The sequence below is a fragment of the Nocardia sp. NRRL S-836 genome, assembly GCF_001279525.1.
In the GTDB taxonomy this organism is placed as follows: domain Bacteria; phylum Actinomycetota; class Actinomycetes; order Mycobacteriales; family Pseudonocardiaceae; genus Lentzea.
In genome coordinates this window covers 1-112980 of the sequence record NZ_LGDY01000090.1, presented here as the reverse complement: position 1 = coordinate 112980, position 112980 = coordinate 1, and the positions used below count along the sequence as shown (strand labels likewise).

Here is a 112980-nt window from a genome sequence, read left to right as displayed (position 1 = left end):
CAGATCTGCCCGGTCGGCGCGCTCACCAGCGCCGCCTACCGGTTCCGCGCCCGCCCGTTCGACCTCGTGTCGACGCCGAGCATCTGCGAGCACTGCTCGTCGGGCTGCGCCGAGCGCACCGACTGGCGGCGCGGCAAGGTGCAGCGCAAGCTCGCCGGCGACGACCCGCAGGTCAACGAGGAGTGGATCTGCGACAAGGGCCGGTTCGCGTTCCGCTACGCCACGGCCGATGACCGCATCACGCGGCCGATGGTCCGCGACGCCGAGACCGGTGAGCTGCGCGAGTCCTCGTGGACCGAGGCGCTGCAGGTCGCGGCGGCGGGGCTGGCCGCGGCACGGGACGCGAACGGCGTCGGCGTGCTGACCGGTGGCCGGCTGACCGTCGAGGACGCCTACGCGTACTCGAAGTTCGCCCGCATCGCGTTGCGCACCAACGACATCGACTTCCGCGCCCGGCCGCACAGTGCCGAGGAGCTGGAGTTCCTGTCCGGCACGACGGTGTTCACCAACCCGGACAACGGCGTCACCTTCCAGGGCATCGAGTCCGCGCCGGCCGCGTTGCTGGTCGCGTTCGAGCCCGAGGAGGAGGCCCCGATCGTCTTCCTGCGGCTGCGCAAGGCCGCGCGCAGGGGCACGACGAAGGTCTTCCACCTCGGCCAGTTCACGACGCCGGCGGTGGAGAAGACGTTCGGCACGCTGCTCGCGTGCGTGCCCGGTGCCGAGGCGAACGCGCTGAACGCGTTGCCGGACCACGCCTCCGACGTGGTCGAGCTGCTCTCCAAGCCCGGTGCGGTGATCCTCGTCGGCGAGCGCGCCGCCGAGATCCCCGGCGCGTTCACCGCGGTCGCGAAGCTGGCCGAGCGGACCGGCGCGCGGGTCGCGTGGATCCCCCGCCGGGCCGGTGAGCGCGGCGCGCTCGCGGTCGGCGCCGTGCCGAACCTGCTGCCCGGTGGCCGTCACGTCACCAGCGCGGCCGCGCGCACCGAGGTCGAGCGGACCTGGGGCGTCGGGGAGGGCTCGCTGCCCGCGACGCCCGGCCGCGACACCACCGGGATCCTCACCGCCGCCGCGAACGGCGAGCTGTCCGGCCTGGTGGTCGGCGGCGTCGACCCGTTCGACCTGCCGGACCCCGTGCTGGCCGAGGCGGCGTTGGTGGCAGCCGGTTTCGTCGTGAGCCTGGAGCTGCGGCCGAGCGCGGTCACCGCGCACGCCGACGTCGTGCTCCCGATCGCACCGGCGGTCGAGAAGTCCGGCACCTACCTCAACTGGGAGGGCCGCCGCCGCGAGTTTGGCACGACCCTGGAGGGCACCGGCGCGCTGTCGGACTGCCGCGTGCTCGACACCCTCGCGGTGGAGATGGACGCGGACCTGTTCACGCAGACCCCGGCCGCCGCTGCCGCCGACCTGGCCCGCCTGGGCGAGGGCGCGTCGAGCGGTTCCTCGCTCAACGTCGCCGCGCCGCTGCAGAGCCCGGCCGGCCCCGGCAAGGCCGTGCTCGCCACCTGGCACCGCCTGATCGGCAACGGCTCGCTGCAGGTCGACGAGCCGCACCTGGCCGGCACCGCCCGTCCCGTCGTGGCGAAGGTCGCCGAGACCACCGCGCAGCAGTTCGGGCTGACCCCCGGCGGCCACGTCACGGTCTCCACCGACCGCGGCGCGATCACGCTGCCGGTCGAGACCGACGACCTGCCCGAGGGCGTCATCTGGCTGCCCACCAACTCGGGTGACGTGACCGTCCGGGCCACGCTCGGCGCGGGCCACGGCTCGATCGTCTCCGTCAGCGGCGGGCCTTCTTTTGGGGTGAAGTCATGACGCAGCACTACTTCGCGGCGGAGCTCGGTGACACCGGCAAGCTCCTCGCGGACGACCCGATCTGGCTGGTGCTGGTCAAGGTCGTCGGGATCTTCGCCTTCCTCGTGGTCATGACCCTGTTCATGATCAACTGGGAGCGCAAGGTCGTCGCGCGGATGCAGCACCGCCCCGGTCCCAACCGGGTCGGCCCGAACGGCTGGCTGCAGTCGCTCGCGGACGGTCTGAAGCTCGCGTTCAAGGAGGACATCCGCCCGGTCCTCGCGGACAAGTGGGTGTTCTTCCTCGCCCCGGTGATCTCGTGCATCCCCGCGTTCCTCGCGTTCTCGGTGATCCCGCTCGCCGGCGAGGTCAACATGTTCGGCCAGCAGACCGCGCTGCAGCTCGTCGACCTCCCGGTCGGCGTGCTGGTGGTGCTGGCCTGCTCCTCGCTCGGCGTCTACGGCATCGTGCTGTCCGGCTGGGCCTCCGGCTCGCCGTACCCGCTGCTCGGTGCGCTGCGCTCGGCCGCGCAGGTGATCTCCTACGAGATCGCGATGGGCCTGTCGATCGTCGCGGTGATCATGTTCACCGGCTCGATGTCGACCGGTGACATCGTGAACGCGCAGGCCAGCACGATCCTCGGCACCCCGATCCCGGGCTGGTTCGGCATCCTGCTGTTCCCGAGCTTCGTGATCTACGTGGTGTCGATGGTCGGCGAGACCAACCGCGCGCCGTTCGACCTCCCCGAGGCCGAGTCCGAGCTGGTCGGTGGCTTCCACACCGAGTACAGCTCGCTGAAGTTCGCGCTGTTCTTCCTCGCCGAGTACGTGAACATGGTGACCGTCTCGGCGCTGGCGACCACGCTCTTCCTCGGCGGCTACCGCGCGCCGTGGTCCGGTGAGTTCATGAACACCGGCTGGTGGGGCCTGCTGTGGTTCATCGTCAAGACGCTGTTCTTCCTGTTCATCTTCATCTGGCTGCGCGGCACGCTGCCCCGCCTGCGCTACGACCAGTTCATGAAGCTCGGCTGGAAGGTCCTGGTCCCGACCAGCCTCGTCTGGATCCTGGCCGTCGCGGTCATCCGCACCGGTGCGCTCAAGGAGCTCTCCACCGGCCAGAAACTGGTGGCACTCGGCGTCTTCGTCGGTGTCGTGCTGCTGATCTCGTTCCTGCTGCCCGACAAGAAGCAGCAGGCCAAGGGCGGCGTTCCGCTCGCGGGCTCCGGCTTCCCGCTGCCGCCGCTCGACCTGCAGGTCCCCAAGTCCGCGCCCAAGCGCAAGGTCAAGGTCGCCACTCTTCCCAAGGACACGGAAGCCCTGGCCGCCGCTCCCACCGCGAAGGAGGCGGAGTAGGCATGTTCGAGTCCATCAAGGGCTTCGGAGTCACCTTCGGCACCATGTTCAAGAAGGTGGTGACGGAGGAGTACCCCGAGGTCAAGAAGGTGACCGCGCCGCGGTTCCACGGCCGCCACCAGCTCAACCGGCACCCGGACGGGCTGGAGAAGTGCGTCGGCTGCGAGCTGTGCGCGTGGGCCTGCCCCGCGGACGCGATCTTCGTCGAGGGTGGCGACAACACCGAGGAAGCGCGCTACTCGCCCGGTGAGCGCTTCGGTGCCGACTACCAGATCAACTACCTGCGGTGCATCGGCTGCGGCCTGTGCATCGAGGCGTGCCCGACCCGTTCGCTCACGATGACGAACGAGTTCGAGCTCGCCGACGACAACCGCCAGGACCTGATCTTCACGAAGGAGGACCTGCTCGCCCCGCTGCTGCCCGGCATGGAGCAACCGCCGCACCCGATGCGGCTCGGCGACAACGAGCAGGACTACTACGTGAACGGCCCGCAGCTCGCCAGGGTGGCCCAGGAGAAGGGTGACCAGCAGTGAGCCTCGTCCTCCAGTTCCTGGCGCAGCAGCCGGAGCCGGTGCAGCGCGCGGTCGACGTGATGAGCACCGGCGAGAAGGTCGCGTTCTGGGTGCTCGGCCCGCTCGCACTGGCCGGCGCGCTCGGCATGCTGTTCTCGCGCAACGCGGTGCACTCCGCGCTGTGGCTGGTGCTGACCATGCTGAACCTCGGCGTGCTCTACATGGTCCAGCAGGCGCCGTTCCTCGGCTTCGTGCAGATCATCGTCTACACCGGCGCGATCATGATGCTGTTCCTGTTCGTGCTGATGATGGTCGGCCGCGACAGCTCCGACTCGGTCGTCGAGGTGATCAGGGGACAACGCCTCGCGGCCGCGTTCCTCGGCATCGGCTTCGCGGTCCTGCTGGTCAGCTCGATCGCCCGGTCGCTGACCGCGGTGACGCCGGTGGGTCTCGCCGAGGCGAACACCACCAACGGCGGCAACGTCGGCAACATCGGCCAGAAGCTCTTCACCGACTACCTGTTCCCGTTCGAGCTGACCTCCGCGCTGCTGATCACCGCCGCCATCGGCGCGATGATCCTCGCGTTCGTCGGCCGCGACGGGAGGCCCGCCCGCAAGACGCAGCGGGAGCTCGTCGAGGAGCGCTTCCAGGACGGCAAGCGGGTCGGGTCCATCCCCGGCCCCGGTGTCTTCGCCACCGCCAACTCGGTGGCCACGCCCGCACTGCTGCCCGACGGCAGCGTCTCGGAGGAGTCCCTCTTCGAGGTCATCGAGGCGACCGACAGGTCCGTGCTGTCGGACGACGTCGCCGAGGTCGCGGGCACCGGTCACCAGCCGGACTCGCACGCGCTCAAGGGAAGTGAGTCGTGACTCCGACGTACTACCTGCTCCTGTCGGCACTGCTGTTCAGCATCGGCGCCGTCGGCGTCCTGGTGCGGCGCAACGCCATCGTCGTGTTCATGTGCGTGGAGCTGATGCTCAACGCGGTCAACCTGAGCCTGGTGACGTTCGCGCGGATCAACGGCTCGCTCGACGGTCAGGTGATGGCGTTCTTCGTGATGGTCGTCGCCGCGGCGGAGGTCGTGGTCGGCCTCGCGATCATCATGTCCATCTTCCGGACGCGTCGCTCGGCCTCGGTCGACGACTCGAACCTGCTGAAGTACTGAGGGGTCACCGGTGACGGAACCTGTTGTCGCCAGCGGGGTCGCGAGCTTCGCCTGGTTGCTGTTGGCGCTGCCCGCGTTCGGCGCGGCGGTGCTGTTGGTCGGTGGCAAGCGCACCGACAGGTGGGGCCACCTGCTCGGGTGCGCCACGCTGCTGGCGTCGTTCGGCTACGGCCTCGCGCTGTTCTTCTCGACGGTCGGCATCGCCAACCCCGAGGAGCGGGTGCAGAACCTGCACCTCTGGGACTGGGTGGACATCAACGCCCTGACCGTCGAGTTCGGACTGCGGCTCGACCCGCTGTCGCTCACGTTCGTGCTGCTGATCACGGGTGTCGGCTCGCTGATCCACATCTACTCGGTCGGCTACATGGCGCACGAGGAGGGCAGGCGGAAGTTCTTCGCCTACCTGAACCTCTTCGTGTCGGCGATGCTCCTGCTGGTGCTGGGCAACGGTTTCGTGACCCTGTACTTCGGCTGGGAGGGCGTCGGTCTCGCCTCGTACCTGCTGATCGGCTGGTACCAGTACAAGCCGGAAGCGGCATCGGCGGCCAAGAAGGCCTTCCTGATGAACCGCGTCGGTGACCTGGGCCTGGCCATCGCGATCTTCCTGATGTTCAACCGCCTCGGGACCACGCAGTACACCGAGGTCTTCAGCCGGGTGGGCGAGTTCAGCGGCGCGGAGGTCCTCGCGATCACGCTCCTGCTGCTGCTCGGTGCCTGCGGCAAGTCGGGCCAGTTCCCGCTGCAGGCCTGGTTGCCCGACGCCATGGCCGGCCCGACCCCGGTGTCCGCCCTGATCCACGCGGCGACGATGGTCACCGCGGGCGTGTACCTGATCGCCCGCTCGAACCCGCTCTACAACCTGAGCGCGGACGGCCGCCTGGTCGTGATGATCATCGGTGGCGTCACGCTGCTGATCGGTTGCATCATCGGTTGCGCCTACGACGACTTCAAGAAGGTCCTGGCGTACTCGACGGTCTCGCAGATCGGCTACATGATCCTCGCGGTGGGCCTCGGCCCGATCGGCTACGCGCTGGGCATCATGCACCTGCTGACGCACGGCTTCTTCAAGGCCGGGCTCTTCCTCGGTGCCGGTTCGGTCATGCACGGCATGAACGACGAGGGCAACATCCGCCGGATGGGCGGGCTCTACAGGTTCCTGCCGATCACCTTCGTCACGTGGACGCTCGGCTACCTCGCGCTGATCGGCATCCCGCCGTTCGCGGGCTACTTCTCGAAGGACGCCATCATCGCGGCGGCGTTCGGCGCGGAGGGCTGGCGCGGGTACGTCTTCGGCGGTGTCGCACTGCTCGGTGCCGCGCTGACCGCGTTCTACATGACCCGCCTGCTGATCCTCGTCTTCCTGGGCAAGCCCCGCTGGAAGGAACTGAAGTCCGAGGACGGCCGCGAGTACCACCCGCACGAGTCGCCGCTGTCGATGACCATCCCGATGATCGTCCTCGCGGTCGGTTCGGTCGCGGGCGGCTGGTTCCTCTCCTCCGGCGGACGGCTCGCCGGCTGGCTGGAGCCCTCGCTGGGTGAGCTGGAGGAGTCGCACGGCGTCCTGTCGCACGGCCTGGTCGGCATCCTGACCGTCGTGCTGTCGCTCGCCGGCGCCGGTCTCGCGTTCCTGCTCTTCGGCCGCCGCGCGCAGCCGGTCGAGCGGCCGGCGCGGGTGTCGTTCCCGGTCCGCGCGGCCCGCAACGACCTGTACGGCAACGCTCTCAACGAGGCGCTGTTCGCGCGGCCGGGCACCTGGCTCACCCGCGCGCTGGTGTACCTCGACCTGAAGGGCGTCGACGGCGTCGTCAACGGCACCGCGGCGTTGCTGGGCGGCAGCTCCGGCCGGCTGCGCAGGCTGCAGACCGGGTTCGTCCGCTCCTACGCACTGTCCATGCTCCTGGGCTCGATCGTGGTTCTCGGGGCTCTGCTGATGGTGAGGTTCTCGTGAACTGGGTCCTGATCGCGCTGCTGGTCGTGCCGCTCGTCGGCGCGCTGGTGGTGACGTTCCTGCGCAAGGACGACACGAAAGCCAAGCTCGTCGCGCTCGCTTTCTCGGTCGTCGAGCTCGTGCTGGCGGTCCTGCTGTGGACGGCTTACGACCCGGACGGCCAGCGCATCCAGCTCGCGTCCGGCGTCACGTGGATCGAGTCGTTCGGCGTCCGGCTGTCGTTCGGCATCGACGGCATCGCGCTGGTGATGATCGCGGTGATCGCGCTGCTGATCCCGCTGGTGATCGGTGCCGGGTGGACCGAACGGCTGCCGGAGGGCCGGTCGCAGGGCGGGTACCTCGCGCTGATCCTGGTGCAGGAGGCCGTGACGGTCGCGGTGTTCGCCGCCACCGACGTCTTCCTGTTCTACGTGCTGTTCGAGGTCATGCTGATCCCGATGTACTTCCTGATCGGCGGCTACGGCGGCGCGCGCAGGCAGTACGCGGCGGTCAAGTTCTTCCTGTACTCGTTCCTCGGCGGCCTGATCATGCTGGCCTCCGCGATCGGCGCCTACGCCATGGCGTCGGACGAGCTGGGCAAGGGCACGTTCGACTGGGCCACGCTCGTGACGGTCGTGCGCGACGCCGACCCGACGACGCAGACCTGGCTGTTCCTCGGCTTCTTCCTGGCGTTCGCGATCAAGGCGCCGCTGGTGCCGTTCCACACCTGGCTGCCCGACGCGGCCGCCGAGGCGCCCATCGGCGTCACGGTGATCGTCGTCGGCATCCTGGACAAGGTCGGCACGTTCGGCATGCTGCGCTACCTGCTGCCGATGTTCCCGACGGCGTCGAAGAACCTGGCGCCGTACATCCTGGTGCTCGCCGTGGCCGGTGTCCTCTACGGATCGCTGCTCGCCACGGGCCAGCGGGACATGAAGCGGTTCCTCGCGTACGTCTCGATCGCGCACTTCGGCTTCATCGCGCTCGGCATCTTCGCGTTCACGTCGCAGGCCGGCGTGGGCTCGGTGTCGTACATGCTGAACCACTCGATCTCGACCGGCATGCTGATCCTGGTGGTCGGCATGATCATCGCGCGCGGTGGTTCGTCGCTGATCTCGGACTACGGCGGCATGTCGAAGGTGGCGCCGGTGCTCGCGGGCATGCTGCTCATCTCGGGTCTGACCACGCTGTCGCTGCCGGGCACGAACTCGTTCGTCTCGGAGTTCCTGGTGCTGATCGGCTCGTTCCCGACGCAGCCGGTCTACACGATCCTCGCGACGGTCGGCATGGTGCTCGCGGCGCTCTACGTGCTGTGGCTCTACCAGCGGATGATGACCGGCCCGCTGCGCGGCGACGCGCTCGTGGGTGCCGCTGCCGGTCCGGGCGCCGTCGGCGACCCGGAGAAGAAGACGGCCATCGGCGACCTGAACAAGCGCGAGATCGCTGTTCTGGCCCCGCTCGTCGTCATCGTGCTGGCCCTCGGGTTCTACCCGCAGCCGGTGCTCGACGTCATCACCCCGACTGTCGGGGCGACGCTGACCGAGGTCGGCGTCACCGACCCGGTCTCCGTGCAGGAAGGCAAGTGACGTGAACCTCCTGTTCGCACAGGCGCAGCAGATCCAGGCGCCGGAGATCGACTACCACGCCGTCGCGCCGGTGCTGATCGTGCTCGGCGCGGCCTGTGTCAGCGTGCTGCTCGAAGCGTTGCTGCCCAAGCACCAGCGGTGGGCGGTGCAGCTCGTGCTGTCGCTGCTCACGCTGGTCGGCGCCACCGGTGCGCTGATCTCCTACGCGGCCTCGGACGACCACCCGGCCGCCGGCGTCGCGACGCTGGCGGGCGCGGTCGCCGTCGACCCGCCGTCGCTCTTCCTCTGGGCCACGCTGCTGGTGCTGGCGTTCGGCAGCCTGCTGCTGATCGCGGACCGCTCGGTGGAGCCCGGCGGCGTGTTCGTGGGGCAGGCCGCGATCCGTCCCGGCACCGTCCAGGACCGCGCGCAGGCGTCGAAGACCGGCATGCAGACCGAGGTCTTCCCGCTCATGCTGTTCGCGCTCGGCGGCATGATGACGTTCGTCGCCTCGAACGACCTGCTGACGATGTTCATCGCGCTGGAGGTCATGTCGCTGCCGCTGTACCTGCTGTGCGGCCTGGCCCGCCGGCGCCGCCTGCTCTCGCAGGAGGCAGCGGTGAAGTACTTCCTGCTCGGTGCGTTCGCGTCGGCGTTCTTCCTCTACGGCATCGCGCTGCTGTACGGCTTCGCCGGTTCGGTGAAGCTCTCGGCGATCGCGTCCGCCGCGGCCGGCACGGACCGCTCGGACACGCTGCTGTTCGCGGGCTTCGGTCTGCTGGTGGTGGGTCTGCTGTTCAAGGCGGCGGTCGGCCCGTTCCACGCGTGGACCCCGGACGTGTACCAGGGTGCGCCGACGCCGGTGACGGCTTTCATGGCGGCGTGCACCAAGGTCGCCGCGTTCGGCGGCATCCTGCGCGTGCTCACCGTGGCGTTCCAGAACACCCAGTGGGAGTGGCGCGGCGTGCTGTACGGCGTCGCGGTCGTGTCGATGGTGATCGGCGCTGTGCTCGGCCTCACGCAGACCGACGTGAAGCGCATGATCGCGTACTCCTCGGTGGCGCACGCGGGCTTCCTGCTGATCGGCTCGATCGCGCTGACGCCGGAGGGCGACGCGCCCGGTGTGAGCGCGACGATGTTCTACCTGCTGGTCTACGGCTTCACGACGATCGCGGCGTTCGGCATCGTCTCGCTGGTCCGCAACTCCGACGGCGAGGCGACACACCTGTCGCAGTGGGCGGGTCTCGCGAAGCGGTCGCCGATGGTCGCGGGCGTGTTCACGTTCCTGCTGCTGGCGCTGGCCGGCATCCCGCTGACGTCCGGCTTCATCGGCAAGTTCGTCGTGTTCAGCGCGGCGATCGAGGCCGGCCTGACGCCGCTCGTGGTGATCGCCCTGGTGGCCTCGGCCATCGCGGCGTTCTTCTACCTGCGGGTGATCGTGCTGATGTACTTCAGCGAGCCCGCGCCGGACGGCCCGACCGTCACGGTGCCGGGAGCGTTCACCACCGTCGCGATCACGCTGGGTGCGGCGGTCACGCTGGTGCTCGGTCTCTGGCCCACGTTGGTGCTCGATTGGGCGGGTACCGGCACCTTCCTCAGCTAGGTGTACGTAGTCTGCTGTTGTGACCAGTAGCGAGCATGAGGGACCGGGGTTCGCGTTGGTGGACCCCGTGCTCACTGAGGTAGTCCAGAACGGCTTGGCCGACGTGGAGAGCATGCTGCACGACGTCGTGCAGAACGACTTCCACGCGGTCACGGAAACCTCGCTTCACCTTGTGGAAGCGGGCGGGAAGCGGATCCGCCCGCTCTTCACACTGCTGGCCTCCCAGTTCGGCGCGGAGTGGGACCGCGACAAGGTCGTCAAGGCCGCCGCTGTGGTCGAGCTCACGCACCTCGCGACGCTCTACCACGACGACGTCATGGACGAGGCGACCACGCGGCGTGGCGCGGTGTCCGCGAACGCCAAGTGGGACAACAGCATCGCGATCCTGACCGGCGACTACCTGTTCGCCCACGCCTCCCGCCTGACCGCCGACCTGGGCACGGACGCGGCGCGGATCATCGCGGAGACGTTCTCGGTCCTGGTGACCGGCCAGATGCGCGAGACCGTCGGGCCGAAGCCCGGCGAGGACCCGGTCGCCCACTACCTGCAGGTGATCGAGGAGAAGACCGGTGTGCTCATCGCCACCGCGGCCCGCTTCGGCGGCATGTTCTCCGACGCGACCGAGGAGCAGACCGACGCCCTGCGCCGGTACGCCGAGGTGATCGGGGCGGCGTTCCAGATCGCCGACGACGTCATCGACATCGCCTCCCCGTCGGTCGAGTCCGGCAAGACGCCGGGCACCGACCTGCGCGAGGGCGTGCGGACGTTGCCGATGCTCTACGCGCTGGCCGACCCGGCCGAGACGCGGCTGGCCGAGCTGCTGGCCGGGCCGATCACCGAGGACGCGCTGGTCGACGAGGCGTTGACGTTGCTGCGCAAGTCCTCCGGCATGGACCGCGCCCGCGAGACGCTCGACGAGTACGCCGACCGGGCCCGCACGGAGCTGGGCAAGCTGCCGCCGTGCGCCGCCCGCGACGCCCTCGAAGAGCTCGCCACCTACGTGGTCGCCCGCACGCACTGATCCCTCGTCCCGCAGGGGCCCCGCGTTCCCCTGAGGGTCACGCGGGGGCCCCGTGTTCCCTTCGAGCGGGCTGCTCGACCGGCGCGAGCACGTGCTTGCGCCGGTTCCGCACGGCGTCGGCGGTGAAGATCGCGAGCGCCACCCACACCAGCAGGAACCCGGCCCAGCGGCTGGGCGGCATGGGCTCGTGCACCACGAACACGCCCCACGCGAACTGCAGGATCGGCGCCAGGTACTGCAGCATCCCCATGGTCGTCAGCGGGATCAGCTGCGCGCCCAGGCCGAACAGCAGCAGCGGGATCACCGTGACGATGCCGGTGCTCAGCAGCAGCAGGGTGTGGCCGGTGCCCGCGGTGGTGAACGTGTTCGCGCTGCCGAGCGTGAGCAGGTAGACCAGCGCGATCGGGGCGATGACCGCGCTCTCCGCCGCGAGGCTGGACGTGGCGTCGAGCGGCACCTTCTTCTTGAGCAGGCCGTAGACGCCGAACGAGCAGGCCAGCACCAGCGAGATCATCGGCAGCTCGCCGTAGTCGACGGTGAGCACGACCACCGCGGCCACGACCACGCCGAGGGCCACGAACTGCGCCGGCCGCAGCCGTTCCTTCAGGAACACCATGCCGAGGACCACGCTGACCAGCGGCGTGATGAAGTAGCCGAGCGCCGACTCCACGACGTGCTGGGTGTTGACGGCGTAGATGTAGGTGCCCCAGTTGACCGTGATGAGCACGGCGGCGGCGCTGACGATCAGCCAGCCCTTCCAGGACAGCTCGATCAGCGGCCGCCACTTGCGGAGCACTGCGAGCAGCAGGCCCATCGTGACGCACGACCAGACGATGCGGTGCGCCAGCACCTCGACCGGCGCCGCGGGCACCAGGAGTGGCCAGTACGCCGGGAACAGGCCCCACAGGACGTAGGCGGCTGCTCCGTAGGTGAGCCCGCGCCCCTGGGTGTGAACTTCTGCCGAACTGAGACCGGAACTCGTCAGGGGAGGCACGAAACCTCACTCTACGCTGCGGTTTCTGGCCCTTATTTGCGCTGAACGGCGTAGTGACGGAGCATCTTCGACGGCACTGTAGTTTGACTACGCTCACCCTTCCGAGTGAGTGGGTCGGCGCGTGGTCTTAGAAGGGGCTTACCCGTGAATGTCTTCGGGCAGGTCTGGTTGTGGAGTCTGCTGTCGTTCGTCGCGGGGGCGCTGCTCACGTGGCTGGTGATGGTCAGGCCCGCACGCAAGCAGGTCGCGGTACTCGAAGATCAACTTCTTGAGGCGCGCTCCCGTGACGTGCAACGGCCGGTCGTGGCGTCCTCCAGGGTCGACGACGTCGAGGTCGACGAGTGGGACAACCCGCCGCAGCGCTCGCTGACCGACGAGGTCATGGCGCTGCCGCCCGCACCCGCGCCGTACGCCGAGCCGCCCGCCTACTTCGGTGCGCCGGTGCCGGCGCCCGCCGTGGCCGAGGAGCCGGTCGCCGAACCGGAGCGCGAGCGCGAGCCGGAACCCGAGCCCGAACCGGAGCCGGAGCCCACTCCGGTCGCCGAGGAGCCGCGGGCCCCGCTGATGTCGCCGGAGGAGGCGCAGCGCCGGTTCGAGGAGCAGCTCGCCGAGCAGAAGGCCTACGCCGACGCCGAGGACGACCGCCCGCGGTCGCTGTTCGAGCGCCTCACCCCGGACGCCGACACCGCGCCGCCGGAGTCGCCGGCCGAGATGACGACCGTGCTGCCGCGGTCCGGCCTGGAGGCCGCCGATTTCGACGAGGAGCCGGAGCTCCCCGCTGAGCAGACCTCGTACGTGCCCACCTACGAACCGACCGCGGAGCCCGGCGCGCCCGTCGCCAAGCCCACCGCGGGCCCCGAGGTCGACGGTGTCCCCGACGACTTCATCTACCAGCCGCGCGAGGTCTGGGCCGAGCAGGAGCAGGAGGTCTTCCTCGACGAGGCCGCCGAGCAGGAGGACGAGCCCCAGCACACCCGCTCCGAGCAGACGACCTACATCGCCGTCGAGGAGAGCGCCTGGCCGGCCAACGACCTCACCGGTGAGTACCCCGGCCTGCGCGACGAGCTGTCGGGCCGCCTGGACTCCGCCGGACCCGAGTCGCCCGCCGAGCAGACCGGCATCCTCGGTGAGCCGATCGACCTCGACGCCCCGCACGTGCGCAACGGCGTCTTCACCGAGCCGCAGACGGACGCTGAGCCCGCCCACGCGCGCCATGGCGAGTCCGCGGACCGTCCCCACTCCCGCGCGCTGCGCGAGCCCCTGCCGACGTCTGAGGCGGCCGAGGAGGACCACTCCGAGGCCCCGCACGAGGACGTGACCGACGAGCCGGTCTACGCGGAGCCGACCTACACCGAACCGGCCTACGCCGAGCCCGAGCAGGAGCCCGCACACGGCCGGTCCGCGTTCGGTGCCCCCGTTCAGGACGAGCCGGTCTACGACGAGCACGCCTACGAGCCGGACAGCGAGCCCGCGGCCCACGCGGAGCCGGTCCGCCAGGCGCCCGTCCAGGACGAGCCCGCCGCGTACGCCGAGCCGGTCTACCAGGAGCCCGTTCGCCAGGCGCCCGCTCAGAGCGAGCCCGCCGCGTACGCCGAGCCGGTCTACCAGGAGCCCGTTCGCCAGACGCCCGCTCGGAACGAGCCGGCCGCCTACACCGAGCCCGTCTACCAGGAGCCGGTCCGGCAGTCCCCAGCGGCGTACTCCCAGCCGTTCTCCGACCCCGGCTCGGCCCCGGCCACGGCGTTCTCGGCGTTCGGCGACAACACCGACCCCGTCGACACGGCCGACAGCCGCGACCGCCAGGCCCGCGCCGTCGCCGCCGCGTTCGACCACGCCGCCGACACCCCGCAGGCCCCGCAGACCACACAGCCCCCGGCCCGCCGCGAACCGGCCGTCGAACGCCCGCGTTCGCTGTTCGAGCCGCTGCTGGACGCCGACGAGCCGCTGCCGCCCACCGGCCAGACCCGTTCGATCCCGGAGACGATCGACGACCAGCCGTTCGTGCCGAAGTTCGTGCCCTCCGACGAGCCCCTGCTCGCCGCCCCGCCCGAGCCGGAGCCCGAACCGGTCGAGTCGGACCTGCCGCAGCGCGTGACCGAGGCCGGCCTGCCGATCCGCGAGGCCCGCAAGACCACCAAGCAGCGCCAGCAGAGCTTCCCGGCGTTCCAGGCGTTCGAGGCCCCCAAGCAGGAGGCGCCGAAGCCGGCGCCCGCCCTGCCCGCACGCCCGCGCCCGGTCGGCTTCTCGCCCTCCACCGGCGGCCGCCCCAACGGCGCCGTCGGCCCCGGCTCGTCCCGGTTCCAGCAGCCGGAGGGCTTCAACCCGCGCTCGCCGTTCGGTCCCGGCTCGGTGCTGCCCAGGTCCGACGGCCACGCACCGGCCGAGGACTTCGCCGTGAAGGCCACGCTGACCGGCCGTCGCTACTACACGGAGAGCTCGGCGAACTTCGGCGAGACCCGTGCCGACGTGTGGTTCCGCACCGAGTCCGACGCCCAGAAGGCGGGCTTCCGGCCGGCACCCTGACCCGTAGCGCAGAAAGGCCCCCACCGCTTTCGGTGGGGGCCTTTCGCTTGGTCGCGGGTCAGCTGCCGACCACGGTCCAGGTGTCCTTGCCGTGCAGGATCTTGCTCAGGTCAGCGGGCTTGGCCTGCTTGGCGGCCGCCACCTGCGCCCGTGCACCGTCGTCGTACGTCGGACGGTCCGCACGCCGGAACACACCGGTCACCGTGTGCGTGAGGTCCTGCGTCGACAGCCGGGACAGCGCGAACGACAGGTTCAGGTCCGAGGCGTCGTGCACCACGATGTCCGAGGCGTCCACGTCGGCCGACTTCGCGACCGCCAGGCCGAAGCCCTCGCGCACCACGCAGTACTCGCCCTCGCGGCCGAACCGGATCGGCTCGCCGTCGACGACGTTGATGATCCGGCGCTGCGCCTCGTCGGCGTCCTTGAGCACGTCGAACGCGCCGTCGTTGAAGATCGGGCAGTTCTGGTAGATCTCCACGAGCGCGGAGCCGCGGTGCTCGGCGGCCTGGCGCAGCACCGACGTGAGGCCCGCCTTGTCCGAGTCGAGCGCCCGGCCCACGAAGGAGGCCTCCGCACCCAGCGCCAGCGACACCGGGTTGAACGGGTGGTCCAGCGAGCCGATCGGGGTCGACTTGGTGACCTTGCCCTCTTCCGAGGTCGGCGAGTACTGGCCCTTGGTGAGACCGTAGATCCGGTTGTTGAACAGCAGGATCTTGAGGTTCACGTTGCGGCGCAGCGTGTGGATCAGGTGGTTGCCGCCGATGGAGAGCGCGTCGCCGTCACCGGTCACCACCCACACCGACAGGTCCGGCCGTGCCACGGCAAGACCCGTGGCGATGGCCGGCGCACGGCCGTGGATGGAGTGCATGCCGTAGGTGTTCATGTAGTACGGGAAGCGGGACGAGCACCCGATGCCCGACACGAACACGATGTTCTCGCGCTTGAGACCCAGCGTCGGCAGGAACGACTGCATGGTGTTGAGCACGATGTAGTCGCCGCAGCCGGGGCACCAGCGGACTTCCTGGTCGGACTTGTAGTCCCTGGCCGTCTGCTTCTCGTCAGTCGTGGGAACTCCGGTCAGGCCCGGGATTCCGAGGTCGATCGCAGTCACGCCGACACCCCCTTGATCACGTCAGCGAGCACGTCCTGGAGCTCCTCCGCCTTGAAGGGCAGACCCTGCACCTTGGTGTAGGAAACCGCGTCCACCAGGTACCTGGCCCTCAACAACAACGCGAGCTGGCCCAGGTTCATTTCCGGGACGATCACCTTGTCGTACGACTTCAGCACCTGGCCCAGGTTCTTCGGGAACGGGTTGAGGTGGCGCAGGTGCGCGTGCGCGACCGGCAGGCCCAGCTTGCGGACCCGGCGCGCGGCCGCGCCGATCGGGCCGTAGGACGAACCCCAGCCCAGGACGAGCACGCGGGCCTCGCCGCTCGGGTCGTCCACCACGACGTCGGGGACCTCGATGCCGTCGATCTTCGCCTGGCGCAGGCGGACCATCCGGTCGTGGTTCTCCGGGTCGTAGGAGATGTTGCCGGTCACGTCCTGCTTCTCCAGCCCGCCGATGCGGTGCTGCAGGCCGGGCGTACCGGGCACGGCCCACGGGCGGGCCAGCGTCTCCGGGTCGCGCGAGTACGGCTGGAAGTTCTCCGGGTCGGTCGCGAACTCGACGGTGAGGTCGGGCAGCGAGTCGACGTCCGGGATCAGCCACGGCTCGGAACCGTTCGCGATCGCGCCGTCGGACAGGAACAGCACCGGCGTGCGGTACTTCAGCGCGATGCGGCAGGCGTCCATCACCGCGTCGAAGCAGTCGGACGGCGACTGCGGCGCGACGATCGGCACCGGCGACTCGCCGTTGCGGCCGAACATCGCCTGCAGCAGGTCGGCCTGCTCGGTCTTCGTCGGCAGACCGGTGGACGGGCCACCGCGCTGCACGTCGATCACCAGCAGCGGCAGCTCGGTCATCACGGCGAGGCCGATGGTCTCGGACTTCAGCGCGATGCCGGGGCCGGACGTCGACGTGACACCGAGCGCGCCGCCGTAGGACGCGCCGAGCGCGATGCCGATGCCGGCGATCTCGTCCTCGGCCTGCACGGTCGTGATGTCGAAGTTCTTGTGCTTCGACAGCTCGTGCAGGATGTCCGACGCCGGCGTGATCGGGTAGGTGCCGAGCACGACGGGCAGCTTGGAGCGCTGCGCCGCCGCGACGATGCCGTACGCGGTCGCCGTGTTGCCGGTGATCTGGCGGTAGGTACCGGTGTTCAGCTTCGCGGGCGCCACCTCGTAGGTGACGGCGAAGGCCTCGGTCGTCTCGCCGTAGTTCCAGCCCGCGCGGAACGCCAGGACGTTGGCCTCGGCGATGTCCGGCTTCTTCGCGAACTTCTCGCGCAGGAACCGTTCCGTGCCCTCGGTCGGCCGGTGGTACATCCAGGACAGCAGGCCGAGCGCGAACATGTTCTTCGCCCGTTCCGCGTCCTTCTTGCCCAGGCCGGTCTCCTCCAGGGCGCCGATGGTCAACGTGGCCATCGCGATCTTGTGGACCTGGAACCGCTCCAGCGAGGCGTCTTCGAGCGGGTTCGAGTCGTACCCGACCTTGGTCAGGTTCCGCTTGGTGAACTCGTCGGTGTTGACGATCAGGATGCCGCCGTCGGGAAGGTCGACGACGTTCGCCTTGAGCGCGGCCGGGTTCATCGCCACGAGCACGTCGGGGCGGTCGCCCGGCGTCAGGATGTCGTAGTCGGCGAAGTGCAGCTGGAACGACGACACACCGGGCAGGGTGCCCTGTGGTGCGCGGATCTCGGCGGGGAAGTTGGGCTGCGTGGCGAGGTCGTTCCCGAACGCCGCCGCTTCCGACGTGAACCGGTCTCCGGTGAGCTGCATGCCGTCACCGGAGTCGCCGGCGAAGCGGATCACAACGCGATCCAGCTTGCGGGTCTCAGTGCTCATTCCTACGCCGATACCTCTCTCCAAGGGTGGCTGTGCCCCACCGCGAGGGTAGTCGCCAGGACCGCCCGCGAGACGGGCCATGTACCACTAGGCGAGACAAAAAGTCCCATCTGCCGCACCGGGTCCTTCACCACACGGTAAGCACAGCACTACCAGCGGATACCCGAATGCGGCACACGTCACCCTCTTACCTGTTACTCAAGGTAACACTTACCGACCGCTGATCCGAGCCTTCATCGCGGCAAGCCTCGCAGCGAACTCTGGAGTGTCGATCGAAGCAACCTGTGGCCGCAGCTCCGTCTCGACGGCTTCCCCGTGGTCGTCGAGAACATCGGTCACCCGCATAGTGGCCTTGATGGTCCGGACGAGTTCCCCCGGAGCCTCCGCGGCCGCCTTCGCCAGCTCCTTCGCAGTCTGCACCGGATCTTCCGCCCTCGTGTAGGCCAAGCCGGTCCTGACCGCCTCGTCCGCGTCGAGGACCTGCCCGAACAACGTCATGGCCGTCGCCGTCTGCGGCCCCACCTTGCGCTGCAACATCCACGTCATCCCGCCGCCGGGGTGGATGCCGAGCTGGAGGAACCGCGCGTCGAACCGCGCCCGCGGTCCTGCCACCAGGACATCGCACGCGAGCGCGAGGTTGAGCCCGGCACCGACCGCGGCCCCGTTGACCGCGGCGATGGTGGGGATGCGCGCGTTCGCCACGGCGAGGAAACCGCGGTAGATCCGCTTGAGCCCCTCGTCGGCGGAGTTGCCGAGCTGGGTGAGGTCCGCACCCGCGCAGAACGCCGGCGGCGCCCCCGTGACGATCAGCGCGTTGGCGTGCCGCTCCGCCTCGGCGACCTTGTCCGCGAGCGCCTGGGAGAGATCGATCGTGAGCGCGTTGCGCCGTTCCGGGTCGTCGATCGTGATCACGGCGACGGAATCGTTGTGCTCCAGCAGAACCTCGGCCATGCCCGGACTCTAGGGCGCCGGCGGCCGGTCCAGCAGCCGGGACAGCACCACCGTCGACACCGTCCGGTCGATGATCTCCACGGCCCGCAGCCGCTCGAGCGCCGTCTCCAGGTGGTGGATGTCCGCGGCCCGCAGGTGCACGATCGCGTCCGCCGCCCCTGACACCGTGTAGGCGGCTCTGACCTCGGCCATCGGCTCCAGCCGGTGCTGGATGTCGTGCGGCGCCACGTTGCCCTTGCAGTGCACCTCCACGAACGCCTCGGTGCCCCACCCCAGCGCCTCCGGGTCCACCACCGCCGTGAAGCCCCGCAACACCCCGTTGTCCAGCAGTTTGTCCACCCGCCGCTTCACCGCGGGCGCGCTGAGACCGACCTCCTTGCCGATCTCCGCGTAGCTGGACCGTGCGTTCGCCATCAGGCACGAAATGATTCGCTGGTCGATGCTGTCCACACGCAACATTCTGCCCTAGTTTGCGCAATACTGCGGCGTTGTTCGACGGTCATCCCGCCCTTTACATTTCGATCCATGACGGTATCCATCTCCGGGCCGGGCGAGCCGATCACGCTCGACATCGCCGCACCCTTCGCGCCGACGCGCATGCCGACCACCCGTCGGTACCTGATGTGCCCGCCGACGTACTTCACGGTGGAGTACGCCATCAACCCGTGGATGGATCCCACCCGGCCCACCAGCACCTCGCTGGCCGTGGAGCAGTGGACGGCCCTGAAGGAGACCTACGAGCGCCTGGGCCACCGGGTCGACGTCATCGACCCGATCCCCGGCCTGCCGGACATGGTCTTCTCCGCCAACAGCGGCACCGTCATCGACGGCCGCGTCCTCGGCTCCCGCTTCCGCGCCCCCCAGCGTGCCGCGGAAGCCGACCACTTCCGCCGCTGGTTCCTCGCCTCCGGCTACTCGTCGGTCGTCATGCCCACCGCCGTGAACGAGGCCGAGGGCGACTTCACCTGGACCGGCTCCCTCCTCCTGGCCGGCACCGGCTTCCGCACCGACCCGCACGCCCACTCCGAGGCCCAGGAGGTGCTCGGCGTCCCGGTCGTCTCCCTGCAGCTGGTCGACCCGCGCTTCTACCACCTCGACGTGGCCCTGTTCATGCTCGACGACCAGTCCCCGAACCCACTGGTCGCCTACTACCCGGAAGCCTTCTCGCCGGGCTCGCAGGCCGTTCTCCGCCGCCTCTTCCCCGACGCCGTCATCGCCAACGACGACGACGCCGTCTGCCTGGGCCTTAACGCCGTGTCCGACGGCAAGCACGTCGTGATGCCGGTCGAGGCCACGCACCTCGCCGAGCAGGTGGCGTTGCGGGGATTCGAGCCCGTTCTGGTGGACATCTCGGAACTGCGCAAGTCGGGTGGCGGCCCGAAGTGCTGCACGATGGAGCTGCGCGGCTAGACCTCGCCCACGCAGTGCCGTTCCGCTGTTCCTGCTTGAAGGCCTCATATGCGGCCTGACCTGCTTCGATGCTGCCAACGTCGTCAGGTCACCGTCTGTCGCTGACTGCGGCCTTCTGTGGCTGTCTCTGGAACATGTATGGAACAAGCAGAGCCCCTGGCAAGACCATCGCCGGGGGCTCTGCTGCGAAGTCTACCTGCGAGAACGGCTGCCATTCGCGTACCCTCAGCGGGCCGCCGACACGCTCAGTGCGCTCCGCCGCTGAAGCCAGGTCAGCAGTGCCAGTGCAGCACAGTTTCGAGGTATTTTGACGATTAGATGCAATGTTGAGCTATGTGTACTTCCACGGTGCTCCGGCCTGGAGAAGCTGCCTATTTTCTACTATTCTTCAGGATTGCTGAAACGCCACTGAATTCCGTAGCCAAAGCCGGTCTTGAGATCTTTGAACTCTGGGCGAGCGGGACAGCGGCCGCCCGACCCCGCCAGGGACCGCAAGCCACAAGATCATGTCCCCGCCGGACGGGCAGGCCAGCAGGATGACCGGGAGCCGTCGACAGCTCGCGAACCAGCGGGGACCGGGTTTCGTGTCATCCCGCCGACCTCCACGAGGGCAACCACACGCGTCAAGGGGGCAAACCCAGCCCAGCAGTCCCGTGTGGACGGAAGGTGCCCCTTGACACGCGCGGTTGGGACGAGCCAGGTCGGCGGGATGACACGAAGCCCTCCGAGAGATATGTCACCTTTACCTACATGACCGCGCCTGAAGTTAATGTACGTTGTATCGATCTCGCATATCGCAACCTACTGGGACTCAATGGAGACTGGCGATAAATCGTTTGAATGTTTCCGATCGGTCTTTTACGGAAATCCCACCGCTGGCTTCAATGTAAAACGTCGAGGATCTTGATCCTCTAACTCCAGGGCCGACCTGCCAGGCTGTTAGATCGACTTCGTATCGTGCCTCGATCTGAGCTTCCGCCCACTCGATTAGGTCTGGACCGGACAAGTCCATCATATTCGTCTGCGCCGCTACCAATAGCCAGACGTCGTCGTGTCTGCGAAGAAACCATCGATTGGGAACTAAATCCATATTCCAGAAAGATTCCGCAGACTCACCGACTCGCCGCCAATCTCCGATCAAGCTTTGCCGAAGGTCCCGGACTTGTTCGTTGGCCCACCTTTTGGCGGAGTCCGCGTCATTTTCGGCGTTAAGCCATGCGACGGCAAACCCGAGCACCGCGTTATTGCCGTCCTGGTGAACCACGAAGAGAGGGACATCGTCGTTGTTGCTCCATGTCCTGGTGCGCTTCGGGCCGAATTCTGCATCCAGATACCTTAGTATCGCCCGGCCTCGTGGTGTATAGGCAAACTTGTAGTCAGCGGTCATCAAAGTTGACATTAATGGCCGACTATCTTCGAATTCAAGGATGTCACCCAGCACTAGAGATATGCCTATGCCGACCGCACCACCCTCGGACAATATCTTCATGATTAGCGATGCGCTGCGCTCACTGCGGAGAAGTGCATCTCCGTCATCAACGGCAAGCATGACGGCAGGGGATTCACGAGTCGGACGCTTGTAGGCATTTTCGCCTGCGCGAGAATCCATCACCCCACACAGATTAGAAAGAAGTTTGATTGATTCCTCTATGCCGGCGGCAAATAAGCGACTATTCTCATCTGTGCCGAAGTTTTCTCTCCAACTACCTTTGGCTTCAACATCTGCTACTGCAGGTATGAATAATCCGGTCATTAGCGCTTCTGTTGTAAGCAGTAATAATTGATTCGAACGTCCGGTTCCGGTATCGCCAAAAATAAGTGTTGAATTTATTGTTCCGGTAGAAGGATTGTGTAGGCGGCGACGCTCTATAGTGCCATCGGCGTGCACTCCGGCTACGATAGTTCCTGTTTTAGGATCGTAAGTAGACTTTCCGGGATGGTCGATCGGCGCATTTTCCTTCTCGGCTTCTTCTCTTTGCTGAGTGATGCTAGAGCGAAGGTTGTCGGAGGCAGTAGAATTTTTGCTCTTCGGAAGAGGAACCGCTGGCATCACCAAACCTGGTGGTTTACGCATACTTGGTGCCTGCTCGCCGAAGACCCGTATTGTAACGCCAGTTCGTTCCGCAGCATCTTCAAGCAGTGCCTGTCCCTCTCGTACCATCATTCCACTCGGTCCCGAGTCACTAATGTGGTCAGCCGCGATAGCCTGAAAGGTGGGACGTCGTGGTACTGGTGGTAAGTCGTGTAAAATTAGATGGCTGCGGAACTTATCAGGTACCTTGCCAGAGTAAAATCTTGCCAGACCCCACCATCCACTTAGGTGAACTTGCATCAAACGGAAACCCGTTTCTCTCATTAGCCGCATACTTTTAGTTGGTTCTTCGCGGCGCCACTCAATTAACTTCTCATTGTAGTAGGGAGTGAAATGGGATATAAGGCTGTGTTCAATCAGGTCTACTGACGCTTTACGGATCGCGCCATCGTAGGTCGCGAAGTGCTTGTAATATCCCTCTAGGTCAAACCCAGGCTCAGCGTCACTAATGTGATCATCGGCAACCCAGTGTGAACGCTCTAGAGACAACGGCGCCACAAATATGTCGCAATCGTAATCGGCATGGTGTTCGTATATGCGCTGTAACTTTTCGTGTGCTTTTACGCGGTTCCAGACATTGGTCGAACCGTCTGTTCCGAATGCCTCGCCGATGTAGAGAACCTCTTGAGCCGCAAGTTCTTTATCTGCCCGAGAAAGTAGTGAAGCAAGTGTCCATGCATCGCCATGCATGATCCTTCCATCAATATTGACAGAAAAATAAGCACCATTCTCGTAAGTTTGGAAATCTGTTAGGGATTGGGAGTTTCCGAAATCAAGACCGAGCGTCCGCGTCAATCGGCTGCTGGCGAGATCGGCACTTGTAGTCACATCTACTGTCATTATTTTATTGTCGAGGTTTGCCGAACCTTCAATTATCCTGACGGCTGGTCGTCTAGTAATGATGTACCAATGACTCGTCTTCAAGGCTTCGGCTAGTTCGCTTTGCTCGAAACGACGTTGATAGATGTGAGTGACTTTTAGTCGGTAGTGTAGTGTGCCTGCCACTTCAGTGATTCTAGTGCAGTGTGTAGCGCAGGGTAAGACCAGTCAAAATTCCGCATATTTGCGGAATTTCACTTGTGAGCTTCGCTCATGGAATTCCATAATATGGGTGGTCATGGCGGAGATGTGGCGGAGCCCCAAGAGGCGTCCTTGCCGGGAGGCGTCCTTGCCGGTCAAGTGCAAGGTCACTGTGCTCGGCGACAGGCGGTTAGGACGGGGATGGGCCAGCGGGACAGCGGCTTACTGACTCGTCATCTTCCGGCGGCTGGAGGTTCCGGATACGGGGGTGTACTCGCGCCCACAGCCCGTACTACCCGACGCTCAAGGCGCTCCGCGCACAGCACAAGGCCGCCGCGCGGAACCTCCCGATCGCCTCCTGACCGCTCCGCTTCAGACGCAGCAGCGCATCGTGACACCGGAACTTGGCGTTCCACTTGTGGAACAGACGTGGAACGCCAAGCGCGGGCGGAGCGAACGGCTCGCGTCCACGCTGGTGGAGCGCCTGACCGCCGCATGGATCAAGATCCGCACGATGGAGATCAGGGACTGATCGCACCCTCTTCGCGATTCTCGATCTGCGCTGGCGAAGGCTCAAAAGCCCTCGCCAGCGCAGATCTTTTTTGCTCAGAGCACCCGCTGGCCTTGCCTGTGAGCAGCTGCAACAGGTCGCCGCTGATTTCCCGCCGCTCACCCATCTGCCCGACCGATATCCACGGCAGGCAATCACCAGGGGGCCAATAAATTGGAGATTCTCCACGACCACTCATCGCCCGCCGACGCCATCTCAGCGCCTGTGGACAACCGTTCAAGGCGCCTGAACACCTTTCAAAGCTCCATCGACATCAGCTAAGGCGACCACCCGCCCGTTAACGCCTCTGCTCTCCACCGTGCCCACACGGCCGCTCAACGACCAACGCCCGTACACACACCCTTCGGCTCCATACGCTGGCCATCGCCCGGAGGCACACGCCTAAGAAGAGGAACGGCTCCCTGGCAAGAGGGAGCCGTTCGATCACCTTCGCCGGGATCTCACCGATGCGTCCCCACGAGCGAAGGAGCTTGCGACAGTGACGTTAGCCAGTCGGTCCGCCGCCACGAACCACGCGGACGACGAACGGTCGGTCGTACCGGCCGACCTGCACCCCTGTACCCGCCGCGGCGAAGGGGCCGCCGAGAACCTCTGGTCCACGATCCGACACCACACGTCGAGCTGGTCGCTGTTGTGGCGTCTGCTCACGCTCGCGCTGGGCGTCGCCATGTTGTTGGGCGCGGCCACCGTGCTGATGTGGCTCCTCGGCATGAGGGCCGGTATCGCGGGGTTCGAGGTCGCACCCGCGGGCTGAGTGCGCCGGGCCCTCGCCGTCGAGGGCCCGGTCCCGGAAATAACGCCGGGACACGACCAAGATCATCGCAGTAGCCTCCGGCGGTGCCCACAGTTCTCGTCATCGGCTTCGACCCCCACACCATCCCCGGCTTCGACCCGGACGCCGTCGCCGCGGCCATCGAGCTCGGCAGCAGGCACGCCGCGGAGCTCGGTCTCGCGGAAGAGCTGCTGCTCATCGACTTCGACGGGCTGGGCGGCGCGGCGCAGGCCGAGATCGCCGCGAAGCTCCAGGAACGGTCGTACGACTGCGTGGTGGTCGGGGGCGGCATCAGGAAGCAACCGGAGCTGCTGGAGGTGTTCCAGCAGGTGGTGAACCTCGTCCACTGGTACCAGCCGGAGGCGGCGATCGCGTTCAACAGCGGGCCCAGCGACAGTCCCGACTGGGTGCTGAAGGCGCTGGAGCAGAAACGTCAGAACAACCGGTAAGGCCAGAGCGACAGCGCCACCCACAGCAGCACGAAACCGAACGCGCACACCGCGAGCGTCGTCAGGCGGCCTCGGCGGCGGGAACGGAAGAACTCGACGCCGCCGAAGGCCAGGAACGCCACCGCGCCGGCCGCGAGGACGGCGGTCGGCAGCGGTGCGGTCCGCCACGCCAGCGACCCGAGCAGGCCGACCACGAACACGAAACCGAGCGCGGCCCACGCCAGCAGCACCTCGGCAACGCCCTCGCCGAGCTCCGAGCCCCACCACCTGAGCTCGCGCCAGAAGCGGCGGGGAGTGCGGTCAGCCACGCGACCAGGCGGCGTTGCCACCACGGGCGCGTGGCCTCGGCACGGGCCGCCAGGACCGCCTCGCGCGCCGCGGCACGTCGGGCCGCCCGATCTGTTGGATCGCGCGTCACTCTCTTGTGGTCCCCCATGAGTTTCATGGTGCCGTGAACCGCGGGGCCTGCCCTTCCGTACCCCTCTGCGAGAAGGCGAACGACCCGGTCAAGCGATCAAGTCTCCGCAGGTCAGCACAAAAGAATGGACCGCACCCACGGCACGTCACGATGTCACTCGGTCGCGTGGACATCCCGATAACCCACAACGCGGTCGACCTGACAGACAGCTGCGCCAGTTCGTCAGGAGGCGACGATGAAGCATTCACAGAACCGCTGACTGTCTGTTAGCGACGGATAGTCCATGTCATCAGAAACGTGACGAGAGTCACCCAACGGGCGCTCACGCTTGCCTGTGCTGGTGACGCGAGGTTACGTTCTCGCCCGCCGATAACGGTTTGGTCACCGGCAGGACACAGGAACCGCAGTTCGTGAGTCCCGCGAGTCCGCCCGGAATCCCCCGCCGGGAACGCCGGAGACCAAGCTCCCCGACGCAGGAGGCTCCCCCTTGGCCCGGCACAGCAAGTCCGCCGGCCGAACCGTGTACACGGTCGTGCCCAAAGCAGAAGTGAAGCCTGGCGCCCACCGCGCCGAGGACGACAAGGTTCCGCTCGCTCACCGCGTGAGCGCCATCGTCGTCGCAGCGGGTGTCGCCGCCGGCACCGCCGCCATCGCCAACGCCGCGACCAGTGGTTCCGCCACCGACCTCGCGTCGGGTGCCGCCGAGCTGGGGTCGATCCCGGACACGCAGCCGGCCGTGAAGACCGTGCACGACGTGAACCCCGGTGGTGAGGTCGGCCGCCTCCTGCAGTTCCAGCAGATGTACGCGATGCAGACGTTCGAGCAGGCGAGCAAGATCGCCAAGGACGCGCACGCCCAGCGGCTGGAAGCGGCCCGCGTCGAGGCCGAGCGCCAGATCGAGATGCGCAAGCCGGCCAAGCAGCGCGAGGTCGAGGGCTGGATCAAGGAAGCCATCAAGGTCCTGCAGGCCAACGGCACCAACATCGACAACAGCAGCGTCGACGAGATCTACACGATCATCATCAAGGAGTCGAACGGCAACCCGAACGCCGTCAACAACTGGGACTCCAACGCACTGCGCGGCACGCCGTCCAAGGGCCTCATGCAGTGCATCGACCCGACGTTCCGCGCGTACAAGCTGCCGGGGTACGACAACATCCTGGCGCCGGTCGACAACATCATCGCCGGTGTCCGCTACACCTACGCGCGCTACGGCGGCTTCCACAACCACCCCGGTCTGGTCAACATGAACCTGGGTGGCGGGTACCTGGGGTACTGAGAACGCCGGTGCCGCCGTGTCGGGGTGCGCGGAGTCCATCGACGGACGATGCTGTCAACAAGGTTCACCCACAAGAATGGCGGCCCTAGCGGGCACACGCCCGGTAGTGCTCCCATCGAAGCGATCCCCGAACGCAGGGAGTGGCCGATGAACGAGCAACAGGCACCCGACGCCGAGCTGGCGAAGATCCGCTCGGAGGCGACGAGCTGGCTGGCCAAGATGGCCAAAGCCCAGCACCGTCCGGAGGTCGAACCCCGCAGGCCTGAGCACGAAGCCATGACACCCGCGAAAACGCAGTAGTACGGATCGACAGCGAGCGCCTCGGCTACGGCCGGGGCGCTTCTGCTGTGAAGGCCGCCCACAGCAGGCTCAGGGGGTGGTCGGCCGGGTGCTTCGCCAGCTCGTCCGTTCGGGCGAAAACGCCGACAAGGCGCTCCAGCGTGTCGTCCGCGAGCTGGACGACCCGGAGGCCGTCGCCCTCCCGGAGCTCGTTGTTCGACGCCACCACGCCCAAACCAGACGTCACGATCATGGCCCCCTGGACGAGGTTCGAGCGCAGCAGCGAGATGCCGTACTGGATCTCGTCGATCTCCGCGGCGATGTCGATGCTCTGCCGGTAGTCGGGACCGAACCAGCCGCGCAGGAACTCCGCGATCAACCCCGCCCCCGGCACCACCAGCGGCACCGAGCGCAGCTGCGGCACCCGCACCCGGTCGCCGATGACCGTCTCCGGCAGGTTCGTCAGCAACGCCAGGCCGCCGCGCCGCCACTCGATCACCTCGAACTCCGGCCGCTCCCAGCCCGCGCCCGCCCGCGTCACGACGCTGCCGCACACCACGTCGACCTCGCGCGTCTCCAGCTTCGCCCAGATGTCCTTGGTGCGGATGTGCACGACCTTGAGGTCCACGTCGCGCTCGCGGAACTCGCCGGCGACGTGGTGCCAGGCCTTCGCGAGCGTGTCGAGCATGTATCGGGTGGTGCCGACGGTGACGGTGGTTCCGAGCTTGCGGCGGCACTCGTGAATTCCGTCGAGCCACTCCGCGAGCGTGTCCCGCGCCAATTCGACGAGCGACTCACCGGTGGGCGTGAACAGCACGTCTTTTCCGCGTCCCTGCTTGACCACCAGCGGTTCACCGCACAGTTCCCGGAAGTTCCTGTTCAACGTGTCCAGCTGCTTCTGCACGCTCGACTGCTCACGCCCCAACGCACGCGCCGCCCGCAGGGCCGAACGGGTCTCGTGAACCGTCAACAGCGTCCTGAGCTGGTCCAATGTGGTATCCAGGAGAGCGCCGGGCATGTTCAGCAGACGGTGCAGTGACGTGCTGGTGGGAAGCACCAACTGGGACGAGCCGGACATCGGGACCCTCTCTGGTGATCTACCGATCAGTTGAACTGAACTTGACCGCAGTTCGCAGACAAATTATCTGCAGATTCAGTTGATGAATCTCTGGACACTTATCCAGCGGTGTACAAAACTATCCGCGGCGACCACGCGTGGGAGCCGATTCCGGGGGGAATCATTGGGGGGTGGGGGTCCGCCAGGCGCGAGCCGGCGGGCCCCCAAGTATTACCCTCGCTGGTTGTGACGGCTTCCGCTCGCCTGGAATGGGGCACCACCTACCAGGTCACCGTGCTCGAACTCGGACTCGCCTGCTGCGGGGTCGAGGTGATGGCAGCGCTCGACCGCCTCCCCGACCTCGGCGTCACGCCGGTCGACGGCGCGGGCGAGGCGCACGTCCTCGTCGTCTCCGGCACCGTCACGGACGTCATGTTGCCCGCTGTGCTCCGCAGTTACGAGGCCATGCCGGAACCGAGGTACGTGATCTCCGTGGGCGCGTGCAGCAACACCGGCGGTCCGTACTGGGACTCCTACAGCGTCACCAAGGGCATCGACCAGGCGCTGCCGGTCCACGTCGCCGTTCCCGGCTGCCCGCCGCGGCCGGAAGCGCTGCTCGAAGGCCTCAAGGCGCTGCACCGGCTGGTGAACGCGTGACCACCACCCCGAAGACCGCGTTCGGCCAGACCGTCCACCACGTGGAGCTGGCCGACTGGCTCGCCACCGCCACCGCGCACCACGAACAGGGCTTCGTGATGTTCGACTGGCTCGGCGTCGAGGACGCGGGCCGGCCGGGTGCGGCCGGGCAACGCCACGCGGTGTTCCTGCACGTCATCGACCCGCGCACGCGCGAAGGCGTCATGCTGCGCACCGAGGTCGGCCCGGACGACGCGCTGCCCGGCGTCGCGCACCTGTGGAAGGGCGCCGAGTGGCACGAACGCGAGGCGGCCGAGATGTTCGGCATCGCGCTCACCACGCCCGCGGACCACCTGCTGCTGCCCGACAGCTTCAAGGGCCACCCGCTGCGCAAGGACTTCGTGCTCGCCGCACGCGTCGTGCGCCCGTGGCCGGGCCGTCTGGAGCCGGGTGAGGACAACACCAGCGCGCCGAGCCGCCGCCGCACCGCACCACCCGGAGTGCCGGACCCGTCGTGGGGCCCGCGCCGTGAAGAGGAAGGCACGTCATGACCGGGCCGGAGAACAGCCTTCCGCCGCGCACGAGGGGCGTTATCGCGCTGTTGGAGGCCAACTGCACCGTGTGCATGATCTGCGCGCGTGAGTGCCCCGACTGGTGCATCCACATCACGTCGCACACCGAGGTCGAACAGCAGCCCGGCAGCGCCCGCCCGCGCAGCCGCAACGTGCTCGACCGGTTCGCGATCGACTACGGCCAGTGCCTGTACTGCGGCATCTGCGTCGAGGTCTGCCCGTTCGACGCGCTGCACTGGGCGCCGGAGTTCGGCTATCCGGGCACGGGGTCGGTCGACGGCGACGGTGCCGTCGCGGAGCTCGTCCACGAGCGGGACGTGCTGGCGACGTGGATCGACCAGGTGCCGCCGCCACCCGCGCTCGATCCCGCCGCGGAACCGGCGCCGGAGACGGCCACCGGAACTGGCAGGCGTCCGGGTTCGTTGAGGGGGAGGACGTGAGGAACCCGGAGGCGGAACCGTGCACAAGCACATCAACGGGTTGAAGACCGCCTTGCTGCTCGGCGGGATGAGCGCGCTGATCATCGTGATCAGCAGCCTGTTCGGCCGCACGGCACTGGTCATCGGCCTGCTGCTGGCCTTGGGCGTGAACGCCTACGCGTACTTCAACTCCGACAAGCTCGCGCTGCGGGCGATGCGGGCCAGGCCCGTGTCCCAGGTGGAGCAACCCGTCATGTTCGCGATCGTGCGCGAACTGTCGCAGAAGGCCAGGCAGCCGATGCCGCGGCTGTACCTGAGCCCGACGGTCGCGCCGAACGCGTTCGCGACGGGCCGCAACCCGCGCAACGCTGCCGTGTGCTGCACGACCGGCATCCTGGACCTGCTCGACGAACGCGAGCTGCGCGCGGTGCTGGCCCACGAGCTCGCCCACGTCTACAACCGCGACATCCTGATCAGCTGCGTCGCCGGCGCGCTGGCGGGCGTGATCACGATGCTCGCGAACCTCGCGCTGTTCGCCGGGATCTTCGGCGCCGGTGACGGCGACGACGACGGCCCCGGCCCGCTCGGCCTGCTGCTGATCGCACTGCTCGGCCCGGTCGCCGCGACCGTCGTGCAACTGGCCGTGAGCCGCTCGCGCGAGTTCCAGGCCGACGCCTCCGGTGCCGAGCTCAGTGGCGACCCGCTGTCGCTGGCGAGCGCGCTGCGCAAGATCGAGCTGGGGACGCGGGCGGCGCCGCTCGCACCGGAGCCGGAGGTGGTGTCGCAGAGCCACCTGATGATCGCGAACCCCTTCCGCTCAGGGGAGCAGTACGCGAGGTGGTTCTCGACCCACCCGCCGATCGCCGACCGCGTCCGCAGGCTCGAGGAGATGGCGCGGCGCTAGCGCGAGCTCTGCGCCACCGCCATCAGGTACTCGCCGTAACCGGACTTGCCGAGCTTCTCGCCGAGCGCGTAGCACTCCTGCGCGGAGATGAACCCCATGCGCAGCGCGATCTCCTCGGGACACGCGATGCGCACGCCCGTGCGGCGCTCCAGCACCTGCACGAACTGTCCGGCCTCCAGCATCGAGTCGTGCGTGCCGGTGTCGAGCCACGCGAACCCGCGGCTCAGCTCCACCAGCTGCGCCCGCCCCTCGCGCAGGTAGTGCAGGTTGACGTCGGTGATCTCCAGCTCGCCCCGCGCCGACGGCGTCAGGTTCGCGGCGATGTCCAGCACACCGTTGTCGTAGAAGTAGAGCCCGGTGATCGCCCGGTTCGACCTCGGCTCCTTCGGCTTCTCCTCGATGGAGATCAGCCGCCCGGTCTCGTCGACCTCGCCCACGCCGTACCGCTCCGGGTCCTTCACCTGGTACCCGAACAGCACGCAGCCGTCCAAAGAGGACGCGTGCTGCTGCAGCGTCGTGGAGAACCCCTGGCCGTAGAAGATGTTGTCGCCCAGCACCAGCGCCACGTCGTCGTCCCCGACGAAGCCCGCGCCGATGACGAACGCCTCGGCCAGCCCGTTCGGCGCCGCCTGCTCCGCGTACTCGAAGCGCATGCCCCACTGCGACCCGTCACCCAGCAACCGCCGGAACAGCGGCAGGTCCACCGGGGTGGAGATGATCAGCACCTCCCGGATGCCGGCCAGCATCAGCACCGACAGCGGGTAGTAGATCATCGGCTTGTCGTAGACCGGCAACAGCTGCTTCGAAACCGCCTGCGTGATCGGGTGCAGCCGCGTCCCACTGCCACCGGCGAGGACGATGCCCTTCACCGGTAGTTGGTGAACTGAAGGGCGATACCGAAGTCCGACCCCTTCAGCAGGGCGATGACCTCCTGCAGGTGGTCCTTCTTCTTGCCCGACACCCGCAGCTGGTCACCCTGGATCTGCGCCTGCACGCCCTTCGGCGCCTCGTCGCGGATCTTCTTGGCGATCTCCTTCGCCTTCTCCGAGGTGATGCCCTGCACCAGGTTCCCCGTGACCTTGAACACCTTCCCGGACACCGCCGGCTCACCCACCTCGAACGCCTTCATCGAGATGTTGCGCTTGACCAGCTTCTCCTGGAAGACGTCGATCGCCGCCTTGCAGCGCTCCTCGGTCTCCGAGGTGAAGGTGATCGCCTCCTCCCCGGCCCAGGCCACGGTGGTGTTGGTACCGCGGAAGTCGAAGCGCGTGCTCAGCTCCTTGGCCGCCTGGTTGAGCGCGTTGTCGACCTCCTGCCGGTCCACCTTGCTCACCACGTCGAACGACGGGTCCGCCACAACTTCACTCCTCAACGATCTCGGGGTCTTCGTGCAGCGACGATGCTACTGGGGACCCCCGATTTGAGGCCGCCCGAAGGGGTTATGTATCGTTCTGCCCGCACCGTTACGACGGTGCGGGGCGGGTTGCCCGAGCGGCCAATGGGAGCGGACTGTAAATCCGTCGCGAAAGCTACAGAGGTTCGAATCCTCTACCCGCCACTCGATGCCGGGGCCCCCTGTCTGCGGATAGCGCAGACAGGGGGCCTCTCGGTTTTTTGTGGGGGCCGAGCCCCCACACCCCAGCCGGGCGGCTCCGCCCCCGGACCCCCGGCCGGCTCGCCTTCGGCGTCGCGGCCCAAATCAAGGCCGGCTCGCCTTCGGTGGTGCAGCGGCGCGCTAAGGGGGGCTGGGGTTGAGCTTTCGGGTGATGGCGATGGTGGTGGACACGGCCGCCAGAGTCAGGAGGGTGAAGAAGACCGGGGTCAGGTAGGGCGGGACCAGGTCGTAGGACGGGTTGCAGGGAGAAGAGGGCGGGAACAGCGACTCCCTGTGGGCGGGATCGAATTCCCAGTGCTGGCCGTACCTGCCGCACAGCTCTTCGACGTCGTACACCCCCAACACCATGAAGACGCCCCACGCGTACACGACCGCCGCGCCCAGCAGAGACCAACCGGCCACGCGGCCCGGGTTCGCCACCATCAACCTCCCGCTTCCGTTGTCCACACGAGAATCCACGGAAGTGTGGCCCAACCGGACCGGCATGAGCGGGGTCGGCCCGCGCGGTTGAACGGGCCCGTCCGCGCCGGCCTCGGTTCCTAGATGTACCTGGGAGCCGGGTTCACGCCGCGGCGTCGGGCGATGTCCTGCATGTTGTCCTCGCCCCAGTCGCCCAGCGGCAGCAGCGCGTCGTTCAGCTTCTTGCCCTGCGGGGTCAGCGAGTACTCGACGCGCGGCGGGACCTCGTGGAACACCTCGCGGTGCACGATCCGGTCCGCCTCCAGCTCGCGCAGCACCTGGATCAGCATCTTCTCGCTGATGCCGGACACGGCGCGGCGCAGTTCGCCGGTGCGCATCGGGCCGTGGTGCAGGGCCCACAGGATCAGGGCTTTCCAGCGGCCGCCGATCACGTCGATGGCCGCGTCGAGGCCGCACGAGTACGTTCGTGGCTTCATCCAGGATCCTTACCAAAAGGTGGGTACCTGACAAAATAGTAGGTACTTGTCGTTCTGTCAGCACCGGAACGAGCATGAACGCCATGGGGATCAAGAAAACGGTGAGCGTGCTCGGCCTCGGCCGCATGGGCAGCGCGCTCGTCTGCGCCCTGGTCAAAAAGGGCTACGACGTGACGGTGTGGAACAGGTCCGCGGACAAGGCGACGCCCGCGGGTGCGAAACGGGTCGACGAGCTGGAGGAAGCGTTCGCGGCGGAGGTCGTGGTGACGTGCCTGACCTCCTACGAGGTGCAGCAGCCGTTGCTGAGCAAGAACATCAGGACGTTGGTCAACCTCACCAGCGGCACGCCGGCGGAGGCGCGCGCCACGGCGAGGTGGGCCGCGGACAACGGGGTCGAGTACGTCGACGGCGTGATCATGGCGGTGCCGCCGCAGATCGGGACGCCCGGTGCGCGGATCCTGTTCAGCGGCAACGAGAACCACTATGTGCTGGACGCGTTCGGCGAGCCGGTGCACGTCGGGCAGGACGCCGGGCTGGCCGCCATGTACGACCTCGGGCTGCTCGGGATCATGTGGGCGACGTTCGCCGGGTACCTGCAGGCGGTCGCGTTGCTGGGCACGGAAGGCATCACGCCGCGGCAGTTCACGCCGATGGTCGCGCAGTGGCTGAACGAGCTCGGCGGCATGCTGCCGGAGCTGGGGGAGGAGACGCAGCACCGGAACTACGAGACCGAGGTGTCCGCTTTGGACATCAACGTCGCCGGGTTGCGCATGCTCACCGAGACCAACCGGGAGCAGGGCGTCGACGCCGCCCTGCCGCAGGCGCTGCACGACCTCTACCGGCGCGCCCAGGAGCAGGGCCACGGCACCCACAGCATCGCGAGTGTCATCGAGGTGATCCGGTGAAGTACCAGGGCAAGAAGGTCGTCGTCACGGGCGGCACGCACGGCATGGGCCGCGCGGTCGTGGACGAGCTGCTGGACAACGGGGCCGAGGTCCTGCTGACCGGGCGCCAGGGCGGCGACGTGGAGCACGGCTTCTCGCTGGACGCCACGGACCTCGGCGGCATCGCCGGGCTCAGGGCCGAGGCCGAGCGCCGCTTCGGCGGCATCGACCTGTTGTTCGTCAACGTCGGCTTCTCCACGCTGACGCCGTTCGCGCAGACCGGCGAGGCCGACTACGACACGACGTTCGACGTGAACACCAAGGGCGCGTTCTTCACCGCCCAGCAGCTGGCGCCGCTGATCCACGACGGCGGCTCGATCGTGTTCACCACCAGCGTCGCCACGGTGCTGGGCTCGCCCGGCCTGAGCGTCTACGCGGGTGCCAAGGCCGCGGTCAGGGCGTTCGCCAGGGGGCTCGCCGCGGAGCTCGCGCCGAGGGTCAGGGTCAACGTCGTCAGTCCCGGTTTCATCGACACGCCGTCGATGGGCGTGAGCGGGGTGTCGGAGGAGGTCCTGCGGCAGTTCAAGGAGCAGGGCGACCAGATCACGCCGCTCAAGCGCCACGGCACGTCCGACGAGGTGGCGAAAGCGGTGCTGTTCCTCGCCTTCGAGGCGACCTTCACGACCGGCACCGAGCTCGCCGTCGACGGTGGTCTCGGCCAGGGCGTCAGCGCCTGAGAAAAAACTCGCGCCGACCTGTCACACCTCCGCCGCCCGCCGGGTCAACAGGGCACAGGCGAAGACAGACAGGGAGAACGACGATGAGGATTGCCAACCCGGTCCTGAGCGTGCCCGGCGCGATGCAGGCGTTGCTGGCGTTGTCCGAGGCGGCGGCGACCACGGGGATCGACAAGGACCTCGCGGAGCTGATCTGCCTGCGGGTCAGCATCATGAACGGCTGCGGGGCCTGCATCGACTACCACACGAAGCTGCTGCGCGAGGCCGGTGTCGAGGACCGGAAGGTCTACGCGATCGCCGGCTGGCGGGACGTGCCGTACTACACCGACGCGGAGAAGGCGGCGTTCGCGCTGGCCGAGCAGGCGACGCACGTGCACGTCAGCGACGAGGTGTGGAACGGGGCCGCGGCGCACTTCGACGAGAAGCAGCTGGCCGGTCTCATGCTCGTGATCGGCGCGATCAACCTCTGGAACCGGATGAACGTGGGCACCCAGCAGAAGGTCGGCTGAAACAGCGAGGCCGGCGCGCAAGAGCTTCCTCTCTCTTGCGTGCCGGCCTCAGCGCGCAGCATACCCCATATCGAACAGATGTTCGATCACTCGGCGATCAACTCGCCGCGAGCGCCGCGCGCCCGTCCTCGGTCAGCTCGGCGCAGACGCGGTGGCCGAACCGGGTGGGCCGTGTCGCTCGCAGCAGGCCCGCGTACACGAGGTCGTGCGTCGCCGTCTGGTCGCAGCACGGCAGTCCGTCGACGTACAGCTCGGGTTCCGAGCCGCCCGTCACCTCGGCCCTACCGGCCTCGACAGCCCGCAGCATCGCGCGTGCTCTTCCGCTGAGCTCCATCTCGACCCCCAGGTGGTGTTCGAACCGCTTACCCCTTTGTCGAAATAGAGGCCCGATCCGTTCCGCGAGTACGGGTCCGTTCGGGTTCTTCACTCGTGCGAACGCGTGGATCGTGTCGCACTGGGCTGTTCGGGTCACGGCGACACGCCGGGAGCCGAGCGCAGGGCGGGCCGGCGCACCCACGTGGTCCAGCGCGGCCGGTAGCCGTGCGAGTACCAGAACGGCGTCGAGCGCGGGTTCGGCAGGGCGTGGTGCAGCAACGTCGACGCCACGCCGGAACGGTCCATCACCGAGTGCACGTGCGCCACGAGCGCGCTGCCCGCACCGGTGCCGCGCGCGTCCGGCCGCACGCCGAGGTGGCCGAAGTACGCGAACGGGCGGCCGTTCGCGAACGGCTCCATCCACAGCGCGTCCTGCGGCATGTCGACGTAGGCCATCCCGACGGGCGTGTCGCCGCGGACGGCGAGCCACATCGCCTCGTGGTCCCGGTCGAGCGCGCCGGCCAGCGAGGTCCGCAGGTGCCGTTCGCTGTCCGGGCGTTCGGTGACCATGCCGAACTGGGCGTCGTACCGCACCGTGTGCATGTTCAGCTCGACCGCGACGTCCAGGTCGGCGTGGGTGGCCGGACGGATCCGCACGTCGGACGGGCGGTGCGGCACCACGACGCCGGCGCGGCGCTCGGCGACCACGAGCAGCGGCGCGAAACCGTGCCGGATCAACGCGGGCGCGTCGCCGGTCTCGTGGCTCGGCAGCGTCACGACCGCGGCGGTGTCGTCGTCGTCCACGCCGGTGAGCCGGGTCTCCCACTCGTCGAGCAGCGCGGGCAGGTCCCACCCCCGCTGCCACTGCAGGCTGTGCACCCGCAGGGCGGTCCAGGTGGGCTGCAACGAGTCCGCGTCCGCCTCGCGGTAGGAAAAAGTCTCGGGCACGCGACCACTTCTACATGGCAGGGTCGGCCTGTGGAGATCTACGTCGTGGATTCGTTCACCACCGAGCGCTTCGCGGGCAACCCGGCCGGAGTCGTCCTCCTGACCGAACCGCGCGACGACGGGTGGATGCAGAACGTCGCAGCCGAGATGAAGCACGCCGAGACGGCCTTCGTCACCCCTGACAACCACCTGCGCTGGTTCACCCCGGAGGTCGAGGTCGACCTCTGCGGACACGCCACGCTGGCCACCGCTCACGTGCTGGGAGGGGAGCAGAGGTTCACCACGCGTAGCGGTGTGCTCACCTGCACACCCGACGACGGGTGGATCCGGATGGACTTCCCGGCGGACCCACCAGAGTTGACTGACCCGCCAGTCGGCCTAATAGAGGCACTCCCACATGCGACGATCAAGTCGATCGCCCGCGGCCGCTTCGACTACCTCGTCGAGGTCGGCAGTGCGGAGGAAGTCCGTTCCCTGCGCCCCGACGTCCAAGGACTGACACAGATCTCGTCACGCGGAGTGATCGTCACGGCCGTCGGCGACGGGGAGGCGGACATCGTCAGCCGGTGCTTCTACCCGGCCGCCGGCATCCCGGAGGACCCCGTCACCGGTTCGGCCCACTGCACCCTTGCGTCCTATTGGGTGCCTCGGCTGCAACGCGCTGACCTGCTGGCGGAGCAGGCGTCGGCGCGTGGCGGGTTCCTCAGGGCCACCCTCGCCCAAGATCGTGTGCTGCTCTCGGGGCAGGCCGTGACGGTGCTCCACGGGCGCCTCATCGACTAGCCACGTCTGGGTGAACCGACGTCACTAGGGGTGCTCGACCTGCCATTTCGTCCCCCGAGCGGGGTACATTGGTGCCCCTGGAGGGGTCCTGCTCGCACAGCACGGGACCCCTCAGTCACGCCTGAGCGTTCCCCATCCCGGGCCGTCGAGGAGGCTGGATGTCCGACCGAGCGTCGGCCCCCGTGTCGGACTCGGCCGCCTGGTCGGCCAAGTCGACCAACCGCGCGTTCAGCGCGTTCGCCGTCACCCTCCTGGTGGCCGGTGTCGTGTGCGCGGGCATGGTCGCGGCCTGGCTCCCCGAGAAGGAGCACACCTCCCTCTTCTGGATCGGCCCGCTGCTCGTCGTCGGCTTCCTGCTGGCCGAGCAGCTGGCGATCAACGTCGACGTCCGCAGCGGCGTCGCCTGGACGATCTCCTTCACCGAGATCCCGCTGGTGCTGGGCCTGCTCGTGGCCCCGTTCGAGGTCGTGCTCGCCGCGCACGTCGTCGCGGGCGTCGGCACGTTGCTCGGCCGCCGGATCCTGGACCGCGCCGTCTACAACGCGGGCCTGATGTTCATGGAGATCTCCGTCGCGTTCGCCGCGGCGGCCGCCGTGAACCGGATGGTCGGCGAGGGCGGGCCGTTCTGGGCCGGCGCGTTCGTCGGCACGATCACCGTGCCGTTGCTCGCGAGCGTGCTGGGCCTGTGCGCGCTGCGGCTCATGGGCAAGTCGATGCGGGTGGGCAACAGCCTGCGGCTCGTGCTCCAGACGCTGGTCGTGGCGCTGCTGAACACCTCGGCCGGCCTCGTCGGCTACCAGATCGTCTCCACCACGCAGTGGGGCGGCCTGCTGATCGTCCTGGTGCTGGCCGGGATCGTCGCCACCTACCTCGCCTACTCCGGGCTGCTGCGCGAACAGCGCGACCTGGAGGCGCTGAGCGAGGTCAGCCTGCGCGTCGCACGTTCAGGGCAGCACGGCACCGGCCCGCGCCAGCCGGAGGACGACCTCACGGCGAACGTCGAAGAGGACGAGTGGCAGCTCATCGCGGAACGCATCCGCGAGCAGCTCAACGCCAACCGGGTCGTGCTGCGCCTGCGCACCGACCCGCAGGAAGCCATGATCACCCTCGTCGCCGGCGAACCGCTGCCCGACGAGATGACCGCGACGGACCCGCGGGCCGTGCGCGAAGACCCCGTCCTGCAGCTGCCCGGCACGCACGTCCGCTACTACCGAGTGGCCGACGCGACCGAGGACGTCACCGAGGCCCTGCTGCGCCGTGACGCGCAGGAGGCGCTGGTGGTGCCGTTGCGCGGCGCGACCCAGCTGCTCGGCGCCGTCGAGGCGCACGACCGGCTCTCCCGGTGGCGCGGCTTCGGCAAGGCCGACATCCAGCTGCTGCGCACGCTCGCCTCCCACCTCGCGACCGCCGTGGACAACCGGCGGCTGCTCGCCCGGCTGCGCCACGACGCCTACCACGACCCGCTGACCGGCCTGCTCAACCGGCCGGGCTTCCGCGAGGCGTGCGCCGAACCGCTGCGCGAGTCGGAGAAGGCCGTGGTGCTGCGCATCGACCTCGACATCCTGTCGACGGTGTCCGACGCGCTCGGCCAGGCCTGGGGCAACCGCATGGTCGTCGCCGCCGGACGCCGTCTGCGCGACGCTCTCGGCGCCGACGTGCCGCTGGCGCGGCTGGAGGGCGGCGCCTTCGCGGCGTTCCTCGACGACTCGCGCGCGGTGACCGCGCACGAGATCGCCGACCGGCTGCGCGCGGGCCTCTCCGTGCCGTACCCGGTGGACCGGCTGACCGTCGAGGCCTCCGCGGTCGTGGGGTACGCGTCCAAAGCGGACTCCGAGACCGAGGACCCCGACCCGGACACGTTGCTGCAGCGGGCGGACGTCGCCGTGCGCGCCACATCCGAGGGCGCGCCGGTGCGCGCGTACGCGCCGAGCATGGGCCAGATCTTCCTGCGCCGCTTCCAGCTCGTGACGCAGTTCCGCCAGGCCGTCGAGACCGGGCAGATCTCCGTGCACTACCAGCCCAAGGTCGCCCTGCCCTCACGCCAGGTCGTGGGCGCGGAGGCGTTGGTGCGCTGGACACATCCCGAGTTCGGCCGCGTCGACCCCGACGAGTTCGTGCCGGCCGTCGAGGCCACCGGCCTGGTGGACGTGCTGACGGACTTCGTGATGGACCGGGCGCTGGAACGCGTGCGGCGCTGGCTCGACCGCGGGCTGCGGATGTCCATCGCGGTCAACCTGTCCGTGCGGACGCTGGCCGACGAGGACTTCCCCAACCGCGTGGCCGCCGCGCTGGAACGCCACGACGTGCCGTCCGGCCTGCTGACCTTCGAGCTCACCGAGTCGGGCGTCATGGCCGACCCCGAGCGCGCGCTGCCGGTGCTGCGGCGCCTGCACGCGATCGGCGTCGTGCTGGCCGTCGACGACTTCGGCACCGGCTACTCGTCGCTCGCGTACCTGCGCCAGCTGCCGGTGGACGAGGTGAAGATCGACAAGTCGTTCGTGCTCGGGATGGGCACGGACCTCGGCGACATGGCCGTGGTGCGGTCGATCGTGGAGCTGGGGCACTCGCTCGGTCTCGTGGTCGTGGCCGAGGGCGTCGAGGACGACGCCGCGCGCGACCAGCTGGTCGGGATGGGCTGCGACGTCGCGCAGGGGTACCTGATCTCGCGGCCGCTGTCCGAAGATCGCTTCGAGGCGTGGCTGCGGGCCCGAACCGTGCAGGTCAGGGGTGCCCGGGATGAGACGGTGCTCACCTTGGTGCACTGAGGCACCCCCCGGATTTCGTACTCGGAGGATGGGTGTTGTAGAGTTCTCCTCGCTCGGCAAGAACGAAAGAGCAAGCCCCTTTAGCTCAGTCGGCAGAGCGTCTCCATGGTAAGGAGAAGGTCTACGGTTCGATTCCGTAAAGGGGCTCCACTACTGGCCGCGGTGCTGAGCATCGCGGCTGTGGTGTGTTAAAGCGGTGTAGCTCAGTTGGTAGAGCAAGCGGCTCATAATCGCTGTGTCGCCGGTTCAAGTCCGGCCACCGCTACTCAGCAAGATCCCCGCCGGGCGGTAAGCCCGCACCGGTTGCCTCCTCCGAGGTCGGGGCCAGCGTGCTCTCAGGAAGGCAAGGACCGTGGCTGCAACCGACGTACGCCCGAAGATCACCCTCGCGTGCGAGGAGTGCAAGCACCGGAACTACATCACCAGGAAGAACCGGCGCAACGACCCGGACCGCCTGGAGGTCAAGAAGTTCTGCCCGAACTGCAAGACGCACCGCGCGCACAAGGAAACCCGCTGAACGCGTAGCGAGTCTTCGACGAGGCCCGTCCCACATCTGGGGCGGGCCTCGTCGCATATAGGCTCGATCGGTGCCTCTCGACCCCGCCTTCATCGGACGCAGTTATCCGCCGTCGCAGCCGTACGACGTGAGCCGCGAGAAGATCCGCGAGTTCGCCGACGCGATCGGTGCCACCAGCCCGGCCTACCGCGACGCCGACGCGGCGAAGGCGTTGGGGCACAGGGACGTCATCGCCCCGCCGACGTTCGCGATCGTGGTGTCGATGAAGACGAACGAGACGGTCATGTTCGACCCGGAGCTGCGGCTCGACTACAGCCGCGTCGTGCACGGCGACCAGAACTTCGTCCACCACCGGCCCGTCACCGCGGGCGACCAGCTCGTGTGCGTGGCGCACATCGACGCCATCACCTCCCGCATGGGCAACGACATGGTGACCGTCCGGACCGAGATCAGCACGGTCGACGGCGAGCCCGTCACCACCGCCAGGTCGATGCTCGTCGTGAGGGGAGAAGACGCGTGAGCGCGAACGTCGTGACCGAGGTCGGCACCGAGCTGCCGGCGCTGTCCGTCCGCCTGACGCGCGCCGACCTGGTGCGCTACGCGGGCGCCTCGCTGGACTTCAACCCCATCCACTGGAACGAGAAGACCGCGAAGGACGTCGGCCTGCCGGACGTGATCGCGCACGGCATGCTCACGATGGCCGTGGCGTCGCGGATCGTCGCGGAGTGGGTCGGCGACCCCGGAGCGATCGTCGAGTACGGCTGCCGGTTCGGCCGGCCGGTCGTGGTGCCCGACGACGGCGAGGGCGCGCTGGTCGAGGTGACCGCGAAGGTCACCAAGGACCTCGGCGACGGAACTGTGAAGGTCAACATCAGCGCGGCTTTTGACGGCAAGTCGGTGTTGACGGGTGCGTTCGCGCGCGTGCGGGTCGGCTGATCATGTGATCAACAACACCACCGGACCGCCTGATCCGGTGGTGTTTGCCGTGCTCAAGGGAGATCCGGGCCACTGTGCGACCGCGGTTGCCCGACCCTGATTCGTCTTCTCGGTGCTCGTGTGGGTAGGCTGTGCGACAGGCCGCTCGACTGATGCTTGGGGCGGTCTGGTTGGAATGGACGGGGCAGGCTCCCGTACACTTCCTGCGTGGCCAGGGGGTCTCTCGTGGATCCCGAAGGGGCGTAGCTCAACTGGCAGAGCAGCGGTCTCCAAAACCGCAGGTTGCAGGTTCAAGTCCTGTCGCCCCTGCTGTCGAAGCGTCATGGGTGGAGTGGAGGACGGCATGAGCGAGGGCCGCGAGCTGGACCAGCCGGAGGAGCGCGAAGGCGCTGTCCGGCCGTCCACTGCTGCGGCGCGGCGTGAACGTCGTGCCTCCTCTCGCCCGGCCGCCCGCAAGGACGGCAGCAGCGCTGAGTCGAAGAAGAGCGCCGTCAAGTCCGACGACTCGGGCGACGACGCGAAGAAGGGTCGCCCGACGAAGGCCCGTGATGGACAAGAGAAGGGTCCCTCGCTGATCGGGCGGTTCTTCCGCTACATCCGCGAGGTCATCGGCGAACTCCGCAAGGTGATCTGGCCGACGCGCAAGCAGCTCGTCACCTACACCGGTGTTGTCCTGGTGTTCGTGGTCGTGATGGTCGCGCTGGTGTGGGCTCTCGACCTCGGCTTCGGCGCGGCTGTTTTCGAGTTGTTCGGCTGAGCCGGACAGCTGCCGCTGCAATCAGGAAGCGAGATCCACAGTGACCTCCGATAACGGCGTCGACGCCCAGGAGAAGACCGACCTCATTGACGACGAGGTGTCGCAGGACGCCGCGGTCGACGAGACGGTCGAGTCGGAGGCTGTGGACTCCGAGGACTCGGACACCGTGGCCGAGGCCGACGAAGCCGAGACCGACGCCGACCAGGCCGAAGCTGACGAAGACGTCGACGTTCTCGCCATCGACGAGACCCCGATCGACGAAGAGATCGCCGACCCCGCCGAAGAGCTGCGTCAGGCCCTGCGCCACGCGCCCGGCGACTGGTACGTCGTGCACTCCTACGCCGGCTACGAGAACAAGGTCAAGGCGAACCTCGAGACCCGTATCCACACGCTCGACATGGAGGACTACATCTTCCAGGTCGAGGTGCCGACCGAAGAGGTCACCGAGATCAAGAACGGCCAGCGCAAGCTGGTGCAGCGCAAGGTGCTGCCCGGCTACATCCTGGTCCGCATGGAGCTCACCGACGCGTCCTGGAGCGCCGTCCGCAACACGCCGGGCGTGACCGGGTTCGTCGGAGCCACCTCCAAGCCCTCGCCCCTCACGATCGACGAGGTGCTGAAGTTCCTGCTCCCGCAGGGTGAGCAGAAGCCGGCAGAGGGCAAGAAGGCCGCCTCCACCACCGCGCCGAAGCCGACGATCGAGGTCGACTTCGAGGTGGGCGAGTCGGTCACCGTCATGGACGGCCCGTTCGCCACGCTGCCCGCCACGATCAGCGAGGTCAACGCGGACGGCCAGAAGCTGAAGGTCCTGGTGTCGATCTTCGGCCGGGAGACGCCGGTCGAGCTGTCGTTCAGCCAGGTCTCCAAGATCTGAGCGGTTCCCTCGAGAGAGGAACCGATCGGCCACGCTGCGGCTGGCAGGGCCGCGCGCGGACACCGCAATAACAGGAAGTACGGACATGCCACCCAAGAAGAAGAAGCTGTCAGCGATCATCAAGCTGCAGATCAAGGCTGGTGCCGCCAACCCGGCGCCGCCCGTTGGTCCCGCGCTGGGTCAGCACGGCGTCAACATCATGGAGTTCTGCAAGGCCTACAACGCCGCGACCGAGTCGCAGCGCGGTCAGGTCGTGCCGGTCGAGATCTCCGTGTACGAAGACCGCTCGTTCGACTTCAAGCTGAAGACCCCGCCCGCCGCGAGGCTCATCCTCGCCGCTGCCGGTGTCGACAAGGGCTCCGGCGAGCCGCACCGCCTCAAGGTCGCCAAGGTGACCATGGAGCAGGTGCGTCAGATCGCGCAGACCAAGATGGTCGACCTGAACGCGAACGACATCGACCAGGCCGCGAAGATCATCGCCGGCACCGCCCGTTCCATGGGCATCACGGTCGAAGGCTGATCGCACCCTTTCTCGAGCAAGCGTGGGAGAGCCGAGCGCGGCTCATTCACCACGAACTGATCCACGGTTAGGAACAGACATATGAAGCGCAGCAAGGCCTACAAGGCCGCAGCGGAGCTGGTGGACCGGGAGCGGCTGTACTCGCCGCTGGAGGCCGCCAACCTCGCCAAGGAAACGTCCAAGGTGAAGCTGGACGCCACCGTCGAGGTCGCGATTCGCCTCGGCGTCGACCCTCGCAAGGCCGACCAGATGGTCCGCGGCACCGTGAACCTGCCGCACGGTACGGGCAAGACCGCCCGCGTGATCGTCTTCGCAACCGGTGACAAGGCCGCTGAGGCCGAGGCCGCCGGTGCGGACGCTGTCGGCGCCGAGGACCTCATCGAGCGCATCCAGGGTGGCTGGCTCGACTTCGACGCCGCGATCGCGACCCCCGACCAGATGGCCAAGGTCGGTCGCATCGCCCGCATCCTCGGCCCGCGTGGCCTGATGCCGAACCCCAAGACCGGCACCGTGACCCCCGAGGTCGCGAAGGCGGTGAACGACATCAAGGGCGGTAAGATCAACTTCCGCGTTGACAAGCAGGCCAACCTGCACTTCGTCATCGGCAAGGTGTCGTTCGAGCCCGAGAAGCTGGTCGAGAACTACGCGGCGGCGCTGGACGAGGTCCTTCGCGCGAAGCCGTCCGCGGCCAAGGGCCGGTACGTCAAGAAGGTCACCGTCTCCACGACGATGGGCCCTGGCATCCCGGTCGACCCGAACCGCACCCGCAACATGCTGGTGGACGAGGCCTGAGCCTCGCGGTTCCGAGTTCGTTCGTGAAAGGCCCCCGGCTCGCGCCGGGGGCCTTTTGCATGCGCCGTCAGTGGTGCTCGGCGGGGGGAGCGGCCTGCTTCCGCCGCTCCGGTTGCCACGCCTGCCGGTAGTCGCTGGGCGACACCCCGACCTGCTTCAGGAAGTGGTGCCGCAGGTTGTTCGCCGTGCCGATGCCGCTCAACGCCGCGATCTTCTCCACCGACAGGTCGGTCGACTCCAGCAGCACCTGCGCCCTGGCGACGCGTTCGTTGAGCAGCCACTGCAGCGGCGTGGTGCCGGTGGCCGCGTGCAGGCGGCGGTAGAACGTCCGCGGGCTCACAGCGGCGCGGCGGGCCAGGGAGCCGATGGTCAGAGGTTCGTCCAGGCGTTCGCGGGCCCAGTCGAGGACCGGGGTGAGGCCGTCGTCGTCCTGTGCGGGGACGGAGAGGTCGATGAACTGGCTCTGGCCGCCGGGGCGGTGGGCGGGGACCACCATGCGGCGTGCGAGCTGGTTGGCGACGTGGGCGCCCAGGTCGCGGCGGACCAGGTGCAGGCAGAGGTCCAGGCCCGCGGTCATGCCCGCGCTCGTCAGGACGTTGCCGTCGTCGACGTAGAGGACGGAGTCGTCGACCTGGACGTCCGGGTAGCGCTCGGCGAGCAGGGCGGTGTGCATCCAGTGGGCGGTGGCTCTGCGGCCGTCGAGGATGCCTGCCTCGGCCAGGGCGAAGGCGCCCACGCACAACGAGACCATGCGGGCGCCTGCGTCGTGGGCGGTGCGGAGGGCCTCGACCAGGTCGGGTGGGACCGGGGCGTTTTCCTCGATCACCTCTTCCGGCACCCACGGCACGATGACGGTGTCGGCGCGTGCGATGTCTTCGAGGGTGTGCGTGGTGTGCACGGTGAAGGTGGGGTTCGGGGTGCGGCCTGTGGTGCTGCACCACCACATCTCGTACCAGGGGTCGGCGAGGTCGGGTTGCGGGGTGCCGAAGACGGCTGCGGGGATGCCCAGTTCGTAGAGGTCCAGGACGCCGAAGTCGGCGGGGACGACCAGGGCGACGGAACCGGCGCTCATGGCGGCCAGCCTATGGCAGGAATTTGGTGGACGGGGGCAATCCTGTCACTGGTTGAGGTGATCACGCGCGGCGAAGCTGGGGGCATGACATCTGACGCGATCACCGTTCTCGGGCTGGGCAACCTCGGTGTTGCTGTGGCGCAAGCGTTTCTGCGGGGTGGGTGCCGCACGGCGGTCTGGAACCGTTCTGCGGCAAAGGGTGTGGCACTTGAGGGGAGCGGTGCTGTCGTCGCCGGCACGGTTCAGCAGGCAGTGGCGAGTGGTGGGCTCGTGGTGGTGGCCGTGCTCGATCACCAAGCGGCGCAAGAGGTTCTGCGTGGCGTGGACGTGCGCGGGCGGGCGTTGGTGAACCTCACCTCCGGTACGCCGGAGGAGGCGCGCGAGCTGGCGCGGTGGGCTGCGGAGAACGGGGCCGAGTACCTGCACGGGGCCGTGTACGCGGTGCCGCAGACGATCGGGACGGACGAGTCGGCCATCAACTACAGCGGGTCCGCCGCGGTGCACGAGCGGTGGCGCGAGCGGTTGGCGTTGCTCGGGAGGGTCACGTACCTCGGGACGGACGCCGGGCTGGCCTCCGGGTACGACGTGGCGATCCTGTCGGGGATGTACGGGCTGATCGGTGGGTTCCTGCACGCCGTGGCGCTGGCGCGGGCCGGTGGGATCAAGGCGGCCGAGCTCACGCCGATGTTGTTGTCGTGGCTGACGGACCTGCACCCGGCGCTGGTCACGTTCGCCGAGGAGGCCGACCGCGGGGACTACGCCGGGGGCGAGTCGAGTCTGGCGATGAACCAGTCCGGGCTGGCCATGCTGGTCCGCGCCACCGAGGCGCAGGGCGTGCCGTTCGCCGCGCTCGGCTCGTTCAAGGCGCTCGTCGACGAGCAGGTCGCCGAGGGGCGTGGCACGGAGAGCCTTGCCCGGGTCGTCGAGTCACTGCAACGGCCTGCGGGCTGACAGCAGGAACACCAGCGGCGTCGCCAGGAAGTCGCCAGTCGACAGGTCCGCGAGCCACCGTTCGCCGACCGCGCGGTCGATGGCGCCCGCGCGGATCGCGCGTTCGGTGTTGCGGGTGAAGGCGCAGATGCGGTCGGCGGTCTCGAAGTCGTGGAAGACCGGTGCCGCGGTGTGCACGGCCTGGACCTCGAAGCCGGCGGCGCGGGCCAGGCGGGCGAGCCGGCGGCCGATGGTGGCGTTGCGGACCGCGGGTCGACGTCCACGCCGATCACCCGGCCGGTGGTGGTGACCGCGTCGGCCATCGCAGCCAGGTCGGTGCCGGGGCCGCAGCCCAGGTCGAGGACGGTCAGGCCCGGCCGCAGTTCGAGCAGGCCGAGCAGCTGCCGCTTGTAGTCGACGGCCACCGCGGCCACGTCGGCCATGTACTCGACCTTGTCAGGGCTGGGCACCTCCAGTGCGTCCGCCATGCATCCCGATCAACCACAGGTGCCGGGGGACCAGTCGGTGATCACCCAGCCGGAGTTGACCTTCTCGACGACGAACGTGCCCAGCCGCGGGCCGCCCTCGACGGTCAGGGCGCAGGAGTCGATGGTGACCTTCGTGGAGACCGGGGTCTTCAGCATGTCGGGCGGGAACAGCACCTGCTGGTACCGGTCGACGCTGGTGACCTGGGCTTTCAGCTTCCTGACCGCATCGCCGCAATCGCTTGCGCCGTAGGCGTTCGCGAACTTCTGGCGGGTGTCGTCGCGCAGGATCAGGGTGCAGGCGCGGGTCGTGTCGGCGAAGGAGACGTGCTTGTAGAACATGCCGACGGTGCCCTGCAGGCCGGCGGGTGCGGACAGGCCCTGGGCCGCGCCGGTCACGCCGCCGCTGTCCTGGGCGATGTCGCCGGGGTCCTCGACGCCGAAGAAGTGGTTGTAGGCCCAGATGGCCGAGCCGAGCACGACGAGGAACGTCAGCACGCGCCAGAACAGCGCGCTGCCCAGCACGACCAGCAGCCAGCGGAGGCGGTTGTTCGGCTGCTTCGGCGGCTGCGGTGCCTGGCCGGTCGCCTCCTGGTAGCGCTGGAACTCCTGGAAGCGCTGGAACTCCTGGAACTGCCGCAGCTGCTCAGGGTCCACCGGGGGCTGCGGCGGCGGGGAGGGCTGCCGAGGTGCGATGTCCTTGCCGGGCTCGTCCGTCACAGGTCACATCATGCCGATTTGGAGTGGTGGCACACAGTCGAGTACTGTTTTCGTTGGTTCTACCGAAGACCGCAGGTTTTCTCCGCGAGGAGAACGAAGGCCCCGTTGCAACACGGGCGGCCCGCGCAGGGAGGACGAGGCCAGCTTCTCGCAACGCCCCGTGCTGCTTGTGCGCGTGGGCGTTTTTGTTGTTTCGGAGCCTTCTCCACCTGGCGGTCACCCAGCCCAGAGAGGAGGCGATCATGGCGAAGCCCAGCAAGGTTACGGCGGTCGCTGAGCTCGCGGACCAGTTCCGCAGCAGCTCGGCAGCGGTTGTCACCGAGTACCGTGGCCTCTCCATGGCGCAGCTCACGACGCTGCGTCGCGCTCTCGGCGCGGGCACCAAGTACACCGTCGCGAAGAACACGCTGGTCAAGCTGGCTGCCGCGGACGCCGGCATCGAGGGCCTCGACGCCCTCCTGTCCGGTCCGACCGCCATCGCGTTCGTCGACGGCGAGCCCGTCGACGCCGCGAAGGCGATCCGCGACTTCGCGAAGGACAACAAGGCCCTGATCATCAAGGGCGGCTTCATGGAAGGCCGCCCGCTCTCGGTTGACGAGGTCACGGCTATCGCCGACCTCGAGAGCCGTGAGGTGCTGCTCGCGAAGCTCGCGGGCGCGATGAAGGGCAACCTGGCCAAGGCCGCGGGTCTGTTCAACGCCCCGGCTTCCCAGGTCGCTCGCCTGGCTGCTGCCCTGCAGGAGAAGAAGGCCGAGTCGGCTCCCGCCGCCGAAGCCGACGCTCCCGCCGAAAGCTGATCACCCGAAGACACACCCGACGCTTTCGCGCGGGAAATTAGAAAGGACCGCCGATCATGGCGAAGCTCAGCACCGAAGAGCTGCTCGACGCGTTCAAGGAGATGACCCTCCTGGAGCTGTCGGCGTTCGTGAAGCAGTTCGAGGAGACCTTCGAGGTCACCGCCGCGGCTCCGGTCGCCGTCGCCGCCGCCGGCCCGGCCGGCCCCGCCGCCGCCGAGGTCGAGGAGAAGGACGAGTTCGACGTCGTCCTCGAGTCGGCTGGCGAGAAGAAGATCCAGGTCATCAAGGTCGTCCGCGAGGTCGTCTCGGGCCTGGGCCTGAAGGAGGCCAAGGAGCTGGTCGAGTCCGCTCCGAAGCCGATCCTCGAGGGTGTCGCGAAGGACGTCGCGGACGCCGCCAAGGAGAAGCTCGAGGCTGCCGGCGCCAAGATCACCCTCAAGTGATCTGGGCCCCTCCGGGGGCTTGGCGTTCTGCCGCTTGAAACGGGCGTGCACCCACAACGGGGGTGCACGCCCGTTTTGCTGTCCGCACCCGCGTGACTTGCGAAACGGAGCGGGTGTGAGGTGTGCCACGTGCCGGTTCGTGGTTGTCGGGGAGTGGTCCAGGCGGCGGTGACCGTTGTGCGAGGTCACGCTCAGTGCTGTTATCCGACCGCAACCGCCATTAACCCAACTGGTGAGTAACCTCCCGCGAACGAACTCGTTGCCCAGGTGTGACGCCGATCCCCCCGGCGTCGTCGGGTGTGTGCGGAGGTGCGGATGGGCGTCGAGGTGGTCGTCGAGGGTCTGACGAAGTCCTTCGGCAAGCAGACCATCTGGCAGGACGTCACGCTCACGTTGCCGCCGGGTGAGGTCAGCGTGATGCTCGGGCCGTCGGGTACCGGCAAGAGCGTGTTCCTGAAGTCGTTGGTGGGGCTGCTCAAGCCCGAACAGGGCAAGATCGTCATCAACGGCACGGACCTGGTGCGGTGCTCGGAGCACAAGCTGTACGAGATCCGGAAGATGTTCGGCGTGCTGTTCCAGGACGGTGCGTTGTTCGGGTCGATGAACCTGTACGACAACATCGCCTTCCCGCTGCGCGAGCACACCCGCAAGAGCGAGGCCGAGGTCAGGCGGATCGTCCTCGAGAAGATGGAGATGGTCGGTCTCGTCGGCGCGGAGAAGAAGCTCCCCGGTGAGATCTCCGGCGGCATGCGCAAGCGGGCGGGGCTCGCGAGGGCGCTGGTGCTGGACCCCGAGATCATCCTGTGCGACGAGCCGGACTCGGGCCTCGACCCGGTCAGGACCGCCTACCTGAGCCAGTTGCTGATCGACCTCAACGCGCAGATCGACGCGACGATCCTGATCGTCACCCACAACATCAACATCGCGCGCACGGTGCCGGACAACCTCGGCATGCTGTTCCGCCGCGAGCTGGTCATGTTCGGGCCGCGCGAGGTGCTGCTGACCAGCGACGAGCCGGTCGTGGAGCAGTTCCTCAACGGACGGCGGCTCGGGCCGATCGGCATGTCGGAGGAGAAGGACCAGGCCACGATGGCCGCGGAGCAGGCGCACGCGGACGCGGGGCACTCGGACGGGTCGCCCGACGGGGACGTGCGCGGGATCATCCCGCAGCTGGAACCGACGCCGGGGCTGCCGTACCGGGACGCGGTGCGCAGGCGCAAGGACCGGGTCATGTCGATCATCCACCAGCTGCCCCACGAGGCCCAGCTGGGGATCATCGAGAGCCTCACACCCGATGAGCAGGTGCGGTACGGCGTGCACGCGGGCAGCGTGACGCCGAGCCCGTGGCCGCGGCACGGCGGTGTGCTGTGACCGCGCCGACGACGTTCCCCGGCGCCGGTGCGCTGCGGGAGACCGGGAAGCTGTGCCAGCTCGGCATCGACGTGGTGCGCACGACGTTCCGCCGGCCGTTCCAGCTGCGCGAGTTCATCCAGCAGAGCTGGTTCATCGTCAGCGTGACGGTGCTGCCGACGGCGCTGGTGTCGATCCCGTTCGGCGCGGTCATCGCGTTGCAGCTGGGCAGCCTGACGCGGCAGATCGGCGCGCAGTCGTTCACGGGCGCGGCCAGCGTGCTCGCGATCATCCAGCAGGCCAGCCCGATCGTGACGGCCCTGCTCATCGCGGGCGCGGGCGGCTCGGCGATCTGCGCGGACCTCGGGTCCCGCACGATCCGCGAAGAGATCGACGCGATGGAAGTGCTCGGCGTGTCACCGATCCACCGGCTGGTGGTGCCCAGGGTGCTGGCGGCGATGCTGGTGTCCGTGCTGCTCAACGGCATGGTCAGCGTCGTCGGCGTGCTCGGTGGCTACTTCTTCAACGTGATCATGCAGGACGGCACGCCCGGCGCCTACCTCGCGAGCTTCAGCGCGCTGGCGCAGCTGCCGGACCTGTGGATCAGCGAGCTCAAGGCGCTGATCTTCGGGTTCATCGCGGGCATCGTGGCCGCGTACCGGGGGCTCAACCCGGCGGGCGGGCCGAAGGGCGTCGGGGACGCGGTGAACCAGGCCGTGGTCATCACGTTCCTGCTGCTGTTCTTCGTCAACTTCGTCCTCACCACGATCTACCTGCAGGTCGTGCCCGCGAAGGGGAGCTGATGGCGAACAAGGCACTGTCCACACTGGATGGTTTCGGCGACCAGCTGGCGTTCTACCTCAAGGCGCTGGCGTGGACGCCGCGTGCGCTCAAGCGGTACTCGAAGGAGACGCTGCGGCTGCTGGCCGAGGTGAGCTTCGGCTCCGGCGCGCTCGCGGTCATCGGCGGCACGATCGGCGTGATGGTCGGGCTGAGCGTCTTCACCGGCACGGTCGTGGGCCTGCAGGGCTTCACGGCGCTCAACCAGATCGGCACGAGCGCGTTCGCCGGCTTCGTGAGCGCCTACTTCAACACCCGCGAGATCGCGCCGCTGGTCGCGGGCCTCGCCCTGAGCGCGACGGTCGGGTCCGGCTTCACCGCGCAGCTCGGCGCGATGCGGATCTCCGAGGAGATCGACGCGCTGGAGGTCATGGGCATCCCGAGCCTGCCGTTCCTGGTCACCACGCGGATCATCGCCGGGTTCGTCGCGATCATCCCGCTGTACGTGATCGGCCTGCTCACGAGCTACCTGGCGGCCAGGACGATCACGGTCGAGTTCTACGGCCAGTCGGCGGGCACGTACGACCACTACTTCAACCTGTTCCTGCCACCGGTCGACGTGCTCTGGTCGTTCGGCAAGGTGCTGGTCTTCGCGGTCGTGATCATCATGACCCACTGCTACTACGGCTACCGCGCCTCGGGTGGACCCGCGGGCGTCGGCGTGGCCGTGGGGCGCGCGGTGCGGACGGCGATCGTCACGACCGCGCTGCTCGACTTCTTCCTGAGCCTCGCGATCTGGGGTGCGACGACGACGGTGAGGATCGCGGGATGAGGAAACGGCTGCTCGGTGTCGCGTTCCTCCTGGTGATCGCGATGTTCCTGTCGCTCACGGTGGCGCTGTACAAGGACGCCTTCGGCGACTACGTGAAGGTGACGCTCAAGACCGACCACATCGGCAACCAGCTGATGGCCGCGAGCGACGTCAAGGTGCGCGGGCTGATCGTCGGCTCGGTCAAGGCCGTCCGCACCAGCGGCAACGGCGCCGAGCTGGAGCTCGCGCTGCTGCCGGACAAGGTCGGGCTGATCCCCGCCAACGTCTCCGCGCGCCTGCTGCCCAAGACGTTGTTCGGCGAGCGGTACGTGAACCTCGTGCTGCCGCAGCGCAAGGACTCCGCGATCCGCGAGGGCGCGGTGATCGAGCAGGACCGCACCAGCAGCGCGATCGAGCTGGAACGGGTGCTGAACAACCTGATGCCGGTGCTGCAGGCGATCCAGCCGGAGAAGCTCGCCACGACCCTCACGGCGTTGTCGCAGGCACTCGACGGCCGCGGCAAGCCGCTCGGGCAGACGCTGGTGTCCCTGGACGCCTACCTCGGTGAGCTCAACCCGCAGCTGCCCGCGCTGAAGGAGAACATCTCCAGGCTCGCGGACGTCGCGAACGTCTACTCCGACGCCGCGCCGGACCTGCTGCAGGCGCTCAACGACATGACCACGACGACCAAGACCGTCGTCGACCAGCGCGACAACCTGCTCGCCCTGTACGGCTCGCTGACCACGACCTCGCAGGACCTGACGAGCTTCCTGGCGGTCAACAAGAACAACATCATCCAGCTGGCGGACACCAGCCGGCCGACGCTCGAGCTGCTGGCCAAGTACGCGCCCGAGTACCCGTGCCTGCTCAAGGGCCTCGCGGAGTTCCAGCCGGTCATCGCCAAGGCGTTCGGCGAGGGCACCAACGAGCCCGGCCTGCACATCACGCTGGAGATCACGAACAACCGCGGCAAGTACAAGCCCGGCGTGGACGACCCGAAGTACCAGGACAAGCGCGGTCCGCGCTGCTACGACCTGATCCCGCGGCCCGACCCGTTCCCGCAGTACCCGCCGGAGGGCCCGGTCAAGGACGGCTCCAGCTCGCCGCCGCCCGCGCGCGTGGCCAACGACGGGATCCTGCCGCCCGCCACCGCGGGCAACGCCACCTCGCCGTCGGCCGCGGCCGCGCTGAACCTCGCGAACTCGCCGGAGGAGGCCCGCATGATCGCGGCGCTGTTCGGCCCGCGGATGGGCGTCGACCCGCAGGACGTGCCCGGCTGGTCGAGCCTGCTGCTCGGTCCGCTCGTGCGCGGCACGGAGGTGACGGTCAGGTGAAAGGCGTGCTCGCCCCGCTGCTGAAGCTGATCACGTTCGCCGTGGTCACCATCCTCGCCACGACCCTGCTCGCGGTCACCATCGCCAACGTCAACCTGGGCGCCGCGACCGACTACAAGGCGCGGTTCACCGACGTGACCGCGTTGAACTCCGGCGACGACATCCGCATCGCCGGTGTCCGCGTCGGGCAGGTCGACGAGATCAGGGTGGTCGACCGCAAGGTCGCCGAGGTGTCGTTCTCGATCGACGGCGACCGCAGGCTGCCGGAGGCGGTGACCGCGACGATCAAGTACCGCAACCTGGTGGGACAGCGCTACATCGCGCTCGAGGCCGGCACCGGTGACACGCGGGCGGTGCTGCCGGAGGGCGGCACGATCCCGTTGGAGCGCACCAAGGCCGCGCTCGACCTGACGGTGCTGTTCAACGGCTTCAAGCCGCTCTTCCAGGCGCTGTCGCCGGAGGACGTGAACAAGCTGTCGTTCGAGATCATCCAGGTGCTGCAGGGAGAGGGCGGCACGATCGACAGCCTGCTGCGGCACACGGCGTCGCTGACCAGCACGCTGGCCGGCAAGGACAAGGTGATCGGCGAGGTCGTCGACAACCTCAACACCGCGCTCGACACCGTGAACTCCCGCGGCGACGACCTGAACAACCTCGTGATCACGTTGCAGCAGCTGGTGTCCGGACTCGCGCAGGACCGGCAGCCGATCGGTGACGCCATCACCGCGCTCGGCGACCTGACCAACGCCACCGCGGGCCTGCTGGAGCAGGGCCGCGAACCGCTGCGCAACGACATCGCCCAGCTCGGCATCGTCTCGAAGACGCTGGCGGACAACGAGGTGCTCGTCGAGGGCGTGCTCCAGCGGCTGCCGAACAAGCTGGAGACGATCACCAGGACCGCGACCTACGGCTCGTGGTTCAACTTCTACCTGTGCGAGGCCAGCGGCCAGATCGCCGTGCCGCCGGTCATCACCAACCCGGTCCCGATCACGGCGTTGCCGGTGACGCAGCAGAGGTGCCGCCGATGAAGCAGCGCAACCCCATCGCCACCGGCGCGATCAGCCTGACGTTGATCGCACTGCTGCTGCTCGCCGCGTTCTACTCCGACGACCTGCCGATCGTGGGCGGCGGCACGAGCTACGCGGCGGACTTCAGCGAGGCCGCCGGTCTGGTGCCGGGCAACGAGGTCCGCGTCGCCGGCGTGAAGGTCGGCAAGGTCACCAAGGTCAGGCTGAACGGCGACCGGGTGCGGGTGACGTTCAAGGTCAAGGACGCCTGGGTGGGTGACCGGACGACCGCGATGATCCGCATCAAGACGTTGCTGGGCCAGAAGTTCCTGGCGCTCGACCCGCAGGGCTCGCAGCCGTTGTCGCCGGGCGACCCGATCCCGAAGGAACGCACGCTCGCGCCGTACGACGTGAACGAGGCGTTCAACGGGCTCGCGACGACCGTCGGGCAGATCGACACCAAGCAGCTCGCGGACAGCTTCACCGTGCTGTCCGAGACGTTCAAGAACTCGCCGGAGCACGTCCGCGGCGCGCTGGACGGCCTGTCGGCGTTGTCGAAGACGATCTCCTCGCGCGACGAGCAGCTCGCGAAGCTGCTGGACAACACCCGGCAGCTGACGAAGACGTTGGCCGACCGCAACGCCGAGTTCGAGAAGCTGCTCGCGGACGGCAACCTGCTGCTCGGCGAGCTGCGCAAGCGGCGCGAGTCGATCAGGGCGGTGCTGGACGGCACCCGCGACCTGGCCCGCGAGCTGTCCGGGCTGGTCACGGACAACCAGAACCAGCTCAGGCCGGCGCTGGACCAGCTCGGCCGGGTCACCACGATCCTGCAGCGCAACCAGGACAACCTCGACCGCAGCCTGGCGTTGCTGGCGCCGTTCTACCGGGTGTTCGCGAACACCCTGGGCAACGGCCGCTGGTTCGACACCTACATCTGCGGTCTGCTGCCGCCCTCGGTGAACCTTGGCGTCGTCGGGTTCAACGAGGAAGGCTGCCTGCCGCCGGGGGTGCAGCGATGACGACTGTCGTGAACAGCAAGGCCGGCCGGTTCATCGCGATCGCGTGCGTGCTCGCGCTGGTGCTGACCGCCGCACTGTGGTGGGTCTTCAACGGCATGAACGGCCGCAAGGTCACGGCGCACTTCGCGGCGGTCGTCGGTGTCTACCCCGGCGGTGACGTGCGGGTGCTCGGCGTGAAGGTGGGCACCATCGACGAGGTCACGCCGGAGGGCAAGACCGTGAAGGTCGTGTTCACCGTCGACCGCGACGTGCGGGTGCCGGCGAACGCGCAGGCCGTCGTGGTCTCGCCGAGCGTGGTCAGCGACCGGTATGTGCAGCTCTCGCCCGCCTACACCGGCGGTCCGGCGCTCGCGGACGACGCCGTGATCCCGCGGGAACGCACCGCGACGCCGGTCGAGCTGGACGAGCTGTACTCGTCGCTGGACAAGCTCACGACCGCGTTGGGCCCCAACGGCGCGAACGCCGACGGTGCCTTGGCGGACCTGCTGAACGCGGCGGCGAAGAACCTCGAAGGCAACGGCCAGGCGCTCAACGACACGCTGAAGAACCTCGGTCAGGCCACCCGGACGTTGTCGGGGTCGAAGGAGGACCTCTTCGCGACCGTGGACAACCTGCAGAAGTTCACCGCGATGCTGGCCGCGAACGACAGCCAGGTGCGGGACTTCAACCGGCAGCTCGCGGACGTGTCGAAGCTGCTCGCCGACGAACGCGGCGACCTCGGTGCCGCGCTCAGCGAGCTGGCGACCGCGTTGCAGCAGGTGCAGGGGTTCATCAAGGACAACCGCGCCGGGCTCAAGTCCAACGTGGACAAGCTGGCGTCGATCACGCAGGTGCTGGTGAACCAGCGCGCGGCGCTCGCCGAGACGCTGGACGTGGCACCGCTGGCGCTGGGCAACCTGCAGAACTCCTACAACGCGGCGTCCGGCACGCTCGACACCCGCGCGAACATCAACGAGCTCAACCAGCCGCCGATCGTGCTGATCTGCAAGCTGGTGCAGCAGGCGACGCCGAACAACGTGCCGCCGGTGCTCGCGAACACGTGCAAGCAGCTGGAACCCTTGCTGAGCGGTGCGATCCCGTTGAAGTCGCCCGCCGAGGTGCTCGGGGACCTCAACTCGGGCAAGCTGCCGCTGCCCCTGCCGCTCGCGGGGGTGCCCAGGTGAAGAGGCTCGCTCTGGCCCTCTCCGCGCTGGTGCTGGTCGCCGGCTGCGGTTCCGGCGGGTTCGACGGCGTCTACAACATGCCGCTGCCCGGTGGCGCGGACGTGGGCGACCACCCGTACCGGGTGAAGGCGCACTTCAAGGACGTGCTGGATCTGGTTCCGCAGGCGGGCGTGAAGGTCAACGACGTGCCGGTCGGCCGGGTGGAGCGCATCGACCTCGCTCCCGACGGCTGGACCGCCGAGGTCACGCTGCTCGTCAACGGCGACGTGCAGCTCCCGGCCACCGCGTACGCGAACCTGCGCCAGTCGGCGTTGCTGGGCGAGAAGTTCGTCGAGCTCGGCAAGCCCGCGAAGGACGACCAGGCGCAACCGGCCGCCGGGAAGCTGGCGGACGGCTCGGTGATCCCGATCGAGAAGACCAACCGCAACCCCGAGGTCGAAGAGGTCTTCGGCGCGTTGTCGTTGCTGCTCAACGGCGGTGGTGTCGCGCAGCTGCAGAACATCACCAAGGAGCTCAACGCGACGTTCGAGGGCAACGAGCAGGAGATCAGGTCACTGCTGGGCAACCTCGACACGTTCGTGGGGGAGCTGGACAAGCACAAGGCGGAGATCGTCCGTGCGCTCGACTCGATGAACCGGCTGGCCGGGACGCTCGCGCAGCAGCGGGACAAGATCACCGTCGCGCTGACCGACCTGGAGCCGGGCCTGAAGGTGCTGGCCGAGCAGCGCACGCAGCTCGTGACGCTGCTGCAGTCGTTGAACAAGCTCTCCGACGTCGCGGTGGACACGGTCAACCGCAGCCGCGACGACATCGTGGCCGACCTGAAGGCGTTGCAACCGACCCTGACCAAGCTCGTGGAGTCGGGGCAGAACCTGCCGAAGGCGCTGGAGCTGATGCTGACCTACCCGTTCCCGGACGCGGCGGTCGACGGCATCAAGGGCGACTACACCAACGCGTTCATCGACCTCGACCTCAACCTGGGCAACGTCCTCGACAACCTCGGCCGGTCGCGGCAGACCCCGCTCGACGGGATCCTGCCCCCGAGCCAGGGCACCCCGCTGCCGTTGCCGAACCTCCCGCTGCCCGGCATCGGCCAGGGCACCGGGTCGGGACTCGGTGACATCCTCGGCGGCCTGCTGGGAGGTGGACGCAAGTGATCACCAGGGGCACCAAGCTCAAGGTCGTGGCGTTCGTGCTGGTCGCGCTGCTGGGCATCTCGTACGTCAGCGCGAACTACGTCGGCCTCTTCCGGTCGTCGGCCACGGTCGTGACGATGCAGCTCGCCGACTCCGGCGGCATCTTCTCCAACGCCGAGGTCACCTACCGCGGCGTCACGATCGGCCGGGTCGGGCAGCTGCGGCTGACCGCCGACGGCGTCGAGGCCGACCTGGAGCTCAACGCCGACGCACCGCGGGTGCCGGCGGCGACCGAGGCCGTCGTCGCGAACCGGTCCGCGGTCGGCGAGCAGTACGTGGACCTGCGGCCGCGGACCGACTCCGGGCCCTACCTGGAGGCCGGGTCGGTGATCCCGCGGTCGGCGACCAAGACGCCGCCGCCGGTGGACGGGCTGCTGACCAACCTCGACGCGTTCGCCACCTCGGTGCCGACGGACTCGCTGAAGGTCGTGGTCGACGAGCTGCACACGGCGTTCAACGGCACGGGCGGCGACCTGCAGGTGCTGATCGACAACACCGCGGCGTTCACGGCCGCGGCGCGCGAGCACCTGCCGCAGACCACGCAGCTGCTCAAGGACGGGCGGATCGTGCTGGCCACGCAGGCCGCGTCCGGTGGCGCCATCCGGTCGTTCAGCGGTGACCTGCGGTTGCTCGCCGAGCAGCTCAAGGCCTCCGACGGCGACCTGCGGCGGTTGATCGTGGCCGTGCCGCCGGCGTCCGAGCAGGTGTCGGCGCTGCTGCGGGAGAGCGGGCCGAACCTCGGCGTGGTGTTCGCGAACCTGCTGACCACCTCGAACATCCTGGTCACGCGGCGCGACGGGCTGGAGCAGATCGCCGTGACGTACCCGATCGCCGTGGGCGGTGGTTTCACCGTGGCGCCGGGTGACGGGTCGGCGCACTTCGGGCTGGCGTTGAACGTGTTCGACCCGATGCCGTGCACGGTCGGGTACGAGGGCACGCGGATCCGGCCGGGCAACGACACCTCGCCGGCACCGTTGAACACGCAGGCCTACTGCGCCCTCGCGCCCGGAAGTGCCACCTCGGTGCGCGGGTCGCAGAATGCTCCGTACGGCGGGACGCCGGTCGGCACCGCCGTGACCCAGCCCGGCCTGGAGCCGACCACCGGAACGCAGAACACCGCGCCGGAGGTGCCGCTGCTGACGTCGCTGGGCCAGCTGCTGGGCCTGCCAGAGGGGAAGAGGTAGTGCGGATCTTCACCGCCAGGACGTTCCTGGCCGTCGCGGCGGTCCTCGCGGTGCTGAGCTTCGGGTTCGCCGCCTACTCCGGCGTCGCCTGGTACTCGGCGGCCCACTCGTCGGAGTCGTCGTTCGCCTCGGCGCGCGACGAGGCGCGGCGGGCGGGCGAGGTCGGCATCACGAACTTCCTGACGCTCGACTACCGCAAGGTCGACGAGGACCTGCAGCGCTGGCTGAGCTCGTCGACCGGCGAGCTGCGCGCGGAGATCGACAAGGACAAGGACTCGCGCAAGAAGCAGCTCGTCGACGCGAAGTCGGTGACGACCTCGAAGGTCCTCGACGCCGCGGTCTCCGAGCTCGACGACCGCGCGGGCACCGCCGAGCTGATCGCCGTGGTCGAGAGCACCGTGACCCCCGACGGCGGCCAGCCGGTCACCAAGATCAACCGGTACCTGACCAAGCTCACGCGCACGGACGACGGCTGGAAGCTGAGCCAGCTGGGCCCGCTGCGGGCCGGCGTCTGATCCGGCCAGAGTTGATTGGACGAGTGCACGTGCCTCCATCCCGCCGCCGCCCCATCCCCACGCCGCCCGCCGGCGGCCGTCCGCGCGTGGCCGGTCTGAACCGCCGTTCCGGTGCCGCGGCCGAGGCTCCTGAGGCGGCTGTGACGCCCGAGGCCGTCGAGGTGGAGGAGACGGCCGGTTCCGAGGCCGTCGAGGCTCCTGAGAGCACGTCGAAGGCCCCGGCGGAGGTTCCCGCGGACGTTCCCGCGGAGGCTCCTGCGGACGCCACCGAAGACGACGCCGAGGACACCGGCGGCGCCGCGCCGAAAGCCGCGGAGGCGCTGGACTGGCCGCCGTCGGCCGAGTCGAAGGCCGCGAAGCCCAGGCCCGAGCCGGCGCCGAAGCCGTCGCCCGGTGCCACGGCCGCGGTCGCCGAACCGGTCGCCGCGGGCGGAGCCACCGCCGAGGGCTGGGCGCTGCCGGGCTGGCTGGTGCCGGTGGCGCTGCTCGTGGTCGCGGTGGTGTTCGCGGGCCTCGGCACGTTCTTCCTGGCGAAGTCCAGGTCCGTGACCTACGACGCCGCCCTCGTGGACTCCGCCACCACCTCCGCGGTGAACGGCCAGGTCCGCGAGGCCGTCGAGAAGTCGTTCTCGTACAACTTCGCCGACGTCACCGCCACCGAGAAGGCCGCGAAGGAGCTGCTCACCGGCAGGGCGCTCTGCCAGTACAACGCCGTCTTCGGCCCGGTCCGCGAGATCGCGCCGCAGCAGAAGCTGGTCGTGACCGTGCGCGTCGTCTCCTCCGCCGTCTCGTCCCTGCGCGACGGCCGCGCCACCGTCCTGGTCTTCGCCGACCAGGTCACCACCCGCACCACCGACAACCAGTCCGGCGGCGGCACCGCCATGCTCCAGGTCGGCGCGGTGTCCGACGGCGGCCGCTGGAAGATCGACAACCTGAAGATGTTCGGCGCGACCGCCGACCAGGACCGCCAACTCCAGGGCTGCTGACGACCCCACGGGACTCCCACGTTCCCTTCCCCGGTCACACGAGGACCCCGCGTGCGCTTCTGGAGTACGAAAGCTCCCCGGCGTGCACCCGCCGGCAGCCGTCCCGGGAGGGCCGCGCCAACCCTTCGCCGGCACCCACGTACCCGCCGGACGGTCGGTGCCAAACGCTCACCGGCCTTGGAGTAAGATCAACACCCTCCGAGGACCCGCGAAAAGGCCTTGGAAGCACCTCGAACACCCCCTCGCCAGACCTGACACGCGTGATCTCGGTCACACGGCTTCTCGTGGCGCTCTGTGAGAACGCTGGAGGCCGTCAACTTCCCACCAAGTCGGCCGCACACGTGTTTGTGCAGGTCAGCTGGATGACAGTCGGTAAACGCCGCTCCATCCAGAGAGTGGATAAGCGCTCGACATCTTGACTGCGCGCTCATGCAGGGTCACTCTGTCGGTGAGCAAGAGGAGGGTCCTTCCAGGTGCCTCTCGACAGTCGCCGTGCGTGTGGCTAGACTGCCCCTTTGCGCTGCCCATTTTCCGCTTGCCCTTCGCCGAGAGCGTGGATTAGTCGAGCAGCGCCGCACCCTAGACAGCCGTGCTAGTTCGCTCTAGCCAGCTATTTGTCCCTGGAAGGACGCATCTTGGCGATCTCTCGCGCGACCAAGGCCACTGCTGCGACCAACTCCACGTCGGGGATCCCTGGAGCGCCGAAGCGAGTTTCCTTCGCGAAGATTCACGAGCCGCTTCAGACGCCCAACCTGCTTGACCTGCAGATCCAGTCGTTCGAATGGCTCACCGGTGACGAGGCGTGGTTCCAGCGTCGCGTCGACGCCGGTGACGAGACCCCGACCGGTGGTCTCGAAGAGGTTCTCAACGAGATCTCGCCGATCGAGGACTTCTCCGGCTCCATGTCACTGTCCTTCTCCGACCCGCGCTTCGACGAGGTCAAGGCCTCGACCGAGGAGTGCAAGGACAAGGACATGACGTACGCGGCACCGCTGTTCGTCACGGCGGAGTTCACCAACCACACCACTGGCGAGATCAAGAGCCAGACGGTGTTCATGGGTGACTTCCCGATGATGACGGACAAGGGCACGTTCATCATCAACGGCACCGAGCGCGTGGTTGTCTCGCAGCTCGTGCGTTCGCCTGGTGTCTACTACGACACCGCGGTCGACAAGACGACGGACAAGGACGTCTTCAGCGTCAAGATCATCCCGTCCCGGGGTGCCTGGCTGGAGTTCGACGTCGACAAGCGCGACACCGTGGGTGTCCGCATCGACCGCAAGCGTCGCCAGCCGGTGACGGTGCTGTTGAAGGCTCTGGGCTGGAGCACCGAGCAGATCCGCGAGCGGTTCGCGTTCAGCGAGACGTTGCTGACCACGCTCGAGAAGGACCACACCGCGGGTACCGACGAGGCGTTGCTCGACATCTACCGCAAGCTGCGTCCGGGCGAGCCGCCCACGAAGGAGTCCGCGCAGGCCCTGCTGGAGAACCTGTTCTTCAAGGACAAGCGCTACGACCTGGCGAAGGTTGGCCGTTACAAGGTCAACAAGAAGCTGGGCCTGGACACCGAGATCAACACCGGTGTCCTGACCGAGGACGACATCGTCACGACGATCGAGTACCTGGTCCGCCTGCACGCCGGCGAGACGATGATGGACGGCGCCAACGGCACCGAGGTCCCCGTCGAGGTCGACGACATCGACCACTTCGGCAACCGTCGTCTGCGCACGGTCGGCGAGCTGATCCAGAACCAGATCCGCGTCGGCCTGTCCCGCATGGAGCGCGTCGTCCGCGAGCGCATGACCACGCAGGACGTCGAGGCCATCACGCCGCAGACCCTGATCAACATCCGCCCCGTCGTGGCGGCGATCAAGGAGTTCTTCGGCACCTCGCAGCTGTCGCAGTTCATGGACCAGACCAACCCGCTCGCGGGTCTGACCCACAAGCGCCGCCTGTCGGCGCTGGGTCCCGGTGGTCTGTCCCGTGAGCGCGCCGGCATGGAGGTCCGCGACGTCCACCCGTCGCACTACGGCCGCATGTGCCCGATCGAGACGCCGGAAGGCCCGAACATCGGCCTCATCGGCTCGCTCTCGTCCTACGCGCGGGTCAACCCGTTCGGCTTCATCGAGACGCCGTACCGCAAGGTCGTCGAGGGCCGGGTCACCGACCAGATCGACTACCTGACCGCGGACGAGGAGGACCGCTTCGTCAAGGCGCAGGCGAACTCGCCGACCGACGAAGAGGGCAACTTCACCGACGACCGCGTCCTGGTCCGCAAGAAGGGCGGCGAGGTCGAGTTCATCGACCCGACCGACGTCGACTACATGGACGTCTCGCCGCGCCAGATGGTGTCGGCCGCGACCGCCATGATCCCGTTCCTCGAGCACGACGACGCGAACCGCGCCCTGATGGGCGCGAACATGCAGCGTCAGGCCGTGCCGCTGCTCCGCTCCGAGTCGCCGCTGGTCGGCACCGGCATGGAGCTGCGCGCCGCCGTCGACGCCGGTGACGTCGTCGTCGCGAAGAAGACCGGTGTGGTCGAGGAGGTCTCCGCCGACTACATCACCGTCATGGCCGACGACGGTGCGCGCAACACCTACGCGCTGCACAAGTTCCGCCGCTCGAACCAGGGCACCTGCATCAACCAGAAGCCCATCGTCAACGAGGGCGACCGGGTCGAGGTGGGCCAGGTCCTGGCCGACGGGCCGTGCACCGAGAACGGTGAGATGGCGCTCGGCAAGAACCTGCTCGTGGCGATCATGCCGTGGGAAGGCCACAACTACGAGGACGCGATCATCCTGTCGCAGCGCCTCGTGCAGGACGACGTTCTCACCTCGATCCACATCGAGGAGCACGAGATCGACGCCCGCGACACGAAGCTGGGCGCCGAGGAGATCACCCGGGACATCCCGAACGTCTCCGAGGAGGTCCTCGCCGACCTCGACGAGCGCGGCATCATCCGGATCGGTGCCGAGGTGCAGCCGGGCGACATCCTCGTCGGCAAGGTCACGCCCAAGGGCGAGACCGAGCTGACCCCCGAGGAGCGCCTGCTCCGCGCGATCTTCGGTGAGAAGGCGCGCGAGGTCCGCGACACCTCGCTCAAGGTGCCGCACGGCGAGTACGGCAAGGTCATCGGCATCCGCGTCTTCTCGCGTGAGGACGACGACGAGCTGCCTCCGGGCGTGAACGAGCTCGTCCGCGTCTACGTGGCCCAGAAGCGCAAGATCCAGGACGGTGACAAGCTCGCCGGCCGCCACGGCAACAAGGGCGTCATCGGCAAGATCCTCCCCGTGGAGGACATGCCGTTCCTCGAGGACGGCACGCCGGTCGACATCATCCTGAACACCCACGGTGTGCCGCGTCGTATGAACATCGGCCAGGTGCTGGAGACCCACCTCGGGTGGATCGCCAAGCAGGGCTGGAGCATCAACGGCGACCCGGACTGGGCGAAGAACCTGCCCGAGGAGCTCTACGACGTCGACCCCGGCACCAAGACCGCCACGCCCGTCTTCGACGGCGCCAAGGAAGAGGAGATCACGGGCCTGCTGGGCTCGACGGTCCCGAACCGCGACGGCGAGCGGATGGTCAAGGAGAACGGCAAGGCGCAGCTCTTCGACGGTCGCTCGGGTGAGCCGTACCCGTTCCCGGTGTCGGTCGGCTACATGTACATCCTGAAGCTGCTGCACCTGGTGGACGACAAGATCCACGCGCGTTCGACCGGCCCGTACTCGATGATCACGCAGCAGCCGCTGGGTGGTAAGGCGCAGTTCGGTGGTCAGCGCTTCGGTGAGATGGAGTGCTGGGCGATGCAGGCGTACGGCGCCGCATACACCCTGCAGGAGCTGCTCACCATCAAGTCCGACGACGTGCTCGGCCGCGTGAAGGTCTACGAGGCCATCGTCAAGGGCGAGAACATCCCGGAACCCGGTATCCCGGAGTCCTTCAAGGTGCTGCTCAAGGAGCTGCAGTCGCTGTGCCTCAACGTCGAGGTGCTGTCTTCGGACGGTGCCGCGATCGAGATGCGCGACGGCGACGACGAGGACCTGGAGCGCGCGGCCGCGAACCTCGGCATCAACCTGTCGCGGTCCGAGTCGCCCTCCGTGGACGACGTCGTCAACTAGTCACCTCGCCGGTCGGTGAGGGGGATGCCTCCCGCGTCCCCTTCACCGGCCTTCAGACCAGCTCCTTTGCCACCGATCTAAAAAGGGGAAGAGAGTAGACGTGCTCGACGTCAACTTCTTCGATGAGCTCCGCATCGGACTCGCGACCGCGGACGACATCCGCCAGTGGTCCTACGGCGAGGTCAAGAAGCCCGAGACCATCAACTACCGCACGCTCAAGCCTGAGAAGGACGGCTTGTTCTGCGAGAAGATCTTCGGTCCCACCCGGGACTGGGAGTGCTACTGCGGCAAGTACAAGCGCGTGCGCTTCAAGGGCATCATCTGTGAGCGCTGCGGCGTCGAGGTGACCCGCGCGAAGGTGCGTCGTGAGCGCATGGGCCACATCGAGCTCGCCGCTCCGGTCACGCACATCTGGTACTTCAAGGGCGTCCCCAGCCGGTTGGGCTACCTGCTCGACCTGGCCCCCAAGGACCTCGAGAAGATCATCTACTTCGCCGCCTACGTGATCGTGGGCGTCAACGCCGAGCTGCGCCACAACGACCTGCCCACGCTGGAAAGCGAGATGCAGGTCGAGCGCAAGCGCGTCGAGAACCGCCGCGACGCCGACGTGGAGGCCCGCGCCCAGAAGCTCGAGGCCGACCTGGCCGAGCTCGAGGCCGAGGGTGCCAAGTCCGACGTGCGCCGCAAGGTCAAGGAGGGTGGCGAACGTGAGATGCGCCAGCTCCGCGACCGCGCCCAGCGCGAGCTGGACCGCCTCGACGAGATCTGGTCGACGTTCACCAAGCTCGAGCGCGCCCAGCTGATCGCGGACGAGCTGCTCTACCGCGAGCTGTACGACCGCTACGGCGACTACTTCACCGGTGCCATGGGCGCGGAGGCCATCCAGAAGCTCCTGGGTGACTACGACGTCGACGCCGAGGCCGACATCCTGCGCGAGACGATCCGCAGCGGTAAGGGCCAGAAGAAGCTGCGTGCGCTCAAGCGCCTCAAGGTCGTTGCCGCCTTCCAGGCGACCCGCAACAACCCGCAGGGCATGGTCCTGGACTGCGTCCCGGTCATCCCGCCGGACCTGCGCCCGATGGTGCAGCTCGACGGTGGCCGCTTCGCCACGTCCGACCTGAACGACCTGTACCGCCGCGTCATCAACCGCAACAACCGGTTGAAGCGGCTGATCGACCTCGGCGCGCCCGAGATCATCGTCAACAACGAGAAGCGGATGCTGCAGGAGGCCGTCGACGCGCTGTTCGACAACGGCCGCCGCGGCCGCCCGGTCACCGGTCCCGGTAACCGCCCGCTGAAGTCGCTGTCCGACCTGCTGAAGGGCAAGCAGGGCCGGTTCCGCCAGAACCTGCTCGGCAAGCGCGTCGACTACTCCGGCCGTTCGGTCATCGTGGTCGGCCCGCAGCTCAAGCTGCACCAGTGCGGTCTGCCCAAGCAGATGGCTCTGGAGCTGTTCAAGCCGTTCGTGATGAAGCGGCTCGTGGACCTCAACCACGCGCAGAACATCAAGTCCGCCAAGCGGATGGTCGAGCGTGCGCGCCCGGCCGTGTGGGACGTGCTGGAAGAGGTCATCACCGAGCACCCGGTGCTGCTCAACCGCGCACCCACGCTGCACCGCCTCGGCATCCAGGCCTTCGAGCCGCAGCTGGTCGAGGGCAAGGCCATCCAGCTGCACCCGCTGGTCTGTGAGGCGTTCAACGCCGACTTCGACGGTGACCAGATGGCAGTTCACCTGCCGCTGTCCGCCGAGGCGCAGGCCGAGGCCCGCGTCCTGATGCTGTCGTCGAACAACATCCTGTCGCCGGCGTCCGGCAAGCCGCTGGCCATGCCGCGTCTGGACATGGTGACCGGTCTGTACCACCTGACCCGGCACAAGGTCGGCGACATCGGCGAGGGCCACTTCTACTCGTCGCCCGCCGAGGCGCTGATGGCGTTCGACCGCAAGGTCCTGGGCCTGCAGGCGATGGTGAAGATCCGCGTCTCCGACAAGAACCCGCCCAAGGGTCAGGAGCCGGAGGGCTGGGAGCCCGGTCAGCCGTGGCTCGCGGAGACCACGCTGGGTCGCGTGCTGTTCAACGAGATCCTGCCGCAGGACTACGCCTTCATCAACGAGGTCATGCCCAAGAAGCGGCAGGCCGTGATCATCAACGACCTCGCCGAGCGGTACCCGATGGTCACCGTCGCCCGGACGCTGGACAAGCTGAAGGACGCCGGTTTCCACTGGGCCACCCGTTCCGGTGTGACCGTCGCGATCTCGGACGTCCTCGTCCCCGCCGCGAAGCAGGACATCCTCGAGGAGCACGAGCGCCTCGCGGACGCGGTGGAGAAGCGCTACCAGCGCGGTCAGCTCTCCCACGAGGAGCGCAACTCCGAGCTGGTCAAGGTGTGGACCAAGGCCACCGAGCAGGTCCACGAGATCATGGAAGACAACTTCCCCGAGGACAACTCGATCCGAGTCATCGTGCAGTCCGGCGCCGCCGGCAACATGACGCAGGTCCGTTCGCTCGCGGGTATGCGTGGTCTCGTCACCAACCCGAAGGGTGAGTACATCCCGCGCCCGATCAAGAACTCGTTCCGCGAGGGCTTGTCGGTGCTGGAGTACTTCATCGCGACGCACGGTGCCCGCAAGGGTCTGGCCGACACCGCGCTGCGCACCGCCGACTCGGGTTACCTGACCCGTCGTCTGGTGGACGTGTCGCAGGACGTCATCATCCGCGAGGTCGACTGCGGCACCACGCGTGGCGTGAACATGACCGTCGGCGAGCAGCTGGGCGACAAGGTCGGCCTGCACGAGTTCGCGCAGACGTCGGTCTACGCCCGCACGGTCGCGGACGACATCCACGACGCGCAGGGCAACCTGGTCCTGAACCGCGGCGACGACCTCGGCGACCCGGCGCTCCAGTCGCTGGTCGAGGCCGGCATCGTCCGCGTGAAGGTGCGCTCGGTGCTGACCTGCGAGTCGGCCGTCGGTGTGTGCGCGTCCTGCTACGGCCGCTCGATGGCGACCGGCCAGCTGGTCGACGTCGGCGAGGCCGTCGGCATCGTCGCCGCCCAGTCGATCGGTGAGCCCGGCACGCAGCTGACGATGCGCACGTTCCACCAGGGTGGTGTGGCCGGTGACGACATCACGACCGGTCTGCCCCGTGTCCAGGAGCTCTTCGAGGCCCGCGTCCCGAAGGGCAAGGCGCCGATCGCCGACGTGGACGGCCGCGTCCGCATCGAGGACGGCGACCGCTTCTGGAAGATCACGCTGATCCCGGACGACGGCTCCGAGGAGATCGTGTTCGAGAAGCTGTCCAAGCGTCAGCGTCTCGCCAACACGGCCACCGGCCCGCTGCAGGACGGCGACCACGTGCACGTCGGCCAGCAGCTGCTGGAAGGCACCCCGGACCCGCACGAGGTCCTGCGCGTCATGGGCCCGCGCGAGGCCCAGCTGCACCTGGTGCAGGAAGTGCAGAAGGTGTACCGCGCCCAGGGTGTGGCCATCCACGACAAGCACATCGAGGTCATCGTCCGGCAGATGCTCCGCCGGGTCACGATCATCGACTCGGGTGCCACGGAGTTCCTCCCGGGCTCGCTCGTCGAGCGCGCGGACTTCGAGTCGGGCAACCGCGCCGTCGTCGCCGAGGGTGGCGAGCCGGCCGCCGGTCGTCCGGTGCTGATGGGTATCACGAAGGCCTCGCTGGCAACCGACTCGTGGCTGTCCGCGGCGTCGTTCCAGGAGACCACGCGTGTGCTGACCGACGCCGCCATCAACGGGCGTTCGGACAAGCTCATCGGTCTGAAGGAGAACGTGATCATCGGTAAGTTGATCCCGGCTGGTACGGGCATCAACAGGTACCGCAACATCCAGGTCCAGCCGACCGAGGAGGCGCGTGCCGCCGCGTACGCGATTCCTTCGTACGACGACGGGTACTACACGCCTGACGTCTTCGGGACCGGGACCGGTGCGGCGGTGCCGTTGGACGACTACGACTTCGGTCGCGACTACCGGTAGGTCTGAGGTGTGAGAACGGCCCCTGGAGCTTCGGCTCCGGGGGCCGTTTTCTGTTCGTGTGGGTGGTTGACCAGATAGGGATGGCGAGTGGGAAACGCCGCGCTTCGCTCGCTCCGAGTGACCTGTGCCGGCTAGCTGAGCTGGTCTGCCATTGCCCGGGGTGGTTGGGCCTGGGGGCGTGGCTTCTTCTTGCGCCGTCCGTACGTCAGGAAGCGCAGCAGTACCTCCAGCGGCCCGCGGATGCCCGCGAGGTGCATGCCCAGCGACAGGATGACCGTGGCGAGCCAGGTGCAGAGGCCGACGAGCGATGCCTGGGCGACGCCGATCTCGTACCCGAGGCCGCCGATCGTGAACACCAGGGTCCACGACACGGACTGCAGGATGTAGTTGGTCAGCGAACGTTCACCGGTTGCGGCGATGGCCACCATCACCAGGCCCGGCTTCTTCACCTTGGCCGCGATGTAGCCCATCAGCGCCGCGTAGCCGAGGCCGCCGGGAAGCACGCTGAGGGTGTGCAGGATGACGAGTGGCATCGGGACGCCGTCGATCACCTGCGCGACGACCAGGGAGAGCGGCAGGCCGCCGACGATCATGAAGCCGATGCCGAAGATGGCCGTGTTGCGCAGGAACCGCACGTGCCGTTCCGGCTCCATGAGCATCTTGTGGCGGGCGGCCCACATGCCCAGGACCACCGGGATCAGCACCGCCGCCGGCCAGACCACCGAGTGCAGCCCCCAGGTCGGGAGTCCCTCCGGCAGCACGCCGTCGACCTTGATGACCTGGAACGCGGACAGCACGACGTAGGTCAGGTACACCGCCATCCACCCGCCGGCGAGTGCCAGCAGGGACTGGTCGCGCCAGACCATCGTGCTGACGAGGACCAGGCCCAGAACGCCGTAGGTGCCGAGGATGTCGGCTTCGAACAGGAAGTGGGCGTGGAGCGCACCCAGGACGATCATCCAGAAGCAGCGCTTGACGACCGTCCAGCGCGCTGCGGGCCACGTGGGCTGCCGGCCCGCCAGCTGCACCAGTCCGTACCCGAACAACGCCGCGAACAGCGGCAGCGGCTGCCCGTCGACGGTCAGCATCTGCAGACCCGACACGGCCAGGTCGAGGGTGCTGCCGTCCGTCGGGTAGTTGCGGTGGGTGGTCGGGTGGCCGCGGATGAACTGGTGCGCGTGCGAAAGCGCGATCAGCATCAACATCACGCCACGCGCGAGGTCGGGCGCCAGTGACCGCTTGCTCACTGTCTGCATCTGAATCCCCAGGATCTGATAGCACCAGCGCGGTGCTTGACCAGGGAATATACGTGACAGAACGTTTGCTTTCAGCGGTGTGCGATTCCGTCCAGACGAAGTGTGGCGGAGTCGTCGCGGTGACTGCCCGTGCTGCCCACGTGCTTCTCGCTGATCTGCACGCCGTTCTTCAGCACGTGGTACAGCGCCATCCCGTGTCCGCGGCCCAGGTCGTAGTCGGTCTTCAGCCACTCCAGGAACACACCCGCCTTGGTCGTGCCGTCGTACCCGCGCTCGGCGGCCGCCGCCAGCAGTTCGGCCGGGGTCTTGCCGGTCTTCTTCTCCGCGCCGTCGAGGTAGGCCTGGAAGGACATCGCCGTCTCCGTTCGTCCGTGTTGCCGGAAGCGTAGGACAACAAGAGCTGTCTTGACAACTTTTCTTGTCGGTAGGGTCACGGGAGGAGGGCGGGCGAGGGTCAGCGGCGGCGGGCGCGGGCCAGGGCGCGGGCGCGGAGGACGAGGTCGTCCACCAGGTGCTCGTCGACCAGGGGTGGGACACCGGACTCGTCGGTGCAGCAGCGGGGTTTGGTGCGCTTCTCCGACAGGCGGGGACGGACGCCGGCCATCTCGTACAGGACCTCGTAGAGGTCGAGGCCGGGGTCGTCGTCGTGGGGGCCGACGAGCAGGACCCAGACGACGTCGGGGGAGGGGAAGGCGACAACGACCCGGTCGGCGCCGCGGAGGTGCTTCACGCACAGGCGGGGGAGCGGGTCCGGGCCGGTGACGCGGTAGCCGAGGGCGGCGCAGCCCGAGTGGGCCAGCTCGTCCAGGAAGCGCTCGTAGGCGATGCGGGCGCGGCCGCGGAGGCCGGCGGCCTGGGCGTGGGCGGTGTGGGTTTCTACGACCTGGAGCAACGTGATCAGGCCGGGCGGACCACGCGTCCCCTGCCGCTGCGCATCTCGTCGAGGGATGCGGCGAGGTCGGTGCGTTCGAGCAGTGACCGGTCGCTGAGGCGGCGGTGGACTTCGTCCAGCAGGCCGCGGGTCTTGCCGGCGCGGCGGAGGTCGGAGACCAGGTGGAGGACCTCGTGCAGGCGCACGGTGTCGAGGAGCATGCGCGGTTCCTGGCTGTGGATGGCCAGCACGCCCTCGCGGGCCCACGCCTTCACGGTCTTCTCGGTCATATCGAGCAGTTCGCCAGCCACCACCGGTCGCACGGGCGGGGCTTGGCGCAGGGTTCGTGCCACCACGCCGTCCAGCTTGCGGCGCCGTTCGTCGTCGGCTGCCAGGGAGGACGCGACGGACTCGATCTCCTCGATGGTGTCGAAGAGGTCCCGGATCTGGGCGGCCTCGGTTGCCACGGACATGGCTGCTCCTCCCGTTGACTACCGATTATCGCCCTGATTCTCGGTAGTCGTCAACGGCCCCGGAGCAGGGATCCGGGGCCGTCGCGAAAGGTCACCGAGGTCAGGAGGAGAAGAACAGGCCCGAGAGGCCGTGGTGCTTGCGGTGGCCGTAGCCGTAGCCGCCGTGTCCGCCGTGGTGGTGGTGGACCTGCGGCGCGGCGCCCCAGGCGGGCTGGACCGGCTGCGGGTAGGCCATGGGCGGAGGCGCCGGGGCGGCCGGCGGCGGCGTGTGCATCTGGGCCTCGAGGCGCGTGATGGACTCGAGCTCGCCGTAGTCGAGGAAGACCCCGCGGCAGCCGTCGCACTGCTCGATGTGGACGCCCATGCGGTCGAACGTGCGCATGTTCGCATGACACTTGGGACACTGCATCGTGGTGAGCCTCCTGCGGTGGGACCGGACAAAAACGATATTAGCCGCGGTCGTGGAGCTCGTGTGCCGCGACGATCCGACGACAAGCCTCGACCAGCGGTTCCACGGCCTGCAGACCGGTCACGAGTGCCCGCGCTGCCATCTGGACAACGTACGCCTGGGCCGGGATGTTGAGTGCTTCCCATTCCGATGTCGGCAGCGCCACACCACCCGTTTCGCGGTAGGTGTTCAGGAACCGCGCCCACAGGTCGTCCGGCAGGATGCCCGCCGCGAACAACGCCGCAGGTCGCGCCAGGTCCCACACCGGATCGCCGACCCCCAGGTCGTCCACGTCGATCAGCCGCCACGCGCCCCGGTGCACGAGCTGCCCGAGGTGCCAGTCGCCGTGGATCAACGCCTTCGCCGACACGCCCAGCGGCGGCAGCACCTCGAACGCCGCCAGCACCACGTCGGCGTGCGGCAGCTCCGGCGGCAACGCCCTGATGGCCCGCACGACCCGTTCCGGCGCACCGGCCGTCGGCCCCTGCACGGGCAGTGCGTGCAGCTTCGCCAAGAGCTGTGCGCTCTCCTCCCACGGCGCCCCGTCCGGGTCGCTCTGGCTCACCGGCGTCCCGTACGGCCACACCGTCACCGGCCGGTCGTCCACGAACTGCAGCGGCATCGACGGCGGCAACAGCAGGTCCGGGTGCGCCGCGGCGATCTCGACCCGCTGCCGCAACGCCTCGACGTCCGTGTCGGCGGGGTAGGCCTTGGCGACCACGTCACCGACCCGCACCACCACGACGTCACCGCGGTCGCCGCCGAGCACCTCCGGGTCGGCGGAGGAGCCGGTCAACGAGGCCATCGCCGCGATCAGGTCGTCCATGCGCACAGTGAACCAGGGCGGCTGCCGCGGCCGGGCCGGCTGCGGCGAGTGGTGCGGGAGCACCCGATCAGGTACGTCTGTGCCTCGACAGGACGCTCAGCCGGTGATGCAGATCGTGGTCGGCGGCTTGTCGTAGGTCTTGACGTCGTCGCCGGCCCCGCACAACGACCGGTTCGCCTTGCCGTCCACCACCTTGGTCACCTTGCGCGTGCCGGTGCCGCAGGCGAGCTTCGTGTCGAACTTGCCGACCTGCTTGAGGCAGTCGCCCTCGCGCACGTTCAGCGCGTAGCACTCCCGCGTCTTGCGCTTGGTCTTGCGGTTGCGCGCCGACGTCTCCTCCACGTAGTCACCGCCGGGACACGGCGCGGTGACGCCGCGTTCGATGGAGACGAGCTTGTAGACGGCCTCCTGCGCGGAGCAGTCGGCCTTGGTCAGCTCGGCGTCGTCGCGGGACAGGTCCACGACCTTGGCGCACTCGCCGACCCCCGGCTGCTCGGTCCACAGCGAGCACCCGGACACGACCAGCGCCAGCGCGGCGATGACGGCGATGTTCCTCACGGCTTCTCCTGCGGGTCGTCCTGGACGGTGTGGCAACGCGAGCGCCTGTGGCGAAAGTCGCATCGTCTCGTGGCGGGGGCCGGTGCCGAGGGGTGGTCGGGACACGGCGGTGACCGTCCGGTCGGGTGACGTCACGGCTGTCCGCAGCGTCGCCACCTCACCTTCCCCGCCCTGGTGACCGGCCTGCGCCGGTCCGCCTTCCCGCTGGCAGCGGCCACCGCGCGAGCGGCGGGCTGTGACAGAACCGCTGCCCGCGGGTAGGACTTGACGTGCGGGCCATGTCTACTGCATGCGCGGGGGCGGCACCCCCGTTTTGACCCAGGTAGACGTGGGCGGGTATCTTTGCTACTCGTGCCCGACCCATGTCGGGCCGCTCCGCGTGCCCGTGAGGCCGTGGTGTCCTCCACTCGCAGTGGCAGTTGAACTGTTGCTTGCGGACCTTGGGAGCGGGCGACACGCCCGACCTCGGGTGCAGAGAGGGATCAAGAAACACGAGGGTGAACCGCAAGGGACGCCCGCAAGACGGAAGAAGCAGCCGGCGAATGCCAACGATCCAGCAGCTGGTCCGCAAGGGCCGCCAGGACAAGGTGGCGAAGCAGAAGACGGCGGCCCTCAAGGGCTCGCCGCAGCGGCGCGGTGTGTGCACCCGCGTTTACACCACCACCCCCAAGAAGCCGAACTCCGCACTGCGCAAGGTCGCTCGCGTGAAGCTGACCAGCGGTATCGAGGTCACGGCGTACATCCCCGGTGAGGGCCACAACCTCCAGGAGCACTCGATGGTGCTCGTGCGCGGTGGTCGTGTGAAGGACCTCCCGGGTGTTCGTTACAAGATCATCCGTGGCTCTCTCGACACTCAGGGTGTCAAGAACCGCAAGCAGGCTCGCAGCCGTTACGGCGCGAAGAAGGAGAAGAGCTGAGATGCCCCGCAAGGGACCGGCCCCCAAGCGGCCGCTGATCTCCGACCCGGTCTACAGCTCGCCGCTGGTGACCCAGCTCATCAACAAGGTGCTGGTCGACGGCAAGCGCTCGGTCGCCGAGAAGATCGTCTACGAAGCGCTCGAAGGTGCTCGCGAGAAGACCGGCACCGACCCGGTCGTCACGCTGAAGCGCGCGCTCGACAACGTGAAGCCGTCCCTGGAGGTCAAGAGCCGCCGCGTCGGTGGTGCGACCTACCAGGTGCCGATCGAGGTCAAGCCCGGCCGCGCCACCACCCTCGCGCTGCGCTGGCTGATCACCTTCTCCCGGCAGCGCCGTGAGAAGACCATGGTCGAGCGTCTGATGAACGAGCTGCTCGATGCGAGCAACGGCCTCGGTGCGAGCGTCAAGCGCCGTGAGGACACGCACAAGATGGCCGAGTCCAACAAGGCCTTCGCCCACTACCGCTGGTGATGTGACGCCCGGCCTGGACAACAGGCCGGGCGCTCCCAGCCCTAGTGAGCCCACAAGCTCAAGACAGGGGAAAGACCCGTGGCACAGGACGTGCTCACTGATCTTGCCAAGGTCCGCAACATCGGGATCATGGCCCACATCGACGCGGGCAAGACCACGACGACTGAGCGGATCCTCTTCTACACGGGGATCAGCTACAAGATCGGCGAGGTTCACGACGGCGCCGCCGTGATGGACTGGATGGAGCAGGAGCAGGAGCGCGGCATCACGATCACGTCGGCCGCGACGACCTGCTACTGGAAGAACCACCAGATCAACCTGATCGACACGCCCGGCCACGTCGACTTCACCGTCGAGGTCGAGCGCAACCTGCGCGTCCTCGACGGCGCCGTTGCCGTCTTCGACGGCAAGGAGGGCGTCGAGCCGCAGTCCGAGCAGGTCTGGCGGCAGGCGACCAAGTACGACGTCCCGCGCATCTGCTTCGTCAACAAGATGGACAAGCTCGGCGCGGACTTCTACTTCACCATCCGCACCATCTCCGAGCGCCTGGGTGCCAAGCCCCTCCCGATCCAGATCCCGATCGGTGCCGAGAGCGACTTCATCGGCGTCGTCGACCTGATCGAGATGCGCGCTCTGACCTGGCGCGGCGAGGTCCAGAAGGGCGAGGACTACGCGATCGAGGAGATCCCCGCGGATCTCGTCGAGAAGGCGCAGGAGTTCCGCGAGGCGCTGCTCGAGGCCGTCGCCGAGACCGACGACGAGCTGACCGAGAAGTACTTCGAGCAGGGCGACCTGTCCGTCGAGGAGATCAAGGCCGGCCTCCGCAAGATCGTTGCCGAGGGCACCGCCTACCCGATCCTCTGCGGCTCCGCGTTCAAGAACAAGGGCGTCCAGCCCATGCTCGACGCGGTGATCGACTTCCTGCCGTCGCCGCTGGACCTCCCGCCGGTCGAGGGCACGCTTCAGGACGGCGAGACCGTCGTGTCGCGCAAGGCCTCGTCCGACGAGCCGTTCTCCGCGCTCGCGTTCAAGATCGCCGTGCACCCGTTCTTCGGCAAGCTGACCTACATCCGGGTCTACTCGGGCAAGGTCGCCTCCGGCACCCAGGTCGTCAACGCGACCAAGGACCGCAAGGAGCGCATCGGGAAGATCTTCCAGATGCACGCCAACAAGGAGAACCCGGTCACCGAGGCCATCGCCGGTCACATCTACGCCGTGATCGGTCTGAAGGACACGACGACCGGTGAGACCCTCGCCGACCCGGCGAACCCCATCGTCCTCGAGTCGATGACGTTCCCCGAGCCGGTCATCCAGGTCGCCATCGAGCCCAAGACGAAGGCCGACCAGGAGAAGCTGGGCACCGCGATCCAGAAGCTGGCCGAGGAGGACCCGACGTTCCGGGTCAACCTCGACCAGGAGACGGGCCAGACCATCATCGCCGGCATGGGCGAGCTCCACCTGGACATCCTGGTGGACCGCATGCGCCGCGAGTTCAAGGTCGAGGCCAACATCGGCAAGCCTCAGGTGGCGTACCGGGAGACCATCCGCAAGGCGGTGGAGAAGTACTCCTACACCCACAAGAAGCAGACCGGTGGCTCCGGCCAGTTCGCGAAGGTGCTCGTCACCGTCGAGCCGCTGGAGAAGAAGGAAGACGGCGCGCTCTACGAGTTCGTCAACGCCGTCACCGGTGGTCGCATCCCCCGCGAGTACATCCCGTCGGTCGACGCGGGTGCGCAGGACGCGCTGCAGTACGGCGTGCTGGCGGGCTACCCGCTGGTCGGCGTGAAGGTGACGCTGCTCGACGGCGCCTACCACGAGGTCGACTCCTCGGAGATGGCGTTCAAGATCGCTGGTTCGATGGCCCTCAAGGAAGCCGCCCGTCAGGCGTCTCCTGCGATCCTCGAGCCTCTGATGGCCGTCGAGGTCACGACGCCCGAGGAGTACATGGGCGACGTGATCGGCGACCTGAACTCCCGCCGTGGCCAGATCCAGGCCATGGAGGAGCGCAGCGGCATCCGTGTCGTCAAGGCACTGGTTCCGCTGTCGGAAATGTTCGGGTACGTGGGTGACCTGCGGTCCAAGACCCAGGGTCGCGCCAACTACTCGATGGTGTTCGACTCCTACGCAGAGGTTCCCGCGAACGTCTCGAAGGAGATCATCGCGAAGGCGACCGGGGAGTAACTCCCCACCGGAGCACCGCAGTTCCACCGCGGGCTCTCCGGGGGTGAATCCCTGGGGTCCGCTACTTTCAGACCCTGACGTGTAAGTCCGGCGGGTGGCCACAGATGCCCGCCGGACCAGCAAAAAAGAAGTCCAGGAGGACAATCCAGTGGCCAAGGCGAAGTTCGAGCGGACGAAGCCGCACGTCAACATCGGCACCATCGGTCACATCGACCATGGCAAGACCACGCTGACCGCGGCGATCTCCAAGGTTCTGCACGACGCGTACCCCGATGTGAACGCTTCGTTCGCGTTCGACCAGATCGACAAGGCGCCGGAAGAGAAGCAGCGCGGCATCACGATCTCGATCGCGCACATCGAGTACCAGACGGAGAACCGTCACTACGCGCACGTCGACTGCCCCGGGCACGCCGACTACATCAAGAACATGATCACCGGTGCGGCGCAGATGGACGGCGCCATCCTCGTGGTCGCGGCGACCGACGGTCCGATGCCGCAGACGAAGGAGCACGTCCTCCTGGCCCGCCAGGTCGGCGTCCCCTACATCGTCGTCGCGCTGAACAAGGCCGACATGGTGGACGACGAGGAGATCCTGGAGCTCGTCGAGCTCGAGGTCCGCGAGCTGCTCTCCGAGTACGAGTTCCCGGGCGACGACCTGCCGGTCGTGCGCGTTTCGGCGCTGAAGGCGCTGGAGGGTGACGAGACCTGGGGCAAGTCCGTGCTGGAGCTCATGGCCGCCGTCGACTCGGCGATCCCGGAGCCGGAGCGCGAGACCGACAAGCCGTTCCTCATGCCCGTCGAGGACGTCTTCACGATCACCGGCCGCGGCACCGTCGTGACCGGTCGCATCGAGCGCGGCATCATCAACGTGAACTCCGAGATCGAGATCGTCGGCATCAGGGAGCAGTCGAAGAAGACGACTGTCACCTCGATCGAGATGTTCAAGAAGTTCCTCGACGAGGGTCGCGCCGGTGACAACGCCGCGCTGCTGCTCCGCGGCATCAAGCGCGAGGAGGTGGAGCGCGGCATGGTCATCGTCAAGCCGGGCACCACGACCCCGCACACCGAGTTCGAGGCGCAGGTCTACATCCTGTCGAAGGACGAGGGTGGCCGCCACACGCCGTTCTTCAACAACTACCGTCCGCAGTTCTACTTCCGGACGACGGACGTGACCGGCGTTGTGACCCTCCCCGAGGGCACCGAGATGGTCATGCCGGGTGACACCACCGGTATGTCGGTCAAGCTGATCCAGCCGATCGCCATGGACGAGGGCCTCCGCTTCGCGATCCGCGAGGGTGGCCGCACCGTCGGCGCCGGCTCTGTCACCAAGATCGTCAAGTGACCAAGCTCTAGCTGTTAGTTCGGCGCGAGGCCGGGCCAACGACTTCGTTGGCCCGGCCTTCGTCGTCCGGACGTGGGCTGTGCGGCAGCTCACGCCGAAAATGTTCGACGCGCACGGATGCAGATCCCGTGCGGGGATCTCGTTGCCGGACAACGGAACCGCTGCGCCCGTCGTTCCACATGCGACGGACCGGGCGGCCCGCGGAGCTTGATCCGCACGTGATCTGCCTCTAAGACACCCACCCCGATTTGGATCGCCTCGCAACCGTGTGGCATTCTTTACGGGTTGCTCGACGAAGGCCGGGTCGCACCTGTGTGTAACCTGAGACCTTCGACCGAGCGTCCGCGCCCTGTTAGTGAACGCCTCCTTGCGGAGATGGGCATCAGGGTGCATGGGCTGTGGTAGGCCCAATCCCACCGGGGAGACCTTGCGTGGGACCGGTATGCGCACCGGGCGCGACACGCCCGACCGCGTGGACCGGGCACCATGACACTTCAACAGGGGCGGAGCGCGCCAAGAGGCTGTAACAGGCCTCATCCGAGGCACCGCACCGCAGCGGTTACGAGAAGCAGAGGAACGGCAAGCCATCATGGCGGGACAAAAGATCCGCATCCGGCTCAAGGCCTACGACCACGAGGCGATCGACGCGTCTGCGCGCAAGATCGTTGAGACCGTGACGCGCACCGGCGCTCGGGTTGTCGGGCCCGTGCCGCTGCCCACTGAGAAGAACGTGTACTGCGTCATCCGCTCGCCGCACAAGTACAAGGACTCGCGCGAGCACTTCGAGATGCGCACGCACAAGCGGCTGATCGACATCCTCGACCCGACGCCGAAGACGGTTGACGCGCTCATGCGCATCGACCTGCCGGCCAGCGTCGACGTCAACATCCAGTAAGCGTTGGGCGCGGAGAGTAACGGACCAATGTCTGACAGGCAGATGAAGGGCATCCTGGGCACCAAGCTCGGCATGACTCAGGTCTTCGACGAGAACAACCGGGTCGTCCCGGTGACCGTCGTCAGGGCTGAGCCGAATGTCGTGACCCAGGTTCGCACCGAGGAGAAGGACGGCTACACCGCCGTCCAGCTGGCGGCCGGCGCGATTGACCCGCGCAAGGTCAACAAGCCCGTCGCGGGCCACTTCGCCAAGGCCGGGGTCACGCCCCGTCGCCACCTGGTGGAGCTGCGCACGGCGGACGCCAGCGAGTACACGGTCGGCCAGGAGATCACCGCTGAGGTGTTCGAGGCCGGCGCTGTTGTCGACATCACCGGCACCAGCAAGGGCAAGGGCACCGCAGGTGTCATGAAGCGCCACAACTTCCGGGGCCTCGGCTCCAGCCACGGCACCCAGCGCAAGCACCGCTCGCCGGGTTCCATCGGTGGCTGCGCCACTCCGGGTCGCGTCTTCAAGGGTCTGCGCATGGCCGGCCGCATGGGCCACGTGCGCGTCACGACCCAGAACCTGAAGGTGCACAAGATCGACGCCGAGAACGGCCTGCTGCTCATCAAGGGCGCTGTTCCCGGCCCCAAGGGTGGTCTGGTGTTCGTCCGGACTGCCGCGAAGGGCGGTGCCTGATGTCGACGGTTGAGATCCGTACCCCGGACGGCCAGTCCGCCGGCACGGTCGAGCTCCCCTCGGCTGTCTTCGACGCGCAGGCGAACGTCGCGCTGCTGCACCAGGTCGTCGTGGCCCAGCAGGCCGCCGCGCGCCAGGGCACGCACTCGACGAAGACCCGCGGCGAGGTGTCCGGTGGTGGCAAGAAGCCGTACCGCCAGAAGGGCACCGGTCGCGCCCGCCAGGGTTCGACGCGTGCTCCGCAGTTCGCCGGCGGTGGCGTCGTCCACGGCCCGCAGCCGCGTGACTACTCGCAGCGCACCCCCAAGAAGATGAAGGCCGCCGCCCTGCGCGGTGCCCTCTCCGACCGGGCTCGCGCCAACCAGGTGCACGTCGTGTCCGGCCTGGTGGACGGGGACACCCCGTCGACCAAGACCGCGCGCAAGGTCCTGGACTCGGTCACCCAGGCCCGTCGCGTTCTCGTGGTGCTCAACCGCACCGACGAGGTCGCGTGGGTCAGCGTGCGGAACCTCCCGCACGTGCACGTGATCGCGCCCGACCAGCTCAACACCTACGACGTGCTCGTCAACGACGACGTGGTGTTCACCAAGGACTCGCTCGACGTGTTCCTCGCCAGCAAGGCCCAGGCGGGTTCTGGCTCGGCTGAGGCCACGGCGACCGTGGTGGACGAGGAGGCCTCGAAGTGATCCCCGACCACAGGGACATCTTGCTCGCGCCCGTGATCTCCGAGAAGTCCTACGGGCTGCTCGAGGAGAACAAGTACACCTTCCTGGTGGCGCCGGGTTCGAACAAGACCCAGATCAAGATCGCCGTGGAGAAGGTCTTCGGCGTGAAGGTCGTCAGCGTCAACACCATCAACCGGCAGGGCAAGCGCAAGCGCACCCGCACCGGGTTCGGCAAGCGCAAGGACACGAAGCGCGCGATCGTGACTCTGTCTTCGGACAGCAAGCCGATCGAGATCTTCGGCGGCCCTGCCGCCTGATGACGAGGACTGCGTAGAGATGGGCATTCGCAAGTACAAGCCGACGACCCCCGGTCGTCGCGGTGCGAGCGTCTCCGACTTCGCCGAGATCACTCGGTCGACTCCGGAGAAGTCGCTGATCCGCCCGCTGCACAAGCTGGGTGGCCGCAACGCGTCGGGCAAGATCACCACGCGGCACAAGGGTGGCGGTCACAAGCGGGCTTACCGCCTGATCGACTTCCGTCGCAACGACAAGGACGGCGTGCCGGCCAAGGTCGCTCACATCGAGTACGACCCCAACCGCACCGCGCGCATCGCGCTGCTGCACTACGCGGACGGCGAGAAGCGCTACATCATCGCCCCGGAGAAGCTCAAGCAGGGTGACACGGTTGAGAACGGCCCCAAGGCCGACATCAAGCCGGGCAACAACCTGCCGCTGCGCAACATCCCGGTCGGTTCCGTGATCCACGCGATCGAGCTCCGCCCCGGTGGCGGCGCGAAGATCGCCCGCTCGGCCGGCGCCTCGGTCCAGCTCGTGGCGAAGGACGGCCCGTACGCCCAGCTGCGGATGCCTTCCGGCGAGATCCGCAACGTGGACGTGCGCTGCCGCGCCACGCTCGGAGAGGTCGGCAACGCCGAGCACCAGAACATCAACTGGGGCAAGGCCGGCCGCATGCGGTGGAAGGGCAAGAAGCCCACCGTCCGCGGTGTCGCCATGAACCCGGTCGACCACCCGCACGGTGGTGGTGAGGGCAAGACCTCCGGTGGTCGCCACCCGGTCAACCCGGCTGGTAAGCCCGAGGGTCGTACCCGCCGCCGCAAGCCAAGCGACAAGCTCATCGTCCGGCGTCGTCGCACCGGTAAGAAGCGCTGAGCAGGGAGGGAGTGAAGGATGCCTCGCAGCCTTAAGAAGGGTCCCTTCGTCGACGACCACCTGCTCAAGAAGGTGGACGCGCAGAACGAAGCGGGCAAGAAGACCGTCATCAAGACGTGGTCCCGCCGGTCCACGATCATCCCGGACATGCTGGGCCACACCATCGCGGTGCACGACGGCCGTAAGCACGTCCCGGTGTTCGTGACCGAGGCCATGGTCGGGCACAAGTTGGGCGAGTTCGCCCCGACCCGCACCTTCAAGGGCCACATCAAGGACGACCGGAAGTCTCGTCGCCGCTAGGCGCCGAACTGAGAAGAGCAAGGGAAAGCAGCGATGAACGCCCGTAAGGACGCTGAGGCGCAGGAGTTTCCGCGCGCCGTGGCTCGGGCTCGCTACGTCCGCGACACCCCCATGAAGGTCCGTCGCGTCGTCGAGCTCATCAAGGGTCGTAACGCCAGCGAGGCCCTGGCCGTGCTCCAGTTCGCGCCCCAGGCCGCCTCTGAGCCGGTCGCGAAGGTGCTCGCCAGCGCCATGGCCAACGCCGAGAACAACATGTCCCTGGACCCCGACACCCTCTGGGTTTCGGCGGCCTACGTGGACGAGGGTCCGACCCTCAAGCGTTTCCGCCCGCGTGCCCAGGGCCGCGCGTACCGGATCCGCAAGCGGACGTCGCACATCACCATCGAGGTGGAGTCGCGTCCGAAGAAGACCAGCGCGAAGGGAACCCGGTAGTGGGCCAGAAGATCAACCCGCACGGCTTCCGGCTGGGGATCACCACCGACTGGAAGTCCCGCTGGTACGCCGACAAGCAGTACGCCGAGTACGTCGCGGAGGATGTCAAGATCCGCCGACTGCTCAGCAAGGGCATGGAGCGTGCCGGCATCTCCAAGGTGGAGATCGAGCGCACCCGTGACCGGGTTCGCGTCGACATCCACACCGCCCGGCCGGGCATCGTCATCGGCCGTCGTGGTGCCGAGGCGGACCGCATCCGCGGTGAGCTGGAGAAGCTCACCAAGAAGCAGGTCCAGCTGAACATCCTCGAGGTCAAGAGCCCCGAGTCGGACGCGCAGCTCGTGGCACAGGGTGTCGCCGAGCAGCTGTCCAACCGCGTTGCCTTCCGGCGCGCGATGCGCAAGGCCATCCAGTCGGCCATGCGTTCGCCGCAGGTCAAGGGCATCCGCGTGCAGTGCGGCGGTCGCCTTGGCGGCGCCGAGATGTCCCGCTCGGAGCACTACCGCGACGGCCGCGTGCCGCTGCACACCCTCCGCGCCAACATCGACTACGGCTTCTTCGAGGCCCGCACCACGTTCGGCCGTATCGGCGTGAAGGTGTGGATCTACAAGGGCGACATCGTCGGTGGCATCTCGGCCAAGCGCGCGCTCGACGCGGCCCCGGCTCAGGGAGCCGACCGCGCCCCGCGCCGCGACCGCAACGAGCGTCCGAACCGTGCCCGTCGTTCCGGTGCCAGCGGCACCACCGCGACGAGCACCGAGGCCGGCCGCGCCGCCGCTGACGCCACGGCGTCGGCTGAGGCCCCGGCTTCTGCAGAGAAGACGGAGAGCTGAGCCATGCTCATCCCTCGTAGGGTCAAGCACCGCAAGCAGCACCACCCGAAGCGGTCGGGTGCTGCCAAGGGCGGCACGAAGGTCACCTTCGGTGAGTACGGCATCCAGGCTCTGGAGCCGGCCTACGTGACGAACCGGCAGATCGAGTCCGCTCGTATCGCCATCACTCGCCACATCCGCCGTGGCGGCAAGGTCTGGATCAACATCTTCCCGGACCGTCCGCTCACGAAGAAGCCGGCCGAGACCCGCATGGGTTCCGGTAAGGGTTCGCCGGAGTGGTGGGTGGCCAACGTCAAGCCGGGTCGCGTCCTCTTCGAGATGGCCTTCCCGAACGAGCAGGTGGCCCGCGAGGCTCTTCGCCGCGCGATCCACAAGCTCCCGATGAAGTGCCGCATCGTTACGCGTGAGGGTGGTGAGTTCTGATGGCAGCGGGTACCACCGCTTCCGAGCTGCGTGAGCTCACCGAGGAAGAGCTCGTGCTGCGTCTGAAGGAGTCGAAGGAAGAGCTCTTCAACCTTCGCTTCCAGATGGCCACGGGCCAGCTCGACAACAACCGGCGGCTGCGCACGGTCCGGCACGAGATTGCCCGGATCTACACCGTGATGCGGGAGCGGGAGCTCGGGCTCTCCGTCACGCCGGATTCCACTGGTGAGGGTGCGGCATGACCGAAAGCAACGAAGTTCAGACCGAGAAGCGCAACGACCGCAAGGTCCGCGAGGGCCTCGTCGTGTCCGACAAGATGGACAAGACGATCGTCGTGGCGCTCGAGGACCGCAAGAAGCACCCGCGTTACTCCAAGATCATGCGCTCCACCACCAAGGTGAAGGTGCACGACGAGGAGAACGCGGCGGGCATCGGCGACCGGGTCCTGCTCATGGAGACCCGGCCCCTGTCGGCGACCAAGCGCTGGCGGCTCGTCCAGATCCTCGAGAAGGCCAAGTAGTCCCCCAGAGGGATCAAGCACTGTAGACAGACCGAGCCCGTCGGGTCGGAAATCCGGCGGGCCAGGAATGGTCAGGAGCAAGTAAGTGATTCAGCAGGAGTCGCGACTTCGTGTCGCCGACAACACCGGTGCGAAGGAAATCCTTTGCATCCGTGTTCTCGGTGGCTCGGGTCGCCGCTACGCGGGCATCGGCGACATCATCGTCGCGACCGTCAAGGACGCGATCCCCGGTGCCGGCGTGAAGAAGGGTGACGTCGTCAAGGCCGTCATCGTCCGGACCGTCAAGGAGCGCCGTCGGCCGGATGGCTCGTACATCCGCTTCGACGAGAACGCCGCCGTGCTCATCAAGAACGACAACGAGCCCCGCGGCACCCGCATCTTCGGCCCGGTCGGCCGCGAGCTGCGCGACAAGAAGTTCATGAAGATCATCTCGCTGGCTCCGGAGGTGCTCTGACCATGAAGGTGAAGAAGGGCGACACGGTCGTCGTCATCGCCGGCAAGGACAAGGGCGCGAAGGGCAAGGTCATCCAGGCCTACCCGGAGACCGGCAAGGTCCTGGTCGAGGGCGTCAACCGGATCAAGAAGCACACCCGGATCACGCAGACCCAGCGCGGCGCGCAGTCCGGTGGCATCGTGACCCAGGAAGCCCCGATCAACGTCTCCAACGTGATGGTGGTCGACTCGGACGGCAAGCCGACCCGTGTTGGTTACCGTACGAACGACGAGGGCAAGCGGGTCCGCATTTCCCGTCGTAACGGGAAGGACATCTGATCATGACTACCGCAGAGAAGATCATCCCGCGGCTCAAGACGCGCTACCGCGACGAGGTCAAGGGCGAGCTGCAGAAGCAGTTCTCCTTCGCCAACGTGATGCAGATCCCCGGCGTCGTCAAGGTCGTCGTCAACATGGGTGTCGGCGACGCCGCCCGTGACGGCAAGCTGATCGACGGTGCCGTCAAGGACCTGTCGATCATCACCGGCCAGCGTCCCGAGGTCCGTCGGGCCCGCAAGTCCATCGCGCAGTTCAAGCTGCGCGAGGGCATGCCGATCGGCGCGCGCGTCACGCTGCGCGGCGACCGCATGTGGGAGTTCCTGGACCGCCTGCTGACGATCGCGCTGCCCCGTATCCGCGACTTCCGCGGCCTCTCGGGCAAGCAGTTCGACGGCAACGGCAACTACACGTTCGGTCTGAACGAGCAGTCGATGTTCCACGAGATCGACCCCGACTCGATCGACCGTCCCCGCGGCATGGACATCACCGTCGTCACCACCGCCACGAACGACGAGGAGGGCCGGGCGCTGCTGAAGCACCTGGGCTTCCCGTTCAAGGAGAACTGAGTCGATGGCCAAGAAGGCGTTGATCAACAAGGCCGCGAAGAAGCCGAAGTTCAAGGTCCGGGGCTACACCCGGTGCCAGCGTTGCGGCCGCCCCCACGCGGTGTTCCGCAAGTTCGGCCTCTGCCGGATCTGCCTGCGCGAGATGGCTCACCGCGGTGAGCTGCCTGGCGTGAGCAAGTCCAGCTGGTAATCAAGAGCTTCATTACTTCGCTGTAGGCCCGCACACGACCGTCCTGTCCCTCCCCGTCCGGGGAGGGCAGGTCTGGACCCTGAGCGGTGAACCGCAGCGAGAAGGGTTGACCAGGTCACCATGACGATGACCGATCCGATCGCAGACATGCTCACTCGTCTGCGCAACGCGAACTCGGCTTACCACGACAAGGTCGTGATGCCGCACTCGAAGTTGAAGGCCAACATCGCCGAGATCCTCAAGCGCGAGGGCTACATCGCCTCGTACCGCGACGAGGAGGGCGAGGTCGCCAAGAACCTCGTCGTCGAGCTGAAGTACGGCCCCAACCGGGAGCGCAGCATCGCGGGTCTCCGCCGTGTGTCGAAGCCCGGCCTGCGCGTGTACGCGAAGTCCACCGGCCTGCCCCGAGTTCTCGGTGGCCTCGGTGTGGCGATCATTTCGACCTCTGGTGGTCTCATGACCGACCGCCAGGCCAACAAGGCAGGCGTGGGCGGAGAAGTCCTCGCCTACGTTTGGTAAGGGGGAGTAGACATGTCGCGCATCGGTAAGCAGCCGATCATTGTCCCCTCCGGGGTCGACGTGAACATCGCCGGCCAGGACGTGAGCGTGAAGGGCCCCAAGGGCACCCTGACGCTGACGATCGCTGAGCCGATCAGCCTGGAGAAGGCTGAGGACGGCACTCTCGAGGTCAAGCGCCCGAACGACGAGCGCCGGAACCGCGCGCTCCACGGCTTGTCGCGCACGCTCGTGCACAACATGGTCGTCGGTGTGACCCAGGGTTACGAAAAGAAGATGGAAATCCACGGCGTCGGTTACCGCGTCGCGCTCAAGGGCACTGAGCTCGAGTTCGCACTCGGTTACTCCCACCCCGTCAAGGTCGAGGCCCCCGCGGGCATCACCTTCGCGGTGGAGACCCCGACCCGCTTCTCCGTCTCGGGTATCGACAAGCAGCTGGTCGGTGAGGTCGCCGCCAACATCCGCAAGCTGCGCAAGCCCGACCCGTACAAGGGCAAGGGCGTCCGGTACTCGGGCGAGAAGATCCGTCGCAAGGTCGGAAAGACGGGTAAGTGACATGAGCGAGTCGACTGTTACGAAGCGCAAGCCGGTGGGCAAGGACATCTCCACCAGGCGTCGTGTTGCGAAGGCCCGTCGCCACTTCCGCCTCCGCAAGAAGGTCAGCGGCACCGCCGAGCGTCCGCGCCTGGTCGTGCACAGGTCGTCGAAGCACATCACCGTGCAGATCATCGACGACCTGAAGGGCCACACGGTCGCGTCCGCTTCCTCGATGGAGGCCGACGTCCGTGCGCTGGAAGGCGACAAGAAGGCCCGCGCGGCCAAGGTCGGCCAGCTGGCCGCGGCCCGTGCCAAGGACGCCGGCATCACGGCGGTCGTGTTCGACCGCGGTGGCAACGCGTACCACGGCCGCATCGCCGCTCTGGCTGACGCCGCTCGCGAGGCGGGGCTGGAGTTCTGACAATGATCATCACTGGAATTGAGAGGGACGCCTGATGCCAGGACGTACGCGTCGCGAAGGCGGCGGGGGCGAGCGCGGAGAGCGCCGCGACCGTCGTGACGGCGGCCGCGGCGGCGCGGCCCAGGAGAAGACCCCCCACCTCGAGCGCGTGGTTGCGATCAACCGCGTCTCCAAGGTGGTCAAGGGTGGTCGTCGGTTCAGCTTCACCGCGCTCGTCGTGGTGGGTGACGGCGACGGCATGGTCGGCGTCGGTTACGGCAAGGCCAAGGAAGTTCCCGCGGCCATCGCCAAGGGTGTCGAGGAAGCGAAGAAGAACTTCTTCCGCGTTCCCCGCATCGCCGGCACCATCCCCCACCCGATCCAGGGTGAGAAGGCCGCTGGTGTGGTCCTGCTGCGTCCGGCCTCGGCCGGTACCGGTGTCATCGCGGGTGGCGCTGTCCGCGCCGTCCTCGAGTGCGCCGGCGTGCACGACGTGCTGTCGAAGTCCCTGGGCTCCGACAACGCGATCAACATCGTGCACGCGACCGTGGCGGCCCTCAAGGGTCTGCAGCGTCCCGAAGAGGTCGCGGCCCGTCGTGGCCTGCCCCTCGAGGACGTCGCTCCCGCCGGCATGATCCGCGCTCGCGCGGGCCAGGGGGTCTGATCATGGCTCAGCTCAAGATCACCCAGGTGCGCAGCACCATCGGTACCAAGCACAACCACCGCGAGTCGATGCGCACCCTCGGGCTGCGCAAGATCCGCCAGTCGGTCGTGCGTGAGGACACCCCCCAGGTGCTCGGCCTGATCCACGCCGTGCGCCACCTGGTGAGTGTTGAGGAGGTCCAGTCGTGACCATCAAGATCCACGACCTGCGTCCCGCTCCCGGAGCCAAGACCGCCAAGACCCGCGTCGGCCGCGGTGAGGGCTCCAAGGGCAAGACCGCCGGCCGCGGTACGAAGGGCACGGGCGCTCGCAAGAACGTCTCGCCGCGCTTCGAAGGTGGCCAGATGCCGCTGCACATGCGGCTCCCGAAGCTCAAGGGCTTCAAGAACCCGTTCCGCACCGAGTACCAGGTCGTGAACGTCTCCTCGATCGCCGCCTCCTTCCCGGAGGGTGGCTCGGTGGACGTCGCCGCACTGGTGCTGGCCGGGCTGGTCCGCAAGGGCTCGCTCGTCAAGGTGCTGGGTGACGGTGACGTCAGCGTCAAGCTGGACGTCACGGCGAACAAGTTCTCCAAGACCGCTGTGGAGAAGATCGCTGCTGCGGGTGGGACGACCACGGTCGCCTGATCCCTGGCTTGTCCGAAGGGCCCCGAGGCTTTCGCCTCGGGGCCCTTCGGCGTTGCGGTGTGCCCTCACAGGCCCGGCAAACGGTCGGAGCGCTGGACGGGGAAGCCACCCACCGCGGAACCGCCGCTGAGGACTTTGTGTTGTGGTGTTCTGCGTGGAGCTGAAATTTCCCCCCGATCGGTGGGAACTCGGAGGGGTGCCGGGGCGTTCGCTGAGCCTGTTGTGGCTGCTAGTAGCACGGATTGTCCGGGTTTGCTACCCCGGATGGCCTAGTGGACCGGGCAGAGATCAACCGAGTTGAACCTGTGATTGGCCACTGGGTACGACCAGGTGGTGGGGGACTGTTAGTGTTGCGGGCTGAACCCGGATGTCCTCCGGGTTGCTTGGTCGTGGCTACCTACCTCGGCCCTGCCATCTACCGCATGTGCCGGTCCCTGGGGGTCGGCAACGCTCAGGAGGTTCGCGTGCTCGGCGCATTCCGCTCGGCTCTCGCGACGCCGGATCTACGCAAGAAGATCCTGTTCACGCTCGGGATCATCATTGTGTACCGGCTTGGTGCGACCATGCCCGCGCCGGGCGTGTCCTTCAAGAACGTGCGGGCGTGTGCTGAGCAGCTCGAAGGCCAGAACATCTACTCGCTGATCAACCTGTTCAGCGGCGGCGCGCTGCTCAACCTGTCGGTGTTCGCGCTGGGCATCATGCCCTACATCACGGCGAGCATCATCATCCAGCTCCTCACCGTGGTCATCCCGCGGTTCGAGCAGCTGAAGAAGGAAGGGCAGGCCGGGCAGGGCAAGCTCACGCAGTACACCCGCTACCTGACCATCGGCCTCGCGATCCTGCAGTCGACCGGTCTGGTGGCGCTGGCGGTGCGCGGGCAGCTGTTCGGTGAGTGCGACCAGGACGTCATCCCCGGCAAGGACAGCATCTTCACGTTGATCGTCCTGGTCGTCACGATGACGGCCGGTACCTCGGTCATCATGTGGCTGGGTGAGCTGATCACCGAGAAGGGCATCGGCAACGGCATGTCGTTGCTGATCTTCACCGGTATCGCGGCCCGGATCCCGGCCGAGGGCAAGAACATCTGGGAGAAGGACCAGAGCCGGATCACCTTCATCCTGGTCTGCGTGGCCGCTCTGCTCATCATCGCGAGCGTCATCTACGTCGAGCAGGCCCAGCGCCGCATCCCGGTGCAGTACGCCAAGCGCATGATCGGTCGCCGCATGTACGGCGGCACCTCGACGTACCTCCCCCTCAAGGTGAACCAGGCCGGCGTCATCCCGGTCATCTTCGCTTCGTCGCTGCTCTACCTGCCGGACCTGATCGTCCGCCTCACGAACTCCTCGGGTGAGCCCAACTGGTTCTCCACGTTCGTGCAGACCTACCTGGTCAAGCAGTCGAGCTGGGTGCACATCGCCGTCTACTTCCTGCTGATCGTGTTCTTCACGTACTTCTACGTCGGCATCACGTTCAACCCGGACGAGCGTGCCGACGAGATGAAGAAGTTCGGTGGCTTCATCCCCGGCATCCGTCCCGGTCGCCCCACCGCCGAGTACCTGAAGTTCGTCCTGGGCCGCATCACGCTGCCCGGGTCGCTCTACCTCGGCATCGTGGCGATCCTGCCGAACCTGTTCCTCGACATCACCAACGAGGGCCAGAACCAGAACTTCCCGTTCGGCGGCACCGCGGTTCTGATCATGGTCGGTGTCGGTCTCGACACCGTGAAGCAGATCGAGAGCCAGCTCATGCAGCGCAATTACGAAGGGTTCCTCCGCTAGTGCGACTCGTTCTCGTTGGCCCGCCCGGTGCGGGCAAGGGCACCCAGGCCGAGGTGCTGAGCACCAAGCTCGGCGTGCCGCACATCTCGACGGGCGACCTCTTCCGGTCACACATCAGCAACCAGACCGAGCTCGGGCTGGAGGTGCAGAGCATCCTCGACGAGGGCGCTCTCGTGCCGGACTCCATCACGAACGAGATGGTGCGCAAGCGCCTGGCCGACCCGGACGCCGCCGACGGGTTCCTGCTCGACGGGTTCCCGCGGAACGTGGCGCAGGCGGACAAGCTCGGTGAGTTCCTGTCCGTCGACGGCCACGGCCTCGACGCGGTGCTCGAGTTCCGGGTCGACGAGGACGTCGTGGTGGAGCGGTTGCTGGCGCGCGGGCGCACGGACGACAAGGAAGACGTCATCCGGCACCGGCAGCAGGTGTACCGCAACGAGACCGCGCCGTTGCTCGACTACTACGCGGACAAGGTCATCACCATCGACGCCGTCGGTGAGATCGACGAAATCAGTGAGCGGGCCCTTGCTGCGTTGCACGCGCTGCGCGGCGAGAAGTGACCGGTGGACTGCTCGACCGACTCCGGTCCGTTGTCACAGGCAGTGAAAAGATGATCGAGATCAAGACCCGCGGCCAGCTGGAGGCCATGCGCGCCTCCGGCCTGGTCGTGGCCCGCGCCCTGCGCAACGTCGTCGACGCGGTCAAGGTCGGTGTCTCCACGCAGGAGCTCGACGAGATCGCGGAGCAGACGATCCGCGACGCCGGCGCCGTTCCGTCGTTCAAGGGCTACCACGGGTTCCCCGCGAGCATCTGCGCGTCGGTGAACGAGCAGATCGTCCACGGCATCCCCAGCCGCACGCAGGTGCTGGCCGAGGGCGACCTCATCTCCATCGACTGCGGCGCCATCCTCGACGGCTGGCACGGCGACTCGGCGGTCACCGTGGGCGTCGGCGAGCTCTCGCCGGCCGACCACAGGCTGTCCGAGGCGACCAGGCTGTCGATGCTCGCGGGCATCGAGGCCGCGCTGCCCGGCGGGCGGCTCACCGACATCTCGTTCGCCATCGAGGCCTCGGCCATCGAGTCGGGCGAGCGCGACGGCATCGAGTACGGCATCGTCGCGGACTACGGCGGCCACGGCATCGGCACCAAGATGCACATGGACCCGTTCCTGCCGAACTACGGCAAGCCCGGCAAGGGCCCCAAGCTCAAGGTCGGCATGGCCATCGCGATCGAGCCGATGCTCACGCTCGGCACGGACGACTCGCAGGAGCTGGACGACGGCTGGACCGTCATCACGCTCGACGGGACGCGTGCCGCGCACTGGGAGCACACGGTCGCGATCACCGAGGAAGGCCCCTGGGTGCTCACCGCGCCCGAGGACTGAGCCCGCAGCACCCGCACGTTCCGGCACGGCCCCCGTCTCGACCCGAGGCGGGGGCCGTTGTCGTTGTGCGCACGCCTGCGGCCCGGCCGGTTCGTGCGGGAAAACCGGTTGTGGGCGCTCGATAGGGTCGAGGTGACGAACGAGCCAATGCTGGGGGCATTGTGGGGGTCACCCGTTTCGTCCTGTCCGCCCTTCTGATTCCACTCGCAGGCTGTGCTGCCTCGAAGCCGGCCACCGATCTGACCTACCAGGACGTCCGGCCGGACCGGATCGCCGACCAGCTGTTCCTCGCCGACGTCATCGCCGACGTGGAGGACTGCCGGCCGCCGTTCTCCGACCTGGTCGTCGTCCGGCCGAACTTCGCCGACCCGCCGCCACCGGTCGACGGCGGGTGCGGCGGCCGGGCGCGGGCCGAAGCCGGGCCGGAGTACGTCGAAGCAGTGACTCGCATCACGGAGCTGCACGACGCCGTGGCGCGCGAATGGGACGTGCGGCTGAAGTCGGGCCCGGAGGCCGCGGAGACGCGGGCCGCCGACGCCGCGCTGCTGCACTGCCTCGACACGGCGGGGTTCGGCCAGCGCGGTCCCGGCGACCCGAGCCCGGCCACCTACGGCGTCGGCTCCGGCGACGTCGCGCTCGACAACGCAGCTCAGCGGTGTTCTGACGAGACCACGTACGGGTGGCGCATCACCGTTCAACGGGTCCGCACGCTCCGCTCGGTGCTCGGTCTGCACGAGTCGGAGATCAGCCGCATCGGCGCGCTGCGGCCCTGGCTGGAGCGCTGCGCGCGGGAGGGTGGCGGAGCTGACAGGGCCCGATTTGGGTTGCCGGAGTGAACTGCGTACACTGGTCAGGTGGCGCATCCGTAGCGCCGGTTCCGTCGTGCCCTCCGAGGTGAGATCGAGCCGGGGTGAAACGCGTCCAAAGGTTATTACCACCGTCACGAAACGCGGAGGACATGGGCAAGAAGGACGGGGCCATTGAGGTCGAGGGCCGCGTAGTCGAGCCGCTCCCCAACGCGATGTTCAGGGTCGAGTTGGAGAACGGTCACAAGGTACTCGCGCACATCAGCGGCAAGATGCGTCAGCACTACATCCGCATCCTCCCTGAGGACCGGGTTGTCGTGGAGCTCTCGCCCTACGACCTGTCCCGCGGGCGCATCGTCTACCGCTACAAGTGACCTCCAGTAGCAGGAGATCTCAGGCGTGAAGGTCCAGCCGAGCGTCAAGAAGATCTGCGACAAGTGCAAGGTGATCCGCCGTCACGGCCGGGTCATGGTGATCTGCGAGAACCTGCGCCACAAGCAGCGTCAGGGCTGAGCAGTTCCCCCACGCGCTCGTCGAGCTCTTCGATGACGCAGTAACGAGAAGCCTCCTCGTACCTGCCGCACGCAGGGCTTCAAGCGTGCGGACACCCCCGGATTCCAGGCCGGGGCCGGGACACCGGTTGTGAGAGCAGCCGGAACGACACAGCGAGTCAGTCACCGGAACTGGACGAGGAGCAGACCTGGAAATACGACAGGAGTTAATCGCCACATGGCACGACTCGCTGGCGTCGACCTCCCCCGCGAAAAGCGGATGGAGATCGCGCTCACCTACATCTTCGGCATCGGCCGCACCCGTTCCAAGGAGGTGCTGGCCGCCACGTCGATCTCGCCCGACCTCCGGGTGAAGGATCTGACGGACGACGACGTCGCCACTCTGCGGGACTACATCGAGAACAACTTCAAGGTCGAGGGTGACCTCCGTCGCGAGGTCGCGGCCGACATCCGTCGCAAGATGGAGATCGGCTGCTACGCGGGTCTTCGGCACCGTCGCGGTCTGCCCGTTCGCGGACAGCGCACGAAGACGAACGCTCGTACCCGCAAGGGTCCGAAGAAGACCGTGGCCGGCAAGAAGAAGGCCGGCAAGAAGTAAGACCTCGGGTCTGCTGCCCTCAACTTAGGAGTCTGTTTTGCCACCCAAGTCCCGTCAGGGCGCCGGGGTCAAGAAGATCCGGCGCAAGGAAAAGAAGAACGTCTCGCACGGCCAGGCGCACATCAAGAGCACGTTCAACAACACCATCGTGTCCATCACGGACCCGATGGGCAACGTGATCTCGTGGGCGTCCGCCGGCCACGTCGGCTTCAAGGGTTCTCGCAAGTCCACGCCGTTCGCGGCGCAGATGGCTGCCGAGAACGCCGCCCGCAAGGCCGCCGAGCACGGCATGCGCAAGGTGGACGTGTTCGTCAAGGGTCCTGGCTCCGGCCGTGAGACCGCGATCCGTTCGCTGCAGGCCGCCGGTCTCGAGGTCGGCACCATCCAGGACGTGACCCCGCAGCCCCACAACGGCTGCCGCCCGCCCAAGCGGCGCCGGGTCTGAGGCACGGGGAGGAGTAAGAACTAATGGCTCGTTACACGGGACCCGCGACGCGTATCTCGCGCCGCCTGAAGGTCGACCTCGTTGGTGGGGACCAGGCGTTCGAGCGCCGTCCGTACCCGCCCGGCCAGCACGGCCGCGGCAGGGTCAAGGAGTCCGAGTACCTGCTGCAGCTCCAGGAGAAGCAGAAGGCTCGCTACACCTACGGCGTCCTCGAGAAGCAGTTCGTCCGCTACTACAAGGAAGCGGTTCGTCGCCCGGGCAAGACCGGTGAGAACCTGCTCCAGATCCTCGAGGCCCGCCTCGACAACGTGGTGTACCGCGCGGGCCTCGCCCGCACGCGTCGCCAGGCTCGCCAGCTGGTCGCGCACGGCCACTTCCTGGTCAACGGCCAGAAGGTGAACATCCCGAGCTACCAGGTGTCGAAGTTCGACATCATCGACGTGAAGCCGAAGTCCATGCCGACGCTGCCCTTCGAGGCTGCTCGCGCGTCCTTCGGTGACCGGCCGATCCCGGCTTGGCTGCAGGTCGTCCCCTCGAACCTGCGCATCCTCGTGCACCAGCTGCCCGAGCGCGCGCAGATCGACACGCCTGTCACCGAGCAGCTCATCGTCGAGCTCTACTCGAAGTGATCCTCTCCGAGCCACTGTCTTCTTCGGACAGTGGCTCGGGTCGGGTCCCGCTTCGGCGCGAAGGGTGCGCCGAGAGCGTTTGCCAGTCTCCGCGACTGGCTCCTGACAACGTCAAATAGCGGGCGTTGTCGTCCGAAGGGAAGAACCCAGTGCTGATTTCCCAGCGCCCCTCGCTCGGCGAGGAAGCGGTCTCCGAGACCCGTTCCCGGTTCGTCATCGAACCGCTGGAGCCGGGCTTCGGTTACACGCTCGGCAACTCGATCCGCCGCACGCTGCTCTCGTCGATCCCCGGTGCTGCTGTCACGAGCATCCGCATCGACGGCGTGCTGCACGAGTTCACCACGGTTCCCGGGGTGAAGGAGGACGTCACCGACGTCATCCTGAACCTCAAGGAGCTCGTCGTCTCGTCCGAGGAGGACGAGCCGGTGACCATGTACCTGCGCAAGCAGGGCCCCGGTGTGGTGACCGCGGGCGACATCGTGCCTCCGGCCGGTGTCACCGTGCACAACCCCGACCTGCACATCGCGACCCTGAACGGCAAGGGGAAGCTGGAGATCGAGCTCGTCGTCGAGCGCGGTCGCGGCTACGTCCCGGCTGTCCAGAACAAGCAGGCGGGCGCCGAGATCGGCCGCATCCCCGTCGACTCGATCTACTCGCCGGTGCTCAAGGTGACGTACAAGGTCGAGGCGACGCGTGTTGAGCAGCGGACGGACTTCGACAAGCTGATCCTCGACGTGGAGACCAAGCCCTCGATCACCCCGAGGGACGCGGTTGCCTCCGCGGGCAAGACCCTGGTGGAGCTGTTCGGCCTCGCTCGCGAGCTGAACATCGACGCCGAGGGCATCGAGATCGGCCCGTCGCCGGCCGAGGCCGACACCATCGCCGCGTTCGCGATGCCTATCGAGGACCTGGACCTCACGGTCCGGTCTTACAACTGCTTGAAGCGGGAAGGCATCCACACCGTCGGCGAGCTGGTTTCGCGCAGCGAAGCGGACCTGCTGGACATCCGCAACTTCGGTGCGAAGTCGATCGACGAGGTCAAGATGAAGCTCGTCGGCCTCGGCCTCGCGCTGAAGGACTCGCCTCCTGGGTTCGACCCCTCCGCCGCCGCGTCGGACTACCACCCGTCCGACACGGGCTGGGGTGCCGGCGCTGGCCTGGACCCCCACGACGACGGTCAGGACTACGCGGAGACCGAGCAGCTCTGACGCTCGTTTCAGAGCAGAGGATCGCAACAGTTACTACAGGAGCAAGCGATGCCCACCCCTACCAAGGGCCCCCGGCTCGGTGGGTCTCCGGCGCACGAGCGGTTGCTGCTCGCCAACCTGGCGACGGCGCTGTTCCAGCACGGCCGGATCAAGACCACTGAGGCGAAGGCGAAGCGGCTGCGTCCGTACGCCGAGAAGATCATCAGCAAGGCGAAGGCCGGCGACCTGCACAACCGCCGCGAGATCATGAAGGTGATCCGCGACAAGGACGTCGTGCACAAGCTGATCGCCGAGATCGGTCCGTTCTTCAGCGACCGTTCCGGTGGCTACACCCGCATCACCAAGACGCTGGCGCGCAAGGGCGACAACGCCCCCATGGCCATCATCGAGCTGGTGCAGCAGAAGCTCGTCTCCACCGAGGCCGAGGCTGCGCGCAAGACCAAGTTCGCGAAGGACGAGAAGCCGGCCGCCGAGGTCGTCGACCAGGACGCCGAGGCGCCCGAGTCCGCGACGAAGGACGCCTCCGACGAGCCCGCCGAGGGCGCTGTCGAGGTTGACGGCGAGCCGTCGGCCGAGGACGTCAAGGCCGAAGAGGCCAAGGACGAGGCTGCCGACAAGGACAAGTCCTGAGCAGTATGTTCGCTGACGAGCCCGCCGTTCCCGGTTCCGGGGACGGCGGGCTCGTTCGTGTGCGCTTGGACCTCGGCTACGACGGCACCGAGTTCTCCGGCTGGGCCCGCCAGCCCAACCGCCGAACCGTGTGCGGCGTGCTGGAGGACACCATGTCCATGGTGCTGCGCGAAGACGTCGTCCTGACCGTCGCCGGCCGCACCGACGCCGGCGTGCACGCCTCCGGCCAGGTGGCTCACGCCGATCTCCCCGCCACCCTGGACGTCCCCGCTTTCCCGAAGCGCCTGGCCCGAGCGCTGCCTTCGGACGTGCGGGTGTTCTCAGCGCGAGTCGTCCCACCCACGTTCGACGCCCGCTTCTCCGCCCTGCGCCGCCACTACGAGTACCGCGTGACCGACGCCCCCTTCGGCGCGCACCCGTTGCGCCGCCTGGACACCCTGGCCTGGCCGCGCCCGCTGGACGTCGATGCGATGAACGCCGCCGCCGCGTTGCTGCTGGGGGAACACGACTTCTGCGCTTTCTGCAAACGGCGCGAGGGCGCCACCACGATCCGTGAGCTGCAACGGCTTGAGCTGGCGCGTGGGGATGACGGGGTCATCACGGCGTTCGTCAGCGCGGATGCGTTCTGCCACTCGATGGTCCGGTCGCTCATCGGGGCGTTGCTGGCTGTCGGGGAGGGGCGGAAGGCCGTGGAGTGGCCTGGGGGGCTTTTGACGTTGCACGGGCGGGCCAGTGGGGTGACTGTGGCTCCGGCGCACGGGCTGTCGTTGGTGCGGGTGGATTTTCCTGGGGATGAGGAACTGGGGGAGCGGGCGGCGGTTACCCGGCGGGTGCGGACGTTGTCCTGACCTGGGTTCGTGGCTGTGTCACCTTGACGCCGGCGTTGGGGTGCGTCCGTTGTCTGTCGCCTTGGGTGCGGGGTTGGGTTGCGTCCGTTTGTCTGTCGCCTTGGCACCGGGGTTGGTCAGGCAGGGACGTCGTTCGGGGTTCATCGCCGCTTCGCGACGATAGCGATTGGGGCTTGGCGATGAGTCGGCCTTAAAAGGCCGGGCATAAGCGAGCCCGGCCGATCCCTACCAGGGTATCGCCCCGCCCTCAAAGTCAAGCCCCAATCGCAGGTCAAGGGGCTTGTCACCGCTGCCGATCGAGGGAAAGTAGAAACGCCTCGCTTCGCTCGACGGGTGCGGAAAGCCTGAGGTCGGGGGAGGTTCGTCTCGCTTCGCTCGATGGGGGGCGCTGTCCCTGGCGTCGCCTTGATGCTTCGTCTCGCTTCGCTCGACGGGCGTGGCCGGGCCTGCGGATTGGGTGTTTCGGCCTCCCGGAACTGTCAGGCCTTCCCGATCTGTGCGGAGCGCCGAGTATCGCCGAAGCGGCCACCGTCGGGCTGGTCAGACCTCCCGGAATTGTCAGACCCACTGAGTAGCGTGGGTCGCGGGGGAGCCGAAGTGCGAGGGGACCCCTGCGTCAGCCTGCCCGGCGAGCGATTGCTCCCCCGGCGTGCTCCGCATCCTCGCGTGTCCGCCTTCCGCCTGCTCGTCTGCCTAGCTTCCGACGCCCCTGCTCGGCTCGCCGCCTGCTCGGCGCCGCCCGCTCGGCTCGCTCAGCGCCACCGCGGCGGCCCGCCTCGTCCAGCGCCGCCACAGCAACCAACCTCGCCAAGCCCGCCCCCTGAGGCCCACCGCGCCAAGCCGCCTGCCGGGCTCGCCGCCTGCCCGGCTCGCCAGCCTGCCCGGCTCGCCGTCTGCCCGGCTCGCTCAGTGCCACCGCGGCGGCCCGCTTCGTCCAGCGTCGCTACAGCAACCCACTTCGCCGTGCCGCCCCGGTGGCCCGCCTCGCCCAGCGACAGCCACAGCAGCCGACCTTGCCAAGCCGCCCCTGAAGCCCACCTCCCCAAGCTGCCAACGTCGCCAAGCGGCCCGCCCGGTCCACCCCGTCCGCCCGGCCCATCTCAGCCGCCGACCCGTCAAAGGGAGGAGCCCCCGGTGGGGACCGGGGGCTCCGAGGGGTGGAGAGGAAGCGGAGCGAGACCTACAGGTCGAGCGTCCACGAGTCGATGTAGCCCGTGTCCTGGCGGTACAGGTCGCGGACCCGCAGCTGCCAGGTGCCGTTGGCGTCCTCGGTGGAGACGTTGACGGCGTAGGTGGCGTTGATGTCGTCGGCGCTGTCGCCGCTGCTGGCGACCTTCAGGAGTTTCGTGGTGCCGGAGGGGGCGATGAGGGCGAGTTCGAGGTCGCCGCGGTAGGTGTGCTTGATGGCCACCTTCACGCTGGCGGTGGCGGTGGCTTTGCCGTTGCACTCGGCGATCGTGATGGACGAGGTCACGGACGAGGCGTCGGGGATGGGGGTGTCGGTGTCGTTGGTGGCGGCGGGGCACTGGCCGGGCGGGTTGCCGGGGGTGGTGCCGGTGACGTGGAGGAGTTTGTTCGGGGAGCCGGTGCCGGGGTTGGTGACGACGTCGGAGGTGGCGTTCTCCACCAGGGCGTCGCGGACCTGTTGCGGGGTGGCAGTGGGGGAGGAGCCGAGGAACACGGCTGCGGCGCCGACCACGTGCGGGGTGGCCATCGAGGTGCCGGAGATGGTGTTCGTGGCGTTGTCGTCGGTCAGCCAGGCGCTGGTGATGCCGGTGCCGGGGGCGAAGATGTCGAGGCAGGTGCCGATGTTGGAGAAGCTGGAACGGACGTCGGTGCGTTCCGTGGAGCCCACCGTGATGGCTTCCGGGGTGCGGGCCGGGGAGGTGTTGCAGGCGTTGGCGCCGCTGTCGTTGCCCGCGGCCAGGCCGTAGGTGACGCCGGCCTCGATGGAGCGCTTCACGGCGTCGTCGACGGTCTGGTTGGCGCCGCCGCCCAGTGACATGTTGGCGACCGCGGGCTTGCGGGCCGGGTTGCCCTGCACGTCGGCGGTGACCCAGTCGATGCCGGCGATGACGCCCGCGAACGTGCCGGAGCCCGAGCAGTTCAGGACGCGGACGGCGACGAGCTTCACGTCCTTGGCCACGCCGAAGCGGGTGCCGCCGACGGTGCCGGCGACGTGGGTGCCGTGGCCGTTGCAGTCGGTGGCATCGTTGTCGTTGTCCACGGTGTCACGGCCGTGGGAGGCGCGGCCACCGAAGTCGGTGTGGGTGGTGCGGATGCCCGTGTCGATGATGTAGGCGGTGACGCCGGAGCCCGCGTTCGGGTACGTGTAACTGTTGTCCAGCGGGAGCGCGCGCTGGTCGATGCGGTCGATGCCCCACGACGGGGTCGGCGTCTGCGTGTCGGAGATGTGGACCTCGGCGTCCTGCTCGACGTAGGCGACGCTCGGGTCAGCGGCGAGACGCTTGGCCTGGGTCTCGGACATCTGCGCGGAGAAACCGCGCAAAGCGGACCGGTAGGTGTGCTTCACCTGAGCGTCGTACTTGGCGCTGAGGTTCTCGACGGTGGCGGTGCTGAAGTCCTTCAGCACGACGATGTAGTTGTCCTTGACCGCGTTGGCCGCACCGAGGTTGCGAATCTCCCCCTCGGGCGCAGCGGTGGCGGAGACGGACGTCAGCGCGAGCGCCGTGCCCGCTACCAGTCCGATTCCAGCCGCTCGTCTGAGCCACGATTCACCCATAGCTGCGTGCTCCCTCGTCGCCGGGTCCTGCAGGTGAAGTTTTTCCTAGTGGCGTGGACGGATTGCGCACAAGAAGTTTCACGGATTAAGACGCGTTCGGCCATTCCACAGATTTCGGGCTCATGTGAATTAGTTGGTGCAGCGGGTCTATGGACAGAACAATGCGGCTTTTGGGAAGCGGGCGGCTCGCGTCTGGCCCGACCGGCGGTGCCCCGACGGTCCTGAAGTCGGTCCAGGTCGGGCCGGTGTGTGCGCTCCAGGCCGCAACGCAGGGAGATCGGGCGGTTACGTCGGGCGTTCAAGTGCGGTTGTACATGTATCTCTCGTGCTCTACGTTCGGTTGTGGGAACGCAAGGTTTTCCGGAGTTTCCGAACATGGGGCTGGGGGGCTCAGATCGTGCTTCCGCGCGTCGGGAAGATCAATGCCGGAACCGTGTCGGTGCGGTCCGCCAACGGCAGAAGAGTGACCTGTTTTGCCTGGTGAACCGTGTTCGCAGGCTCGGTGACACGGCGTCTCGTCAGCGCGTCCTCGGCTCGATTCTGCAATCAGACAACGCACGCTGAACAGCACGCGGTGTGCTGTTCGGATTTGGTGACCCTGAATCATCTAGGAGAAACCAGAAATGATTCGTCGCTTCGTCCAGCTGGCCGCGATCACCGGTGCGGCCCTGGCGTTCATGACCTCGACGGCCGGCGCCACGCCCGTCACGGTGCCGACCGCGCCGGGGGTCCTGGCCTGTCACAACGCCGACGCCCCCACCCAGACGCCGGGCTGGGTCCACGGCAAGGGCTGGGGCAGCTGCGCCCAGAGCGTGGACGTCTTCGTCCAGCGCCTCCGCGCGTGGGGCTGGGTCATCGAGGGCACCGCCCACTACAACGGACCGGGCAGCGCCGTCGCGTCGTTCAACTGCTCCGGCTCCGGCTACTACACCTACCGCACGCTCGTCCAGTGGCGGGACGGCAGCGGCCCGCAGAGCGCGATCTCCGGTGAGAGCCGCTTCAACTGCTGAGCCGCTGACAACACGACCGCGCCCCCGGACGGATCACCGTTCGGGGGCGCGGTTCGTCGTGGCTCAGTCGCCCCGGCGCACGGCTCCGAGGATCTGCTGCTCGGCGGGCGTCGTGTACAGGCGCAGGTGCGCCCACATGTCCTGGCCCATCGCGATGACCTGGTCGTCCTTCAGCTGGGTCAGCTGCTGGAACATCTGCGGCCGCAGGCGCCACATCTGGCCGGCGAGCTGCGCCTGGCCCATCGGGAGGCGCTGCAGCAGCACGAGGTCCGCGTTGTTCGCCGTGGACGAGGCCTGCGGGTGCAGGTACGGCAGCACGTACATCGTCGTCTGCCACGGTGCGCGCGGCGGGAACAGCTCCTGCGGGACGTGGCCGCCGTCGTGGATGACCAGCAACGGCATGTCCTCGGTCGGGCGCGGCAGGTCGGCCGGCGACAACCGGCGCAGCTGCACCAGCTGGGACGGGCGGCCGTCCGGGCCCTGGCCCGCGGCGCGCACGACCGGCTGCCACGCCTGCGGGCGGCCGGTCGCGATGATGATCCACGCACCGGTCGCCATGGCCCGCAACGCGATCTGGCGGGCCAGGTACAGGCCGCCGACGACGACCATGCGGGTCGGGGTCGGGCGCAGCACGGACACCGTGAGCGGCTCGCCCTTGACGCCCTGGCCGAGCATCATGCCGCCGCGGTCACCGCTCGGGCTGACCAGGTCGAGCATGTTGGGCGACACCAGGAACTCCGGCGCCACCGCACCGCGGCCACCGGTGTCCAGCAGACGGGTCGACGTGCTCATGCCACACCTCCCAGCGGCAGCGTCGCGGCGAGACCCGCGAGCTGCATGCCCCGCAACGGGGTCAGCGTGATGTCGAGCTTGTCGCTCAGCTTCGACAACTGGTCGTCGGCGCGGTCGAGCTCGCTCGGCGTGCGGGCGCTCACCCGCACCAGGCCGCGCAGCGAGACCTGACCGTCCTCACGCGACGGTGAGATGGACATCGCCAGCGTCGAGGACAGCGCGCGCACACCGGTCAGCGAGTTCAGGCTGCCCTTGAGGCCCTTCGACGGCCAGCCGGTGATCGCGTAGCTCGCGTGACCCACGCCACCCGCCGTCACGCCGGACCACTTCTCGCGCAACGACACCGGGTTCGTGTTGCCGACGGCCGCGGTCAGCTCGGCCGAGGAGATCGCCGCGCGCAGCAGCTCGTCGGAGTCGAGCGGGCGGATCGCCACACCGGCGGACTCCAGGGCGTTGCGGACGCGGGACAACGCGCCGATCAACGCGCGGTGCGCACCGACGACGCCGCCGCCACGCTCGCGGATCGCCTCGCCGCAGCGGCGCGGGTCCAGCCGGACCGTGATCCACGTGGTGCGCCGGGCCGCAGCGGGCAGCGGGCCGAGCACCTCCATGTACGAGCTGACCGCCGGCGAGTTCGGCGGGAGCGCCGCGCTGCCGGGGTAGCAGTGCCAGATGACCGTGATCGCGTCCAGGACGACACCGCGGTCCTCCAGGCACGGCGCCAGCGCGCCGAGGGGGAGCGACGGTGCCGAGCCGACGGCGGAGATCAGCGGCGGGGTCGGGTCGACCAGCAGCACCGCGGTCCACACGCCGTCGTGCCACGACAGCGCGAGCGGGCGGCGTTCGTGGTCGACGCCCTTCGCGATCACGAGGTCGGGGATCGCCAGGCGCAGCAACGCGACGCGCGGGTCCTCGGGACCGAGCACCTGCATCTCGTCGTCACCGGGCTTGGACTCCTGCGGTGCGTCGCGCTTCGCGGTGCGGGTGTGGGAGCGGAAGCTGTAACGCAGGCGCACGCCGATCCACTGGGTCAGCCAGCGGCCGCGTGAACGGGTGAAAGCGAGGACCAGTGCGATCAGCAGCACGGCACCGGCGATCGACAGCGAGACGACGTTCAGGTTGCCCGCCCCGTCCTTCACCCCGGCGAGCGTGAGCACGAGGAGTGCGATGGCGAGACCGACCTCGATCGTGACTACGTTCGACACGGGCAAGGAGCCCAGGCTGACGCCGGCCGCCCTGCGCCGGACACGCCCGACGGGACGCGGAGGCGCCGGTGCCTGCTGGCCAGGACCGCCAGGTCCCTGCGGCCGTGCCATCCCTGGGTTCGGCCGGGGCGGATGTGGAGTGGTCACGGACATCCGTTGTGGTCTCTTTCCCCTCGATGGTCGGTGGGCTTGGCGAACCGGCCCACGGAGCAACCTGCGTCCGGCTATCCTGCCGAACCGTACCGCGACTGGGAGAGCAGCGAGCCGAGAATGGCATCAACACCCACCACCAAGTCACAGGTCCAGGCCTACCAATTCGTCCTTCGGCGGATGCAGTCCGCCTTGGTCCGCAGAGACGCGGTGATGCTGCATGACCCCATGCGCAACCACTCGCGCGCGACCACGGTCGGTGTGATCCTCGGCATCGTCGGCCTCCTGGGTTTCCTGGTGTACGGCTTCTTCAAGCCGGCACCGCGCCTGGACAAGGAAACGCAGATCGCCATCAGCAAGGAGACCGGTCAGGTCTACGTCGTCGACAACACGTCGTCCACACCGGTCCTGGTGCCGATGACGAACCTCGCGTCGGCACGTCTGCTCTGGTACTCGAAGTCGAACCCGGACCAGGCGCAGAGCGGTGGCGGCGACGCGCCGGGCGGCTCGGTCGGCGGCGAGCAGGGCCAGGCCGCGGGCGGCGAGCCCAAGCTCGTGAGCGAGGCCGCGCTGGCCAAGTACCCGCGCGGACGGCTCACCGGCCTGCCCGACGCCCCCGACGTGCTGCCGAAGGCGGACAACCGCATCGACGCGCAGTGGTCGGTCTGCGACACCCTCGACCTGGACGCGTTCCGCAGCAACCAGGCCGCGGACAACCAGATCAAGACCTCCGTGATCGCCGGCGTCAGCGAGGGCAACGGCCAGCTCGGCGACAACGCCGTCCTCGTGCAGCAGCGCACGGGCGCCAAGAAGGCGTACCTGATCTACAAGAAGCCCGAGGGCTTCAACATCTCGTCGTCCACGGTCCGCGCCGAGGTGGACCTCAGGGACGACAAGGTCGTCAACGCGCTGAACCTGCGCAACAAGCAGCCGCGCGCGGTCAGCACGGCGCTGCTCAACTCGATCGCCGAGGCCAAGCCGCTCAAGGCGCCGGACATCCCCAAGCAGGGCCAGCCGGCCACCTACGTCACCGAGACCAAGGTGAACATCGGTGAGGTCATCCAGGTCAGCCTGACCGGCACCCAGCGCTTCATGGTGGCGCTGGAGGACGGTTTCCAGGAGGTCGGCCAGACGGTCGGCGACCTGCTGCGGTGGGCGTACGCGAACAACAAGAAGGCGACCGAGCTGTCGCCGAGCGCCGTCACGAACCACCTCGAACCCAAGAACAAGCTCGACCTCACGCAGTACCCGGAGAAGCCGCCGACGACGATCGAGCCGAACGCGAACAACGTCGTGCTGTGCCTGGGCTGGAAGGGCGAGAACTACACCTCGCAGAACCGGACCCAGCACGCCCAGCACACCGCGCTCACCATCGGTTCCTCGCTGCCGGGCCCGAAGGACATGAGCCCGGTCCAGCTGGGCGCGCCCGGTGCGGCCGGCGAGATCATCGACCAGTTCCTGATGCTGCCCGGCAAGGCCGCGGTCGTGCGGGCCAGCCAGGGCGTCGGCGACTTCGGCACCGGACCGGTCCACATCGTGACCGGTCGTGGCGTCCGCTACGGCGTTCCCGACGCGGGCACCGCGGCGGCGCTGGGGCTCGACGGCGCGTTCCCACCGGCACCGAACGACATCCTGAACCTGTTGCCACAGGGTCCCCAGCTCAACCGCGGCGACGCGAACCGCAGCTACGACGCGATCCCGGCCGTCAAGGGCACGATCAAGGACCCGGCGCAGCAGAAGTGACGGGAACCGTTTCGGGTGCACCGCAGTCCTAGGGGTGCACCCGAGATGGCACCGTCGTGAGGGGACAGTCCGTGGCCGGTCAGATCACCGTCAACCCCGAGTGGCTGGAGTCCTACGCCGACCGGATCGACGGGACGACGGACGACCTGCGGCGCGTGCGGGACGCCATGAAGGTGTCACCGCTGCGCCCGGAGTCGTTCGGCGAGATCGGCAGGACGCTGGGCAACGCCCAGGGCTACGCGCGGGCGGCCGAGCTGTTGAACGCCCAGCTCGCCCGTGCCTGCGACACCCTCGACGCGGCGGCCAAGGGGCTGCACGCCGTGGCCGAGCACCACGGGTACAGCGAGGAGGAGGCCGTTCACGGCCTCAAGAAGGCCGATCGCAGGTAGGGGAGCTCCAAGGTGGCCGAGGACGGCAGGCAGGTGGCGGCCGAGGCGGGCCCCGAGCTCGACTTCCTCTCGCGGGTGAGCCGCGAGCTGGGCGTGGTCGACCTCGTCCACGACTTCTTCGACCCGCTCGTCGGCGACTGGAACGACCTGCGCGACGAAGCGGAACGCTGGCGCAAGGCGGCCAAGGTGACCGAGGCGGTCACGAAGCACGTCGCCGGTCCGCTCGGCGGCGTCGACGCGGCGTGGCAGGGCAAGGACGCCGACGCGTTCCTGGAGCACATGCGCAAGGTGGGGCTCGCCGGCGGTGACATGTCCGACGCCATGACCGTGATGGCCGACGCCCTCGACGAGACCGCCGACGCGGTGCACGACATCGTGCGGGACATGGCCCACGTGCTGGCCGATGCCGCGGACTCGGTGTCCGGCACGGCGTCGCTGCCGCTGGAGGGCGACAACCGGGCCCGCGCGCACATCGAGGACCTCAGGGACCCGGTGCGCGAGCTGTTCGAGTCCGGCCGGCAGGTGCTGGAGGCGTTCCTCAAGCTGTGCGACGGGGTCTCCGGCGCCGAGGGCGACTTCGGCGCGGTGCGGATGGAACACCGCTACCCCGAGCAGAACTGGACCTACAGCCCGCCCGTCGCGTCCGCGGAGGTCAGGGAGCCGGCGAAGGCGTCTATCACGGCGGCCGCGAGCACCGGCGTCCCGGCGAGCGGGGTCGGCGCGGGTGGCGTCGGTGGCGGTGTCGGAGGTGCGGTCGGCGGTGTTGGTGGTGTTGGCGGTGTCGGTGCTCCGGCCGCGGCGCAGCAGATGCAGTTCGGCGGGGCCACCGGCGTCAGTGAGACGGCGCCGCCCGCCGAGCAGGGTGCTGCGGCGGCGGGGGCTTCCGCGGGCGCTGGAGGGCGTTCCGGGGCCGCTCCCGGCGGTGGGCAGATGATGGGCGGCATGGCGCCGATGATGGGCGGCATGGGCGGCGGCCAGCAGGGCGGCGACAAGGAGCACAAGTCGAAGCAACGGCTCAGCGGCTCGATCGACGACCTGCTCGGCAAGCCGAAGAAGGCGGCGCCGAAGGTGATCGGCGAGGACTAGCCGGAGAACCGGCAGAACGCACGACGGCCCCCGTCCAGAACTGCGGACGGGGGCCGTTTTCCGTTGCGGGAGCGCTACACCGGGCTGCCGCGCCTGCGGTTGGCCGAGTTGCGGATGAACAACGTGAGCGCCAGCAGCACCGCGCCGATGCCGATGCCGGACAGCGCCACGATGATCGGCGGCCAGTCCAGGCTCTTCGGCGGCGTGGGCGAGGTGATCATCACCTGCGGTTCCGGCGCCTTGAAGCCGGGCGCCTCCGCGGGGAGCACGGCGGTGAGCGCCGCGACCGGGTTCACCATGCCGTGGCCGGTCTTGTGGTCCTTGCCCGTCACGTTGCCCGGCTGCAGGGCCGTCGCCTTCAGCCGCGCCATGACCTCGCGCGCCTTGAGCTTCGGGAACCGCTCGCGCACCAGTGCGGCGATGCCGGCGACGTAGGGCGAGGCGAAGCTCGTGCCCTTGATGTCGGTGGTGGCGTTGGCCGTGACGTTGGCGTTGGTCAGGCCTTCACCCTTGGGGTCGACCGAGATGATCTCCTCGCCGGGGGCGGCGATGCTGACCCACGGGCCCCAGACGCTGAACTCGGACACCGCGCCGGAGCTGCCGATCGACGCCACGGACAGCACGTCGTCGGCGAACCACGCCGGGGACGAGATGACCTTGACGTTGTTCGGGTCCATGTTGTCGTTCTGGGCCGGGCAGCCGTTGCCCTGGTCGTCCCTGTTGCCGGCGGCCGTGACGATCACGACGTCCTTGACGTCCACGGCGTACTTGATCGCGGCCTGCAGCGACCTGTCGTCCGCGCTGAAACCCTTGGGAGTGCCGCAGTTCGTCAACGAGATGTTGATGACCCTGGCGCCCTTTTCCGCGGCGCGCACGATCGCCTGCGCGAGCGTCTTCACCTTGCCTGCGCCCTTGCGAGCCTCGTTGTTCGCGTCGCCCTTGAACTCGTACCGGTCGCTGGTCTGGCGGATGGCCAGGATCCGCGCGTCCGGTGCGGCGCCGACGAAGTCGCCCTCGGTCTTCTTCGCCGCGGCGACACCGGCGACCTCGGTGCCGTGGCCGTCGCAGTCGTCCGTGCCGTTCTTCGTCTCGTCGACGTAGTCGCCGCCGGGGTCGACGCGGCCGTTCAGGCGCGGGTTGCGCGGGTCCACACCGGTGTCGATGATCGCGATCAGGATGTTCTTGCCGGTCGCGAACCGGTGCGCCTCGTCGAGGTTGAGGCTCAGCTGGCCCCACGGCATGCGCTGGATCAGCTCACTCTTGGTGTCGGACGCGACGCACTCCTTGTTGGTGCGCACGTACTTCACGTCGGGCTTGCCGGGATCCGCGGGTGGCGCGGTGCCGGGCGGCAGCGGCGGCGGTACCGAGTTCGGCTTGGCCGAACCCGTCGGCGCCGCCGAGGACGTGGGCGCCGACGAAGACGACGGTTGTGCGGCGGAGGCGGCAGCGGGCACCGTCCCCGTCAGCAGCAGCAGTCCGGCGGTCGCGGCCGCCGTGGTGCGCCTCATACCGGTCCTCATGGCGTGATCAGGCTCCGGAAGACGGAGTACATGTCCATGACCGCGAGCGCCAGCGGCACCACGGCGGCGATCATGATCGCCTCCAGGATGTCCACCGTGCGGCGCAACGGCGGCGAGAACCGCTGACCGGGGAAGATCACGCCGAGCACCAGCGCGGCCGCGCCCAGCACCAGCAGCGTGCCGAACACGAAGACGATCCGGTTGAACTCGGACGCGCTGACGATCCAGCTGATCAGGATGCCCGCCGCGGCGAACATGCCGGTCGAGAGCAGCGCCACGGCCTGGGCACCGTTCGCGTACGCACGACCGCGCATCATCAGCACGATGGAGACGACGACGCCGTAGATCGGGCCCCAGACCGTGCCGGCACCGGAGGCGACGATCGCGGCCAGCGCGGCGACCACGCCGGTGCCGATGATCATGCCGGTCAGGTACTCGTGGGCGACGGCCGTGCGGCGCTCGATGACCGCGAACTCCGGGAAGCCGCTGTCCTCCTTGAGGTCCTCCGCGTTCGTCGGCACGACGGGCGGCGGGATCTTGGCGAGCTGCAGCGTGATCCGGGGCAGCATCGACATCGCGCCCAGCGCCACCGCTCCGGCCGCCGCGGCCACACCGGCCAGCGGGTGCTCGACGAACGTGGCGACGAGGAACGCGAGCGCGGAGATCGTGCCGGCCGTGGCCGCGGCGATGAACACCGTGACGCCCTGGCCGATCAGCAGGATGCCGCCCCACGCGAAGATCATCATGAGCGCGGAGGCGAGCAGCATCTTCGGCTCGAAGTTGACGCCCGGCACGGCGTGGAAGCCCGCGACGAACGCCATCGGCAGCGAACCGCACGCGGCGATCAGCACACCGGTCGACGCCGCCTTGTACGCACGCGCGATGGTGGCGCCCGTGGCGAGTGCCGCGATGGCCGTCACACCCGCCGCGATCGCGGCCGCGAGAGCGCTTCCCTTGCCGGCGGTGGTGACCGGTCCGGAGAGGAACAACGCCACGGCGGAGCCGATCAGCGCGAGCGCGCCGGCGAGGTGACCGAACTTCTGCGCGGTCTCCTTCGTCCACGGCCGGAACGAGTCCGGGTCGGACTCGGCGATCGCGTCGACCACGTCGTCGTACAGCGGCGGCGGCGGGTTCTCGTTGCGCCGCCGCAACTGCAGCAGTTCGCCGTCGACCACGCCGAGCGACGCGAGCGTGCGCGCGGGGTCGAGCGGGCTGTCGCCGAGCTTCGCGAGGCACCAGCCGCCGTGCCGGACACCGCCGTCCGGAGTGGCCTCTCTCGCCATGTCGAGCAGCATCGGCAGGAGATCGGCCACCGCCACGTCGGCAGGCAGCGCGACGTCGATACGCGTTCGAGGTGCCACCACCGTGACACGGCTGAACACCGTCGTACCGGTCGCCACCAGGGCCCCCTAAGTCAGATCAGCACTTACGAATCAACGGCCCGACCCTATTGGTCCACCTGGACGCTCGGCGGGCGGCCCTAGTATGGCCGCACCGGCGCCATCCGCACCTGTGGTTCGCAGAACACGCTCGACTGGGTTTTTTCCCGACCCAGCATCGTGACGCGCGCGGATGCGCAATAGTGTCGGTTGCTACTGGTGGCGTAACGAGTTGAAGAGGTGCCTGTCAGTTGAGCACGCTGCAGTTCAAGCGAACGGCACGCCTTGCTGCTCCCCGGCCTCCGGGCGGTGAGGTCCACCTCGAGCCGCCGCCAGAGGTCCCCCGGATCATCCCCGGCAACATCATGATGAAGGCGATGCCCGTCGTCATGATCGTCGCGTCCGTGGGCATGATGGGCATGATGTTCGTCTACTCGAACAGGCAGCCCATGGCGATGCTCATGCCCGGCATGATGCTCATCTCGACCGTCGGCATGATGGCGGGCGGCATGGGCTCCGGCAAGGGCCAGAAGAAAGCCGAGATGAACGAGGACCGCAAGGACTACCTGCGGTACCTCGGCCAGATGCGCGACAGGGCCCGCGAGGCAGCCGACGAGCAGCGCGCCGAGCGCGAGTGGGTGCACCCGGACCCGCAGCAGCTGTGGTCGCTCGCCACCACCCGGCGCATGTGGGAACGCCGCCAGAACGACCCCGACTTCTGCCACCTGCGCGCGGGACGTGGCTCGCAGCGCCTCGCCACCCGCCTGGTGCCGCCGCAGACCGGTCCGGTCGAGGAGCTGGAGCCGATCGCGACGCTGGCACTGCGCCGGTTCGTGCGCGCCCACTCGCTGGTGCCCGACCTGCCGATCTCCATCGCATTGCGCGGTTTCGCCGCCGTCGGCCTGCTCGGCGACATCGAGGACCGCCGCGACCTCGCACGCGCCCTGCTCGCCCAGCTCGTCACCTTCCACGCCCCCGACGACCTGCTCATCGCGGTCGTCAGCGCGGGCCGCACCAAGCAGCAGTGGGAGTGGGCGAAGTGGCTGCCGCACGTGCAGCACCCCACCGACATCGACGGCATCGGCCAGCGCCGCATGATGGCGAACTCGCTCGCCGAGGTCGAGGCGATGCTGGACGAGTACCTGCGCGACCGCCAGCGGTTCACCCGCAACGCCCCGCCGCCGCCGGACCAGCCCCACATCGTGATCGTCATCGACGACGGCGACATCAGCCGCGAAGAGATGATCATCCTGGAGGAGGGCCTGGTCGGCGTCACGCTGATCGACCTCTCCGAGTGCCTGGGCAACCTGACCGCACGCCGCGGTCTGCGCCTGGTCATCGAGAACAACCAGCTGGGCGCCCGTTCCGCGAGCGGCGTCGAGTGGTTCGGCGCGCCGGACAAGCTGTCCGTCGTCGAGGCCGAGGCACTGGCCCGCAGGCTCTCGCCGTACCGCATGGGTGCGGCCGGCGAGGTCGGCGGCGACGGTGGCGAGGACCCGTTGGCGATGAACAACAACCCGCCGCTGCTGGAGTTCATGGGCATCCCCGGCGACCCGATCACGTTCGACGTGCAGCAGGCGTGGCGGCCGCGGCCCAAGCGCGACCGCTACCGCATCCCGTTCGGCATCGGCGAGCACGGCCAGCAGGTCGAGCTCGACATCAAGGAAGCCGCCGAGGACGGCATGGGCCCGCACGGCCTGTGCATCGGCGCGACCGGTTCCGGCAAGTCGGAGTTCCTCCGCACGCTGGTGCTCGGCCTGCTCGCCTCGCACTCCTCGACCGCGCTCAACATGATCCTGGTCGACTTCAAGGGTGGTGCGACGTTCCTCGGTCTGGACAAGGCACCGCACGTCGCCGCGACGATCACCAACCTCGCCGGCGACCTCAGCCTGGTCGACCGCATGAAGGACGCCATCGCCGGTGAGGTCTCCCGCCGGCAGGAGGTCCTCGCGAAGGGCAACTACAAGAACGTCTGGGACTACGAGAAGGCCCGTGAGAACGGCGCCCAGCTCGACCCGTTGCCCGCGCTGTTCATCTGCATCGACGAGTTCTCCGAGATGCTGACGGCGAAGCCGGACTTCATCGACATCTTCCTGCAGATCGGTCGTGTCGGCCGGTCGCTGCAGATGCACATGCTCCTCGCGTCGCAGCGGCTGGAGGAGGGCAAGCTGCGCGGCCTGGACACGTTCCTCTCGTACCGGATCGGTCTGAAGACCTTCAACGCGGCCGAGTCGCGTGCGGCGATCGGTGTGCCGGACGCCTACGAGCTGCCGCCGATCCCGGGTTCCGGTTACCTCAGCGTGCAGGGCATGCCGCTGACCAGGTTCAAGGCGCTCTACGTCTCCGGCACCTACCGGCCGTCGGGCATGCAGTCCGCCGGTGAGTCGGTGGCGGTGCGCAGCGACAAGCGCCCGCGGTTCTTCGTGCCGGACTTCATCGAGATCCCGAAGGAGCCGGAGCGCCCGGTCGAGGCGGTGCCGGTCCCGGCCGCGCCCGTCAAGGAGGACGCGAACGAGCCGACCCAGCTCGAACTCATCGTCGACCGCCTCGTCGGCCAGGGCCCGCCCGCGCACGAGGTGTGGCTGCCACCGTTGAACGAGCCGCCGACGATGGACACGATGCTGCCGCCGCTCGACGTGACGCCGGACCGTGGCCTCACGCCGCCGCAGTACCCGGCCAACGGCACGCTGCAGATCGCCGTCGGCGTCGTCGACAAGCCGTTCGAACAGCGCCGCGACCTGCTGTGGGCCGACTTCGCCGGTGCCGCCGGCCACGGCGCGGTCGTCGGTGGCCCGCAGTCGGGCAAGTCGACGCTGCTGCGGTCGATCATCGCGTCGATGGCGCTCACGCACACCCCGCAGGAGGCGCAGTTCTACTGCATCGACCTCGGTGGTGGCACGCTCGCCTCGATGGAGAACCTGCCGCACGTCGGTGGCTTCGCCGGCCGTCTCGACGTCGACAAGGTCCGCCGTATGGTGGCCGAGCTCCAGACGCTGATCACCGAACGCGAGCTGCGGTGGCGCGAGCAGCGGATCGACTCGATGGCCGAGTTCCGCAACCGCCGGCGCCGTGGCGAGATCAAGGACGACCACTTCGGTGACGCGTTCCTGGTCGTGGACGGCTGGATGAACTTCCGCCAGGAGTTCGAGACGGTCGAGCCGCAGATCCAGGCCCTCGCCGCGCAGGGCCTGTCCTACGGCGTGCACGTGATCGTCGCCGCCAACCGGTGGGCGGAGATCCGTCCCGCGATGAAGGACCTCCTCGGCACCCGCTTCGAGCTGCGCCTCGGTGACCCGAGCGAGTCCGAGATCGACCGCAAGGTCGCGCAGAACGTCCCGCCCGGCCGCCCCGGCCGCGGCCTGACCGGCGACAAGCTGCACTTCCTGACCGCGTTGCCGCGCATCGACACCTCGCAGGACCCGACCACGGTCTCCGCGGGTGTCCAGGACCTCGAGGCCAAGCTCAACCAGGCCTGGCAGGGCCCGCGCGCACCGCAGGTCCGGATGCTGCCGGACGTGCTCGACCACGCCCAGCTCATGGCCCAGGTCCAGCAGACGAAGCCGAACCGCGGCCACCTGGTCCCGGTCGGCGTCAACGAGGACGAGCTCGCACCGGTCTACTTCGACTTCGACGCGGACCCGCACTTCATGGCGCTGGCCGACGGCGAGTCCGGCAAGACGAACATCCTGCGCACGATCGTCCGCGGCATCATGACGAGCTACACCTCCTCGGAGGCGCTGATCGTCCTCGCTGACTACCGCCGCACGATGCTCGGCTTCATCGACACCGACCACCTCCTGACCTACGCCGTGTCGTCCACGCAGTTCGCCGACACGATCAAGGAGGTGCGCGGCTCCCTCGGCCGCCGCATGCCCGGCCCCGACGTCACCCAGGAACAGCTCAAGAACCGCTCCTGGTGGACCGGCCCCGAAGTCTTCGTCATCGTCGACGACTACGACCTCGTGGCCCCCCAGGGCGGCGCCAACCCGCTGCAGCCGATCGCGGAGTTCATCCCGCAGGCCAAGGACGTCGGCCTGCACGTCGTCGTCGTCCGCCGCATGGGTGGCGCCTCCCGCGCCATGTACGACCCGATCATGGGCAAGCTGAAGGAGATCGCCGCGCCGATCTTCGTCGGCTCCGGTTCGAAGGAGGAGGGCGCCATCGTCGGCAACCTCAAGCCCTCGCCCCAGCCCCCGGGCCGCGGCACCCTGGTGACCCGCAAGGCCGGTCAGCAGCGCATCCAGTTCGCCTGGATCGCACCCGAGTAACTCGTTGCTGCTTCGTGGCCCTCGTCGCTTCTCGCGGCGGGGGCCACCGGCTTTTTCCGGGCGTGAAAAGGGCCCGCACCCTCTCGGCTGCGGGCCCGCGCAGGCAGCAGGGGTACCACCTGCTCCCCCCATCGGCCGGACCCGGCCGGTGCGATCAAGAGGGAGTGGACCGCACCGGCCGGGCTGCTCCGTCGAAGGCCTTACCCCCAGGATCGGCCTTCTTCGAACCGGTTGCCCCAGACTCTGCCGCACGCCGCTCACGCGCCGCTCACACTTGGATTACCCGGCCGGCCGGGCTGGGCTGGGCAGGGCCGGGCTGGGCAGGGCCGGGCAGGGCTGGGG

Annotated in this window: 119 protein-coding genes, 4 tRNA genes and 1 pseudogene (1 of these 124 only partly in view); 94 read left to right on the top strand and 30 right to left on the bottom strand. The window is 68.1% G+C overall.

The window, feature by feature from the left end; genetic code table 11:
- The 9 genes from ADL03_RS10675 to ADL03_RS10635 all read left to right on the top strand — a co-directional run.
- Positions 1-1812: the 3' portion of an NADH-quinone oxidoreductase subunit G gene (locus ADL03_RS10675; protein ID WP_053733214.1), read on the top strand. It extends 654 nt beyond the left edge of the window; 1812 of the gene's 2466 nt are visible here — the last part of the coding sequence; its start codon lies beyond the left edge, outside the window; the stop codon is at positions 1810-1812.
- Positions 1809-3143 carry an NADH-quinone oxidoreductase subunit NuoH gene (nuoH, locus tag ADL03_RS10670; protein WP_053733213.1) on the top strand — a complete coding sequence of 445 codons (1335 nt, stop codon included), beginning with the start codon at positions 1809-1811 and terminating at the stop codon, positions 3141-3143. The genes ADL03_RS10675 and nuoH overlap by 4 nt, the downstream gene beginning before the upstream one ends.
- Positions 3144-3145: 2 nt before the next feature.
- Positions 3146-3676, top strand: coding sequence for an NADH-quinone oxidoreductase subunit NuoI (nuoI, locus tag ADL03_RS10665; protein ID WP_053733212.1), 531 nt, complete (start codon positions 3146-3148; stop codon positions 3674-3676).
- Positions 3673-4524 (top strand): NADH-quinone oxidoreductase subunit J, encoded by an 852-nt coding sequence (locus ADL03_RS10660; protein ID WP_231641738.1) that lies wholly within the window; start codon positions 3673-3675, stop codon positions 4522-4524. Before nuoI ends, ADL03_RS10660 begins: the two co-directional genes overlap by 4 nt.
- Positions 4521-4820 (top strand): NADH-quinone oxidoreductase subunit NuoK, encoded by a 300-nt coding sequence (gene nuoK / locus ADL03_RS10655; protein ID WP_030473209.1) that lies wholly within the window; start codon positions 4521-4523, stop codon positions 4818-4820. Before ADL03_RS10660 ends, nuoK begins: the two co-directional genes overlap by 4 nt.
- A gap of 10 nt (positions 4821-4830) precedes the next feature.
- Positions 4831-6768, top strand: a complete 1938-nt coding sequence (nuoL, locus tag ADL03_RS10650; RefSeq protein ID WP_053733211.1) for an NADH-quinone oxidoreductase subunit L — start codon at positions 4831-4833, stop codon at positions 6766-6768.
- Positions 6765-8333, top strand: a complete 1569-nt coding sequence (locus ADL03_RS10645; protein WP_053733210.1) for an NADH-quinone oxidoreductase subunit M — start codon at positions 6765-6767, stop codon at positions 8331-8333. The genes nuoL and ADL03_RS10645 overlap by 4 nt, the downstream gene beginning before the upstream one ends.
- Position 8334: 1 nt before the next feature.
- Positions 8335-9915 (top strand): NADH-quinone oxidoreductase subunit NuoN, encoded by a 1581-nt coding sequence (nuoN, locus tag ADL03_RS10640; protein WP_053733209.1) that lies wholly within the window; start codon positions 8335-8337, stop codon positions 9913-9915.
- 67 nt (positions 9916-9982) lie between these two features.
- The gene (locus ADL03_RS10635) at positions 9983-10936 is read left to right on the top strand and encodes a polyprenyl synthetase family protein (protein WP_369808965.1); all 954 of its coding nucleotides are present in this window, start codon (positions 9983-9985) and stop codon (positions 10934-10936) included.
- A 37-nt stretch (positions 10937-10973) separates the two neighbouring features.
- Here ADL03_RS10635 and rarD read toward each other — a convergent pair whose 3' ends face one another.
- Positions 10974-11930 (bottom strand): EamA family transporter RarD, encoded by a 957-nt coding sequence (gene rarD, locus ADL03_RS10630; protein WP_082373029.1) that lies wholly within the window; start codon positions 11928-11930, stop codon positions 10974-10976.
- A 144-nt stretch (positions 11931-12074) separates the two neighbouring features.
- Between rarD and ADL03_RS10625 the strand changes: the two genes are divergently transcribed.
- Positions 12075-14453: a hypothetical protein gene (locus ADL03_RS10625; RefSeq protein ID WP_053733207.1), complete on the top strand. Its 2379-nt coding sequence runs from the start codon at positions 12075-12077 to the stop codon at positions 14451-14453.
- A 58-nt stretch (positions 14454-14511) separates the two neighbouring features.
- On the opposite strand, the gene ADL03_RS10620 is transcribed toward ADL03_RS10625, so the two are convergent.
- The 4 genes from ADL03_RS10620 to ADL03_RS10605 all read right to left on the bottom strand — a co-directional run bounded on the left by ADL03_RS10620 (position 14512) and on the right by ADL03_RS10605 (position 18809).
- Entirely contained in the window at positions 14512-15564 is a 1053-nt protein-coding gene (locus ADL03_RS10620) for a 2-oxoacid:ferredoxin oxidoreductase subunit beta (RefSeq protein WP_053733206.1), read from the bottom strand.
- Positions 15561-17399, bottom strand: a complete 1839-nt coding sequence (locus ADL03_RS10615; RefSeq protein ID WP_053733205.1) for a 2-oxoacid:acceptor oxidoreductase subunit alpha — start codon at positions 17397-17399, stop codon at positions 15561-15563. Before ADL03_RS10615 ends, ADL03_RS10620 begins: the two co-directional genes overlap by 4 nt.
- A gap of 210 nt (positions 17400-17609) precedes the next feature.
- Positions 17610-18350, bottom strand: a complete 741-nt coding sequence (locus ADL03_RS10610; RefSeq protein WP_053733204.1) for an enoyl-CoA hydratase — start codon at positions 18348-18350, stop codon at positions 17610-17612.
- Positions 18351-18359: 9 nt separating this feature from the next.
- Positions 18360-18809 (bottom strand): Lrp/AsnC family transcriptional regulator, encoded by a 450-nt coding sequence (locus tag ADL03_RS10605; protein WP_197288242.1) that lies wholly within the window; start codon positions 18807-18809, stop codon positions 18360-18362.
- 66 nt (positions 18810-18875) lie between these two features.
- Between ADL03_RS10605 and ddaH the strand changes: the two genes are divergently transcribed.
- Positions 18876-19760: a dimethylargininase gene (gene ddaH, locus ADL03_RS10600; protein WP_053733203.1), complete on the top strand. Its 885-nt coding sequence runs from the start codon at positions 18876-18878 to the stop codon at positions 19758-19760.
- 811 nt (positions 19761-20571) lie between these two features.
- Here the strand turns inward: ddaH and ADL03_RS46825 are convergent.
- Positions 20572-22857, bottom strand: coding sequence for a hypothetical protein (locus tag ADL03_RS46825; protein ID WP_157528448.1), 2286 nt, complete (start codon positions 22855-22857; stop codon positions 20572-20574).
- Positions 22858-23263: 406 nt separating this feature from the next.
- On the opposite strand from ADL03_RS46825, the gene ADL03_RS46820 reads away from it, so the two are divergent.
- The 3 genes from ADL03_RS46820 to ADL03_RS10590 all read left to right on the top strand — a co-directional run bounded on the left by ADL03_RS46820 (position 23264) and on the right by ADL03_RS10590 (position 24664).
- Positions 23264-23404, top strand: a complete 141-nt coding sequence (locus tag ADL03_RS46820; RefSeq protein ID WP_157528446.1) for a hypothetical protein — start codon at positions 23264-23266, stop codon at positions 23402-23404.
- A 517-nt stretch (positions 23405-23921) separates the two neighbouring features.
- Complete coding sequence (locus ADL03_RS10595; protein ID WP_053733202.1) at positions 23922-24197, top strand: hypothetical protein; 276 nt, start codon at positions 23922-23924, stop codon at positions 24195-24197.
- Between the two features lie 83 nt (positions 24198-24280).
- A complete protein-coding gene (locus tag ADL03_RS10590; RefSeq protein WP_053733201.1) occupies positions 24281-24664 on the top strand; it encodes a hypothetical protein in 384 nt (127 codons plus the stop codon).
- Here the strand turns inward: ADL03_RS10590 and ADL03_RS10585 are convergent.
- Positions 24649-24972 (bottom strand): hypothetical protein, encoded by a 324-nt coding sequence (locus tag ADL03_RS10585; RefSeq protein ID WP_053733200.1) that lies wholly within the window; start codon positions 24970-24972, stop codon positions 24649-24651. The genes ADL03_RS10590 and ADL03_RS10585 overlap by 16 nt on opposite strands.
- 657 nt (positions 24973-25629) lie before the next feature.
- Here ADL03_RS10585 and ADL03_RS45220 point away from each other — a divergent pair.
- Both ADL03_RS45220 and ADL03_RS46815 read left to right on the top strand, forming a co-directional pair.
- Entirely contained in the window at positions 25630-26361 is a 732-nt protein-coding gene (locus tag ADL03_RS45220) for a transglycosylase SLT domain-containing protein (RefSeq protein ID WP_231641735.1), read from the top strand.
- Between the two features lie 147 nt (positions 26362-26508).
- Entirely contained in the window at positions 26509-26661 is a 153-nt protein-coding gene (locus ADL03_RS46815; RefSeq protein WP_157528444.1) for a hypothetical protein, read from the top strand.
- Positions 26662-26686: 25 nt separating this feature from the next.
- Here ADL03_RS46815 and ADL03_RS10575 read toward each other — a convergent pair whose 3' ends face one another.
- Positions 26687-27658, bottom strand: coding sequence for a LysR family transcriptional regulator (locus tag ADL03_RS10575; protein WP_255353350.1), 972 nt, complete (start codon positions 27656-27658; stop codon positions 26687-26689).
- Between the two features lie 285 nt (positions 27659-27943).
- Here ADL03_RS10575 and ADL03_RS10570 point away from each other — a divergent pair, with 285 nt between their 5' ends.
- The 4 genes from ADL03_RS10570 to htpX are packed head-to-tail and all read left to right on the top strand — an operon-like array spanning position 27944 to position 30228.
- Positions 27944-28354, top strand: coding sequence for an NADH-quinone oxidoreductase subunit B (locus ADL03_RS10570; protein WP_036015288.1), 411 nt, complete (start codon positions 27944-27946; stop codon positions 28352-28354).
- Entirely contained in the window at positions 28351-28884 is a 534-nt protein-coding gene (locus ADL03_RS10565; protein WP_053733197.1) for an NADH-quinone oxidoreductase subunit C, read from the top strand. Before ADL03_RS10570 ends, ADL03_RS10565 begins: the two co-directional genes overlap by 4 nt.
- Positions 28881-29345, top strand: a complete 465-nt coding sequence (locus ADL03_RS10560; protein WP_053733196.1) for a 4Fe-4S binding protein — start codon at positions 28881-28883, stop codon at positions 29343-29345. Before ADL03_RS10565 ends, ADL03_RS10560 begins: the two co-directional genes overlap by 4 nt.
- 19 nt (positions 29346-29364) lie before the next feature.
- The gene (gene htpX, locus ADL03_RS10555) at positions 29365-30228 is read left to right on the top strand and encodes a zinc metalloprotease HtpX (RefSeq protein ID WP_053733195.1); all 864 of its coding nucleotides are present in this window, start codon (positions 29365-29367) and stop codon (positions 30226-30228) included.
- Here htpX and rfbA read toward each other — a convergent pair.
- Positions 30225-31097: a glucose-1-phosphate thymidylyltransferase RfbA gene (rfbA, locus tag ADL03_RS10550; RefSeq protein ID WP_053733194.1), complete on the bottom strand. Its 873-nt coding sequence runs from the start codon at positions 31095-31097 to the stop codon at positions 30225-30227. The genes htpX and rfbA overlap by 4 nt on opposite strands.
- A complete protein-coding gene (locus ADL03_RS10545; RefSeq protein WP_053733193.1) occupies positions 31094-31585 on the bottom strand; it encodes a YajQ family cyclic di-GMP-binding protein in 492 nt (163 codons plus the stop codon). The genes rfbA and ADL03_RS10545 overlap by 4 nt, the downstream gene beginning before the upstream one ends.
- Before the next feature lie 120 nt (positions 31586-31705).
- Here ADL03_RS10545 and ADL03_RS10540 point away from each other — a divergent pair.
- Positions 31706-31786: transfer RNA gene (locus ADL03_RS10540), tRNA-Tyr, on the top strand.
- A 177-nt stretch (positions 31787-31963) separates the two neighbouring features.
- Here ADL03_RS10540 and ADL03_RS10535 read toward each other — a convergent pair.
- Together ADL03_RS10535 and ADL03_RS10530 are read right to left on the bottom strand one after the other, a co-directional pair.
- On the bottom strand, positions 31964-32245 hold the full coding sequence (locus ADL03_RS10535; protein ID WP_157528442.1) for a hypothetical protein: 282 nt from the start codon (positions 32243-32245) through the stop codon (positions 31964-31966).
- A gap of 137 nt (positions 32246-32382) precedes the next feature.
- On the bottom strand, positions 32383-32739 hold the full coding sequence (locus ADL03_RS10530; protein WP_053733191.1) for a helix-turn-helix domain-containing protein: 357 nt from the start codon (positions 32737-32739) through the stop codon (positions 32383-32385).
- Positions 32740-32822: 83 nt separating this feature from the next.
- Here ADL03_RS10530 and ADL03_RS10525 point away from each other — a divergent pair, with 83 nt between their 5' ends.
- The 3 genes from ADL03_RS10525 (at position 32823) to ADL03_RS10515 (ending at position 34869) form a co-directional block, all read left to right on the top strand.
- Positions 32823-33644: an NAD(P)-dependent oxidoreductase gene (locus tag ADL03_RS10525; RefSeq protein ID WP_197288241.1), complete on the top strand. Its 822-nt coding sequence runs from the start codon at positions 32823-32825 to the stop codon at positions 33642-33644.
- Complete coding sequence (locus ADL03_RS10520; RefSeq protein WP_053733190.1) at positions 33641-34360, top strand: SDR family NAD(P)-dependent oxidoreductase; 720 nt, start codon at positions 33641-33643, stop codon at positions 34358-34360. The genes ADL03_RS10525 and ADL03_RS10520 overlap by 4 nt, the downstream gene beginning before the upstream one ends.
- Positions 34361-34443: 83 nt before the next feature.
- Complete coding sequence (locus ADL03_RS10515) at positions 34444-34869, top strand: carboxymuconolactone decarboxylase family protein (RefSeq protein WP_053733189.1); 426 nt, start codon at positions 34444-34446, stop codon at positions 34867-34869.
- A 97-nt stretch (positions 34870-34966) separates the two neighbouring features.
- On the opposite strand, the gene ADL03_RS10510 is transcribed toward ADL03_RS10515, so the two are convergent.
- Both ADL03_RS10510 and ADL03_RS10505 read right to left on the bottom strand, forming a co-directional pair.
- Positions 34967-35176, bottom strand: coding sequence for a hypothetical protein (locus ADL03_RS10510; RefSeq protein ID WP_231641723.1), 210 nt, complete (start codon positions 35174-35176; stop codon positions 34967-34969).
- Positions 35177-35337: 161 nt separating this feature from the next.
- Positions 35338-36132, bottom strand: a complete 795-nt coding sequence (locus ADL03_RS10505) for a GNAT family N-acetyltransferase (protein ID WP_053733187.1) — start codon at positions 36130-36132, stop codon at positions 35338-35340.
- Between the two features lie 30 nt (positions 36133-36162).
- Between ADL03_RS10505 and ADL03_RS10500 the strand changes: the two genes are divergently transcribed.
- The 12 genes from ADL03_RS10500 to rplA all read left to right on the top strand — a co-directional run bounded on the left by ADL03_RS10500 (position 36163) and on the right by rplA (position 44076).
- Positions 36163-36915, top strand: a complete 753-nt coding sequence (locus ADL03_RS10500; RefSeq protein ID WP_053733186.1) for a PhzF family phenazine biosynthesis protein — start codon at positions 36163-36165, stop codon at positions 36913-36915.
- A gap of 158 nt (positions 36916-37073) precedes the next feature.
- Complete coding sequence (locus ADL03_RS10495) at positions 37074-39680, top strand: bifunctional diguanylate cyclase/phosphodiesterase (protein ID WP_053733185.1); 2607 nt, start codon at positions 37074-37076, stop codon at positions 39678-39680.
- A 74-nt stretch (positions 39681-39754) separates the two neighbouring features.
- A tRNA-Thr gene (locus ADL03_RS10490) sits at positions 39755-39830 on the top strand.
- A 42-nt stretch (positions 39831-39872) separates the two neighbouring features.
- Positions 39873-39945 (top strand) — tRNA-Met (locus tag ADL03_RS10485).
- Positions 39946-40032: 87 nt separating this feature from the next.
- Positions 40033-40197, top strand: a complete 165-nt coding sequence (gene rpmG, locus ADL03_RS10480; protein WP_053733184.1) for a 50S ribosomal protein L33 — start codon at positions 40033-40035, stop codon at positions 40195-40197.
- A gap of 70 nt (positions 40198-40267) precedes the next feature.
- Positions 40268-40717, top strand: a complete 450-nt coding sequence (locus ADL03_RS10475) for a MaoC family dehydratase N-terminal domain-containing protein (RefSeq protein ID WP_053733183.1) — start codon at positions 40268-40270, stop codon at positions 40715-40717.
- Complete coding sequence (locus ADL03_RS10470) at positions 40714-41133, top strand: MaoC/PaaZ C-terminal domain-containing protein (protein WP_053733182.1); 420 nt, start codon at positions 40714-40716, stop codon at positions 41131-41133. The genes ADL03_RS10475 and ADL03_RS10470 overlap by 4 nt, the downstream gene beginning before the upstream one ends.
- 236 nt (positions 41134-41369) lie before the next feature.
- A tRNA-Trp gene (locus ADL03_RS10465) sits at positions 41370-41442 on the top strand.
- Between the two features lie 34 nt (positions 41443-41476).
- The gene (gene secE, locus ADL03_RS10460) at positions 41477-41890 is read left to right on the top strand and encodes a preprotein translocase subunit SecE (RefSeq protein WP_053733252.1); all 414 of its coding nucleotides are present in this window, start codon (positions 41477-41479) and stop codon (positions 41888-41890) included.
- A gap of 40 nt (positions 41891-41930) precedes the next feature.
- Positions 41931-42764: a transcription termination/antitermination protein NusG gene (gene nusG, locus ADL03_RS10455; protein ID WP_053733181.1), complete on the top strand. Its 834-nt coding sequence runs from the start codon at positions 41931-41933 to the stop codon at positions 42762-42764.
- 85 nt (positions 42765-42849) lie between these two features.
- Positions 42850-43284, top strand: a complete 435-nt coding sequence (gene rplK / locus ADL03_RS10450; protein ID WP_053733180.1) for a 50S ribosomal protein L11 — start codon at positions 42850-42852, stop codon at positions 43282-43284.
- Between the two features lie 81 nt (positions 43285-43365).
- Positions 43366-44076: a 50S ribosomal protein L1 gene (gene rplA, locus ADL03_RS10445; protein ID WP_053733179.1), complete on the top strand. Its 711-nt coding sequence runs from the start codon at positions 43366-43368 to the stop codon at positions 44074-44076.
- A gap of 67 nt (positions 44077-44143) precedes the next feature.
- On the opposite strand, the gene ADL03_RS10440 is transcribed toward rplA, so the two are convergent.
- Complete coding sequence (locus ADL03_RS10440; protein ID WP_053733178.1) at positions 44144-45148, bottom strand: GlxA family transcriptional regulator; 1005 nt, start codon at positions 45146-45148, stop codon at positions 44144-44146.
- Positions 45149-45160: 12 nt separating this feature from the next.
- Here ADL03_RS10440 and ADL03_RS10435 point away from each other — a divergent pair, with 12 nt between their 5' ends.
- A complete protein-coding gene (locus ADL03_RS10435; RefSeq protein WP_369808964.1) occupies positions 45161-46099 on the top strand; it encodes an NAD(P)-dependent oxidoreductase in 939 nt (312 codons plus the stop codon).
- Here the strand turns inward: ADL03_RS10435 and ADL03_RS48315 are convergent.
- The 3 genes and pseudogenes from ADL03_RS48315 to ADL03_RS10420 form a co-directional block, all read right to left on the bottom strand.
- Positions 46076-46276 (bottom strand): hypothetical protein, encoded by a 201-nt coding sequence (locus ADL03_RS48315; protein ID WP_053733176.1) that lies wholly within the window; start codon positions 46274-46276, stop codon positions 46076-46078. The two genes, ADL03_RS10435 and ADL03_RS48315, sit on opposite strands and share 24 nt — an antisense overlap.
- A gap of 122 nt (positions 46277-46398) precedes the next feature.
- Positions 46399-46521, bottom strand: a pseudogene (locus ADL03_RS50755) (ubiquinone biosynthesis protein UbiE); the annotation flags it as partial.
- A 54-nt stretch (positions 46522-46575) separates the two neighbouring features.
- The gene (locus ADL03_RS10420; protein WP_053733174.1) at positions 46576-47283 is read right to left on the bottom strand and encodes a hypothetical protein; all 708 of its coding nucleotides are present in this window, start codon (positions 47281-47283) and stop codon (positions 46576-46578) included.
- Positions 47284-47525: 242 nt separating this feature from the next.
- Here ADL03_RS10420 and rplJ point away from each other — a divergent pair, with 242 nt between their 5' ends.
- From rplJ to ADL03_RS10345, 15 genes are all read left to right on the top strand, one after another.
- Entirely contained in the window at positions 47526-48080 is a 555-nt protein-coding gene (rplJ, locus tag ADL03_RS10415) for a 50S ribosomal protein L10 (RefSeq protein ID WP_053733173.1), read from the top strand.
- Between the two features lie 56 nt (positions 48081-48136).
- Positions 48137-48523: a 50S ribosomal protein L7/L12 gene (gene rplL / locus ADL03_RS10410; RefSeq protein ID WP_053733172.1), complete on the top strand. Its 387-nt coding sequence runs from the start codon at positions 48137-48139 to the stop codon at positions 48521-48523.
- Positions 48524-48838: 315 nt separating this feature from the next.
- Positions 48839-49894, top strand: a complete 1056-nt coding sequence (locus ADL03_RS10405) for an ABC transporter ATP-binding protein (protein WP_053733171.1) — start codon at positions 48839-48841, stop codon at positions 49892-49894.
- The gene (locus ADL03_RS10400; protein WP_053733170.1) at positions 49891-50676 is read left to right on the top strand and encodes an ABC transporter permease; all 786 of its coding nucleotides are present in this window, start codon (positions 49891-49893) and stop codon (positions 50674-50676) included. Before ADL03_RS10405 ends, ADL03_RS10400 begins: the two co-directional genes overlap by 4 nt.
- Positions 50676-51485, top strand: coding sequence for an ABC transporter permease (locus tag ADL03_RS10395; RefSeq protein WP_053733169.1), 810 nt, complete (start codon positions 50676-50678; stop codon positions 51483-51485). The genes ADL03_RS10400 and ADL03_RS10395 overlap by 1 nt, the downstream gene beginning before the upstream one ends.
- Positions 51482-52798 carry an MCE family protein gene (locus tag ADL03_RS10390; protein ID WP_053733168.1) on the top strand — a complete coding sequence of 439 codons (1317 nt, stop codon included), beginning with the start codon at positions 51482-51484 and terminating at the stop codon, positions 52796-52798. The genes ADL03_RS10395 and ADL03_RS10390 overlap by 4 nt, the downstream gene beginning before the upstream one ends.
- Positions 52795-53826 (top strand): MCE family protein, encoded by a 1032-nt coding sequence (locus ADL03_RS10385; RefSeq protein ID WP_053733167.1) that lies wholly within the window; start codon positions 52795-52797, stop codon positions 53824-53826. Before ADL03_RS10390 ends, ADL03_RS10385 begins: the two co-directional genes overlap by 4 nt.
- Positions 53823-54824 carry an MCE family protein gene (locus tag ADL03_RS10380; RefSeq protein WP_053733251.1) on the top strand — a complete coding sequence of 334 codons (1002 nt, stop codon included), beginning with the start codon at positions 53823-53825 and terminating at the stop codon, positions 54822-54824. Before ADL03_RS10385 ends, ADL03_RS10380 begins: the two co-directional genes overlap by 4 nt.
- Entirely contained in the window at positions 54821-55987 is a 1167-nt protein-coding gene (locus ADL03_RS10375; RefSeq protein WP_053733166.1) for an MCE family protein, read from the top strand. The genes ADL03_RS10380 and ADL03_RS10375 overlap by 4 nt, the downstream gene beginning before the upstream one ends.
- Entirely contained in the window at positions 55984-57144 is a 1161-nt protein-coding gene (locus ADL03_RS10370) for an MCE family protein (RefSeq protein WP_053733165.1), read from the top strand. The genes ADL03_RS10375 and ADL03_RS10370 overlap by 4 nt, the downstream gene beginning before the upstream one ends.
- Complete coding sequence (locus tag ADL03_RS10365; RefSeq protein ID WP_053733164.1) at positions 57141-58367, top strand: MCE family protein; 1227 nt, start codon at positions 57141-57143, stop codon at positions 58365-58367. The genes ADL03_RS10370 and ADL03_RS10365 overlap by 4 nt, the downstream gene beginning before the upstream one ends.
- Positions 58367-58882 (top strand): hypothetical protein, encoded by a 516-nt coding sequence (locus ADL03_RS10360; protein WP_053733163.1) that lies wholly within the window; start codon positions 58367-58369, stop codon positions 58880-58882. Before ADL03_RS10365 ends, ADL03_RS10360 begins: the two co-directional genes overlap by 1 nt.
- Positions 58883-58911: 29 nt before the next feature.
- Entirely contained in the window at positions 58912-59868 is a 957-nt protein-coding gene (locus ADL03_RS10355) for a hypothetical protein (RefSeq protein WP_157528440.1), read from the top strand.
- A gap of 635 nt (positions 59869-60503) precedes the next feature.
- Positions 60504-63989 (top strand): DNA-directed RNA polymerase subunit beta, encoded by a 3486-nt coding sequence (locus tag ADL03_RS10350; RefSeq protein ID WP_053733161.1) that lies wholly within the window; start codon positions 60504-60506, stop codon positions 63987-63989.
- A gap of 100 nt (positions 63990-64089) precedes the next feature.
- A complete protein-coding gene (locus tag ADL03_RS10345; RefSeq protein ID WP_053733160.1) occupies positions 64090-67986 on the top strand; it encodes a DNA-directed RNA polymerase subunit beta' in 3897 nt (1298 codons plus the stop codon).
- Between the two features lie 131 nt (positions 67987-68117).
- On the opposite strand, the gene ADL03_RS10340 is transcribed toward ADL03_RS10345, so the two are convergent.
- The 7 genes from ADL03_RS10340 to ADL03_RS10310 form a co-directional block, all read right to left on the bottom strand.
- Positions 68118-69242, bottom strand: a complete 1125-nt coding sequence (locus tag ADL03_RS10340; RefSeq protein WP_063798528.1) for a DUF418 domain-containing protein — start codon at positions 69240-69242, stop codon at positions 68118-68120.
- Between the two features lie 71 nt (positions 69243-69313).
- Positions 69314-69595, bottom strand: coding sequence for a DUF4287 domain-containing protein (locus ADL03_RS10335; RefSeq protein WP_053733158.1), 282 nt, complete (start codon positions 69593-69595; stop codon positions 69314-69316).
- Positions 69596-69696: 101 nt separating this feature from the next.
- Positions 69697-70134 (bottom strand): hypothetical protein, encoded by a 438-nt coding sequence (locus tag ADL03_RS10330; protein ID WP_053733157.1) that lies wholly within the window; start codon positions 70132-70134, stop codon positions 69697-69699.
- Between the two features lie 5 nt (positions 70135-70139).
- Positions 70140-70586 (bottom strand): hypothetical protein, encoded by a 447-nt coding sequence (locus ADL03_RS10325; protein WP_053733156.1) that lies wholly within the window; start codon positions 70584-70586, stop codon positions 70140-70142.
- Between the two features lie 100 nt (positions 70587-70686).
- Complete coding sequence (locus tag ADL03_RS10320; protein ID WP_053733155.1) at positions 70687-70968, bottom strand: zf-TFIIB domain-containing protein; 282 nt, start codon at positions 70966-70968, stop codon at positions 70687-70689.
- A gap of 67 nt (positions 70969-71035) precedes the next feature.
- Complete coding sequence (locus tag ADL03_RS10315; protein ID WP_053733250.1) at positions 71036-71860, bottom strand: phosphotransferase family protein; 825 nt, start codon at positions 71858-71860, stop codon at positions 71036-71038.
- A gap of 96 nt (positions 71861-71956) precedes the next feature.
- Positions 71957-72418, bottom strand: coding sequence for a hypothetical protein (locus tag ADL03_RS10310; protein WP_053733154.1), 462 nt, complete (start codon positions 72416-72418; stop codon positions 71957-71959).
- Between the two features lie 542 nt (positions 72419-72960).
- Here ADL03_RS10310 and rpsL point away from each other — a divergent pair.
- The 37 genes from rpsL (at position 72961) to truA (ending at position 96353) form a co-directional block, all read left to right on the top strand.
- Positions 72961-73335 (top strand): 30S ribosomal protein S12, encoded by a 375-nt coding sequence (gene rpsL / locus ADL03_RS10305; RefSeq protein WP_030473471.1) that lies wholly within the window; start codon positions 72961-72963, stop codon positions 73333-73335.
- Position 73336: 1 nt separating this feature from the next.
- Entirely contained in the window at positions 73337-73807 is a 471-nt protein-coding gene (gene rpsG / locus ADL03_RS10300; RefSeq protein ID WP_053733153.1) for a 30S ribosomal protein S7, read from the top strand.
- A 78-nt stretch (positions 73808-73885) separates the two neighbouring features.
- A complete protein-coding gene (gene fusA, locus ADL03_RS10295; RefSeq protein WP_053733152.1) occupies positions 73886-75988 on the top strand; it encodes an elongation factor G in 2103 nt (700 codons plus the stop codon).
- Positions 75989-76136: 148 nt separating this feature from the next.
- The gene (gene tuf / locus ADL03_RS10290) at positions 76137-77330 is read left to right on the top strand and encodes an elongation factor Tu (RefSeq protein ID WP_053733151.1); all 1194 of its coding nucleotides are present in this window, start codon (positions 76137-76139) and stop codon (positions 77328-77330) included.
- Between the two features lie 589 nt (positions 77331-77919).
- The gene (rpsJ, locus tag ADL03_RS10285) at positions 77920-78225 is read left to right on the top strand and encodes a 30S ribosomal protein S10 (RefSeq protein ID WP_003938093.1); all 306 of its coding nucleotides are present in this window, start codon (positions 77920-77922) and stop codon (positions 78223-78225) included.
- Between the two features lie 27 nt (positions 78226-78252).
- Positions 78253-78903, top strand: a complete 651-nt coding sequence (gene rplC, locus ADL03_RS10280; protein ID WP_053733150.1) for a 50S ribosomal protein L3 — start codon at positions 78253-78255, stop codon at positions 78901-78903.
- Positions 78903-79589, top strand: a complete 687-nt coding sequence (gene rplD / locus ADL03_RS10275; protein ID WP_053733149.1) for a 50S ribosomal protein L4 — start codon at positions 78903-78905, stop codon at positions 79587-79589. The genes rplC and rplD overlap by 1 nt, the downstream gene beginning before the upstream one ends.
- Positions 79586-79885 carry a 50S ribosomal protein L23 gene (gene rplW / locus ADL03_RS10270; protein WP_030473465.1) on the top strand — a complete coding sequence of 100 codons (300 nt, stop codon included), beginning with the start codon at positions 79586-79588 and terminating at the stop codon, positions 79883-79885. The genes rplD and rplW overlap by 4 nt, the downstream gene beginning before the upstream one ends.
- Before the next feature lie 19 nt (positions 79886-79904).
- Positions 79905-80738 carry a 50S ribosomal protein L2 gene (rplB, locus tag ADL03_RS10265; RefSeq protein WP_053733148.1) on the top strand — a complete coding sequence of 278 codons (834 nt, stop codon included), beginning with the start codon at positions 79905-79907 and terminating at the stop codon, positions 80736-80738.
- 18 nt (positions 80739-80756) lie between these two features.
- Positions 80757-81038 carry a 30S ribosomal protein S19 gene (rpsS, locus tag ADL03_RS10260; RefSeq protein WP_053733147.1) on the top strand — a complete coding sequence of 94 codons (282 nt, stop codon included), beginning with the start codon at positions 80757-80759 and terminating at the stop codon, positions 81036-81038.
- Between the two features lie 33 nt (positions 81039-81071).
- On the top strand, positions 81072-81470 hold the full coding sequence (gene rplV / locus ADL03_RS10255) for a 50S ribosomal protein L22 (protein WP_053733146.1): 399 nt from the start codon (positions 81072-81074) through the stop codon (positions 81468-81470).
- The gene (gene rpsC, locus ADL03_RS10250) at positions 81470-82303 is read left to right on the top strand and encodes a 30S ribosomal protein S3 (RefSeq protein ID WP_053733145.1); all 834 of its coding nucleotides are present in this window, start codon (positions 81470-81472) and stop codon (positions 82301-82303) included. The genes rplV and rpsC overlap by 1 nt, the downstream gene beginning before the upstream one ends.
- Before the next feature lie 3 nt (positions 82304-82306).
- On the top strand, positions 82307-82726 hold the full coding sequence (rplP, locus tag ADL03_RS10245; RefSeq protein ID WP_030473461.1) for a 50S ribosomal protein L16: 420 nt from the start codon (positions 82307-82309) through the stop codon (positions 82724-82726).
- Positions 82726-82968 (top strand): 50S ribosomal protein L29, encoded by a 243-nt coding sequence (gene rpmC, locus ADL03_RS10240; protein ID WP_053733144.1) that lies wholly within the window; start codon positions 82726-82728, stop codon positions 82966-82968. Before rplP ends, rpmC begins: the two co-directional genes overlap by 1 nt.
- Positions 82965-83246, top strand: a complete 282-nt coding sequence (rpsQ, locus tag ADL03_RS10235; RefSeq protein ID WP_053733143.1) for a 30S ribosomal protein S17 — start codon at positions 82965-82967, stop codon at positions 83244-83246. Before rpmC ends, rpsQ begins: the two co-directional genes overlap by 4 nt.
- Before the next feature lie 85 nt (positions 83247-83331).
- Positions 83332-83700: a 50S ribosomal protein L14 gene (gene rplN / locus ADL03_RS10230; RefSeq protein ID WP_030478306.1), complete on the top strand. Its 369-nt coding sequence runs from the start codon at positions 83332-83334 to the stop codon at positions 83698-83700.
- A gap of 2 nt (positions 83701-83702) precedes the next feature.
- Positions 83703-84017, top strand: coding sequence for a 50S ribosomal protein L24 (rplX, locus tag ADL03_RS10225; protein WP_030473457.1), 315 nt, complete (start codon positions 83703-83705; stop codon positions 84015-84017).
- A gap of 2 nt (positions 84018-84019) precedes the next feature.
- On the top strand, positions 84020-84583 hold the full coding sequence (gene rplE / locus ADL03_RS10220; RefSeq protein WP_053733142.1) for a 50S ribosomal protein L5: 564 nt from the start codon (positions 84020-84022) through the stop codon (positions 84581-84583).
- A gap of 4 nt (positions 84584-84587) precedes the next feature.
- On the top strand, positions 84588-84773 hold the full coding sequence (locus ADL03_RS10215) for a type Z 30S ribosomal protein S14 (protein ID WP_030473455.1): 186 nt from the start codon (positions 84588-84590) through the stop codon (positions 84771-84773).
- A 120-nt stretch (positions 84774-84893) separates the two neighbouring features.
- Complete coding sequence (gene rpsH / locus ADL03_RS10210; protein ID WP_030473454.1) at positions 84894-85292, top strand: 30S ribosomal protein S8; 399 nt, start codon at positions 84894-84896, stop codon at positions 85290-85292.
- 12 nt (positions 85293-85304) lie between these two features.
- Positions 85305-85844: a 50S ribosomal protein L6 gene (gene rplF, locus ADL03_RS10205; protein ID WP_053733141.1), complete on the top strand. Its 540-nt coding sequence runs from the start codon at positions 85305-85307 to the stop codon at positions 85842-85844.
- Between the two features lies 1 nt (position 85845).
- The gene (gene rplR / locus ADL03_RS10200) at positions 85846-86247 is read left to right on the top strand and encodes a 50S ribosomal protein L18 (RefSeq protein ID WP_030473452.1); all 402 of its coding nucleotides are present in this window, start codon (positions 85846-85848) and stop codon (positions 86245-86247) included.
- 34 nt (positions 86248-86281) lie between these two features.
- The gene (rpsE, locus tag ADL03_RS10195) at positions 86282-86890 is read left to right on the top strand and encodes a 30S ribosomal protein S5 (protein ID WP_053733140.1); all 609 of its coding nucleotides are present in this window, start codon (positions 86282-86284) and stop codon (positions 86888-86890) included.
- A gap of 2 nt (positions 86891-86892) precedes the next feature.
- Positions 86893-87078: a 50S ribosomal protein L30 gene (rpmD, locus tag ADL03_RS10190; protein WP_053733139.1), complete on the top strand. Its 186-nt coding sequence runs from the start codon at positions 86893-86895 to the stop codon at positions 87076-87078.
- A complete protein-coding gene (gene rplO, locus ADL03_RS10185; RefSeq protein WP_053733138.1) occupies positions 87075-87515 on the top strand; it encodes a 50S ribosomal protein L15 in 441 nt (146 codons plus the stop codon). The genes rpmD and rplO overlap by 4 nt, the downstream gene beginning before the upstream one ends.
- A 464-nt stretch (positions 87516-87979) precedes the next feature.
- Positions 87980-89293, top strand: coding sequence for a preprotein translocase subunit SecY (gene secY, locus ADL03_RS10180; protein ID WP_053733249.1), 1314 nt, complete (start codon positions 87980-87982; stop codon positions 89291-89293).
- Positions 89293-89853: an adenylate kinase gene (locus ADL03_RS10175; RefSeq protein WP_053733137.1), complete on the top strand. Its 561-nt coding sequence runs from the start codon at positions 89293-89295 to the stop codon at positions 89851-89853. The genes secY and ADL03_RS10175 overlap by 1 nt, the downstream gene beginning before the upstream one ends.
- A 50-nt stretch (positions 89854-89903) precedes the next feature.
- Positions 89904-90677, top strand: coding sequence for a type I methionyl aminopeptidase (gene map, locus ADL03_RS10170; protein WP_053733136.1), 774 nt, complete (start codon positions 89904-89906; stop codon positions 90675-90677).
- Positions 90678-90838: 161 nt separating this feature from the next.
- The gene (locus tag ADL03_RS10165; protein ID WP_053733135.1) at positions 90839-91513 is read left to right on the top strand and encodes a hypothetical protein; all 675 of its coding nucleotides are present in this window, start codon (positions 90839-90841) and stop codon (positions 91511-91513) included.
- Positions 91514-91635: 122 nt separating this feature from the next.
- Positions 91636-91857, top strand: coding sequence for a translation initiation factor IF-1 (gene infA / locus ADL03_RS10160; RefSeq protein ID WP_005166804.1), 222 nt, complete (start codon positions 91636-91638; stop codon positions 91855-91857).
- Between the two features lie 25 nt (positions 91858-91882).
- Entirely contained in the window at positions 91883-91996 is a 114-nt protein-coding gene (gene rpmJ, locus ADL03_RS10155) for a 50S ribosomal protein L36 (protein WP_010148647.1), read from the top strand.
- A gap of 216 nt (positions 91997-92212) precedes the next feature.
- Positions 92213-92593, top strand: a complete 381-nt coding sequence (rpsM, locus tag ADL03_RS10150; protein ID WP_053733134.1) for a 30S ribosomal protein S13 — start codon at positions 92213-92215, stop codon at positions 92591-92593.
- 37 nt (positions 92594-92630) lie between these two features.
- On the top strand, positions 92631-93038 hold the full coding sequence (gene rpsK, locus ADL03_RS10145; protein WP_030472036.1) for a 30S ribosomal protein S11: 408 nt from the start codon (positions 92631-92633) through the stop codon (positions 93036-93038).
- 23 nt (positions 93039-93061) lie between these two features.
- Positions 93062-93667: a 30S ribosomal protein S4 gene (gene rpsD / locus ADL03_RS10140; RefSeq protein WP_053733133.1), complete on the top strand. Its 606-nt coding sequence runs from the start codon at positions 93062-93064 to the stop codon at positions 93665-93667.
- 149 nt (positions 93668-93816) lie between these two features.
- Complete coding sequence (locus ADL03_RS10135) at positions 93817-94875, top strand: DNA-directed RNA polymerase subunit alpha (protein ID WP_053733132.1); 1059 nt, start codon at positions 93817-93819, stop codon at positions 94873-94875.
- 48 nt (positions 94876-94923) lie between these two features.
- The gene (gene rplQ / locus ADL03_RS10130) at positions 94924-95505 is read left to right on the top strand and encodes a 50S ribosomal protein L17 (RefSeq protein ID WP_053733131.1); all 582 of its coding nucleotides are present in this window, start codon (positions 94924-94926) and stop codon (positions 95503-95505) included.
- A gap of 5 nt (positions 95506-95510) precedes the next feature.
- Positions 95511-96353, top strand: coding sequence for a tRNA pseudouridine(38-40) synthase TruA (truA, locus tag ADL03_RS10125; protein ID WP_053733130.1), 843 nt, complete (start codon positions 95511-95513; stop codon positions 96351-96353).
- 1180 nt (positions 96354-97533) lie between these two features.
- Here the strand turns inward: truA and ADL03_RS10120 are convergent.
- The gene (locus tag ADL03_RS10120) at positions 97534-99096 is read right to left on the bottom strand and encodes a S8 family peptidase (RefSeq protein ID WP_053733129.1); all 1563 of its coding nucleotides are present in this window, start codon (positions 99094-99096) and stop codon (positions 97534-97536) included.
- Between the two features lie 623 nt (positions 99097-99719).
- On the opposite strand from ADL03_RS10120, the gene ADL03_RS10115 reads away from it, so the two are divergent.
- A complete protein-coding gene (locus tag ADL03_RS10115) occupies positions 99720-100106 on the top strand; it encodes a hypothetical protein (protein WP_053733128.1) in 387 nt (128 codons plus the stop codon).
- Between the two features lie 63 nt (positions 100107-100169).
- On the opposite strand, the gene ADL03_RS10110 is transcribed toward ADL03_RS10115, so the two are convergent.
- Together ADL03_RS10110 and eccE are read right to left on the bottom strand one after the other, a co-directional pair.
- Positions 100170-100898 carry a hypothetical protein gene (locus tag ADL03_RS10110; RefSeq protein WP_053733127.1) on the bottom strand — a complete coding sequence of 243 codons (729 nt, stop codon included), beginning with the start codon at positions 100896-100898 and terminating at the stop codon, positions 100170-100172.
- A complete protein-coding gene (gene eccE / locus ADL03_RS10105) occupies positions 100895-102103 on the bottom strand; it encodes a type VII secretion protein EccE (RefSeq protein ID WP_053733126.1) in 1209 nt (402 codons plus the stop codon). The genes ADL03_RS10110 and eccE overlap by 4 nt, the downstream gene beginning before the upstream one ends.
- Positions 102104-102235: 132 nt before the next feature.
- On the opposite strand from eccE, the gene eccB reads away from it, so the two are divergent.
- Genes eccB through ADL03_RS10090 form a run of 3 tightly spaced genes read left to right on the top strand, consistent with a single transcriptional unit; the run spans position 102236 to position 105471 of the window.
- On the top strand, positions 102236-103996 hold the full coding sequence (gene eccB, locus ADL03_RS10100) for a type VII secretion protein EccB (protein WP_369808963.1): 1761 nt from the start codon (positions 102236-102238) through the stop codon (positions 103994-103996).
- Between the two features lie 56 nt (positions 103997-104052).
- Entirely contained in the window at positions 104053-104385 is a 333-nt protein-coding gene (locus ADL03_RS10095; protein ID WP_053733124.1) for a hypothetical protein, read from the top strand.
- Between the two features lie 12 nt (positions 104386-104397).
- A complete protein-coding gene (locus tag ADL03_RS10090) occupies positions 104398-105471 on the top strand; it encodes a WXG100 family type VII secretion target (RefSeq protein WP_053733123.1) in 1074 nt (357 codons plus the stop codon).
- Positions 105472-105545: 74 nt separating this feature from the next.
- Here the strand turns inward: ADL03_RS10090 and mycP are convergent, their stop codons facing one another.
- Together mycP and eccD are read right to left on the bottom strand one after the other, a co-directional pair.
- A complete protein-coding gene (gene mycP / locus ADL03_RS10085) occupies positions 105546-106979 on the bottom strand; it encodes a type VII secretion-associated serine protease mycosin (RefSeq protein ID WP_082373025.1) in 1434 nt (477 codons plus the stop codon).
- A gap of 8 nt (positions 106980-106987) precedes the next feature.
- Positions 106988-108391, bottom strand: coding sequence for a type VII secretion integral membrane protein EccD (gene eccD / locus ADL03_RS10080; protein WP_053733121.1), 1404 nt, complete (start codon positions 108389-108391; stop codon positions 106988-106990).
- A gap of 230 nt (positions 108392-108621) precedes the next feature.
- Here eccD and eccCa point away from each other — a divergent pair, with 230 nt between their 5' ends.
- Complete coding sequence (gene eccCa / locus ADL03_RS10075) at positions 108622-112638, top strand: type VII secretion protein EccCa (protein ID WP_053733120.1); 4017 nt, start codon at positions 108622-108624, stop codon at positions 112636-112638.
- Positions 112639-112980: the final 342 nt, after the last annotated feature.

Coding starts and splice junctions, on each gene's coding strand:
- nuoH (WP_053733213.1), top strand. CDS start 1,809: ATGACGCAGCACTACTTCGCGGCGGAGCTCGGTGACACCGGCAAGCTC.
- nuoI (WP_053733212.1), top strand. CDS start 3,146: ATGTTCGAGTCCATCAAGGGCTTCGGAGTCACCTTCGGCACCATGTTC.
- ADL03_RS10615 (WP_053733205.1), bottom strand. CDS start 17,399: ATGAGCACTGAGACCCGCAAGCTGGATCGCGTTGTGATCCGCTTCGCC.
- ADL03_RS10610 (WP_053733204.1), bottom strand. CDS start 18,350: ATGGCCGAGGTTCTGCTGGAGCACAACGATTCCGTCGCCGTGATCACG.
- ADL03_RS10605 (WP_197288242.1), bottom strand. CDS start 18,809: ATGTTGCGTGTGGACAGCATCGACCAGCGAATCATTTCGTGCCTGATG.
- ddaH (WP_053733203.1), top strand. CDS start 18,876: ATGACGGTATCCATCTCCGGGCCGGGCGAGCCGATCACGCTCGACATC.
- ADL03_RS46815 (WP_157528444.1), top strand. CDS start 26,509: ATGAACGAGCAACAGGCACCCGACGCCGAGCTGGCGAAGATCCGCTCG.
- ADL03_RS10575 (WP_255353350.1), bottom strand. CDS start 27,658: ATGCCCGGCGCTCTCCTGGATACCACATTGGACCAGCTCAGGACGCTG.
- ADL03_RS10560 (WP_053733196.1), top strand. CDS start 28,881: ATGACCGGGCCGGAGAACAGCCTTCCGCCGCGCACGAGGGGCGTTATC.
- ADL03_RS10530 (WP_053733191.1), bottom strand. CDS start 32,739: ATGAAGCCACGAACGTACTCGTGCGGCCTCGACGCGGCCATCGACGTG.
- ADL03_RS10525 (WP_197288241.1), top strand. CDS start 32,823: ATGGGGATCAAGAAAACGGTGAGCGTGCTCGGCCTCGGCCGCATGGGC.
- ADL03_RS10515 (WP_053733189.1), top strand. CDS start 34,444: ATGAGGATTGCCAACCCGGTCCTGAGCGTGCCCGGCGCGATGCAGGCG.
- ADL03_RS10510 (WP_231641723.1), bottom strand. CDS start 35,176: ATGCTGCGGGCTGTCGAGGCCGGTAGGGCCGAGGTGACGGGCGGCTCG.
- ADL03_RS10495 (WP_053733185.1), top strand. CDS start 37,074: ATGTCCGACCGAGCGTCGGCCCCCGTGTCGGACTCGGCCGCCTGGTCG.
- secE (WP_053733252.1), top strand. CDS start 41,477: ATGAGCGAGGGCCGCGAGCTGGACCAGCCGGAGGAGCGCGAAGGCGCT.
- rplK (WP_053733180.1), top strand. CDS start 42,850: ATGCCACCCAAGAAGAAGAAGCTGTCAGCGATCATCAAGCTGCAGATC.
- rplA (WP_053733179.1), top strand. CDS start 43,366: ATGAAGCGCAGCAAGGCCTACAAGGCCGCAGCGGAGCTGGTGGACCGG.
- ADL03_RS10440 (WP_053733178.1), bottom strand. CDS start 45,148: ATGAGCGCCGGTTCCGTCGCCCTGGTCGTCCCCGCCGACTTCGGCGTC.
- ADL03_RS10435 (WP_369808964.1), top strand. CDS start 45,161: ATGGCAGGAATTTGGTGGACGGGGGCAATCCTGTCACTGGTTGAGGTG.
- rplJ (WP_053733173.1), top strand. CDS start 47,526: ATGGCGAAGCCCAGCAAGGTTACGGCGGTCGCTGAGCTCGCGGACCAG.
- rplL (WP_053733172.1), top strand. CDS start 48,137: ATGGCGAAGCTCAGCACCGAAGAGCTGCTCGACGCGTTCAAGGAGATG.
- ADL03_RS10405 (WP_053733171.1), top strand. CDS start 48,839: ATGGGCGTCGAGGTGGTCGTCGAGGGTCTGACGAAGTCCTTCGGCAAG.
- ADL03_RS10395 (WP_053733169.1), top strand. CDS start 50,676: ATGGCGAACAAGGCACTGTCCACACTGGATGGTTTCGGCGACCAGCTG.
- ADL03_RS10390 (WP_053733168.1), top strand. CDS start 51,482: ATGAGGAAACGGCTGCTCGGTGTCGCGTTCCTCCTGGTGATCGCGATG.
- ADL03_RS10380 (WP_053733251.1), top strand. CDS start 53,823: ATGAAGCAGCGCAACCCCATCGCCACCGGCGCGATCAGCCTGACGTTG.
- ADL03_RS10375 (WP_053733166.1), top strand. CDS start 54,821: ATGACGACTGTCGTGAACAGCAAGGCCGGCCGGTTCATCGCGATCGCG.
- ADL03_RS10340 (WP_063798528.1), bottom strand. CDS start 69,242: ATGCAGACAGTGAGCAAGCGGTCACTGGCGCCCGACCTCGCGCGTGGC.
- ADL03_RS10335 (WP_053733158.1), bottom strand. CDS start 69,595: ATGTCCTTCCAGGCCTACCTCGACGGCGCGGAGAAGAAGACCGGCAAG.
- ADL03_RS10325 (WP_053733156.1), bottom strand. CDS start 70,586: ATGTCCGTGGCAACCGAGGCCGCCCAGATCCGGGACCTCTTCGACACC.
- ADL03_RS10320 (WP_053733155.1), bottom strand. CDS start 70,968: ATGCGCACGTTCGACCGCATGGGCGTCCACATCGAGCAGTGCGACGGC.
- ADL03_RS10315 (WP_053733250.1), bottom strand. CDS start 71,860: ATGGACGACCTGATCGCGGCGATGGCCTCGTTGACCGGCTCCTCCGCC.
- rpsL (WP_030473471.1), top strand. CDS start 72,961: ATGCCAACGATCCAGCAGCTGGTCCGCAAGGGCCGCCAGGACAAGGTG.
- rpsG (WP_053733153.1), top strand. CDS start 73,337: ATGCCCCGCAAGGGACCGGCCCCCAAGCGGCCGCTGATCTCCGACCCG.
- rpsJ (WP_003938093.1), top strand. CDS start 77,920: ATGGCGGGACAAAAGATCCGCATCCGGCTCAAGGCCTACGACCACGAG.
- rplC (WP_053733150.1), top strand. CDS start 78,253: ATGTCTGACAGGCAGATGAAGGGCATCCTGGGCACCAAGCTCGGCATG.
- rplD (WP_053733149.1), top strand. CDS start 78,903: ATGTCGACGGTTGAGATCCGTACCCCGGACGGCCAGTCCGCCGGCACG.
- rplB (WP_053733148.1), top strand. CDS start 79,905: ATGGGCATTCGCAAGTACAAGCCGACGACCCCCGGTCGTCGCGGTGCG.
- rpsS (WP_053733147.1), top strand. CDS start 80,757: ATGCCTCGCAGCCTTAAGAAGGGTCCCTTCGTCGACGACCACCTGCTC.
- rplV (WP_053733146.1), top strand. CDS start 81,072: ATGAACGCCCGTAAGGACGCTGAGGCGCAGGAGTTTCCGCGCGCCGTG.
- rplP (WP_030473461.1), top strand. CDS start 82,307: ATGCTCATCCCTCGTAGGGTCAAGCACCGCAAGCAGCACCACCCGAAG.
- rpmC (WP_053733144.1), top strand. CDS start 82,726: ATGGCAGCGGGTACCACCGCTTCCGAGCTGCGTGAGCTCACCGAGGAA.
- rpsQ (WP_053733143.1), top strand. CDS start 82,965: ATGACCGAAAGCAACGAAGTTCAGACCGAGAAGCGCAACGACCGCAAG.
- rplX (WP_030473457.1), top strand. CDS start 83,703: ATGAAGGTGAAGAAGGGCGACACGGTCGTCGTCATCGCCGGCAAGGAC.
- rplE (WP_053733142.1), top strand. CDS start 84,020: ATGACTACCGCAGAGAAGATCATCCCGCGGCTCAAGACGCGCTACCGC.
- ADL03_RS10215 (WP_030473455.1), top strand. CDS start 84,588: ATGGCCAAGAAGGCGTTGATCAACAAGGCCGCGAAGAAGCCGAAGTTC.
- rpsH (WP_030473454.1), top strand. CDS start 84,894: ATGACGATGACCGATCCGATCGCAGACATGCTCACTCGTCTGCGCAAC.
- rplF (WP_053733141.1), top strand. CDS start 85,305: ATGTCGCGCATCGGTAAGCAGCCGATCATTGTCCCCTCCGGGGTCGAC.
- rplR (WP_030473452.1), top strand. CDS start 85,846: ATGAGCGAGTCGACTGTTACGAAGCGCAAGCCGGTGGGCAAGGACATC.
- rpsE (WP_053733140.1), top strand. CDS start 86,282: ATGCCAGGACGTACGCGTCGCGAAGGCGGCGGGGGCGAGCGCGGAGAG.
- rpmD (WP_053733139.1), top strand. CDS start 86,893: ATGGCTCAGCTCAAGATCACCCAGGTGCGCAGCACCATCGGTACCAAG.
- map (WP_053733136.1), top strand. CDS start 89,904: ATGATCGAGATCAAGACCCGCGGCCAGCTGGAGGCCATGCGCGCCTCC.
- infA (WP_005166804.1), top strand. CDS start 91,636: ATGGGCAAGAAGGACGGGGCCATTGAGGTCGAGGGCCGCGTAGTCGAG.
- rpsM (WP_053733134.1), top strand. CDS start 92,213: ATGGCACGACTCGCTGGCGTCGACCTCCCCCGCGAAAAGCGGATGGAG.
- rpsD (WP_053733133.1), top strand. CDS start 93,062: ATGGCTCGTTACACGGGACCCGCGACGCGTATCTCGCGCCGCCTGAAG.
- rplQ (WP_053733131.1), top strand. CDS start 94,924: ATGCCCACCCCTACCAAGGGCCCCCGGCTCGGTGGGTCTCCGGCGCAC.
- truA (WP_053733130.1), top strand. CDS start 95,511: ATGTTCGCTGACGAGCCCGCCGTTCCCGGTTCCGGGGACGGCGGGCTC.
- ADL03_RS10120 (WP_053733129.1), bottom strand. CDS start 99,096: ATGGGTGAATCGTGGCTCAGACGAGCGGCTGGAATCGGACTGGTAGCG.
- ADL03_RS10115 (WP_053733128.1), top strand. CDS start 99,720: ATGATTCGTCGCTTCGTCCAGCTGGCCGCGATCACCGGTGCGGCCCTG.
- ADL03_RS10110 (WP_053733127.1), bottom strand. CDS start 100,898: ATGAGCACGTCGACCCGTCTGCTGGACACCGGTGGCCGCGGTGCGGTG.
- eccB (WP_369808963.1), top strand. CDS start 102,236: ATGTGGAGTGGTCACGGACATCCGTTGTGGTCTCTTTCCCCTCGATGG.
- mycP (WP_082373025.1), bottom strand. CDS start 106,979: ATGAGGCGCACCACGGCGGCCGCGACCGCCGGACTGCTGCTGCTGACG.